Below are 115,343 nucleotides of genomic sequence, written 5' to 3' on the forward strand. Positions count from 1 at the left end.
TGGGTGGGTCCCCCGAAAACCCCCCAACCGGACCGGGAATAACCCGGCGAGGGGGCAACCAAAAGGGGAAAAGAAGGGGGGGGGCCCCGAACCCCCCCCCCCCCCCCCCCCCGCCGCCTGTCGGCTAGCCGGTGACGCGGCGGAAGGTCCACCGCTGGTTGGAGCCGCCGGTGTCGCGGTACTGGATGAGCGCGGCGCCGTCGGCCGTACTGCCCCCGTTGACGTCGAGCAGCTTGCCGCTGTTGCGGTTGACCACGACGAATGCACCGCCGGTCTGCGAGCGCAGCTGCCATTGCTGGCTCGTCCGGCCGTCGGCGGTCGTCTGCACGACCCGCGCGCCGTCCGCCGTCGAGGACCCCGCCACGTCGAGGACCTTGCCGCTGTTGACGCACATGATGGTGTGGTAGCCGTCCGCTGTGGACTGGAAGGCCCACTGCTGGTTCGATACGCCGTCGTCGGGCCACTGGAGCACGGCTGCGCCGTCCGCCTTGGAGGCGCCGGAGACGTCGGCGACCTTGCCGCTGCGCACGCTGACGCACTTGTAGGCCCTGGTGGGTGCGATGGTGTACTGCACCGAGTCCACGTCGACGTAGCCGGTGCCGTTGGGGTTGTAGGTGTAGAGGCCGACCCGGTCACCGCGGTAACCGCCCCAGGTGAGCTGGTAAGTGCCACCGAAGGCGGTGAACGCGCTTCCGTCGAGGCTGTAGGAGAACCGGCTGACTCCGCCCACGTCCCACGAGGTGCGCAGCCACACGGCGTTCTGCCTGATCACCGGACCGTAGGTCAGGGTGCCGCCGGCGTTGTGCGCGAGCGTGGTGGTGGTACCGGAGCGCAGGACGCCCAACCCCGCGTAGGTCGCCGCGTAGTGGCACAGTCCGGCGTGCTGGCCGTCGGCGAGGCCGGCCAGTTCGGCGACGGGGCCGACGACATGAAGAAGCCTTCGTCGGGCGTGTTGAAGTACACCCGGTACCGTCCCGCGTGGTAGCGGATGGCCCCGGCCCACACGCCACGGCCGTAGCGGCTCATCCGGTCCCAGTTCAACAGAGGTCCGATGCGGGTGAGATCATCGACCACGCCGCCGAGCGTCCGCCAGTTGACCAGGTCCTTCGAGTGCAGCACGGCCATACCGGGCGAGTACCCGAACGTGCTGGTGACGCCGTAGTAGTCGGAGCCGACCCGGATGCAGTCCCAGTCGCTGAAGTCGCCCGGGAGGACGGGGTTGACGTAGGTGCCGTCGCCCTTGTCTCCCCACGTGCCCTCCGGAGGGGTGGCTGCCGCCGCCCTGCTCGGCGGCAGCAGACCCGGGAACACGAGCGCCCCCGTGCCGACCGCGGCGAGCCGGCCGAGCTGTCTTCTGGTGATGTCCACGATGTCCGTCCTTGGAGGGAGTCAGTCCACGTTCACGGCTTGCCACAGCTGGCTGTCGGCGTTCGTGTCCGCCGTCTGCACGAGCTGGGCGCCTGCTGCCGTCGAGGAGCCGGACGCCGCGAGCAGCTTGCCGCTGTTCACGTTCCTGATCTTGTAGTAGCCGTTTCCGGCGGTGACCAGGGTCCAGTGCTGGGTCGCACCGTTGTTGTCGGGCTGCTGGACGATCGTCGCGCCGTCCGTGGTGGACCCGCCGGTGACGTCCAGCAGCTGACCGCTGTTCTGGCTGACGATCTCGTAGCTGCCGTCACCGACCGCGACCCACCGCCAGCGCTGGTTCTGCGCTCCGGTGTCGTTCCACTGGAGGACGTTCGCCCCGGCGGAGGTCGATCCGCCCGAGACGTCGATCGCCTTGCCGCTGTTCTTGTTGAGGATCTTGTAGAACGCGTTCTTCGCGGGGAAGGGGATGGAGGCGAACGCGTCCAGCGCGCAGACGGTGTTGGAAGAGGCCGTGTTCTTCGTTCCGACGCACACGACCTTGATCGTGTGGGGACCCGCGGCGAGATCCGTCCTCTCGAACAGCACCACCTGCTTCGTCACCGTCGAGGCATAGGCGTCGATGCCCGACTGCGCCAGGGCGCCGTCGACGTAGACGTCGACCTTGCCCATGTTCGGCTGCTTCATGCTGAGATACCGGACGCCCCAGCCGGTGAACGAGTACTGGACGGAGTCGCCCGCCGTGTTCGTGTACTTCTCGGACCCGTTGAAGTCGCGGGAGTCGTTCCAGTTCGACCAGCCGGAGGAGTAGGTGAGGCCGGAGTCCTTGTCGTCGACGTAGGCCCATCGCTGCCGCACGAGCGACTTCGACGCGGGGGACGCGTTCCCCTGGGCGTCCACGACGTAGAGGCGGTAGTCGCCGACCGTCGGCGGGACGGCGATGGTCGGCGCGGTTCCGGCCGCCTTCGTCATGGTGGGGCCGACGGCGAACGTCGTCGTACCGGAAGGGGCCAGCCAGAGCGTCCTGGTCGCGTCACCGAGGGCGCGGACGGGGATGGACGACACGCCCTTGCCGGTGAACGTGCTCGCGGGCAGGGCGTAGTCCTGCAGGCCGAGGTTGCTCCGGGGGACGATGTCCTTGTAGCCGTCCTCCAGGCCGGAGTTCACGGCGATGTCGTACGCCTGGGGCGGCCACACGTTGTCCGCGTACGCGTGCACGTCCTGGATGGTGCTGTTCGGGACGTTCTTGCTGGCGATCTTGTTGACGGTGCCGTAGGTGTTGGTGATGCTCAGGTCGTGCTGCCGGCCCCAGGTGCCGGAGTTGACGGTGTAGGCCAGGCCCGGGTCGACGTCGAGCACGTTGTCGTGCTCGTTGAGGTAGGCGGAGCCTTCATCGGGGTGCATTCCGTACTTGTGGCCGGCCGGAACGCCCTGGATGTAGTTGTTGCTGATCTCGGTTCCCGGCTGGCTGCCCAGCGTGTAGATGGGAGCGGAGTCGCCGAGCACCTGCATCGTGTCGACGATCTGGTTGTGGCTGATGGTGTTGTTCTTCGCCGTGGTCGTCGGCACACCAGGTCGGATCGAGTTCGCCGAACCGTCGAAGTTCCACCATCCCCAGCCGAGGGTGATGCCCGCCCACGGGGACTTCTCGATCCGATTGTGCTGCACGGACAGGGAATCGACGAAGTACGCCGACACGGGGCTGGACCCTTCGAACAACACCGCGCTGTCGTAGAGGTAGTTGTCCGTGATCGATATGTTCTTGCAGACTCCCTCGACGTTCACCGGGTACTTCTCGTGGTTGGTCGAGGTGTAGTCCCCGATGTACACGTGCTGGGGATGCCCCACGGTGATGGCGGATCCGGCTATGTCATTCGTGATGTTGCCGGTCAGTTGCGAGTCCGTCACGTCGTTGACCATGTTGATTCCGTCGGCGCCGGTGTGCTGCACCGTGTTGCGCCGGAGGATGATCCCGTCGGCGTTCTCGATCTGGATGATCCCCGGCGGCAGGTCGACGTTGCGGTAGGTGTACGCGTGGAAGTTCTGCCTCGCGTACACGGTCGAACTGGCGTTGCCCTGCTGGCCCTGCCGGAAGACGGAGCCCGCGACGTTGACCAGGTTCCAGTCGGAGTGCTCGACCGTGAGACCGGAGAAGGTGATGTTGCGGGCGTGGTCGGTCGTGGACGTGCCGGCGATCCTGATGAGGGTCGAGACGTCGTTCGGCGCGAAGACCTGCGCCGACGTCATGTCCTCGGAGCCGGACTTGTAGTAGTACAGCGTGTGCTTCGTCTTGTCGAAGTAGAACTCGCCGGGTTGGTCCAGGAATTCGTACGCGTTCATGAAGGTGTGGCTGCCGCCGCCGGCGTTGAACCTGCCGTTCGGCGGCCCCTGGGCGATGGCCGCACCCGGCTGCTGGAACAGGGCCACGCGATTGGCGCCGTCCGAGCTCGTGGTGATCTGGCGGACTCCCAGGATGGCCGTGGTCCAGGTCGTCGCCGACTTGATCTCGACGTCGTCCTGGTTGGAGGCGACAGCCGGCAGGTCGGAGAGGCCGTACTTGGCTCCGTCGCACTGCGAACCCGACTCCCAGGCCCAGGGAGCCTGGCCGGCCGTCACGGTGTAGGTCCCGTAGCATCCGGCCGAGTTGATCGTCTTCGAGGCCATCCGGGCGCGCCTGCCGTTGACGTAGAGCGCGCGGAGCTTGTTGTCGCGGTTCAGCGGGGCCTTCCAGATGTTCCCGCTGTGCTGTGTCCAGCCGGTCACCTGAACGCCTCCGTTCAGCACCGGCTTCTCGTCCTGGTAGGCGGCGTACACGACATGGTGGCCGTTCGTTCCCGAGTCGGCCGGCGTGAAGTTGATGGTGCTGCTCACCGAGTAGTTGCCGCCGCGGAGAAAGACGTTGATGTCTCCGGTCATGTCGCTGTTGACCGTGCGCACGACGTCCCGTGCGTGCTGCAGGGTCTTGAACGGCGCGGTGATCGTCCCGGGGTTGGCGTCGTCGCCGTCGGGGGCGACGAAGTAGGTCGCCTGGGTTGCGGCCGAGGCCGAGGCCGGGGTCGGGGTCGTGAGGGATGTCAGCAGCACCGCGGAGAGAGTCATCGCAAACACTGCTGACACCTTGCGGATGGTGGAGGTGACGGGCTTCATCGTCTGCCCCTCCGGCTGGTTCGGACCTCCGGGAAAGCGTTCATGCGGCGGCTCCAAAGGCCGGGCGGCCGTGTAACGGACGGAGAGTGTCATCGTGTTCTCCAGCGCTCCTGCAGCACGAGCGCCGACGGTCAGCTGCGGGCGGGAAGGCGGTAGAAGGTGGTCGCGGTGCCGGCGAGGAGCGCGTGGATCTCGTTCTCGGCACAGTCGGTGAGCAGTTCGTCCACGGTGGCGGCCCAGCGGTTCCAGCCGCCGGCGAGGTTGGCGACCGGCCAGTCGGAGCCGAACATCAGCCGGTCGGGGCCGAAGGCGGTGAGCAGGATGTCCCAGACCGGGCGGATGTCGACGGTGGCCCACTTCTCGTGGTCCGCCTCGGTGATCAGCCCCGACACCTTGCAGACCACGTGCTCGTGTGCGGCCAGCGTGCGCAACTGGCGTTCCCAGTCCGCAAGTTCACCGTCGGCGATCGACGGCTTGCCTGCGTGGTTGAGTACCTGGGGCAGGTCGGGGAAGCGTTCGGCCAGGTTGATCGCCTGGTCGAGCTGGTGGCTGCGGACCAGTACGTCGTACGAGAGTCCGCGGTCCCTGGCCACCGCCAACCCCCGCTCCGCATCCGGGCGTTGCAGCCAGCCCGGGTCCGTCTCGCCCTGGACGAGATGGCGCAGGGAGCGCAGATACGCGCCGCCCGGTCCGGCGAGCAGTCGGTCCAGCACCTCGCCGATCGCCGGTGACGTCAGGTCCGCCCAGCCGACCACCGCCTCGATCAGCGGCTCGTACTCAGCGAGGGCGAGCAGGTCCTCCGTCTCGGGCACGTCCGGCATGCACTGCACGGCCACCGTGCCGTGCAGACGGCGGCCCGCGATGGGGTGGGTCGCGGTGGTACGCAGGTCGCCGGGGGTGAAGGTACGGCGGATCGTTGCCAGGTCGGGGTCGTCGAGCCAAGGCTGCGGACGCCGGTCGAGGTCCCACAGATGGTGGTGCGCATCGATGAGGACGGGGGCAGGGGCGGAGGTCATGGCAGGTTCCAAGTCGGTCGGTCTGGCGGCGGCCGCGTCAGACGGTGACGTCTTCACCGGGCGGGTCGAGGTGCCAGATCTCGGTCAGTTCCGTCCACTGGCGTGAGTCACCCCGGTCGGGCCAGGGCTCCTGGCAGGGGTCGGTGAGCTTCCACCACTCCTGGGTTTCGGGGTCGGCTTCGAGGGTCGCCGTGTCGGCTTCGAAGTCGTCGCCGTGGTACTCGAAGTAGGCGAACAGCACATCGCCGTGGAGGAAGATGCTGTAGTTGCGGATGTTCGCCCGGTGCAGGGCGGCTTCGACTCCGGGCCAGACGGCTACGTGGAGTTCGAGGTACTTCTGGCGGTATTCGGGCCGGAGCCTGATGGTCTGGGCGATGCGTTGCATCACGCACGCTCTTGAGGGTTGAAGGGCGTCCGGTAGCTGGGCGTGTTGGTGCGCAGCCGAAGCCGGAGGGTGAGCCGGATTCGGGTGGAGGCGGGCAGGTGGACGGTCAGGAAGGCGCTGTCGCAGGCCTTCTCCGTCTCGGTGACCACCGGTTCCGTGTGGCCGTAGTCGTACATGTCCCCGATCCAGCTGTCGTCTTCGCAGGTCGTGTACCGGACGGCGGTGATGGTGTGCTCGGCGAAGGCGCCTGCCTGGACGATCACCGTGCGGTCCGTTTCGGGGGAGAGGTTCACCAGTTCGACGGTGGTCGCCTCGGGGTCGATGGAGGTGACGAGTGCGGCCACGTCCGGGGGCAGGCCGGCGCGGCGGGCCTCGGCGTCGTGGTAGCGGAGCCGGGCCTGCTGCAGGCCACCGTTGTACAGCACCTGGGGGCCGCCCCAGGTCAGCTGGACGAGGGCTTCGGTGGCCACGGGATTGCACTGCTGCCACACGTGGATGTCCGCCTCGGGCACGTCCAGGTCGCGGTAGCGGTCGATGCGCCTCAGGCGGTGGCGGACCTGGGCCTGGGCGGCGGCGAGGATCCTCTCGGGGTAGCCGGGGTCTTCACCTGCGAGGAAGGCGAACCACGCCTTTTCGTGCCCGGACTCCTCCTTGGCGCGGAACGGCCGGACGGTACGCCAGTCGATGCCGTCGGCTTCGCGCAGCCGTTCCAGCCGGGTGCGGTCGGCGGCTGAGGCCGTGTGGTGCCACAGGGCCACCGGTACGGGCGGGGTGGCCGGGTTGTAGTCGAACCAGCCGGAGTCGTTGTGGCGGAAGGGAAGGTGGAGCGTGGGCGTGTGCATGTCCGGGCCGAGCTCGGCCACCCACTTGGACGGGAGACTGGAGTCCGCCTCGGTGTAGGGCATCACCTTGCCGTGGGCGATGAGGGTGTCGAGTGAGGTCGCGACCATGGAGAGGTAGTCGTCGTCCCCGGTGACCGTGGCCGCCGCCAGCGCCGCCACACAGACCGCGTGGCCCACGCTGTGCCAGCCGTGCGGCCAGGACCAGCCGTAGTGGCCGCCGTACCAGCGCCCCTCCAGCAGACTGCCGACGACCCCGTCCGGGCCGACGTTGTCCGGAATGAGGCCGTCGTGCGCCTGGGCGCGCTCCCGCCAAGCGCCCACGTACTCGACGATCCATTCGCGGTAGCGGTCCTCGCCGGACAGGATCCAGGCGTTGAGGACCAGTCCGGCCGCTGCGAGGTTGACCGCCGTGTCGCCGACGCCCATCCGCTCGCGCATCTGCGCGCCCAGACGCGGATCCTCGGACAGCGGGTGCGGGCCGCCCTCCGCCTCGGGGATCCACTCCAGGGGGAATCCGTACGTCTCCGCTTCCTTCAGCAGCCAGGGATAGACATCGCCGTCGAACAGGCCCCGGCGGTCGGTGTCGCTGCCGTTGTGCGGCCGGAGGATGATGCGTTGTTCGGGGTCGTAGTTTCCCTTGGCCGGGTCGACGTACAACTCGGCGAAGCGCAGGGCGCGTTCAGACCAGCGGTCGGGGGCTGCCATGCAGAGGAAGTAGAGCAGCAGCAGGCTCTCACCCTGGTGGAACCAGTCGTAGCCGCGCTCGAACTCGTCGCGCAGCATGCCCAGTTCGGTGAGCTGCCGGGTCACGCCCTCCCAGTGCTTCTCACTGGCGGGCAGCAGGTCGTCGGCGCCGCCGAGGAGGTAGAGCTGGGGCCAGTTGAAGAACACCTCGTAGAAGTCGTCCACACCGTCACGGGTGGTCAGCCGGCCGGTGTAGTTCAGCCGTCCGTCCGGACCGGTGAAGTCGCGGGCGAAGCGCCGCCAGGCGTGGTCGAGCAGGTCGAACAGGGCCCGCTGGGCCACAGCCCAGCCGGGCGGTTCCAGCAGCGGCACTCCGGCCCGGACCTCGGGTGCGGGGGCCGGGTGGCCGGCGGCCGGGGCTTCCTCACCCAAGGTCTGGTCGTCAGGATCGAAGGGCATGTGGAGGATCTCCGTTCGGAGGGGGTGGCGCGGGCGTCATTCCTTGGTGGCTCCGGCGAGCATCCCGCTGACCAGGAAGCGCTGGGCGAAGAGGAAGACAATCAGTACCGGTGTGATGGCCACCAGCGTTGCCAGAGCGAGCTGCGGGCGCTCGATCGCGAGCGAGCCGACGGTCGGGTTGAACGACGGCACACTGCTGAGCAGGGTTCCGACGCCCACCTGGACCGGCATCTGGCTGCTCTCGGGGAGCATGACGTACGGCAGGAAGTAGTTGGTCCAGTTGGCGACGAAGCTGAAGAAGCCCACGAGCGCGATGACCGGTGTGGCCAGCGGCAGCGCGACATGCCGGAAGACGCCGAACTCGGAGCAGCCGTCGATCCGTGCCGCTGCCAGCAGGTCCTTCGGTACAGCGGTGGTGAAGTAGATGTACGTCAGGTACACCCCGAAGGGGTAGAACGAGTACGGCAGGATGATCGACCACATGGTGCCGATCAGATGCACGGCGTTGATCTCCAGGAACAGCGGCACCACCAGCGTGGCGTTCGGCATGAGCATCACGACCAGGGTCGAGACCAGCAGGGTGTGCCGGCCGCGGAACTCGGTCATGGCCAGGGCGTATCCTGCGGGTACGGCCACACACAGCGTGATGACCAGCGAGATCACCGCGTAGAGAGCGGAGTTGTCCAGCCACTGCATGAGGGCGTTGTCCTGGAACGCCGTGAGCGCGTCCCAGTTGGCCTTCAGCGCGTGCCAGGAGCCGAAGGAGAGCGGGCTGTCGTGGACGAGTTGCTGGTCGGTCTTGGTCGCCGCGAGGACGAGCCACAGCACCGGCAGCACGAAGAACACCACGAACACGGCCAGCACGGAGCCGGTCAGCAGCCGGGACGGCATGTGCCGTGCGGGTCGGCGGCGCTGCCGCGACGCCCGATGTGGTGCTCGGCTCATGACGCTGCGTTCCCCTTCCGTGCGTGCCGTGGCGGAAACCGGATTGGCAGGGGTCTTAATCGGCATCGAAGAATCCCGACCGTGCGACGAAGACTGCGGCGGCCGACACGCTGACGACCAGGAGCTCCACCGAGACCGCGGCAGCGCCGTTGATGTTGTTCATCTGGAAGGCGAAGTCGTACGTCAGCTGGTTCAGCGAGTAGTCACGTCCGGCCACGCCCACGCTGGCGAGGGAGAGCAACTGCGGCTCGACGAAGAGCTGCGCGCCGCCCGCGAACGCCAGGATCACCATGTACACGATCCACTTGCGGAGCATGGGGATCTGCACATGCCAGGCGGTCTGCCAGGCACCCGCGCCGTCGATGTGCGCGGCTTCCATGACGTCCTTGGGGATGTTGTTGAGCGCGCCGTACATGACGACGATCCAGCCGCCCGCACCGGTCCAGAACGCGATGATCGTGAACAGCAGGGGCAGGTTGCCGGGAGCGATGACCTCGCCGAAAGTGTGGAACCCCAGTGCACCCAGCAGCGAACTGACCGGGCTCACCGTCGGGTCGAGCATGAACAGCCACACCAGCACGCTCGCGGCGCCGGCGAGGGCTCCGGGGATGTAGTACAGGAAGCGCAGCGCCTTGCCGACGGTCCCGGAGGCCAGGCGGTGCAGCAGCAGCGCCAGGCCGACCACGAACACCACCAGCGAGGCAAGCCAGAAGACGAGATAGACCGCGACGTGGCTCACGGCGTCCATGAAGCGGAAGTCCCGCGCCGTGGTGACGAAGTTGGAGAAGCCGGTGAACGTGCCCCCGGCGTCGGTGAAGGCGAAGTAGATCGCGTATCCGGTCGGAAGTATGCCGAAGGCGATCAGCAGCAGCACGTAGCCGGCGACGAAGGCCGTACCGGCCCGGCTCTGCCGTGCGGCGCCGCGACGGCGCCGGTGGGCGGAGCCGGCCGGGGAGTGGGTCAGGGTCACTGGGACACCTTGTATCCGTTGGACTGGGCGTACTTGACGATGGAGTCCTGCCAGGCGGGCAGCATGGAGACGATGGTCTTGCCCTGGGTCAGGCCGGGCTTGACGGTGGCGGCCCAGATCGCCTCCTGGCTGAACTGGCCCGAGCCCCAGCCCGGCCAGACCTGTGAGGACGCGTCCTTGAGGGCGCTCAGGTCGCTGGCGAAGTAGCCGGAGGCGTCCTGGCCCTTCAGCCAGGTCTCGGCCGCAGCCGTGTAGGCCGGGAAACCAGGCGCCTTCTCGCCCTGGTAGGCGTTGTCGGTGGTGACCCACTTCAGGAAGTCGGTGGCCGCCTTGATGTGCGTCGAGTGCTGGGACAGCAGCCAGGTGCCGCCACCGACGTTGCCGGTGGACGGCGAGGTCTCCCCCTTCCACTGGGGGATGGGCGCTGCCGCGATCTGCTTCGCCGGGGTCTTGAGGGTGTCCTTGAACACCGCGCCCCCGAACCAGGCGGGGCCGGGCATCAGCAGGACCTTGTCGGCCTCGTTCTTGCCGAAGTCGGTGCTGAAGACCCCGCTGATGGACATGGACTTGCTCTTGATCAGCACGTCCATGAGCCTGGCCATCTTGGTGCAGGCCTCGCTGGTGGTGTTCACCGACACGGACTTCGGGCCGGTGATGTGGTTGGCGCCGCACTTGCTCGCCCACAGGTAGATCTCGGGGGTGAAGGAGTCGCCCGCGTCGCCCACGAGGTAGCCGGGGTGCTCCTTCGCCACCTTCTCGCCGAGCTGCTGGTATTCCTCCCAGGTCGTCGGAACCTGGTAGCCGAACTTCTTCAGCAGCGGCGCGCTGTACCAGAGCACCGCCTGGGAGAGGTCGTTGCGCAGGCAGTAGACGGTGCCGTTGACCGTGCAGACGTCGTTGGCGCCGCTCGCGAACTGCCCCAGGGTCCCCGAGGGGATCAGGCCCTTGTTGAGCGGCGCCGCGAAGCCCGCGTCGACGGCCCAGGTCACTTCGTTGTTCTGAGAGCTGAACACGAGGTCCGGCCAGCCCTTGCCGGTGCGGTTGAACAGCTGGACCTTGGTCTGGAGGTAGTTCGAGCCGTTGGCGTCGCCGTCGTAGGTGACGATGTCCAGCTTCACATCCGGGTGCAGCTTCTGGTACAGCTTGGCCGCGTCCAGACGGGTCGCGTCCACCCAGACAGTCAACGCGCCGTCCTTCTGCGGCGCCTGGGCGAAGCCGTCCTTGGCGGTCGTACCGGCAGCGCCTCCGCCGCAGGCAGTCAGGGTCAGCGCCGCGGTGGCCGCGCAGCCGGCCAGCAACGCCGCACGCCTCTTGCTGAGCACTCTTTCCTGGCTGGACGAAGGCTTGTTGACGGTCATATGCAACTCCACTGGGTTTGCGGACGCTCCCAGGCAGATCGGGAGAGCGGCGCGTGGATGAGGGCGACGTCGGGCCGTCGCGGTCGAGTGTCGGGTGGTGAGGACGGCTGTGCCGCGGTGCCGCTGCGGAAGAAATTAGCCGCCTTATCGAAGGATCCGTCAAGAGGTGTGGTCGGCTTTGGTGCGGCGAATTTGTGGCGGCTGATGCGGGTGGCGGTACGCAGCTACGCCGTTTAAGCACCGTTATGTCGGCATAGCTCACCGATTTATGTCTCACGCTTGTGCTAGATAAGTAGGACTCATTAGGTGTCTGAGGTACGATGAGCACGGCTCCACAGCGGTCACCCGCACTCGTCGCAGTCACTCCCGGAGGCAGGACAGATGAACGACACGCCCGCGATCGCAGCGGCCCTGCCCGTGCAGGCATCTCCCGCTGCGGCAGCAGCGGCGAAAAGCTCGGACGAGCGGCGTGACTACCGCCCCGGTTACGAAATCGTGGCCGAGCGGATCCTCGAGTTCATCGCCGATGCGCGGCTGGTGCCGGGCGACCGGATGCCCACGGAGAACGATCTCGCCCAGCAGCTGAACACCAGCAGGGCCGTCGTTCGGGAAGCCGTGAAGATCCTGTCGGCGCTCGGCCGCGTCCGGGCGCACAAGGGTCGCGGACTGTTCGTTGCGGACGACGAGGGCATGCTCATCACCAGCCGCTGGGGAGCCTTCTTCCGGCCGGTCGACCTCGACCACGTCCTCATGCTGTTCGAGTTCCGCAGAGTTCAGGAGATGGCCGCCAGCAGTCTCGCGGCCACCCGCGCCACGCCCGCCGAGCTGCGCACGATCGAACTCGCCGTGCAGCGGTGCCGGCACGGGCTCGTCCACGATCAGGTCGAGGTGTTCAACCAGGCGGACGACGACTTCCACGCGGCCGTGGCCACAGCCTCGCACAACACCTTCCTGGTCAGCGCCGTGCGTGACGCACGACGACTGCAGCGGCAGTCCAGCGCGATCGGGATCCACGACACGCTCGGTGAGAACACCCGGTCCGCGGTGGAGGAGCACGAGGCGATCTACCGGGCCATTCGTGACGGCCGGTCCGATGAGGCGGCCCGGGCCACGGCCGCACATCTCGACAGGACGCTGGAGGACTACCGGCGGGAGATCCAGCGGCGCCTGTTCGGATAACCGGCGCCAACGCCTTCTGCGTTCAGGATTTGCGCGGGGAGCACGGTCGGGGACCGCGTTGCGCAATCAAGTTCAGTTCCGCAGGTCGAGCCGGATCTGACGCGCATCGAGTGGGGATCCCGTCCTCCGAGTCACGGCGGGGAGTGCGTCGAGCTTCTTCCGCGCCGCCTCCTTGTCGCTCTGCGCCTCACGTAGCCGAGCCCGGCCAGGGCATTCACGCCGACGAGAATGGCTGGTCGAGCGGGCCGAGAATGGCGGGAAGATCGTCCATCCAGGCGAGGACCGCTTCTTCGTAGCGGATTCCGAAAGCGAGGGTGGCGCGCTGGTAGGCGTCGACCCCCGCGGTTTCCAGGCGTGCTTGGTACGTCTTGAGGCGCTGCTGGTGGACCGTCCGGTGGTGGTCGACGTGGCACAGCAGGCGGTCGCGGTCGAGATGACCGCCGAAGGCGATCGTCAGCAGCAGGGGGTAGCGGATCTGTTCCGTTCCCGGGGGTGTGATGATCCACTGCGCGAACGCCTCGCGCCCGGCCTCGGTGAGGTGGTAAGGGACGCGGGCGCGCGGTCCGGCGTCCCCTGCCGTGACCAGCCCGCGCTCGGCGAGTGCGGCGAGTTCGCGGTAGACCTGGCTACGGGTGACGGTCCAGAAGTCGCCGACGAGCTCCTCGGCGATGGCGACGAGTTCGTATCCGCTTGCCTCCCCGGTGTGGAGAAACCCGAGGAGTGTGGCGGCGGTCGCGTTGAGGCTGTCCATGAAGGGCCCTCCCTTGACACTCCACAGTGGACGGTACATGATGCTGGCCGTCGACAGTCCACTGTGGTCGGTCCAATGTGGCATGTTTCAATGTGCCACCCGGAGCGGGCCCTCGTGGGAACGGCGCAAGGGGGAGGGGTGTGATGGCGCGCTTCGGTCTCGGCTTCCAGAGCCCGGATGACGAAACTCATGCGGTGGAGCTGCCGGTCAGCGGACGCCTGCCCGAGTGGTTACGTGGCGTGCTGCTGCGGAACGGACCTGCCAGGTTCGAGGCCGGCGGCACGGGGTTCCGCCACTGGTTCGACGGTCAGGCCATGGTCCACCGGTTCGCCGTCGACGGCGGCCGGGTGGAGTACGCCAACCGTTACCTCGACACGCCGAGCAGCCGGGCCGTTCTCCGGGAGGGCCGGATCCGCTACCAGGAGTTCGCCACCGACCCCTGCCGCAGTGCCTTCGCCCGTTTCTTCACACCTTTCCAGCGCTTACGGCCCGTCAACCCGAACGTGAACATCGCCAGGTTCGGGGACCAGGTCGTCGCGCTCACGGAAACCCCGCTGCCAGTCGAGTTCGCGCCGGAAACCCTCGCCACTGTCGGAGTGGTCGATTACGAGGACCGGCTCGGCGGGCAGTTCACGACGGCGCACCCCCACCAGGACCCGGTCACCGGTGACCTCGTCAATTACGTGACGCACTTCTCACGGCGCAGCGAATATCGTGTGTATCGGCAGAGGTCCGACGGCACGCCGCGCCGCGAGCTGTTCGGGCGGTACCGTGTCGACGAGCCCGCCTATATGCACAGCTTCGCAATCACCTCCGGGCATGTAGTGCTGGTCGAATTTCCCCTGGTGGTGAACCCCTTCAGGCTTCTGCTGAGCGGGCGGCCCTTCATCGAGAATTACCGTTGGAAGCCGGAGCGCGGAACCCGGTTCATCGTTATGAGCCGAGATGGGGGACACGTGCGCGCGGTGCTGCGCGGCCCGGCGTGTTTCGCCTTCCATCACATCAACTCCTGGGAAGAGAACGGCCGGCTCCTCATCGACCTGTGCGCATACCAGGACGCCTCGATCATCGAAGCCCTGTACCTTGACGCCCTCCGCGGCGGTGGTGCTCTCCCGCAGGCCACACCCACGCGGTTCTCCCTGGATTTCGAGGCCGGAACGGTCACGGCGGAAGAGCTGTCGGGGGAATCCCTGGAGTTGCCGCGCATCGCCTATGGGCAGCGCAATGGCCGGGCCTACCGCTACGCGTACGGTGTCGGTTCCCGCGATCGCCGGACCGATGACTTCCTCAACCAGCTGGTGAAGCTCGACGTCGGTGACGGCAGCACGCTTCGGTGGCAGGAGGAGGGCTGCTACCCCGGCGAGCCCGTCTTCGTTGCGGCGCCCCCCGGTCACGGCCGGGACGGAGCGGAGGACGACGGAATCGTGCTCGCGGTCGTCCTCCGTTCGGCGACCGCGTCGTCGTATCTCCTGGCGCTCGATGCGCGGACCTTCCAGGAAGTGGCTCGGGCCGAGGTCCCGCATGCCGTCCCGTTCGGGTTCCACGGCACCTTCCTCCGGTCGCACCGCAGCGGGTGAATTCCGGTTCCGGAAGTAGATAATTCTGAGGCCGCCGAAGGTCGTCCGCGTTCCGGAATTCGCCGCAGGATTGTCATGGACATGACATTTTTGGCACGCTTGGAAGTGGCGAGTGTCGTCGTTTTCCTTCGCGAATAAAGAAAGCCATTTCTCTCCGACTGACCCGTCGGTAATAATCCTGGCTCCGTTCATTTTCCGGAAAACAATGGATACCGACTGTTAACGAGCAGTCTCTTGAGGGGCCATAACTGCGGCTCTAGGCTTCAACTACTGGCTGGAAAGAGCCGGTCGCGGAAGTGTCCCATCGCCGGCGGCGAGCGAACAGCGAACCTGGATCCAGGCTTACTGGTGGTAAGGAGGGCTTTGGGTCTGTCGTTCCGGCGACTTCTCGTGGGGATGTGATTGCCTGTCCCCGGTGAAGTCGGTCAGATTCCCCCCGCTGTTTTCGTCGTTCTGATTCGAGGCTGTCTGCGGAATTCCCCACATCCGCAGAGCTGTCACGCGAGCCCTGCCGCGTTCTGTCCCGCTCGGGTCCGTCCCCGTTTCCCCGGAAAGGAATCATCATGCCCGCAGTGAGCGCGCTCGAGGCGCAGGAGTGGTTGATCGAGAAGATCGCGCACCGCCTCGGTGCACAGCAGACCGAGGTCTCGCCGGAGATGTACTTCGACGAGATGGACCTCGACTCGACGGAAGCCCTGATCCTCGCCGGCGAGATCGAGAACTGGCTGGGGTTCGAGCTCAGCACGACGACCCTGTGGTACCACCCCACCGTCAAGGAGCTGGCCGCTCACATAGCGGAGGAGAGCGACCGACATGCAGCCTCCGCGTAGCGCCGAACGGCCCGTCATCCACCGCTACCGCGTTGCGGCAACGGGCAGGCACACCGTCTACCTGGTCCATCCCGGCGCGCTCGACGCATCCGTCCACCGCGGCCTGGCGGAGGCCCTCCCCACAGGCGTGGGGCTGACCGTGCTCGACCTGGGCGGTCTGCCGGAGTACTGGCAGGCCGCGCTCACCGGTGGCCGTGCCGCCACCACGGTCGACGCCCTGGCGTCCAGGTTGCTGACGGCTCTCCGGGTGGCCCACATGGAGGGCGACTATGTGCTGGCGGGCTGGTCCTTCGGTGGTGTGGTGGCGCACGCCATGGTTGGTCTGTCCGCGTCGCACCGCCGTCCCGGGCGGCTGATGCTGCTGGACAGCATCGCGCCCGTCGAGGCGTACAAGCAGGACGACGGCACCCTCGAACCGCCCCTGTTGCTCGGCTGGTTCACCATGTACCTCGGCGCCAAGCGGGGCCGCCCGGTGCCGCTCGACGCGGAGCGGCTGGCCGGCCTCGGTGTCGACGACGGCCTGAAGCTGGTGCTGGAGGCCGCCATCGCCGCCGAGGTGCTGCTGCCCTCCACTCCGCTCCCAGGACTCCGCAAGCTTTATGACACCTATGTCGACGGTCTGCTGCGCAACAACCGTCTGACCAACCCTTACCACCCGCTGCCGGCGCCGGTTCCCCTGGTGCTGGTCAAGGCCGAGCGCAGCCTCGTCCCCGGGGACCGCACGCTGGGCTGGGAGCCCCTGGCTCCCTATGGCCTCGAGGTGCACTCCTGCCCGGGTGACCACTACACCATGCTCACCCGCGCCGACGCCGCGGCCGCCATCGCGTCGTTGCTCGATGCTGCCTGACCGCTGACACCGGGAACCTCAGGTATCTCGGCATCGAGAACCAGCAGAACCTTCGCCGGTAGGCCCACCCTCCTTCACCGAGGCCGGGCCGTACTGCCCTGCCCCGACACTCGAGAGAGCCTCGCTGTGAACGTTTCGCAGGATTCCGACCTCGACCGCCGCCTCGCCCGCGACCCGATCGCGATCGTCGGCCTGTCCGCGCTCTATCCCAAATCCCGCGACATGCGGGAGTTCTGGGCCAACGTCGCCGCGGCGGCCGACTGCATCGAGGACGTGCCCGCCACCCACTGGGACGTCGACGAGTTCTACGACCCCGACCCGGCGGCGCCGGACAAGACCTACGCCAAGCGCGGCGGTTTCATCCCGGACACGCCCTTCAACCCGCTGGAGTTCGGCCTGCCGCCGAACACCCTGGAGGTCACCGACGTCCTCCAGCTGCTCAGCCTGGTGGTCGCCCGCGACCTGCTCAAGGACGCCGGGGCCGACCAGCCCTGGTACGACGCCTCGCGCACCGGCGTCGTGCTGGGCATCACCGGCGCCAACCAGCTCACCCAGCCTCTCACCGCCCGCCTGCAAACCCCCGTCCTGAAGGAGGTCGTCCGCAGCTGCGGTCTCTCCGACCGGGACGCCGAAGAGATCGCCGCGAAGTTCCGCCTCGCCTACGCCCCCTGGGAGGAGAACTCCTTCCCCGGCATGCTCGGCAATGTGGTCGCCGGGCGGATCGCCAACCGGCTGGACCTCGGCGGAATCAACATGACCATCGACGCCGCCTGTGCCAGCTCGCTGGGAGCCGTCAAGTCGGCCGCGAGTGAGCTGCTGGAGCGCCGCGCGGACACCATGCTCGTGGGCGGCTGCGACGCCGAGAACACCATCTTCATGTACCTCTGCTTCAGCAAGACCCCGGCGCTCTCCAAGTCCGGCCGCATCCGGCCCTTCGACCAGGACGCCGACGGCACGCTGATCGGCGAGGGCATCGGCATGCTGGCGCTGCGCCGGCTCAGTGACGCCGAGCGGGACGGCAACCGCGTCTACGCCGTGCTGCGCGGCATCGGCGCCGCCAGCGACGGCCGCTTCAAGTCCATCTACGCCCCGCGCAAGGAGGGCCAGGTCCTCGCCCTGGAGCGGGCCTACCAGGACGCGGACTGCTCCCCGGCCGACGTCGAGCTCTTCGAGGCGCACGGCACCGGCACCGCCGTCGGCGACGCCACCGAGCTCAGCTCGCTCGCCGCCGTCATCACCGCGGCGACCGAGGAACGGCAGTACGCGGCCGTGGGCAGCGTCAAGTCGCAGATCGGGCACACCAAGGCGGCGGCCGGCGCGGCCGGCATGATCAAGCTGGCGCTGGCCCTGCACCACAAGGTGCTGCCGCCCACCATCAACGTCGACCGGCCCAACCCGGCCGTCGACTTCACCGGCGGCCCCTTCTACGTCAACACGCAGCTGCGGCCCTGGATCCGCGACCCGCGTCGTCCGCAGCGCCGGGCCGCCGTCTCCTCCTTCGGCTTCGGCGGCACCAACTTCCACGTGGTGCTGGAGGAGTACGGCGACGGTGAGGACCTCCAGGTGATGTTCCCGGTCGCCCGGGTCCACCTGTGGCACGCCGCCGACACCGAGGCGCTCACCGCCGCGCTCGCCGAGGGCGCTCCCGCGCACGGCGGCCCCGTCCCCGAGGACCACGCCCGCGTCGCCTTCGCCGCCCGCGGCGCCGAGGACGCCGCGGCACTGCGGGAACTCGCGCTGCGCGAACTGCGGGCCCGCCCGGAGGCCGACTCCTGGTCGCACCCCAAGGGCGTCTTCTTCCGCCGCCGCGCCGCCGAGGCCGGGGAGCGCGGCAAGGTCGGCGCGCTCTTCGCCGGGCAGGGCAGCCAGTACGTCAACCCGGGCATGACAGCCGTGCTCGCACTGCCGCCGCTGCGCGCCGCCTTCGACCGGGCCAACCGGCACTTCCAGGGCGCCGAGCCGCTCTCCCGGATCGCCTTCCCGCCGCCCGCCTTCGACGAGGCCGCGCGCACGGCCCAGGAGACCGCGCTGCGCGCCACCGAGTACGCCCAGCCCGCCATCGGCGCCCTCGCCGCCGGCCAGTTCCGTTACCTCAGCGAGCTGGGCTTCGCACCGGAGGGCTACCTCGGGCACAGCTTCGGCGAGCTGACCGCGCTGTGGGCGGCCGGGGCGCTGGACGACGACGCGTACTTCGCCCTCGCCCGGGCCCGGGGCGCCGCGATGGCGCCGCCCGCCGAGCGCGGCTTCGACGCCGGGGCGATGGCCGCCGTCAGCGCCTCGGAGGAACGGGTGGCGGAGTTGCTGGCCGCCATCCCGGGGCTGCTCGTCTGCAACCGCAACGCGCCGGACCAGATCGTGGTCGGGGGTGCCACCGAGGCCGTGCAGCAGCTGGTGGCCGCGGCCGGCGAGGCCGGGATCAAGGCGTCCCGGCTACCGGTCTCCGCGGCCTTCCACACCCCCTACGTCGGCCACGCGGTGGAGGCGTTCCGCGCCCACGTCGAGGCCGCGGAGGTGGCCGAGCCGCACGGACCCGTCTACGCCAACACGCGCGGCGCCGCCTACGGGGCGGACCTCGCGGCCAACCGCCGGATCCTCGCCGAGCAGCTCATCCACCCGGTGGACTTCGCCGCCCGGGTCGAGGAGATGTACGCGGCCGGGTTCCGCACCTTCGTCGAGTTCGGGCCGAAGAGTGTGCTCACCCAGCTGGTGCGGCGCATTCTCGGCGAGCGCCCGCACATGGCGCTGGCCGTGGACGCCGGCCCGGGCCGGGACGCGGACCTGGCGCTGAAGCAGACGGTGGCCCGACTCGCCGTTCTGGGGCTGCCGCTGAGCACCGCAGACCGGTACGCCGCCCCGCCGGTGGAGCGAGGGCCGGTCAAGGGCATGGCGATCATGCTCAACGGCATCAACTACGTCTCGCCGGAGCGGAGGGCCGCGTACCGGGAGGCGATCGAGAACGGCTACCGGACAGCCGCGCCGACCACGCTCTCCGTGCCGGCCACGCTCTCCGCGCCGTCCGAGCCGAACGCGTCTGACCCCGCGCCCGAGCCGGTGGCGCCGCTGCCGGTCGCCCCTCTGCCCGGCGCGGTCGCCGCCGCCGTCCAGCCGACGGCCGACACCGAACGGGGCACGGCCGCGGCCGTCGCCACGCTGCCGGTGGCGGCCCCTGCGCCGTCCCCCGCCCCGACTCTCGCACCCGTCCCCACTGCTCAGGAGACCGCATCCGTGGACAACGACCGTCTGGCCAACGTGATCGCCGACCACCTGGCGCTGCACGACGAGTACCTCAACGGGCAGTTGAACAGCGCACAGCGCCTTGCGGGCCTGCTGGAGCGCGCCTACGACAAGGGGCAGCTGGACCAGGTGCTCTCCGGCGTCACCGCCGTCAAGGACCACAGCATGGCCATCGGCCGCACCCACCTGCGCGCCAACGAGATCCTGTGCGAGCTGGCCGGACTGGAACTCGGCGCGGCTCCGGCGGCCCGGACTGCGCCGACTGCCGTGGCTGCCCCCGCGCCGACGCCGAAGGCGTACACCGCGCCCGCTCCGGCCGCCGTCCGCGCCCCGGCGCCGCAGCCGGTGGCCGTTCCCGCCGCACCCGCGGTCGCCGCGCTTCCGGCCCCGGTCCCGGCCCCGACCCCGGCCCCGGTCCCGGCCCCGGTCCCGGCCCCGGCGCCCGCTCCGGTCGCCACTTCTGCTCCTGTGTCGGCGGTGGGGCCTGATGCGGCGACGGTGACTGCGGCGCTGTTGGAGGTGGTGGCGCAGAAGACGGGTTATCCGGCGGAGATGCTGGAGCTGGGGATGGATGTCGAGGCGGATCTGGGCATCGATTCCATCAAGCGGGTGGAGATCATGGGTGTGCTGCACGAGCGGTTCGCCTCGGGTGCGGCTGCCAGTCCGGAGCAGTTGGCCGAGCTGCGGACGCTTGAGGACATCGTGGGCTTCATGGCCGGTGCCACTGCCTCCGGGGTCGCCCCCACTTCTGCTCCTGTGTCGGCTGTGGGGCCTGATGCGGCGACGGTGACTGCGGCGCTGTTGGAGGTGGTGGCGCAGAAGACGGGTTATCCGGCGGAGATGCTGGAGCTGGGGATGGATGTCGAGGCGGATCTGGGCATCGATTCCATCAAGCGGGTGGAGATCATGGGTGTGCTGCACGAGCGGTTCGCCTCGGGTGCGGCTGCCAGTCCGGAGCAGTTGGCCGAGCTGCGGACGCTTGAGGACATCGTGGGCTTCATATCCGGCCAGGATGCGCCCGCCCCACAGGCCGGCCCGTCCGCCGACCCCGCCCCGGCGCCCGAGCCGGAAACCGCCCCGGAGCGCGGGAGGATCGGCCGGGCGCAAGCCGTCCTGGCCGAGTTGCCGGTGCCCGACCAGCTGGTGAACGCCTTCCCCGAGTCCGCCGGCGCGCTGCTGGTGGACGACGGCGGTGAGCTGGCCCCCGAGATCGCCGCGAAGCTCCAGACGCAGGGCTGGAAGGTGCACGTGCTGAGGCTGCCCGGCGTGCCGCAGCGGGTGGACGGCGCGGTGGACCACGCGCTGAGCGGCTGGGGCGTCACCGAACTCGCCGCGCGGGTCGAGGAGGCGCTGGGCGAGCGGATCAGCCTGGTGCTCGACCTGTGCACGGTGCCCCCGGCGGACTGGGCGGAGGGGGTGCGCCGCCTGTCGCACACCCTGCTGGTGGCCAAGCACCTGGTGGAGCCGCTGAGCACCGCCGCCACCTTCGGCCGTACCGCCTACACCACCGTCACCCGGCTGGACGGCTCCTTCGGCCTCGGCGGCGTCGACGAACAACTGGCGCCGATCGGCGGCGTCGCCGGTCTGGTCAAGACCCTGGCCGTGGAGGCTCCCGAGGTCTTCTGCCGGGCCATCGACCTGGCCCCCGGCCTGGCGCCCGGCGCCGCCGCCGCGCTGGTGCTCGGGGAGGTGCACGACGCGGCCACCGAGCCCGTCCAGGTCGGCCACGACGGTACCCGCCGCGTCACCCTCACCCTCGGAGATCAACCGCTGCACCCGGTGGGTGCGCAGCCGCAGCCGCTGAGCTCCGAGGACCTGCTGGTCGTCACCGGAGGCGGACGCGGCATCACCGCGGCCTGCGTGGTGGAGCTGGCGCGGCGTCACCAGCCGGGCCTGCTGCTGCTCGGCCGCACCCCGCTGGAGGAGGAGCCGGAGTGGGCGCGCGGGGTGCAGGACGCCGCGGCGCTCAAGGCCGCTGCCGTCGCCGACCTGAAGGCCGCGGGAGAGAAGCCCACCCCGAAGCGGGTCGAGCAGGCCTACCGGGCCGTCGTCGCCGGCCGCGAGGTGCGGGCGACCCTGGAGGCGCTGGGACAGGCGGGCAGTCAGGCCGAGTACCTGGCGGTGGACATCACCGACCCGCAGGCGACGGCGGCCGCCCTCGCGCCCTACCGGGGCCGGGTCACCGGTCTGGTGCACGGTGCCGGGGTGCTCGCCGACCAGCTGATCGCGCAGAAGAAGGCCTCCGAGATCGAGCGGGTCTTCGCGCCCAAGCTGGCGGGACTGCGCGCCGTGACGGCCGCCCTGGACGCGGACGCGCTGCGGCACGTGGTGCTCTTCTCCTCGGTCGCCGGCTTCTTCGGCAACCGCGGCCAGTCCGACTACGCGATGGCCAACGAGGCGCTCAACGCCTGGGCGTCCTCCTGGAGGCAGCGCCACCCCGGAGCCCGGGTCACCTCGCTCAACTGGGGTGCCTGGGACAGCGGCATGGTCTCCCCCGAGATCAAGGCCGTCTTCCGGGAGCGCGGGATCACCCTCATCCCGCAGGAGACCGGCGTCGCGATGTTCGCCGACCAGTTCGCCGCCGAGCGCGCGGACGACGTGGTGACCGTGCTCGGGCCGACCACCCCGCTCTCCGAACGCGCCCCGGCCGCTCCCGTCGCCTCCATCACCGTCGAGCGGCGGATCGCGGAGCTGGCCCAGGACCCGATCGTGGCCGACCATGTGATCGGTGAGGCCCCGGTGCTCCCGGCGGCCGTGGCCCTCGGCTGGGCGATCGGCGCGGTGGAGCGCGCCACCGGCGGCGAGGTCCGCCAGGTGCGGGAGTTCTCGGTGCAGAAGGGCATCGTCTTCGACGGCACCGAGCCGGAGGACTGCCGCCTGGTCATCAGCCCGCTGCCGGAAACCCCCGGCGCCGTGCAGGCAGCGATCCGCTCGGTGAGCCAGGACGGCGCGCTGCGGCCGCACTACGCCGCCGTCCTGGACACCGCGCCGGCCATGCCGCAGGCGTCCGTCGCCGGGCTGCCCCCGCTGGGCGGCGGCCGGGCCGCCGACGGCCTCTACGCCGACGGCACCCTCTTCCACGGACCCTCGCTGCGCGGCATCCGGCGAGTGCTCGCCGAGGAGGAGTCCCGACTCGTCCTGGAGTGCGCGCTCGCCGAGCACCGCACCGCGGGCGGCGCCTTCGCCGGTGCCCGCTACGCCCCCGGCACCGCCGACCTGCTGCTGCAGGCCACGCTGGTGTGGGTACGGCTCTTCCGAGGCAGCGCCGGTCTCCCGCTCGGCGTCGGCCGCGCCGAACTGCACCACCCGCTGCCTGACGGCGAGCCCTTCCTCGTCCTGGTGCAGCCCGGCTCCGCGAGCGCGAGCGCGGGCGCGGGCGCCGAGGCCCGACTCACCGTCACCGCCTGCGCCCCCGACGGGCGGGTGCTGATGCGTCTGCACGACGTCTCCGTGATCTCGGCGCCGCAGCTGACGGCCAAGTTCGTCGTCGGCTGACCGGCCCGTCCGCATCCGACTGACGACCTGACCCGGTCGGCCCGGCCGGTGCGCCTGTGCGCGCCTGCCGGCCGGGCCGACCGACTACGGAGGGACCTCGCTCTGATGAGCAAGTACGCCATCGTCGGCCTGTCCTGTCTCTTTCCGGACGCCCGCACCCCCGCCGAGTTCTGGCAGAACCTGCGCAGCGGGACGGACGCCCGCCGGGAGGGCGGCGACGAGATCTTCGGCGCAACGCCCGAGGACGCCGACCTCGACCCGCAGCACCGCATCTACTGCCGCCGCGGGGGCTTCATCACCGACTTCGCATTCGACCCCACCGGCTACCGCCTCGACCCCGAGCAGCTCGCCCGCCTCGACCGGATCTTCCACTGGTCGCTCCACACGGCCCGTGAGGCTCTGCGGGACAGCGGCTACGACGCCCGGCCGGAGACCCTCGCCCGCACCGCGCTCGTCCTCGGCAACTACTCCTTCCCCACCCCCACCTCGGCCCGGATCAGCATCCCGCTGGCCCGGGAGGCGGTGCTGGAGGGCCTGCGCCAAGCCGGGCTGCCCGCGCTGGCCGGGCTCCCGCCGGGCGCCCCGCTGGTCGACGCCGACCTGCTGCGCAGCGAGAACCTGCGGGTCAGCGGCTCCCCGGCGGCCGTCACCGCCGCCGCGCTCGGCCTCGGCGGCCCGCGCTACGCTCTGGACGCCGCCTGCTCCTCAGCGCTCTACGCGCTCAAACTGGCCTGCGCCCACCTCGCCGCCGGGCAGGCCGACCTGGTGCTGGCCGGTGGCGTCTGCGCCCCGGACCCCACCCTCATCCACCTCTCCTTCAGCGACCTGCACGCCTACCCGGAGAGCGGCTTCAGCCAGCCCTTCGACAACCGCTCCGAGGGCATCCTCACCGGTCAGGGCGCCGGGGTGGTCGCCGTGAAGCGGCTCGCCGACGCGCTGCGGGACGGCGACCGCATCCACGCCGTCATCGACGGCATCGGCCTGAGCAACGACGGCAGCGGACGCCACCTCCTCGTCCCACAGGCCGGCGGTCAGCTCGCCTCCTACGAACTCGCCTACGCCGAGGCCGGCGTGGACCCTTCCGCCATCGACTACGTGGAGTGCCACGCCACCGGCACCCCGCTGGGCGACGCCACCGAGGCCGAGTCCGTCGCCGCCTTCTTCGGCCGCCACGGCAAGGTACCGCTGATCGGCTCGGTGAAGGGGAACGTCGGGCACCTGCTCACCGTCGCCGGGCTCAGCAGTTTGCTCAAGGTCATCCTGGCCATGGACGAGGGCCACATCCCGCCCACCATCGGCGTCGAACAGCCGGTGCGGTCGAGCGACGGCCAGGTGGGGGAGGAGGTCCTGGTCCGCGAGGGCCGGCCGTGGCCCGAAGGGGTGGGACCGCTGCGGGCGGCCGTCTCCGCATTCGGCTTCGGCGGTACCAACGCGCACGTTGTGCTCTCCGCGCCGGAGGCGGCGGAGACCTGGGAGCCCGTCGAGGAGCCCCCGGCCGAGCTGCCCGCGCTGGACATCGTCGGCTTGGGCGCGCACTTCGGCCCGCTGGACGGCGTGGATGCCCTGGAACGAGCCGTCCAGGCGGGCACTGACGCGTTCGGCCCGCTGCCCGAGCGGCGCTGGCGCGGTCTGGAGCAGTGCGGCGGCGGAACGCTCGAACAGGCCGGGCTGGCAGGAGAGTCCGTGCCGCGCGGCGCCTACGTCGACGGGGTGGACATCGACCCCGTCGACCACAAGATCCCGCCCGCCGACCTGCGCACCTACAACCTCCAGCACGCGCTGGCCACCCAGGTCGCCGACGAGGCGCTGCGCGACGCCGGGTACAGCCGGACCGTCCCGCCGGGCGCGAACGCGCCCGACCCGCGGCGGATCGCGGTGGTGGTGGCGATGGAGCTGGAGCCGTACACGCACGCCAGGCTCACCCGGTACACGTTGGGGAGCTTCCTGCGGGAGCAGTTCGAGGCCGCGGGGGTGGAGTTGACGGAGGAGCAGCTCGCGGCGGTCGCGGCGGTGGGCCGGGACGCGGTGGTGCCGCCGATCGTGGCCAACGAGGTGCTCAGCTACATCGGCAACGTGATGGCCAGCCGGATCTCCTCGCTGTGGAACCTCACCGGCCCGTCCTTCACCGTCTCGGCGGAGGGCTCGGGGACCGCGGAAGCCCTGGAGGTCGCCCGGCTGCTGCTGCTCGACCCGGGTGTCGAGGCGGTGCTGGTCGGCGCGGTCGACCTCACCGGCTCCGCGGAGCACCTGCTGCTGCACCCCGACGCGGTCTCCGAGGCGGGCCTGACCTTCGCCGAGGGCGCACGCGGCCTGCGGATCGGCGAGGGCGCCGGCGCGGTCGTCGTCACCCGTAGCGGTGAGTCCGAAGGCCGCCGCGTCTACGCCCGCCTGGACGCCCTCGCCCTGCGCACCACCCAGCCCCGCGACGGGGCGGCACCGCAGGCGGACGCCGACACGCTGGCCGCCACCGCGGAGGCGGCCCTGGCCGCCGCCGGGATCTCCGCAGCGGAGGTCGGCTACGTCGAGGCTCACGCGGCAGGCAACGCCCCCGAGGACCACGCCGAACTCACCGCGCTTGCACGGGTCTACCGCCCGGCCGGGCACACCGAGCCGAGCCCGGCGGCACGGGGCGATGCCGAGGACAGCCCGACGGCCGCCGCCGCGGACGCCGCGGCAGACTCGCGCCAGGACCTCGCCGAAGGGGCGCCCGCCGCGCGTGACGCCCAGGCCCCGGAGCGTGGCGAACGTCCAGTGCGCGCTTCCGGCGGCACCCCGGGCCCGTTCGGCGATGCCCCGACCCTGAGCAACCCCGTCGACCCCACGCGCACCGTCGCGCTGGGCAGCGCCAAGGCGCAGCTGGGGAACGCAGGGTGCGCCTCCGGGATGGCGGGGCTGATCCGGACCGTGCTCTGCTTGCATCACGGGTACCTGCCCGGCACCGCCGGGTGGCAGCGGCCGGCCGCGGAGTTCGTGGAGGGCTTCGCCAGGTCCGCGCTCTATGTACCCGAGCGGTCGCGGCCCTGGCTGCGTTCCTCGCGGCGGGCGCGGCGGCATGCCGCCATCAGCATGCTCGGGGCCCACGGCGCTTGCGCGCACCTGGTGCTCTCCGCGGACGGGACCCGCGGGCGCGCGGTGGCCGCCGACTGGGAGCGGGCCGGAGGCCCGATCCTGCTGGCACTCTCCGCCGCGAGCCTGGACGGCCTGCTGGCCTCCGTCGAGCGGCACCGCGGCCTGCTCGACGGAGGCGCCGATCCGCTGGCGCTGGCCCGCGCGGCCGCCCGCGAGCTCCCCGGCGCGCCGCTGCGCGCGGTGCTCGTCGGCCGGAACCCGGCCGACCTTCGCCTGCAACTGGAACTCGCCACCCGGGACATCCCCGGCGTACACGCCGCCGGCGGCGAGTGGGCCACCCCGGCCGGCTCCTACTTCACCGCCCGCCCGATCGGCCCGGAGGGCAAGGTCGCGCTGGTCTATCCCGGCGCGTTCAACTCCTACCCGGGCCTCGGCCAGGGCCTCTTCCGCGCCTTCCCCGGTCTGCTGGAGCACTTCGAGGCGCAGGCCGAGGAGCCCGCCCGGCAGATGCGCTCCGCCCTGCTCCACCCACGCACCTTCGTGACGCCTGGGCGGCGGGAACTGATGGAGCTGGAGTCCGCGCTGGGCGAGGACGTGCCGTTCATGCTGGCCACCGGCACCAGCTTCGCCATCCTCTACACCCACCTGGTGCGGGAGATCCTGGGCGTCACCGCGCACGGCGGCTTCGGCTACAGCCTGGGCGAGTCCAGCATGCTCTTCGCCACCGGCGGCTGGCTCGCGGAGGGCCGCCGCGACGACCTGATCAGCACCACGCCGATCTTCCGGGACCGACTGGTCGGCCCCCGCCGCACCGTGCGCGAGCTGTGGCAGGACCTCCCGGCCGGGACCCCGGACAAGGACCTGTGGGCTTCGCACGTCCTGCTCACCGACCAGCACACCGCCGAGGCCGCGCTGGCCGGATACGACCGGGTCTTCCTCACCCACGTCAACACCCCCGGCGAGCTGGTGGTCGCGGGCGACCCCGCGCAGTGCCGCGCGCTGATCGAGGAGTTGGGCTGCCCGGCGGCGCGCTCGCCGGTCGGCGTGGTGATGCACTGCCCGGTGGTGGACGCCGAACTCGACGGCCTGGCCGGGCTGAACGACTACCCGACCGGCTCCATCGAGGGCCTGGAGCTGTTCTCCGCGTACGACTACCAGGCACTGCCCGGTCTGGACCGGGAGCGCATCGCCCGGCGCATCGCGCACACCCTGCGCTCCACCATCGACTTCCCGCGCCTGATCCGCACCGCCTACGACCGTGGCTACCGCTACTTCATCGAGGTCGGCCCGGGTGCCACCTGCTCCCGCTGGGTGCGCGACACCCTCGGCGAGCAGCCGCACGTCGCGGTCTGTGTGGACCGGCGCGGCGTGCCGGCCACCAAGTCGATCGCCCAGCTGGTCGCCCGGCTCGTCGGGCACGGCCTGCCGGTGGATCTCAAGGCGCTGCTCGGCGCGGAGGCCGCGGCCGAAGCGCCCGCCCCGGCCCGGCGCTCTGCCCGGTTCCGGGTGGGCGGCGGCGACCCGGTGCCGGAGCGGGTCGCCCGCGGGGTGCGTGCCATCGCCCCGGGCGCCGGCCTGCTGGCGGTCCATCAGCCGATCGCTCAGCCGGTCGCCACGCCGGTGGCCGTGCCCGCCGTCTCCGCTTCCGGACCCGCCTCCGCCCCCGTCCCGTCCACCGCACCGGAGGAACCCGATCTCATGCCCGCCGACCCGACCGTCGTGGACCCCGAGGCCATCGTCTTCGACGGCGACCCGATCGCCTTCCTGCCGTGGGCACCGACGAGCCCTGAGCAGCCGCCCGCCGCAGTCCGTGTCCTTCCCGACCTCCCCAAGCTCCCCACCGCACCGACCGCACCGACCGCACCGGACGCGCCCGCTGATCCGAACGGCACCGGCGGGCCCGCCGCGGACCTGGTGCGGGAGCTGCGCCGTCAGATGATCGCCACCCATTCGGTGGTCATGGAGACCCAGCGCGTCCTCCAGGACGCCACCCTCAGCCGCGCCGAGGCCCTGCTCGCCGGGGAGCCGATGCCCCCACAGGCCCCGCCGACCCCGGCCGTCCCCCTGCAGAGTGCGCCTGCACCGCTGCCCCCGACGGCGCCTGCGTCCGGGACTGCCCCGGCCCTCCCGGCCGCTCCGGCCGCAACCGACGCGCCCGAAAACACCCCGCTGGAGGGGGTGATCTGGGACGAGGCCGCGCTGCTGGAGTTCGCCACCGGGTCGGTGGCCAAGGTGTTCGGCCCGGAATTCGCGCCGATCGACGGCTACGCCAAGCGCGTCCGCCTGCCCGCACCGCCGTACCACTTCGTCACCCGGGTGACCAAGCTGGACGCGCGGACCGGCACGTTCGGGCCCGCCACCATCACCACCGAGTACGACATCCCCGAGGACGCCTGGTACCTGGTGGACGAGGGCGCACCGCCGGCCGTCACCGTCGAGGCCGGCCAGTGCGACCTGCTGCTGGTCAGCTACCTCGGCATCGACTTCCGCAACAAGGGAGAGCGGGTCTACCGCCTGCTGGACAGCTCGCTCATCTTCCGCGGCGGGCTGCCCCGGGCCGGGCAGACACTGCGCTACGACATCTCCATCGACCGCTTCGTGCACAACGGCGACACCACGCTGTTCTTCTTCAGCTACAACTGCTACGCCGACGGAGAGCTGATCCTCGAACTCCGCGACGCCTGCGCCGGGTTCTTCAGCAAGCAGGAGCTGGACTCCTCGCTCGGCGTCGTCATCACCGACCGCGAGCGCGCCGAGCGCGCCGCCCTGACCAAGGGATACTTCAAGCCCCTCGCCCGCACCGGCAAGACCCTGCTCACCGCTGCCGACCTGGAGCTGCTGGCGCAGGGCCGGCACGGTGAGGTCTTCGGTCCCGAGCACGCCCAGGACGAGGGCCTCAACCCGGCTCTGCGGCTGCCGGGCGCGATGCTGCGGATGGTCGACGAGGTGACGGTGGACCGCCTCGGCGGCCCGCGCGGCCTCGGCAAGCTCACCGCCGTCAAGCGCCTGAAGCCGGACGCCTGGTACTTCACCTGCCACTTCCCTGACGACCCGGTGCTGGCCGGCTCGCTGGTGGCCGAGGGCGCGGTGCAGCTGCTCCAGGTCTACCTGCTGTACCTGGGCATGCACCTCACCCTGCCGGACGCCCGCTTCCAGACCGTCACCGACGAGCGGATCGACGTCCAGGTGCGCGGCCAGGTCACCCCGGAGCACCGGGAGATCCGCTACGAGGTCGAGATCATGGAGATCACGCTGCTGCCGCGGCCGACCGTGATGGCGGACATCCTGGTCTACCTCGGCGACAAGCCGGTCATCAAGATGCGGAACCTCGGCCTGCAGGTGCGGGAGAAGGACGGCACCCCGTACCGGCCGGAAACCGGGGGAGTGCCCGCCTTCCTCGGCCGCCGCAACCGCAGCGGCGAGCCCGCGATGATCAACGAGCTGCACCTGGCGCACGCCGCCAAGGGCCTGCTGGACATGGCGATGGGCCCGGAGTTCGAGATCTACCGCAGCAGCCGCGCGCCCTACATCCCCAACGGCGACTTCCAGTTCGTGGACCGGGTGATGTCGCTGAAGGGCACCCGCGGCGATCTGGGCCCCGGTTCCGAGATGGTCACCGAGTACGACTCGCCCGCGGACGCCTGGTACTACCAGCAGAACTCCTACCCGCACATGCCCAACTGCGTGTACATGGAGACCTCGCTGCAGGCGGCCATCTTCCTCGGCTACTACCTCGGCGCGACTCTCAAGGAACCGCAGCAGCAGTACTCCATCCGCAACCTGGACGGCCGGGCCACCCTGGTCAAGGACGTGGACCTGCGCGGCAAGACCATCCGCCACCACTCCAAGCTGCTGATGACCAGCGCCGTCTCGGGCGCCGTGCTGCAGAACTTCGCCTACGAGCTCTCCGCGGACGGCGAGGTCTTCTACACGGGCGAATCCCTCTTCGGCTACTTCAGCGAGGCCGCGCTCGCCAACCAGGTCGGCCTGGACAACGGCAGCTACGTCGCGCCCTGGATCGAGCAGGAGCCGCCCGCCGCCGAGCGGGTGCGCCGCATCGAACTCCCCGAGGGCGCTCCCGCGTTCACCGACCCAGCCGCTGGGCACCTGCGCCTGCCCGGCGGGAACTTCCACCTGGTGGACCACGTCGACCTGGTGGCCGACGGCGGCCGGCACGGCGCCGGCTACCTGCACGGCTACCGCCAGGTGCGGCCCGACGAGTGGTACTTCGACTGCCACTTCCACCGCGACCCGGTGATGCCCGGCTCGCTCGGGGTGGAAGCCGTGCTGCAGGCCATGCGGCTGTTCGTGCTGGAGCAAGGACTGGCCGAGGGCATCGAGAACCCGCGCTTCGCGATGGCGACCGGTGTGGAGATGAGCTGGAAGTACCGCGGCCAGATCCTCCGCAACGACGGCGAACTCCGCTTCGACGTGCACATCAAGGAGGTGCGGCGGGAGGCCGACCGGCTGCTGCTGATCGCCGACGCCGACCTGTGGAAGCCCGGCCTGCGCATCTACGAACTCACCGACGCGGCCATCGAGGTTCGCTCCGCCCCCGCCCACGCCTGAACCAGCCTAGGAGCTGCGTTTCCCATGTCCACCACGCACCCCCAGACCCCGCTGCGCTGGTACGGCGACGGCTTGCCCAGTACGGACCCGGCCGGCGTCTACCAGGTCCTCGCCGACCTGGAGAACCCCTGCTTCGTCGTCGGCACCCCGCAGGGCCCCGGCGCCGTCTCCGGCGGCACCGCCGCCCCCACCGGCCAGGGACCGCACCTCCTGGCCGCCGCCGCCCCGCTGCCCCCGCACCGGCTCGGCTCCTCCGCCTTCACCGCCGCCCACGGCGTGCTCCAGCCCTACATGGCCGGGGCCATGGCGGGCGGCATCGCCTCCGCCGACATGGTGATCGCGCTGGCCCGGGAGGGCTTCCTGGCCTCCTTCGGCGCGGCCGGCCTGCTGCCCGAGATGATCGAGCAGGCGCTGCTGCGGTTCGCCGCCGAGATCCCCGGGCTGCCGTACGCGGTCAATCTGATCCACAGTCCCAGCGAGGACCGGCTGGAGCGCGAGGCGGTGGAGCTGTTCCTGCGTCACGGCGTGCGCTGCGTCGAGGCGTCCGCCTACATGGACCTCACCCCACACGTGGTGCGTTACCGGCTGGCCGGGCTGCGGCGGGACGAGGACGGGCGGATCGTGGCGGGCAACCGGCTGATCGCCAAGATCTCCCGCCCGGAGACCGCCGAGCGCTTCATGCGTCCCGCTCCCGCCGCCACCGTCAGCGCCCTGCTGGAGCAGGGACTGATCACCGCTGAGCAGGCCGCGCTCGCCCACCACCTACCGCTGGCCGACGACATCACCGTGGAGGCCGACTCCGGCGGCCACACCGACCGCCGCCCGCTGCCCGCCCTGCTTCCGGCCATCCTGCGGCTGCGCGACCACGTGCAGCGCGAGCACCGCTACCCGGTGCCGATCCGGGTCGGCGCGGCCGGCGGCCTCGGCACACCGGTCGCGGTCGCTGCGGCCTTCGCCATGGGCGCGGCCTATGTGGTCACCGGCTCGGTCAACCAGTCCTGCCTGGAGTCCGGGGCCTCTCCGGCCGCCAAGGCGATGCTCGCCGAGGCCGGCATCGCGGACTGCGAGATGGCCCCGGCCGCCGACATGTTCGAGATGGGCGTCGACCTCCAGGTGCTCAAGAAGGGCACGCTCTTCCCGATGCGCGCCCGCCGCCTCTACCAGCTCTACCAGGCGTACGACGGCCTGGAGGCGCTGCCCCCCGCCGAGCGCGCCCGGCTGGAGCAGCAGATCTTCCGCCGCCCGCTTCAGGACGTCTGGCAGGACTGCGTCACCTACTTCGAGCGCCGCGACCCGGATCAGCTCACCCGCGCCGCGGGCAACCCCAAGCGCCGGATGGCCCTGGTCTTCCGCTGGTACCTGGGCATGGCCTCGCGGTGGACGGTGACGGGCGAGCAGGACCGGGCGCAGGACTACCAGATCTGGTGCGGACCGGCCATGGGCTCCTTCAACGACTGGGTCACCGGGAGCTACCTGAAGAACCCCAGCAACCGGCGGGTCGCCGATGTCGCCCACCACCTGATGCGCGGCGCCGCCTTCCACACCCGCCTCGCCCAGCTGCGCCTGGCGGGCGTGCACATCCCGGCCGGCGCCTCCGACTACCGCCCCGTCCCCCTGGAGACCCCCGCCGGCATCGTACCGACGGCAGGTGCCAGGTGAGCGCCGGCCTGACCCCGGAGGCGCTGGAGCAACTGCTCGGCGACCCGGGCGACCCCGCCAACCCGTACGGCTACGCCGCCGCCGTCGCCCGCGACGAGGCGGACGCCTTCCCCGAGCAGCTCTGCCAGATGCTGCGCGACGTGGGCTTCCACCTCAACTACCTGCCGAAGCAGTGGGGCGGCGCCTTCGAGTCCTTCGACCGCAGCCTCACGCTGGTCCGCGCGGCGGCCCGCCGGGACGTCACGATCATGCCCGGCACCATGTTCAGCATCATCGCCGCCACCTGCCTGCAACTGCACGGCACCGCGGAGCAGCAGGAGCGGGTGGCGCGCATCCTGCGGGACGGCGGCGCCGTCGCCTTCGCGCTCACCGAGGCAGACCACGGCAGCGACCTGCTTGCCGGAGAAGTGCGGCTCGACGCGGACGGGCTGCTGCACGGCGAGAAGTGGCTGGTCGGCAACGGCCTGCGGTGCGAGGCGATCTACGTTGTGGCCCGCACCGGCGAACGCGGGCCCGGCGCCTTCACCTCCTTCCTGCTCGATCTGACCGACGAGAACATCGATCCCGACGATCTGACCCGGCTGCCGGCGCCGCGGACCGGCGGCATGCGCGGCATCGACCTCGCCGCCCTGCGCTTCGACGCCCTCCCGGTGCCGTGGGACGCCCAGGTCGGCAAGGAGGGCGAGGGCCTGGAGGCCGCCATCCGGGCCCAGCAGGCGGTGCGGTTGATGAGCATGGCGGGTTCGCTCGGCATCGCGGACACCGCCCTCCGGCTCACACTCGACTTCGCCGCCGAGCGCCGCTTCCGCCGTACAGTGCTGTCCGCAACGCCGTACGCGGCACGGGAGTTGTCGATCGCGTCCGCCGCGCTGCTGGCGGCGGACGCGGTGGCGCTCTCCGCCGCCCGCGGTGTGCACGTGGCGCCGGAAGCGTTCAGCGTCTGGGGCCTGGCCGCGAAGCACCTGGTCGCCGAGGCTGCCGAAGACCTGTTGCGCCGCTGCGGCACCGTGCTGGCGACCCGCTCGGTGCTGCGTGAGCAAGCCCCCGGGGACGGGGTGTTCCAGAAGCTGCAGCGCGACTCGGCCGTCGTCCGCGTGATCGACGCCAGCCCGTACGCCAACCTGCGCGCCTACTGCGGCCAGCTGCCGACCCTGCTCGCCACCACCGAGACGCCTGCGCCGGAGACCCTGCGCCGCGTCTTCACCCTGGACGCCGAGCTGCCGCCCTACGAGCCCGCCCGCCTCGACCTGATCGCGCGGGGCGTGGACCCGGTGCTGGGCGGGCTGCCGACCGTGGCCGCGTCCGTCCGCGCGGCCCTGGACCACGACACGTCAGACCTCGTCGCCCGCCTGTCCGTGGCCGCCGCCGGCCTCGCCGCGCAGGCCGAGGCCGCGCGCCGGCCCGGCGCCGACCCCAACGCCCTCGCCGACCTCGCCGAGCGCTACGCCTGGCTGCACGGGGCCGCCGGCTGCCTCCACCTGTGGTGGGCCAACCGCGAACGCCCGCTCTATGGCGCCGAGCCCGGGGCCACCGGCTGGCTGCGCGCCGCTCTCGCCTACCTGCTGGCGCGTGCCGAGGGCACCGATCCCCGGTGGTGCGGCCCGCACCTGCTGCCCGCCCTCGACACCCTCGCCGCCCTGCGCGAGCAGGGCCTGCTCTTCACCGCCACCCCCGTCCGCCTCGCCGCGCCCCTCCAGGAGGCCGCTGATGCCCAAGGCTGATCTGACCGCACTGGCCGCCCGGCTGGAGGAGTTCCTCGGCTGCCTGCACGATCCGGGCGGCCGGATGCCGTACGCCCGGATCACGGAGCTGGACGAGCGGGAGCCCCACCCGCACGAGTTCCTCACGTTGCTGCGCGGCTGGGCTGTACCGGAGTCCGTCCTCGTCGGCGAGCAGTCCGCCACCCCCCGTCCGCCTCGCCGCGACGCCTCCGGAGGCCGCTGATGCCCAGGGCTGATCTGACCGCACTGGCCGCCCGGCTGGAGGAGTTCCTCGGCTGCCCGCACGATCCTGCCGCCCGGATGCCCTACTCGCGGATCATGGAGCTGGACGAGCGGGAATCCTACCCGCACGAGTTCGTCCAGATGTTGCGCGGCTGGGGGGTGCCGGAGTACGCGCTGCCCGGTGAGCAGGGCGGCCGCGCGGGCGACGTGGAAGCCGAGTTCAACCTGGTCCGGCTGGTCGCCCGGCGCGACCCGGCCACCGCCACCGCGCTGATCATCACGAACCTGGCCTTCATGCCGGTGTGGATCGCCGGCACCGACGAGCAGAAGCGCCGGATCGTCGAGGCCGTCAAGCACGGCCACCGGCTCTCCTGGGGCCTGTCCGAACGCGCCTACGGCAGCGACCTGCTGGCCAACGCCATGACCGCGACCCGGGTGGCCGGCGGCTACCTGCTCACCGGCGAGAAGTGGCTGATCGGAAACGCCACGTGGTCGGACGGCATGGTGGTCTTCGCCCGCACCAGCGAGCGCGGCGGCACCGGTGGCTTCTCCGTCTTCGTGCTGGACAAGCGCACCGCCCCGGTCGGCAGCGTCCAGGAGCTGCCCGGCGAGCGGCTGCACGGCCTGCGCGCCATGGACATCAGCGGCCTGCGGGTGGAGGGCGTCTTCGTGCCGGAGGAGGCCCGGCTCGGCGCCGAGGGCCAGGGCCTGGAGACCGCCCTCAAGGCCACCCAGACCGCCCGCGCCCAGATCAGCAGCATCGCGCTCTCCGCGGTGGACACCGGTCTGCGGCTCACCCTGGACTTCACCGAGGGCCGGATCATCCTCGGCCAGGCCGTCAGCGACATCCCGTACAGCCGCCGCCAGCTCACCGAGGTCTTCGCCGACCTGCTGGTGGCCGACGCGGTCAGCCTCGGCGCGGTGCGCGGGCTGCAGGTGACGCCGCAACAGGTCAGCGTCTCCTCCTCGGTGGTGAAGTACTTCGTGCCGACCCTGCTGGAACGCACCATGTCCCAGCTGGCCGTGGTGCTCGGCGCCCGCTTCTTCCTGCGTGGCCACCCCCACTACGGCGTGTTCCAGAAGATGCTCCGCGACCTGCTGGTGGCCAACTTCGCCGACGGCAACACGGTCGTCAACCTGCGCAACCTCGGCCACCAGCTGCAGCCCCTCCTCACCACGGCCCTCAGCGGGGACGAGCAGTTGCGTTCCGAGGCGGTGCGCAACGCCGCCGTGCTGTACGGCATCGAGCAGTCCATGCCGCCCTACCAGCCCTGGCTGCAGGAGCTGTTCGGCCGCGGCCGGGACGACACCGTGCTCGCCGCGCCGGACGGTATCGCCCGACTGCGCGCCCTCGCCGAGGAGGCCAAGGAGGACGACCGGCGCGACTGGCTGCGCCGCGCCGCCGACACCGCCGAGGAACTGCTCGGCCACACCGCCTCGCTGGCCGAGCGCTGCGAGCGGCTGCGCGCCGAGCTGGGCCGTGCCTACGGTCAGTCCGCCGAACTCTTCGATCTGGCCAAGGAGTACTGCCTCGTGCACGCCGCCGCCGCGTGTGTGCTGACCTTCGTCCACTCGCACGAGGCCCTGGAGGAGCCGCTGCCCAACGGCGCCGTGCTGTTGCTCCAGCTGGAGCGGCTGCGTCGGCACCTGCGGCCGCACGAGGCCGTCACCGACCAGGCCGTGGTGGACGAGGTGATGCGGGTGCTGCGGCACTTCCACCGTGAAGACCGGCTCTTCTCGCACTGGCAGTTCCCGCTCGCCGCACGCGCCGTCGACCAGGACGCCGTCCGCTACTGACTCCCAAGGAGGACACCGGCGTGAGCCCCGTCCCGCGGACGCCGCCCGTTTCACCCCCGGACCCGTCACCTGGTAACCCCGCCGCCTTCCTGGACACCGCTCTTCGCGGGAGGACGCCGGCGATGAGCGCTGACCCGGCAGTCCTCTGGCTGTTGCCCGAGCGGGTGGTGGAGAGCTTCGCCGCCGCGCTCGGCGGCCCGCGGCTGCTCACCGAGGAGGAACGGGCCCGCCTGGAGCGCCTGCGCGGCGAGGGGGCGCGCCGCCGCTTCCTGGGGGCCCGGCTGCTGGCCCGCTACGCGCTCAGCGCGCGCAGTGGACGGCCGCCGCACGCCTGGCGCTTCCGCCCCGGCCTCTGGGGCCGGCCCGAGCCCGAACCGGACCACGAGGGGCTGCGGTTCAACCTCTCGCACACCGAGGGACTGATCGCCTGTGTGGTCACGTGCGGCCGCGGCTGCGGGGTGGACGTCGAGTGCGCCCCCGCCTCGTCGGACGCGGTCACCCACCTCATCCCGCACCTGGCCGACGCGGAGCGTGCCGAACTGGCCGCCCTGCCGCCGGCTGCCCGCGCCGACCGGCTCAGCGAGATATGGGTGCTCAAGGAGGCGTACCTCAAAGCCCTCGGCACCGGGATCACCCGGGACATGGCCGGCTTCACGTTCGCCGCCCCGCCCGCCGGGCCGATCACCGTGCACGACCCCCACAGGCCACCCTGGGCGGGCGACGCCTGGTGGTTCGAGCTCCTCCGCCCCGCCCCCGGGCACGTGCTTGCCGTCGCCGTCGAGCACGGTCGCGCGGGCGACCTGCGCCGCATCGACCTCGCCGACCCAGGCGAGTTGCCCACCGCCTGACCCGCCGTCCGCTTCACTGAGAGGACCATCATGGCACCCGACCACACCCCCCGCGTCGCCGTCATCGGCGCGGGCGTGTCCGGCATCTCCGCCGCCTACCATCTGCGCGACCGCGCCCGGATCACCCTCTTCGAACGCGAGGACCGGCTCGGCGGGCACGCCAACACGGTCGAGATCGAGGAGGCCGGCCGCGTCCTCGGCATCGACACCGCCTTCGTCGTCTTCAACCGCCCCGCATACCCCAACCTCTACGCCTTCTTCGACGAGTTGGGCGTGGAGGCGGTGGAGCACCTCGGCGGCTTCAACTTCTTCGATTTGGACACCGGACTGCAGTACGGCACCGACGAACTCGACCTCGGCGAGGAAGAGGTGACGACCCGCTACGCCGGCTCCCCGGAGTTCCTCACCATCTGGCGGGAGGCCCGCCGCTTCCACACCGAGGGCCGCCGCGACTTCCTGCGCCGCCGCACCGACATCCCGCTCGGCGAGTACCTGGACCGCGGCGGCTACAGCCAGGAGTTCCGGCACTCCTACGTCATCCTGCTCTGCTCGGCCGTCTGGTCGGTCCCCGCCGAGCTGATCTGGGAGATCCCCGCCTCCACCGTCATCGCCTTCTACATGGGCCACGACGAAGGAGGCCTGGGCGGGCGCCGCGTGGACTGGCGCACGGTGGGCGGCGGCTCCATTTCCTACGTGCGCAAGGCCATCGCCGCCATCGGCCCCGAGGTGCGCACCGGCGAGCCGGTCACCGGTGTCCGCCAGGAACCGGACGGCGTCACGGTGACCACGGCCGACGGCAGCGAGCGCTTCGACTACGCCGTCATCGGTGCGCACGCGGACGAGGCGCTGTCCATGCTGGAGAACCCCACCGAGCGGCAACGGACCGTCCTGGGCACCGTGCGCTACAACTCCTCCGACGTGGTGCTGCACACCGACGACTCGGTGATGCCCGCCGACCGCGAGCGCTGGGAGGCGTGGAACTACGGCAAGGTCTCGACGGACGGCCAGGCCCACACCTACGTCGCGTACTACATGAACAAGCTGCACGGCTTCACCGCCGAGCAGGACTACTTCGTCACCCTCGACTACCCGCGCGAGGTGCGCCCCGAGACGGTGATCGCCCGCTTCCCCTACACCCACCCGATCATCGACAACCCGGTGCGCGAACTGCAGAAGGACATCTACGCCGTCAACGAGGGCACCCGGGTCAAGCTCTGCGGCTCCTACTTCCACTCCCGCAGGCTCGGCTGGGACCAGATCGGCTCGCACGAGGCCGGTTTCTCCTCCGGCGCCGAGGCGGCCCGCCGCCTGCTGGAGGAACTCGACGGCCCGGGCGCCTGAGCCTCACTCCTTGTGGCGCTGCGCCGACTCGTCTTCCTGGGCGAGCCTGCGCAGCGCCATCAGGGCGGGCTCCAGCAAAGTGGTGAGGACGACGGCGCGCTCGGCCAGCTCCAAGGGGTCCGTCACCCCGTCCAGTTGGTCGAGATCCAGGCGGGCGGTCTCCTCGGCCAGCCGGGCGTAGGGGAGCAGGGCATGCCAGTCGAGAGCCATCCCGAACTGCTGCAGGCTGGCCAGAGTCCCGGCCAGCACGCCGCGGGCGGGGGCGTCCTTGTGTACCTGCCAGCCCAGCTCGTGGATCAGCGCGTCCACCGCGGCCAGCTGCTCGGACTCCTCGGTGGGCTCGTCCGAGAGCCGGATCGCGCCGAGGGCCAGGCCGAGCACGAGGTGCGGGGAGGACTGTTCCTCGGAGAGGGCTCCCAGCACCTGCCGGGTGGCCTCCACGGAGAGCCCGCGCATCCCGATCAGCGCCCGGATCAGACGCAGCCGGCGCAGATGCTGCTCGTCGTACTCGGCCTGGGTCGCCGAGGTGAGGCGGCCGGCGGGCAGCAGCTCCTCGCGGATGTAGAACTTGATCGTGGGCACGGAGACCCCACTCTTCCGGCTGAGTTCCGAGATTCGCATCGGGCTCGCTTCCTTCTGGCCATTCGATAGCTCTACTGTCTATCATCGATAGTGGCACTGTCCAATGTGGCCGCGGGCGGCGTCCGCAGATGGCCCCTCCCAGGAAGACACAGTCATGCCCACACTTCCCTGGACCACCCCGAACGCGCCGCGGCCCGGCCTCGCCACCGCGCTGGTCATGGCCTCCCGCCTGGAGGTGCGTTCGCTGAAAGACGTGCCGCGGTTCTTCCTCCGCTCCCTCGTGGCCTGGAAGCAGGTCCGCGGGGCCCAGGGGGCCCTCGGCGCCTCGCTCATCGCGGATCCGCTGCGCCGTACCTTCTGGACCCTCTCCGCCTGGGAGAGCCGCGAGCAGCTCTACGCCTACGCCAAGACCGAACCGCACAACTCGATCATGAAGGGGCTGCGGCCCACCATGCGCCACTCGGTCTTCACTTTCTGGGAGGTCCCGGTCGGGGAGCTGCCGATCGCCTGGAGCGACGCCAAGCGCCGCCTTGCCGAGCAGCAGGCCGCGGAGTCCCGTTCCTGAACAGCCGTCACAGACTGTCCATCCCGTTCGCCTCCCCTGAGCGAACCCGCCGAGGAGAGACCCTCCATGACCAAGCCCGATACCCGGTCGGTGCCGCTATGGCTGTCGATCGTGGCCTCCAGCGTCCCGATGTTCATGGTCGCGCTGGACAACCTGGTCGTCTCGACCGCGCTGCACACCCTGGCCGTGAAGCTCAATGCCTCCACGCAGGACCTGCAGTGGTTCGTCAACGCGTACGTGCTCAGCTTCGCCTGCCTGCTGCTCACCGCGGCCGCGCTCGGTGACCGCTTCGGCCGCCGCCGGGTCTTCGTACTCGGCATCACCCTCTTCACCCTCGCCTCCGTCGCCTGCGGGCTCGCGACCACCAGCGGTGAGCTGATCGCCGCCCGCGCCGTGCAGGGCATCGGCGCCTCCGCCGTCATGCCGCTCTCGCTCACCCTGCTCTCCGAGGCCGTCCCGGCCCGCAAACGCGGTCTGGCGCTGGGCCTGTGGTCCGGCATCAGCGGCCTGGCCGTGGCCATGGGCCCGGTGGTCGGCGGCGCGGTGGTGGACGGCCTGGACTGGCAGTGGATCTTCTGGGTCAACGTGCCGGTGGGCATCGTGGCCGTCCCGCTGATCCGCTTCGTACTGCAAGAGAGTCGTCTGGAGGACGTCGGCCTGGACCTGCTGGGCATGCTGCTGGCCGCGGCCGCGCTGTTCGCCGCGGTCTGGGGCATCGTGCACGGCTCCACCGACGGCTGGACATCCGGCACCGTGCTCGGCGCGTTCGCCGCCGGCGCCGTGCTGCTCGCCCTCTTCCTGCTCTGGGAGCGCCGCACCGCCCAGCCGATGCTGCCACTCTCCTTCTACCGGGTGCGCGCCTTCACCCTCACCAACGTCGTCTCGGCCGGCATGTACTTCGGCGTCTTCGGCTCGCTCTTCCTGCTCGCCCAGTACCTGCAGATCGCCCCGCCGCGCACCCCCTTCGAGGCCGGAGTGCGGACCCTGGCCTGGACCCTGATGCCGATGTTCGTCGCCCCCGTCGCGGGCGTGCTGACCAACAAGGTCGGCGGCGGACGGCTGATGGCCCTCGGGCTCTTCCTGCAGGGCGCGGGCCTGGCCTGGATCAACGTGGTCGCCGGCACTGACACCTCCTACGCGACCCTGGTCGCTCCCATGGTGGTCTCCGGCATCGGCATGGGCTTCGTCTTCGCGCCCACCGCGGCCGTGGTGCTCGGCTCGGTCAGCCAGGAGCACGCGGGCAAGGCATCCGGCGCCAACACCACCGTCCGCGAGGTGGGCGGCGCGCTCGGCATCGCCGTGCTGAGCACCGTCTTCGCCGACCACGGCAGCACCGCGTCGGCCACCTCCTTCGTCGACGGCATGCACCCGGCCGTGTGGGTGGGCGTCGGTGTGGTGCTCGCCGGCGCGCTGTGCGCACTGGGCATCCCGCGTCGGCCGCAGGCCGCCGACGCCCCGGCCGCCGAGACCGAGGCGGCCGCCACCGACGCGGACCGCACCGCAGCAGCCACGGCCTGACCGTCCACCCCCCCCCGACCGGCGCGGGTGCCCGAACCCCCGCGGGCACCCGCGCCACCCGTGCCAGGAGGAACGATGGAACCCTCACTCGAAGGCTGGGACATCGCCCGCGTCGACGGCAACGACGAACTCCCGTGGATCCCCTGGGGCACCCAGGGCAAGGCGCGGGCCAGGATCGCCGCCCGCGCGGACGGCTACCATGTGGCCATCGTCGAGGCCGAGCCGGGCTACCAGACGGACCCACACGTGCACGAGCACACCGAGTTCCTGTACGTCATCGAGGGCACGCTCAGCAACCAGGGCCGCACCATGACCACCGGTGACGTCTTCGCCGCCGCTGCAGGCTCCGCGCACACCCACTTCATTGCCGAAACACCCCTCAGGTACGTGTCGATCTTCAAAATCGAGAGCAGCGAAGAGAAAAGCTGACGCCGTGCATTCGGCACAATCGACGCCCCGCCGCAGGCCCGTGCGGATTCCCGGGGACTGTACGGTCACTGGTCTGACTCCCGAGGAAACCGTATCTGCTTGCCGCGTTCCTCCCGCCAGACCGAAACGGCAGATATCTGCGGCAGCCAATTCGTCGTGACCAGTCTCAAGTCGTGGGTGTCGTCACCATCACAGAACCGAGGATTCCCATGCATGTCGAATCGTCGTCCGACGGAGCCCACAAGGCCTTCTTCCGCGTCCTGGGACCGTTGCGGATCTGTTTCGGGAGCAGGGAGGTTCCCCTCCCCGAAAGCCGCCAACTCACTGTCCTTGCCGTGCTGTTGATGGAGGTCAACAAGGTGGTGCCACTCGGCAGGCTTGTCGACGCGGTGTGGGGCGACACGCCGCCGGTCACCGCGGACAAACAGATACAGACCTGTGTGTGGCGGGTACGCAAGGCATTGGTCAATGCCGGGGCGAGCGCTGATCTCCTCGAGACCGTCCGCGGCGGCTATCTGCTGCGTCTGCCCGACGGGTCTTTGGACACCCAGCTGTTCGAGGAACTCAGTGGGCGCGGTCGGGTCCGGGCCGAGGCCGGTGATCCGAAAGGCGCCGTCGAGGACTACCGTGCGGCTCTGGCGCTTTTCCGCGGAGAACCGTTGGCCGGACTGGCGAGCCGGGCGCTCGAGCCGGTCGCGGCGTACTGGGCGGAGCGCCGGCTCGCTTTGCTGGAGGCGTGCTTCGACGTGGAACTCGCCCTCGGCCGCCACCGGGAACTGGTCGGAGAGCTGAGCCTGCTGGTCGACGAGCACCCGTTGCGCGAACAGCTCCGCTGGCACCTGATGACGGCGCTGTACCTGTCCGACCGCCGGGCCGACGCCCTCGCGGTCTATCACGCGGGCCGGGCCGCACTGATCAGCCATGTCGGCCTAGACCCGTGCGCCCGCCTCCAGGAGCTGCACCAGCGGATCATCACAGGTCACCCGGTCTTCCCGACCGAGGCCGTCTCCCGCCCGGGGCCCGCCCGGCGGGGCGTTTCCCGAGCGGTCGGCTGACGGCAGTCACGGGGAGGGATGTGCACAAGGGGGCACAGGCCGGTACCCCGACAGCCGCACAGCACGTGCGTGCGTCTCACCGGGCACCGGCCACTGCCGCCTCCTCGGCCTGTACGAGCTCGTCGGCGAGCGTCTCCAGCGCATGCCGGAGCACATCGATGGCGATCGCGTATTCGACAAGGTCGATGTGCTCCCGGTCGGTATGGTCGAGGCTGGAGTCGCCCGGGCCGTAGACGGCCATCGGCACCTTCCAGCGCGGCTCCACGATGTTGAGGTCGGCCGTGCCCGTCTTGAGCTTCAGCGTGGGACGCGCGCCGTGAGCGCGTATCCCGGAGCAGAGGGCACGCACCGCGGCGCCGCGGGTGTCGACGCGCACGGGCGGGGTCCGGTCATCGATCGTCAGTACACCGTCTCCGGCGGCATCGGCCAGGAACCGCTCGAACTCCTCCAGGTCGAATCCCGGGGGAGTGCGGCAGGCGACGGTCATCCGGGCCTGTTCGATCGTGCCGCCCATGTCCACCAGCGTCGGGATGGGCCGGTCGAAGGCGCGGCTTCCCGTCGCGTGGGCGTCGCAGTAGCCGACCACCTTGTTCCAGAAGGCGATGGCCGCCTCGGTGGCCTTCTCGTCGGGGCTGGCCGTGTGCACGGCGGGGCGGCACACGTCGTACCGCACCACGACCCGCCCCTTGTAGCCGATACCGACGCCGGACCACCCGTTGGGTTCCCCGACGAAGGCGGCGTCGGGCCGGTGCCCCTGGAGGAGGTGCGTCGCACCCCGTCCGAAGGTCTCCTCCTCGACCACTCCTGCGACCACCAGGTGCACGGGGCCGACCTGGGCGGCCGCGGCCGCGCAGATCATGGTGGCCAGCGGTCCCTTGGCGTCCACCGTGCCACGCCCGTGCAGGACGGTGCCTTCCTGCCGCACCTCCAGCCGGCTCGGCACGGTGTCCATATGGCCGATCATCATGATCGTCGGGCCGGAGGCCGGGCCGCGCCCGGCGATGACGTTGCCGACCTCGTCGATGTGCGTCTCGAAGCCCCAGTTCCGCAGCTCTCCCGCGAGGAAGGCGGCCAGCTCCGCCTCTCCGCCCGACGGCGAGGGAATCTCGACCATTTGTCGCAGCAGTGACTCGGCGCGTGTGCTCATCGGGTTCTACCTTTCAAGGCGGGTTCGAACTGGTCGTTCGCAAGCCGGGCCGTCGAGGAGCCAGTCCGGCTGCGAACCCGGATCCGACTCTCGTGACGGATGACGGACAGTGCCGTGGCTGACGTCCCGTCACACACGCGGTCTGCCATCAGGGTTGGGAAGTGCCTTGACGAATGTCGTGCCGGCTCCCGCCCGTGCGGCGAGCACCGGGGAGTCCAGCCGGCCGTCGGCGAGGACGACGTGAGGTACCCCGGCCACGAAGGCCTCACCGGCGCTTTGCAGCTTCACCTTCATGCGCCCTCCCGCGCCGTCCAGGTAGCGGGACAACTCCTCGCAGGGCACCTCGGTCACCAGGCTCGTAGGATCCGCGGGGTCGCGCAGCAGCCCGGGAACGTTGGAGAGGATGATCAACCAGTCGGCTGCCAGGGCGAGCGAGAGCCGGGCGGCGAACCGGTCGGCGTCGACGTTGAGCATGCCGAGGGCCGGATCCAGCGCGGGAGGCGACACCACGGGGACGTAGCCGCCGCCCAGCAGGGTCAGCACGAGATCCGGATCGACCTCGTGGATCCGCCCGGAGAAGTCGTCCCGGACGACCCGCTCGACACCGTCGACCACAGCTCTGGCCGGCGGCGTCCGGCGGGCGATGACCAGGGATCCGTCGATCCCTGACAGGCCGACAGGGCGTAGTCCGGCCCGGGTCAGCCCCGTGACCAGCACCGGTTTGACGCGGCCGAGCATCGCCATGGCGAGCGCGTCGATCGCGGGCGCGTCGGTGTAGCGGCTGTGCCGGCCATTGGATGCGGTCATGGTGCGGGTGGGCCGGTTGAGTTCGGCGGCGAGCCGGTCGGCTTCGGCGCCACCGCCGTGCACGACCACCACCTCGCTGCCCTGCCCGACGAGGTGGGCGATGTCGGCGCATGCACGGGCCATCTCCGCGCCGAGCGATCCACCCACCTTGATCACGAAGCGCTCAGGCCGGGTGGAGCCCGGCGAACCGCAGTCCCGCGGTCTCGTCGTGGCCAGAGGCGATGTTGAAGCACTGGACGGCATTGCCGGCACCTCCTTTCACCAGGTTGTCCATGGCCGACACGACGATCAGGTGGTCTCCCTCCGAGTTGAGGGACAGGCCGATGTCGCAGTAATTGGTGCCGCTGAGGATCTTCGGCTCCGGCATCCGGCGCAGAGCGGACCGCTCCCTGACCAGCCGTACGAAGGGCTCGTCCTGGTAGGCCGTACGGTAGAGCGCCCACAGCTCGCGCTCGGTGACCCTCCGCGCCGGAGTGATGTGGCAGGCCGCCTGGATGCCGCGCACGGCCTCGATGCCGGTCACCGTCATGTGCACCCGCACTCCGCATGCCTGCTCGATCTCCGCGGTGTGTCTGTGACCGTGCGGCTTGGCCATGCGCAGGGCGCCGCTGCGCTCGGGGTGGTGGCTGGCCTCATCGGGGGTCCTGCCGCCGCCGCTGGAGCCGGTACGGGCGTCGACCAGGACCGCGCCCGCGATCAGTCCCGCCGTGGCGAGCGGGTGCAGGGCCAGGATCGCGGCGTTGGCCATGCAGCCCGGCACCGCGATGTGACTCGCCCCGCGCAGCTGCTCCCGGTTCAGTTCGGGGATCCCCGGCCGGAAACGGGAGAGCCAGGACTCATCCGGCGTGGCACCGGAGTAGTAGCGTTCCCGTCGGCCGGGGTCGTGGAGCCGGAAGTCGGCGCTCAGGTCCACCACCAGCGGAGCGAGCGCGGACCATGTGCCGATGCTCTTCGTCGATGCTCCGTGCGGCGTCGCCAGGAAGACGACGTCGGATTCCGACAGGTCTTCCTCGGCCACGAAGGACAAGTCGCTCTGATCACGCAGGTTCGGGTGCGCGGCGCTGAGGGGACGTCCGCGGTGGTGTGTCGAGGTGGCCTGGCTCAGCTCCAGGTGCGGATGCTGAAGCAGCAGCCTGACGAGTTCGCCGCCGATGTATCCGCCGGCGCCGATCACCGAGGCCTTCACCGCGCCACCACCTCCAGGACATGGCTGACCATGAGATCGGCGATGTCCAGCCCGGTGGCCGAGGCGAGTCCGTGGAACTCCATGGTGTGGTTGACCTCGGTGACCAGCACCTCGCCGGTGGCGCGTTCGATCAGGTCCACCGCGAGCATGCCGCCACCGACCGCCTCCGCGGCCCGTAGCGCGAGCTTGGCCAGGTCCGGCGTCACCTCGCACGGCTCCGTGGTGGCGCCGCGCGCCGTGTTGGTGATCCAGTGTCCCGACCTGCGGTAGACGGCCGCGACCACCTGGTCGCCGAGCACGATGGCCCGTATGTCGCGGCCCGGCTTGTCGATGAGTTCCTGGACGTAGAACACCGAGTGCACCGGTGAACGCATCGCCTGCTTGTGCTCGACGAGCGTCTCGGCCGCGTCCCGGTCGTTGACCTTCGACAGCAGCCGCCCCCACGACCCGACGGCGGGCTTGACCACCGCCGGGTACCCGATCTCCTCGATGGCCTGAAGCGCCGCGTCGGGGGTCACCGCCACGACCGTCCGCGGGGTCGGCAACCCGGCGCGTATCAGGGCCAGCGACGTGAGGATCTTGTCGCCGCAGACCTCGATGACGCTGCTCGGGTTGAGTACCTGATGGCCTGTCGACTCCAACAGGTGCGCGGCGTAGAGGCTCCGCGTGTGGGACATGATCCGGTTCAGTACGCCCCGGTACCGCACCGGCGACGGCGATGTGAGGTCGCTGACCAGGGTGCGGTCGTCGACGGAGGCGTACGGGATGCCGCGCCGCTCGAGGGCGGCGAAGATCAGCCGCTCCTCCAGGCGGACGCGGGTGGTCAGGACGGCCAGCAGGCCGTCCTGCGACGCACTCGTGTTCACCCGTTACTCCCCGAAGTCTTCCTCGATCTCCGGGGCGAGCGCGAACTCGGCCGGGTCGAGGGAGATGAGCTCCAACTCGACCTTGCACGTCGGGCACACGACGATCGACGTCACGTGCATGTCCGGCGCCGTCGGTACGATCTCGGCGCATTCCGGGCAGGTGCTCGCCGTGGCGGTGGTCATGACGCACTCTCCTTTGGGATGTGACTGTTGTTGTGAACGGTTGTTGTGCAGGAACGGCCGCTCACCACGGCCGTGGCGGCGGCGATGACGTGGTGCGGGCTGACGCCGCCGGCGATGAGCTGGGCGCGGTGGCTGCCCGGCCGGCAAGAGAAGGCGTCGCTCACCCCGACCCGCAGTACCCGGGTCGGCTCGTGTTCGGCGACGGCCTCGGCGACCGCGCCGCCCAGCCCGCCGAGCAGCGCGTGGTCCTCGACGGTCACGATGCCGGCGGTGCTGCTCGCCGCCCTCACCACCGCCGCGACGTCAAGGGGCTTGATGGTGTGCATGTTCAGCACTGCGGCTTCGATGCCTTGCTCGGCGAGCTGTTCGGCCGCCTCCAGCGCGAACAGGACGGGGTGGGAACCGGCCGCGATGATCGTCACGTCACTTCCGGTGCGCAGCTCAACCGCCTCGCCGACGGTGAACCCGGAGTCGCCGTGGTAGACCGGGTCGGTCGGGCCGCGGCCGAGCCGGATGTACACCGGGCCGGGCAGGTACGCCGCCGCGTTGACCATCCGCACCGTCTCGGCGGCGTCCGCAGGCGTCATCACCGTCATGTTGGGCAGCGACCGCATCACCGCGAGGTCCTGCTGGGCGTGGTGGGTCGGGCCGAGGTGGCCTGCGGACAAGCCGGAATGCGTGGCGACGATGCGTACCGGCAGCCTGTGGTAGGCGATATCGATCTTGACTTGTTCCAGGGCCCGGGCCGAGGCGAACGCGGCCATCGTGTTGACGAAGGGCAGGATGCCGGTGCTGGCGAGCGCGGCTGAGACGGACATCAGGTTGGCCTCGGCAATACCGAGGTCCACGTACTGCTGCGGCAGTACGGCCTCGAACTGCTTCTCCAGCCCGCCCATGTCCGAATCGAGGCACCAGATCCGGCTGTCCGCTCGCGCCAGTTCGAGCAGTGTGGCGCGGTAGGCGGCCCGGTCGGAGCCGTCCTGCCGGTCCTCGACGGCCCGCCGCGCCGTACCGTGCGCGCTCAACGGGCCACTCATGTCGCGGCTCGCAGGGCGGCGAGTGCCCGCTCGTGGGCTGCCTCACCGAGCTTGGCGAAGTGGCTCTGCTTGCGGTGCTCAAGATGGCGCACGCCGCGTCCCTTGACCGTGTCGGCGATCAGTACGGTCGGGCGCCCCGGAACCGGGGCGGACCGCAGCGCCGGTACCAGTTCGGCGAAGTCGTGGCCGTTCACCTCGACCACCTGCCAGCCGAAGGCCCGCCACTTGTCGGCGAGGGGCTCCAGCCGCATCCGGTCCTCGGTCGGACCACTGATCTGCAGACGGTTGCGGTCCACCATGGCGGTGAGGTTGTCCAGCTCCAGGTGTGCGGCCGCCATGGCCGCCTCCCAGACCGACCCCTCCTGCAGCTCGCCATCGCCCATCAGGGTGAAGACCCGGTTGGGGCGTCCGGCCCGGCGGGCGGCCAGAGCCAGTCCGGTGGCCAGCGACAGTCCGTGGCCCAGCGATCCGGTCGCGAACTCCACGCCGGGCACCGCGGGTGTGGGGTGTGCCATCAGCCGCCCGGTGGCGCACCCGTAGGTGTCCAGCTCCGAGGTGGCCAGGAACCCCCGCTCGGCGAGCGTCGCGTACAGCGCGGCACTGGCATGCCCCTTGCTGAGCACGAAGTGGTCGCGCCCCGGCCAGCCCGGGTCGTCCGGCCGCACCCGCAGGACCCCGAAATAGAGCGCCACGAGGATGTCGGTCGCCGACAGGGACCCGCCCACGTGCGTGCCGATCGCCCCGGCCCCGATCCTGAGCACGTGCTCCCGGACCGCCATCGCCCGGCACCGCAGGTCGTCCCGGTCCGTATCCTCGTCCGTGGCCGCGTCGGCGATCCGGACGCTCACGCCGGCACACCGGCCTGCTGCCGGTACCCCTTGACGGCGGCCCACGGCGGCTCGTAGTCGAGGGCGCGGGCGAAGCGCGCGATGACGCCGAGGTTCTCCCAGACCCGTTCGAAGGCGGTCGCGTACTCGTCCAGGGCAGGACCGGCGTCGGGGTTCAGGTGCATGCGCCGCAGGCAGAGGGAGTCCTCGATGACCTCGCAGGTCACCGGGTAGTCGGCCAGGTCGTAGCGCTGCGGATTGGTCCCCGGAAGCGACCACGGGTAGCCGTTGCCATAGGCGTTCTGCTCCTGGAACACCGGCTGACCGGGCAGCGGAATGATCTGGTAGTGCGTCAGCGGAACACCTTCCGCGAGCAGCGCCCGGCGCAGCGCCTGGCGGAAACGGCCCGGCGTGACCCCGTCCAGGCCGGCCGCCTGCGGGTCGAAGCGGAAGCGCAGCATGTGCCACATGTGGGTGCGGTCGGTCGGGACGGGCGGGACGACGATGCCCGGCAGCGCCGCAAGCCGCGACAGAAAGACGGGGATGTTCTGGTCGCGGCGGACCTGGTAGTCCCAGAACCTGGCGAGCTGGGCCCTGGTGAAGGCGGCCAGTACCGAGCTGAGCTTGAGGTTCGAGCCGCGGGTGGCGGACACGTACAGCCGTTCCTCCGTGCTGAGGTCCTCGCCGAGGATACGCAGGCTGCGGCAGCGCTCGGCCACGTTCTCGTCGTCCGTGACGATCAGCCCACCCTCGCCACAGGTCGGGATGCTCTTCTCGACGTTGAGGCTGAAGACCGAGGCGGCGCCCATGGAGCCCGCGGTCTCACCGCGGTACTTCCCGCCCTGCGCCTGTACGGCGTCCTCGATCACCAGCAGGTCGTACTTGCGGGCCATGCCCCGGATCTCGTCCATGTCGGCGGGCAGACCGCCGAGGTGGACCGGGATGATCGCCCGGGTGCGGTTGGTGATCTTCGCTTCGATCTGCTTCACGTCGATGTTGAACGTGACCGGGTCGATGTCCACGAAGACGGGAATCGCCAACTGGTACAGCGGCGCCATGGCGGTCGCCACATAGCTGAGCGCCGGGACGATCACCTCGTCGCCGGGCTGGAGGCCCAGGGCGGTCAGCGCCAGCTCCAGCGCCACCGTGCCGCTGTTGACGGCGACCGCGTAACGGGTGTCGCAGAACTCGGCCCATTCCCTCTCGAGTCCGCTGATCTCCTGTTCGTCCTTCGCGCCGACCGTGAACTTGCGGCTGTCAAGGACCCGCAGGACGGCGTCCCTGTCCGCCTGCGTCACCACCGGCCACTCCAGCCGCCGGTGTTCCGGACGCACCACGGGCTTGCTGCCGAACATCGCCAGCTGCGCCTTCATGTCTCTCCCTTGTGAGCCAAACAGGCCTCGCCTGTTCCGTATCGCCGGGATACGTGAAGAGCCGCCCACGATGCCGTGGACCCCGGCCCTGCGGCGGACGCTACGGCTCGCCGCTCTTGTCGCGTTCTCACGGCGATATCCGGCCATCCGATTTCCCGGGCGAGTGCTCCCGGGCACGGCGGTGCCACCGAGTGACGAAAGACCCGGGCGGCGCGAGACGGGATCAGCGTGAGACCACCGCGAGAGACGCCGTCCCTACCGTGTCCCAGTCTCGACCCGATGGCTCAAGCGGGAGGTGTGCTGGGTGGATACCACACAAGCCGGCCAGCGCGTGGTGACCGCGTCCGACTGGCGGCTGTCCGACGAGGTGCCGCAGCGGGTGGTCGCCAGTTGCCTGTACGACTCCGCGAACTGGCTGCGCGCCTGGGAGAGGATCGGCATCGAGAAGCGCGCGCGGCATGCCTACGTCCATACCGACCCGGCGCACCCTGACGGCGCGTCGGTTCTCCCGCTCTACGCCGTGCGCGAGTCCCCCTTCTGGGACGGATACGAGCGGCAGGTCGGCCTCGTGGGCCGGTTCGGCAACCCGGTGGTCTTCGCCGGCTCCCCGTACTCCATGTACGGCAAGCGCGGGCACGTGCCCGCTGCGCTGGTCCGGGGCGCGTACGCCACCGCGATGGAATGGATCGAGTCCGGACCGGCCGAGGTGCTCGTCGTGCCCAACCTCACCGAGGAGGGCGTGGCCGACTGGCTGGCGGTGGCCGGGCCTCCGGTCGGCCGCGTACTGCTCGAACGCACCTACAGCTGCGACCTCTCCGGCGACTTCGACGACCACATGTACCGCGTCACCAACAAGATCAGGCGGGATGTGCAGAGGCGGCTGCGCCGGGCCGACGAGCGCGGCCTGCGGGTCCGGATGATCGAGGGGCCTAAGGCGCACAGGCTGGTGCCGGCCGCGTTCCCGCTGACCGTCGACACCAGCGACAAGAACGACTGGCCGGCCCTGTTCGACGAGGACGCGCTGCACGGCATGCTGCGGGTGCCCGGCGCCATGATGGTCGCCGCCGAGGTGGACGACCGGCTGGTCGGGGCCTTCTTCGCCTTCCGGCGCGGGTCGGAAGTCACCTTCATGTGCGGCGGTGTCGACTACGCCACGCTCCACGACCTGAGCACCTACGTGGCGCTCATGTACCGCAGCACCGAGTGGGCGTACGGGCACGGCATGCGGCGCATCGAGTGGGGCCGCGACAACTACCGGTTCAAGGAGCGACACGCCCTGACCGGCACCGACCTGTGGGCCTTGGTCTACGCCCCCGAGCGCCGCCCGGACCTGGAACCGGCGCTCGCCCACATGCACCAGGTACTGTCCGCCTACATCACGGGAGACTGAGATGGGACCAGGCCGGCGCCCTGCCGCACTGCTCCTGGCAGCCGTCGTCAGCGTCAACGCGTCGTACACGGTGATGATCCCGTTCGTGCCGGACCTGGAGCACCGGGTCGGGGCCGGGCCGGTCGTCGTCGCGCTGACCTTCGCACTGTTCGCTGCGGCCAAGGCGCTCGCCCAGCCGGTCGGCGGATGGTGGGTCGACAAGTGGCGGGCTGACCGCGTCGCCATGCTGTCCATGCTCACCGCCGCGGTCGGCATCCTCCTCACGGCCCTGGCCCGGGACAGTTTCACCCTGCTGGGCGCCCGGGTGTGCTGGGGGATCGGCGAGGGACTGGTGTCGCCGGCTCTCTACGCCGGCATGACGGCGCTGTGCCGGCAGCACGGAATCCCCACCAGCAGGATGATGGGGAACTTCGGGTCGGCAGCGGTGGCCGGGTTCCTCCTCGGGCCGCTGGTCGCCGGACTGGCCGTACCTGCCGGCTTGACGGCGCTCTTCGTCGCGGGCGCCGCGGTGACCGCAGCGACGGCTCTCGGACTCGTACTGGCCATTCCCGGGCCGGAGCCTGAGGGAGCCGGGGAAGAACCGGATTCCGTCCCCGCCTCGGACGCCTCCGCGGCGGGGCCCGCACCGGCCCGGTGGTGGGTGTGGGCGCTCCTGCTCGGCGGGCTGGACATGTTCACCTTCCTGGTGTACTCCGCGCTCGAACCGGTCCTGCCGGTCTACCTCAGTACCGGAGCGCACACGTTGGCACGAACGGCGATCTCGGCGGTCTTCGTCGCCGGACTGGCCGTCTCGGGCCTGACGATGTGGCTGCTGGGCCGGTACACGCCGCCACTGTGGAACCTGGCGGCGATCGGACTGGGTCTCACAGCCGTCGGCCTGTGCGCCATGGCTGCCAGTGCCCACTTCGTGGCCGTCGGCGGAAGCTTCATGGTCTACATGTTCGGTTATGCGACGCTCTTCCTTGCCGCCCGGCGCGGGATTGTCGAGCTGAAGGCCGCCACGGCGAACGACGGCAAGGCCTTCGGCCTGTTCGGCCTGGTCTCGGACATCGGCAACGTCCTCGGCCCCGTCATCGGCATCGCCCTCTACGAGGTGACCGACCGACTGCCGTTCCTCCTGCTGGGCGCCGTCAGCGGCCTGGTGCTGCTGGCCCTCGCCACTGTGGGCCGGCGCCGGGGCACGCTGCCCGGCAGCGCTCCCGCGGAGCGCGACACGGCGGCGCCGCGGGCGGCGGGAGCAGCACAAGACGCCGGCAATCCGGCGGTGATACCGGCCGCGGCCACAGCGGAGCCGGACGGCTGACGACGTCCGTACTCGCTGGACGACAACCATCGACGCCACGGCAGATCAGCCACCACCTCAGCGAGGTCTCCCGTGCCGGCGCTGTGCCTGCAGGCAAAGTCGCCCGTGCTGACCGGGAGTTGTTCACCAGCCGAAACCTCATCACAGTGTCCTACGAATAGGGGAACCGATGTCCAACACCACCGGTGCCGTGCCGGATGCAGCCCGCCGACGGAGACGACGGCACGTCATAGCGATACAGGCGCTGGCAGCCGCGCTCCTGGTCGTTGCCGCCGCAGTCGTGTATTCCCGGGGCGCATCGGCCGCGTCGACCTCGGCGTCGACGACGGATCAGCCGTTGTCGACGGCCCAGCAGCAGGCGGGCATGACCTCCGGACAGCCTTTCTCCGACCCGCCGGTCCTCGACACCGTCACAAGCCCGAACATGACGATCACCCTGAACGCGCACGACACGCGCTTCGAGGTGGCCGGCAAGCAGGTGTGGGGCCAGTCCTACAACGGCTCGTTCATCGCCCCCACCCTGCACTTCGTGCCAGGTGAACACGCCACGATCACCCTGGTCAACAACCTTTCGGTTGCGACCAATCTGCACTTCCACGGCCTGCACGTCTCGCCGTCGAACGACTCGGACGACTCTTTCCTGTGCATTGCCCCGGGTACCACGTTCCGCTACCACCTGAACCTGCCCGCCGACCATCCGGTCGGCACGTACTGGTATCACAGCCATGCCATGGGCACGACCTGCCCCTCGGACGGTTCCGGCATGGCGGGGATGGACATGTCTCCCTCGCCCGGCGCCGGCTTCTCTCCCGGGGACGTGGAGAACCAGATCTTCGCAGGCCTCTCGGGTGCCCTGGTCGTCGGCGACGACCGGGCCCTGCTGCCACCCGCCCTGCAGGGCATCACCACGCACACCGTGAACCTGAAGGACGTTCAGGTCGACAAGACGGGTCACATCGTCCAGAACACCGACACCACGTCGATCGACTCCAACGCCCCGACGGTACGGCTGGTCAACGGGCAGTTGCTGCCCGTGCTCATCATCAAGCCCGGTGAGACCCAGCTGTGGCGCCTGGCCAACGTCGGCGCTGACATCTGGTACCACCTCCAACTCGACGGCTACCGGTTCACCATGATCGGTCAGGACGGCGTTCCGGCCTCGAAGGTGACCACGTCCGACACCCTGCTGCTGCCCCCCGGCAAGCGCTACGACGTGCTGGTCACCGCGGGCAACCAGTCCGGCCGGACAACCCTGCGCACCCTCGCGTTCGGCAACGGTCCGGACGGTGACAGCTACCCCGACACCCCGCTGTTCACGGTCAACGTCGCCGGTCCCGCACAGGCCCAGCTGCCGCCCGTCTCCGGCACGCTGCCCTCCTCGCTTCCCGACCTGTCCGACGCCCCCATCGCGCAGAACCGCGGCGTGACCCTCAGCGGGGACGACTCGGAAGGCTTCCTCATCAACGGCCGGCAGTTCCGTATGGACTCCTCGGTCTTCAGCACCCCCGCGAAGGTGAACACCGTCGAGGAGTGGACCGTTACCAACGAGGCCGGTGAGGACCACCCCTTCCACATGCACACCAACTCCTTCCAGGTCATGTCGATCAACGGCGTGCCCCAGCCCTACACCGGCCGTCAGGACACCATCCCGGTGCCCCACGAGGTCAACGGCGTGCCCGGCAAGGTGGTCATCCGCGTCCCGTTCTCCGACTTCACCGGCAAGGTCATGTTCCACTGCCACATCGCGGCCCATGAGGACAACGGCATGATGAGCTACATCAACGTCGTCGACTGAGTTCACCGCGCTGACCTGCACAGGAACACCGCCAGGTGATCAACCGGCGGAGGGAGGAAGAGGCGGCGACCCTCCGCCTCTTCCTCGGTCGAGAAGTACTCCCACCGCTCACCACGTTCGTGCGAGGACGGCGTCCCTGTGACGTCGTGTCGATGTGATCGCGACACGGCAGCGCGACGCTCGACGTGTCGAACGGGTCACAAGCACGCGGGACTCCGTCCCGAACCCCGCACCGCCAGGAGGCATGGATGGTTGTCGAAACCACCTACGGACTGACCACGGCACTGGTGACGGCCGATGAGGCCCTGCATACCAACTGGGCGTCCCGGCGGAGTGAGTTCGACGTGGTTCGCGTCGTCGACCCCGACCCGCGCTGCCGACCGCAACTGCGGCGGGCCGGGTTCGCCGTCCATCCGGCCTGGGTCACCTGGATCGCTCCGGCCGGCCCCTCCGAGGAGGCCTTTCTCGACGGGCTCTCCGGAAAGGAGCGCCGGAGCGTCCGGGCCGGCATGCGTTACGTGGCCGAACAGGGCATCCGTATGAAGGCGGTCGTGCCACTGGATCCGGACACCTACGACGCCTTCCTGCAACTGTACGAACGCCAGATCAGCACCATGCGCCACGGTGTGCCCTTCGCGCGCCACGACCGTGACGACGTCCTCGCGCACGCCGACGAGTACTTCGCCGTGCAGGCCCTCGCGGACGGCACGCTCGTCGGCTGCTGCGTGTGCCGCGTTCGCGAGGACGTGTCCACGGTGGTGATCCGCTTCGCCGCCACGGCTCCGGACAGCCGGCAGCACCGCGTCGTCCGAGCCATGTACGTGCAGGCGTTCCAGGTCGCCCGTGAGTTGGGCTGCCGGGACATCTCACTGGGCACCGACCCGGCACTGTACGGCCACATCGCCAAGCCGGGCCTGTTCAGCTTCAAGACGGCACTGCGCTTCACTCCGATCCCGGCACGCTTCTTCGGGACGATGGACGATCCCGACGAGGCCACCCGAGTCCTCCGCCTGGACGCGCTGAGCGAACCCTCCCTGCTGCTGCGCTACCACCTGCCCGCTGATGACGGCTCAGGGCTGATCGCCGAAGGGACCCCGCTCGGGCTCGATGTGCTGATCAACGAGCCGAGCCCCGACCTCGTGCCGTACCAGGCGCCGTTCGTCCAGGACGTCGATGTGCGACTGGCCGGGTGATACGGCATCCCGGCCGGCACCTTCGCGAGGCGTTCCTGCGGGCCTTTCGACGGACCTCGCAGCCGGAATCTTCCTTGCGCGACCACGACCGTATCGCCGGTGGTCATCAGTCTCCCTGGGGTCGGGTTCCCAGGACCGTCGTAAGGCCGTCAGGATCGCTGACCTGGATCGACAGCCAGCCGTCTTCGTGCACGTGGATGTCAAGTGGTCGGCGCGGGGCGCGAGGGTGACCACCTGCTGGGCGGTGCCACCGATGGTCGCCGTCGTCTTCAGCTTCGGCACGCCGGGGGCGAGGGTGGCGCCCGGGGTGTCGGTGAAACAGCTCGCGGCCGTCAGCAGCCACTGCGGAGCCACCAGCGTGGCCGAACAGCCCCGCTGGCCGCCGACGTCGAGCCGTGCGGTGGCCGCTGCTGTGGCGGCGGGGGCCTGCGGGCCCGACACGGCGGCCGCGGGCACGGCCGACAGGGCGGCGGCAGCCAAAGTCCGACGCGGTAGCTGCCGATATGGCGTACTCCTCGCGGGCCAACCGCGCCTAAAGCTACATGGCGGGACTCCAACTACGCGGATCCATCATCTGGATGCGCAGCCTCAACCCGGGGCCGCGGTTGCGGCGCCCGACTGGTAAGCCGGACGCCGCAACCCCGGACGTCAGGCCGACGCGGTGACCGCTCCGCCGAGGTGCCGGGCGAAGAACCGGACCGCGCTGTCGACCTCGAACCGGGGCAGCTCCTTGTGCTTGCCCGAGTTCACGTGCAACGACTTCTCCGCCGAGGCGAAGGCGTCGAACAGCGCGAGGCCCTCCTCGCGGGAGATGTGCTCGTCGTCCCACTGCAGGTCGAACTCGATCGGGATGGTGATCTGCTCCGCGTAACCGGCCAGCACGTAGGGCCAGTGCTGGCCGAAGACCGCGGCCGTGATCCGGGGCTCGGCGGCCACGAACGGCACGCCGATCGCGGTGCCCATGTTGATGCCCCAGAAACCGATCGGCCCGTCGGTTCCGATCTCCGGGAGCTGCTGGAGGGCGTCCAGCAGCGCGTGGTACTCGGGCACGGCGAGCTTGGCGAGGTGGTCGTTGTAGCGGACCACGATCGGGCCCTCCGGCTCGCCGGCCGCCCGGGCCGCGAACAGCGCGGCAACCTCCCGCTCGTCGTACTCGGTGCGCGGCCGGTCGCCGTGACCGGGCGCGTCGAGGACGGCCACGTGGTAGCCGCAGCCGTGCACCAGATGCCTGGCCCGGCCCGACATCGCGGGGTGCTTCTTGTGGTTGCCGCCCCCGTGGGCCTGGAGGATCAGCGGCGCACGGTCTGCGCCGGACTCGGGAGACCGGAGGACACCGGGGACGCCGTTGACGGTGAAGTCGCGCTCGACGATGCCGTCGGCGGTGGACTCAGCGGTGAAGAGGAAAGTGTTCATGGCAGTTGCCCTTCGAGAGTGCCTTGTGAGGGAGGCGCTCCCGGCGACAACTACGTCAATCGCCGGCCGTGACAGAAAGGGGGAGCACCCACGTCGGTACAACGTTCATGGGTCTCACCTCCTCGGACGGTGTCACGGTCGACTGAAAAGCTATCAGCTTGATCATCATCCCTTCAACCCATTTCCCCGCCACGTGATCACGACTCCGGGCAGGCGCTCGGCGCGGGCAGCTACCACACCGTCGGGGTCACTGCGTCCGGAGGGGTCCTCGCAGCGGGAGACAACAGCTACGGACAGTGCGCAGTCGGCGGTTGGCGCGACATCGTCGCCGTGGCGGTGACATTGGTTCCTCACTGTCAGGCTTGGCGGGCGTAGGACGTGAGGCGATCGGCGAGCGCGATGACGAGGTCGCGCAGTTCAGCGGGGCGTTCGATGACAAACGGCCGGTCGAGTGAGGCGAGTATCCGAGGCAACCAGTCGAGCCGCTGCGCCCGCAGTTCGACGCGCAGCCAGTGCTCGGCCGCCGGGGCCTGGCCGGCCGCGGGCTCGTGCTCCTCCAGGCTCGCGACGCTGGCGGGGAGGTGCGCGCGGATCTGCTCAACTGTCCCGTGGATCCGCAAGGTCACCTCATGCCGGTACTCGGCCGTGGCTAATCCTGACATCACGCGCTGTGCTGGACCGGGACCCACGGGCGCTTCGAATGAGCCGGGCAGGGTCCTCGCGTCTGCGATGCGATCGAGCCGGAAGGTTCGGTCCTCGCCGACCTGGGCGTCCTTGCCCGTGACGTACCACCGGCCCGCGTGGGCCACGATCCCGTACACGTGCAGTGTGCGTTCGCTGCGCAGTCCGTCGCGGTCGGTGTAGCGGATCGAGACCGGCCGACGGTGGCGCACCGCATCGGCGATGGTGAGCAGGAGCCCGGCGTCCGGGCGATCCAACTCACCGGGCTGATCCGTGAAGGCGAGAGCTTCCAGGAGGGCGTCGAGCCGGCGGGCGATGTGCTTGGGCAGCACCCGCCGGATCTTGGCCGACGCCGTCTCGTTTGCCGTGCGCTCCGTCGTCGTCAGCCCTGCCCGGCGGCCGGCGACCAGGCCGAGCAGCACGGCCAGCGCCTCGTCGTCGCTGAGCATGAGCGGAGGCAAGCGGTACCCGGGGGCCAGCCGGTACCCGCCGTAGCGGCCGCGCACCGACTCCACGGGCACGTCCAGGTCGATCAGCTGGCCCACATACCGCCGCACAGTGCGCCCTTCGACGCCGAGACGGTCGGCGAGCTCGGCCACAGTCCGGGTGCCGCCCGACTGCAGCAGCTCCAGAAGTGTCAGCACGCGGCCGGTGGGTCGAGACATGTTCGCAGCCTAACGCGAATACAGGACCGATCCTGTCCACTATTTCTCCTAGCCTGCGCCGTGCACGCCTCCAGCACAGCCAAGGAGATTCCCATGGACTTCGTCTCGATCCGCATCATCACCAGCGACGTCGCACGCCTCGTCGACTTCTACGAGCGAGCCACAGGAATGCAGGCGATACGGGCCACCGAGGACTTCGCCGAACTCAAGACCGCGGGCGCAACCCTCGCGATCGCCGGCACCCGCACCGTCCCGCTGTTCGCCCCGGGCTCAGCCCGCCCGGCGGACAACCACAGCGTGATCACCGAGTTCCTCGTCGACGACGTGGACCGCGTTCACCAGAACCTGACCGGCTTCGTCACCGACTTCGTCAACGAACCCACCACGATGCCCTGGGGCAACCGGTCGCTGCTGTTCCGCGACCCCGACGGCAACCTCGTCAACTTCTTCACCCCCGTCACCCCGGAGGCCATCGAAAAGTTCGCACGCTGACGCCACGCACAGCCGCTCACGCGGGAGCCCCGAGATCCCAGGGCTCCCGATGAACGCGGCGCCCGGGTCCAGGTGCGCCACCAGCAGGGCACATCGGAACGCACCGCTTACCCCTGAAGGACGTCTGCGCTTGTGCCTGCGGGGTCCCGTCTTGACCCGCGGTATGAGGGGAGCGAGTAACTCCCACTCCTGGTCGGTGAGTTCATGACGGCGTACCACGACGGCGTACCACCCCTCACTGGAGGTGCTTGCGGTGTAGCCGGTGGTGCCGTCCGGGGCCCACCCGGCCATGGCCTCACCTTTCGGTGATCTCGGAGAGCCATGCCGCGTCCTCCGGGCCCGGCGCTTCGAGACCGGGTGCGGGCAGCCAGCGGACCTCGCCCGTGCGCAGGGCGACCGTGGCCCGTGGCCGCATCGGCCCGTAGTCCCTGCGCGAGAGCAGGACGAGTTCCCAGACTGTCGCCGTCATGGCGTCGAGCCGGGTGGCGCAGTCGGCGCTGACTCGCCGCGGATCCCGGGTCCGGCCCAGGGACAGATGCGGGGTGAAGTCTTTGGCGGGCCCACGACAGCGCGGGAACCGCCGCTGCAGTACGCGGTGCAGGTCCGCCCACGGTGCCTTGCCGCCCGCCGCCGGGTCGAGCCACACGGTGAAGTGGGCCTGGTGCCGGAAGGTGCGCACCCCGTCCAGCCGGGCGGTGAAGACAGGCGTCTCGGCCGTCGCCGCGGCGAGCAGCGGCGCGGCCCGCTCGAAGTGGGACTCCGGCACGAAGCCGAAGAGGACGTTGACGTGCGGCGGCCAGCGGTGGATCTGCGGATCGTAATCCCGGCGGATGTCCTGGATCGGCGGCCACAGCTCCGCGGGCGGGATCCAGGCCACCGCGGTGCGGGCCGTGTGGGGGACGTCCAGGACGCCGACGGGCTCGCCCCTGCCGAGGCTCGAGCCGAAGCTCAGGTCATCTTGCGGGTCCTGCACCCGGCCTGCGCCCGACGCGTCGACGCGGTCCACGCCCGTGGCCCGGTCCCAGACCAGCTCGCCGTCCGCCTCGATGAACATCACCCGGTGCCAGGGGATGTCGCCTCCGGGCACGAAGGAAGGCAGCGGGATGCGTTTGAAGGCACCCCCGCGCTGGCTGATCCCCAGAACGAACCGGCCCGGGTCGAAGCGCGGGTCCCAGCGGACCCGGTGATAGATCTCGTCGCTGGTTCGCATCACGCCTCCTCTGCGGCCGTCACGCCTTCTCCTCCAGGGTGCCGCCCACCCTGTGCTCGACGGTTGTTCCGTTCGAACCGTGACGATTCAGGTGCGGTACGTGATGGTGTGGAACGCGTTATTCCCGCCGACCGGCGAGTGAGTCGGGCCCTGGTCTCAGGAGACGGGAGTGGGACCCTTCCCGTGACGCGCGTCGTCCGGTCCGAACAGGGCGAGGTAGGCGGCGCCCTCGCGTTCCCCTGTCTCGTAGCGCCAGCCGGCGCTGGACTCGATCTGCCAGAGCCGGGCGCCCCCGCCGTCGGTGAGAGCGGCGACCGGCAGGTGACGCCCCGTGGACCAGGTGCCCTGGGAGTAGCGCTCGAAGCAGCCACGGCCCTCGTGGCCGTGGACGGCCCTGTTCAGCTCCGTCCTCCCTCCGGCCGGGGACCCCTGCCGGGCTCCCGCCGGAGCGAAGACGTCGAGACAGCAACCACCCTCCAGCCCCCAAAGCCGACGCAACCGGACGGAAGTCCTCGTGCAGGTCTGCCTCTTGAGGACCACGTGGCGGACGAAACCTGAAGAAGCATTGCGATACGAGGGGTGTTGACGGGCCTCGCCGACACCTTAAGATCCCTGCTGCTCGAAGTACCGATCGTCGTACGGAATATCGAACGAGGTCAGCTGACAGCTTCGCAGGCTTCCCTACTCCGGCCGGTACGCAACGCAACGGTCTGTCACAAAGGAATGAGCCGCATGCCTTCAGAAGCCGGAGTGCCGCGCAGAACCGTCCTCACCGTCCTGGGCGCCGCCTCCCTCGCCGGGACCTTCGCCGCCGCCGCTCCCGCCGGGGCCGCCGAACCCACCGGCACAACCCCGAGCGCCACTACCGCGGACCTCCCCGCCGCAGCCGCACACTGGGCCTTCGACGAAGGCTCCGGCACCTCGGCCGCCGACTCCTCCGGCAACGGTCGTACCGCGACGCTCCAGGGCGCCGCCGGGTGGGACACCGGCAAGGTCGGCACCCACAGCCTGAGCCTCACGGCAGGCGGCAACGCCACGGCGTCCGGGCCGGCCCTCGACACCTCCAAGGCGTTCTCGGTGGGAGCCTGGGTCAACCTCGCTCAACTCGGCGGCTACCAGACCGCCGTCAGCATCGACGGCAAGGTCGTCAGCTCCTTCTACCTGGGACTGCGCGACGACACCGGCACCTTCGCCTTCGCCCGGCTGAACTCGGACGCCACTCAGAGTGCCGCGGTGGCGGCCGCCGCCTCAGCGCCCACCACCAGCACCTGGACCCACCTGGCCGGCGTCAGCGACCCGACCGCCGGCGTCATCCGCCTCTACGTCAACGGCGTGCTGGAAGGGGAGACCGCCTACACCGCGGCCTGGGCCGGCAGCGGCGACACCGCCATCGGCCGTGCGCTCTACGGCGGTGGGCACGTCGACCAGTGGCACGGCCTGATCGACGACGTATGGATGTTCCCGTCCGCTCTCACCTCCGAGCAGGTCGCGGCGCTGGCCGGCGTCCCCGTGGAGACCACGACGCCGCTGCTGAGCGTGGACGTCGGCAATCCCGCGCACGCCGTGTCCCCGATCCTCCCCGGTTTGATGTTCGAGGACATCAACCACTCCGGCGAGGGTGGCATCTACGCCGAGCTGGTGCAGAACCGCTCGATGATGGCCAGCGACACCACGCCCGTCCACTGGTCCGCCGTGGGTGGAACGTCCCTCGCACTTGACACCGCCAACCCGCTCAACGCCGCGCTGAACCGTTCCCTCAAGGTCGTGCTGCCGAGCAGCACCGGAGCCGGAAACCGGGCCGGCGTCGCCAACGACGGCTTCTGGGGCATACCGGTGCGGCCCGGAACCACCTACACCGCCCGGCTGTTCGCCAAGGCGTCGCGGCGCATCGGCGCGCTCACGGTGGCCATCGAGTCCGCGGACGGCGCGACGGTGTACGCGTCCGCCCACGTCCCGCACATCGGCACCGCCTTCCCGGGCCGCCCGTTCGAGCTGACCCTGCGCACCGGTTCAGGCGCCCCCGTGGTCGGTGACGCAAGGCTGACCGTCACGACGGCCGACCCGACTGCCGCGGGCGAGACCCTGTGGCTCCAGCATGTGTCCCTCTTCCCGCCCACCTACAACAACCGGCCCAACGGCCTGCGCGTCGACCTGATGGACAAACTGGTCGCTCTGAAGCCGAAGTTCCTGCGCTTCCCCGGCGGCAACTTCATCGAGGGCAACACCATCGCGACACGGTTCAACTGGAAGAACACCATCGGTCCGGTCTGGGAGCGCCCCGGCCACATGGACGACGCCTGGGGCTACTGGTCCACGGACGGCCTCGGACTCCTCGAATACCTTCAATGGGTCGAGGACATGCACGCCCAGCCGGTCCTCGCCGTCTACGCCGGCTACTCGCTCAAGGGCGAACACGTCACCGGCGACGCCCTCAAGCCGTTCGTCCAGGACGCCCTCGACGAGATCGAGTACATCACCGGCCCTGTCACCAGCACCTGGGGCGCACGACGTGCCGCCGACGGACATCCCGAGCCGTTCCCCCTGGAGTTCGTGGAGATCGGCAACGAGGACTGGTTCGACTCCTCGGGGTCGTACGACGAGCGGTTCGCGGCCTTCTACGACGCGATCAAGGCGAAGTACCCGCATCTGAAGCTGATCGCGACGACGTCCGTGACGAGCCGCACGCCGGATCTGATCGACGAGCACTACTACCTCGCGCCGTCCGCCGCCCAGGCCTCCACTCACAAGTACGACAACCGGGACCGCACGTCGACGAAGGTGTTCGTCGGGGAGTGGGCCGCGCAGGAGGGCCGCCCCACACCCGACCTCAACGCGGCACTCGGCGACGCCGCTTGGCTGGCCGGTCTGATCCGCAACTCGGACCAGGTCCTCATGGAGTGCTACGCCCCGCTCTTCTCGCACGTCAAGAACAACGTCTGGGCCACCAACCTGATCGCCTACGACAACCTGACCAGCTACGTGTCGCCCAGCTACTGGGCACAGCACATGCTGACGAGCAGGCTCGGCACCACGGTGCTGCCGGCCACCGCACGTGCGCTGCCCGGCCTCGCCACCGTGGCCACCCGCTCCGGGAACCGCCTCTACCTCGCGGTCGTCAACTGCGGGACGGAGAAGGTGAGTGTGCCGGTCGAGCTGAAGGGGCTGGCCAGGGGGGTAAAGAGGCAGGCCACCGCGACGGTCCTGACCGGCCCCTCGCGCGCCACCACCAACACGCTGACGGAACCCGACACATTGGTGCCCAGGACGAGCACCGTGACCGGCGCGGCAGCGTCCTTCACCAGCACCGTGCCGCCGCTCTCGGTCACCGTACTGGAGTTGTTCCTCACCTGATCGGTCGCTGCCCGACGTGTGAGGCCTCCTTGAGTCAGGGGTGTCGCCCGGTCTCCGGAGGATCACCCCGCTCCGGCGGCGCTCCTCAGATGTTCCCTCAGCCACTGTTCGGTGTGACTCACGTGCATCAGTGCGGCGGCCTGGCTGAGGGCGGCGTCACGGGTGCACAGGGCATCGAAGATCGCCTCGTGTTCCGCGAGGGTCCTCCCCGCGGCCTGGTCGTCGACCAGGCCGCGCCAGATGCGGGCGCGCAGGGTGCGGCCCGAGATGCCCTCCAGCAGGGTGAGCAGCGTCTCGTTGCCCGTGGCGGAGACCACCGCGCGGTGGAACGCCGCGTCGTGCGCGTTGAGCTGTTCGACGTCGTCGCGGGCCCCTCGCATGGCGTCCAGGTGCTGCTTGACCTCTGCCAGCTGGTCGTCGGAGATCCGGGTGGCGGCCAGAGCGGTGGCGACCGGTTCGAGGAGCCGGCGAACCTCCATCAGGTCCAGCAGTGCCCCCGAGTCGCTCTGCAGCAGCTCGACCGCGCCGCCCAGGCCCTCGAACAGCAGGCTCGGCTGGAGGCTGGTCACATATGTGCCGTCGCCCCGTCGGACTTCGAGCACGCGGGCGACCGCGAGTGCTTTGACCGCCTCACGAGCCAGGTTCCGGGACAGGCCCAGCTGAGCCGCCAGCTCCGGCTCCGGAGGCAGCTTCGAGCCCGGTGGCAGCGCACCGGTGCGGATGAGCTCACGGATCTGCTCAATGGCCTTGTCCGTCAGAGACAACGCGCACCCCTTCCGTCTCCCCCGGAGTGTTCTCCGCGCTGCTTCGCGTGGGGACGTCCGGTCTGATCAGGCCCTGGGTGCGAAGGTCGTCCCAGAGAACTTCCGGGACGTGCCGACCGTGGAGTTCCACGTTGCGCCTGACCTGCTCCTGATCCCTCATTCCCAGGGTGACGCTGATGATACTGGGATGGCTGAAGGGGAAAGCGATCGCGGCGGCGGGCAGGGTCGTGCCGTGACGTTCGCAGATCTCGGCGATGGCCTGGGCACGGGCGACGAACTCCGGCGGGGCGTCCTCGTAGTCGTACTTCATGCCCGGCGCCGGACGGTCCTCGGAGAGCAGGCCCGAGTTGAACACGCCGACGGCCACCACCGTCTTGCCGTGCTCCCGTGCGGCGGGCAGCACGTCGTCCAGCGCCGACTGGTCGAGCAGCGTGTAGCGTCCGGCCAGCATCACCACGTCGGCCGCGGTTTCCCGCAGGAAGCGGGCGAGCATGGCCGACTGGTTCATACCGGCGCCGATCGCGCCGATCACGCCCTGGTCGCGCAGGTCCGCGAGGGCGGGCATGGCTTCGTCGGCTGCCTGCCGCCAGTGGTCGTCGGGGTCGTGCACGTAGACGATGTCGAGGCGGTCGAGACCCGTACGCTCCAGGGTGGCGTCGATGGAGCGGCGCACGCCGTCCCGGCTGAAGTCCCAGCGGCGGCGCAGGTCGTCCCGGACGACGAACCCCTCGCTGTCGACGCCCCGCGGCTGCTCGTTGGGCACGAGCAGCCGGCCCACCTTGGAGGAGACGACGTACTGCTTGCGGGGACGGTCGCGCAGGGCGGCCCCCAGGCGTCGCTCCGAGAGGCCGAGCCCGTAGTGCGGCGCGGTGTCGAAGTACCGGATGCCGCCCTCCCAGGCCGCCTCGATCGCGGCTGCCGCGTCCTGGACCGGTGTGACCCGGTAGAGGTTGCCGATGGCGGAGGCCCCGAAGCCCAGCTCGGTGACGTCGACGGTGGTGTTCGTGATGTTCCGGTGTCGCAAGACGTGCTCCTCGGGTCCTACGGGTGGGACAGGGCGCCGTTCAGCGTCTGACGGTGGCCGAGCCGCCCGCCGTGAGCGCGTCGGCGAGCCGGCCGGCGTGCGTGACGGACGGGACGGTGAGCACGGGCAGGATCGGGGCGCCGACCGGCAGGGAGGCGAGAGATACGGTCATCGGCCCAGCCATCCGCCGTCGACGGGCAGGACGGTGCCGTGGACGTAGGCGGCGGCGTCGGAGGCCAGGAACACGGTGGCGCCCGCGAGGTCGTCGGCGGTGCCCCAGTGTCCGGCCGGGATGCGGTCCAGGATCGCCTTGCTGCGCACGGGATCGTCCCGCAGGGCCTGGGTGTTGTCGGTGGCGATGTAGCCCGGCGCGATGGCGTTGACGTTGACCCCGTGCGAAGCCCACTCGTTGGCCAGTGCCTTGGTCAGTCCGGCGATGCCGTGCTTGGCGGCGGTATAGCCGGGGACGGTGATGCCGCCCTGGAAGCTGAGCAGCGACGCGGTGAAGATGATCTTCCCTTGGCCGCGGGCCACCATCGTCGCGCCGACGGCTCGAGTCAGCGCGAACTGGGCGTTGAGGTTGACCTGGAGGACCAACTCCCAGTCGGCGTCGGAGTGTGCGGCGGCCGGAGTGCGGCGGATCGTGCCCGCGTTGTTGACGAGGATGTCCACCGGCCGCTCCCGCCCGGCCAGGTCCGCGCCCAGGGCCCGTACGGCGGCGGGGTCGGCGAAGTCGGTCCGGATCGCCTCGAAGGTGCGGCCCGCGGCGACGACGTCCTTCTCCACCGCGCTGCCGGACTCCTCCAGTGAGGCGCTGACGCCGATGACGTCCGCGCCGGCCTCGGCGAGCGCACGGGCCATGGCCCGGCCGATGCCGCGCCGGGCGCCGGTGACGACGGCGAGCCGGCCGGTCAGGTCGAAGAGAGGCATCTCAGGCTCCCGTCGTGTCGTTGCCGCAGTCCACCAGGATTTTCATCACGTCCCCGCCCGCCTCCAGCGCCTCGAAGGCCGCGGGCGCCTCGCTGAGTGGCACGACCTTGCTGATCAGCCGCTCTGCGGGGATCGTGCCGTCCGCCACCAGCGTCACCGCCTGCTCGAAGTCCGAGCGGTCGTACAGCCGGGCACCGACGAGGGTGAGTTCGCGCCAGAAGAAGCGGTGCAGGTTCACCTCGCGGGGCCGGGGGTGGATCGCCACCAGGCACAGACGGCCGCGCACGCCCAGCACCTCCACGGCGGTGTCGACTCCGCCCGCCGCGCCGGAGACCTCGAAGGCGACCTCCGCGCCCGCGCCGCCGGTCCACCGCTGGACGAGCCCGGGCACGTCCTCGGCGGCCGGGTCCCAGGCGGTCAGGCCCAACTCCTCGGCCAGCAGGCGCCGGTGGGTGCTCGGCTCGACCACGCGGACCTCGGCACCGGCCGCCCGCGCCACCAGAGCGATGAGCACCCCGACCGGTCCACCGCCGACCACGACGACCCGCTCACCCTCCCGCACCCGGGCCCGGCCGACGTCGTGCACGGCGACGGCGGTGGGTTCGACGAGGGCGGCCCGGTCCAGCGAGACGGACTCCGGCAGGCGTACGAGCGTGGAAGCGGGCACCGTCCAGCGCTGCTGCATCGCGCCCGGCGAGTCGATGCCGATGAAGTCGAGGTTCTTGCAGATGTGCCGGTGCCCGGAGGCGCACGCCGGGCAGGTGCCGTCCCAGCGCAGCGGCATCACGGTCACCGCGTCACCGGGGTGCCAGCCCTCCACGCCCGGGCCGACGCGTACGACGCGGCCGGACATCTCGTGCCCGAGGACGGCGGGCGCGGCGACCCGGGCGTCCATGTCGCCGTGGAAGATGTGCAGGTCGGTGCCGCAGATGCCGACGTAGGCGGGCGCCAGTTCCACCTCGCCGGGGCCGGGGGAGCGGGTCTCGGCGGGGGCCGTGTCCAGGGTGCGGGCGGCCGTGTAGCGGACTGCGAGTGTCATCGTGGGGTCAGGGTCCCTTCAGCGCGGACGCCGATGGTCAGCAGCAGGTTGGCGTATGTACGGATGTCGGCGGTGACGATGGCCAGCGCCAGGTCGGGGGAGCGTGCGGCGTCGTAGAACGCGAACCGGTCCAGCGTCTCCACCGGGGCGGGCGCCAGCCGGGCGCGGTACTCGGCGATGGCCGGCGGCTCCGGTTCGCCCTCGGGAGGCACCATCACCTGTGCCGACTCCACGGGGATCGCCCGCAGGAGGACGTCGAGCACGGTGGTGACGTCCAGCAGGCCCGGCCTCAGATTGAGGTGGACGGTTCTGGCCCGCTCGCCGGTGGCCGTACCGGCGGGGTAGTGGCCGTCGGCGAGCAGGACGCGGGCGCCGTGGCCGGCGCCGGCCAGGGCTTCGAGGATTCCGGGGTGCAGCAGTTCCGTCAGGAGCACGGCGTCCCCTCCTTCGTCGGGGCGGGAGTCAGGTGGTAGAAGTCCGTCGCGGTGCCGGTGAGCACCGCGTGGATCTCGGCGCCGGAGCAGCCGTCCAGGAGTTCGTCGACGGCGTCGGCCCAGCGGTTCCAGCCGCCGGCGAGGACGCAGACCGGCCAGTCCGAGCCGAACATCAGCCGGTCGGGGCCGAAGGCGGAGAGCAGGACGTCCCACACCGGACGGATGTCCTCGACGGTCCACTTCTCGTGGTCGGCCTCCGTGACAAGACCCGACATCTTGCAGCGGACCTGGGGATGCCTGGCCAGTGTTCGCACCTGCTGCGCCCAGTCGGTCAGTTCCCGCCGGGCGAGGGGCGGCTTGCCCGCATGGTCCAGGACGAGGGGCAGCTCCGGGATCCTTTCCGCGAGAGAGATCGCCTGGGGGAGCTGGTGGCTGCGGATCAGCACGTCGTAGGCGAGTCCGCGCTCCCCGACCGCACGCAACCCCCGCTCGACGTCCGGTCGTTGCAGCCAGTGCGGGTCGGACTCGCCCTGCACGAGGTGCCGTACGGCCCGCAGGTACCGCCCGGCGGACCCTGTCCGCAGGTCGTCGAGGACGGCGCCGATCGCGGGTGACGTCAGGTCCGCCCAGCCGACGACGGCGCCGATCAGCGGGTCGCTGTCGGCCAGGGCGAGGAGGTCGCGTGTCTCGGGGACGGACGTGATGCACTGCACGAGCACCGTACTCGTCAGCCGCCGCCCGGCGATCGGGCGGGTCGCGACCGAGCGCAGTGCGTGCGAGCTGAAGCTGCGGCGGAGCGGCTCGTGCCCGGGTTCCTCCAGCCACGGCTGCGGCCGCAGGTCCAGGTTCCATACGTGGTGGTGGGCGTCGACGAGGCCCCGGGCGTCAGACACGGGCGGTCCAGACGGGTCCGTCGGGGTAGGCGTACTCCTTGAGGGACTCCGGGTGCATCTGCGCGCTCAGCCCGGGAAGCTCCGGCGCCAGGTAGTGACCGTCGGCGATGCGCACCGGGTCGACGAAGTGCTCGTGGAGATGGTCGACGTATTCGACGACCCGGTCCTCCACGGTGCCGGATACGGCCACGTAGTCGAACATCGACAGGTGCTGCACCATCTCGCACAGACCGACGCCCCCGGCGTGCGGGCACACCGGCACGCCGAACTTCTCGGCGAGCAGCAGGATCGCGATGTTCTCGTTGACGCCACCGACCCGTGCCGAGTCGATCTGCACGATGTCCACCGCGCCGGCCTGGAGGAGCTGCTTGAAGACGACCCGGTTGGCGACGTGCTCGCCGGTGGCGACCTTGATGGGGCTGACGGCCCTGCGGACCGCGGCGTGACCGAGGATGTCGTCCGGGGAGGTGGGTTCCTCGATCCAGTACGGCTGGTAGGGCGCCAGAGCGCGCATCCAGTCGACGGCTTGGGCGACGTCCCATCTCTGGTTGGCGTCCACCGCGATACGGATGCCGTCGCCCACCGCCTCGCGGGCGGTGCGCATGCGCCGTACGTCGTCCTCCAGCAACGCACCGACCTTCAACTTGATCTGGGTGAACCCTTCGGCCACGGCCTCCCGCGCCAGGCGGGCCAGTTTCTCGTCGGAGTAGCCGAGCCAGCCGGGGGTGGTGGTGTAGGCCGGGTAGCCGCGCTCCAGCAGCCGGGCGATGCGCTCCTGGCGGCCCGGTTCGGCACGGCGCAGGATCTCCAGCGCCTCCTCGGGAGTGAGCGCGTCGCTCAGCCAGCGGAAGTCGACCTGCGCGACCAGTTCCTCGGGTGACATCTCGCCGAGGAACCGCCACACGGGCTTGCCCGCACGCTTGGCCGCCAGGTCCCAGGCGGCGTTGACCACCGCGCCGGTGGCCATGTGGATGGCGCCCTTCTCCGGGCCCAGCCAACGCAGTTGGGGATCGTGCACGAGGGAGCGGGAGAACGCGCCGAGGTCGGCGCAGACCTGATCCACGGAGAGTCCGACCACGTGCGGAGCGAGCGCCGCGATGGCCGCGGCCTGTACGTCGTTGCCGCGGCCGGTGGTGAACGCCAGGGCGTGCCCCTCCAGTCCGTCACCGGCGTCGGTGCGCAGGATCACGTAGGCCGCCGAGTAGTCGGGTTCGGGGTTCATCGCGTCCGAACCGTCCAGGTGCTCGGACGTCGGGAACCGCACGTCCAGGACGTCGAGGGCGGTGATACGGGCGGATGCGGACACGGTAGAGGACATGACGGACACTCCTGTGAGAGCAGGTGGGAACACGGGCCCCCTGCGACGGAACGGGCAGCGGCGAGCGGTGTGCGGCGGCGACGGCCGCCTGGTTCACTCCTGGACCTTGCCGCCGGTGATGCGGGAGATGGCGAGGGCGACCAGGATGATCAGGCCGTTGAGAGCGCCGATCCACTGAGCGGGGACGCCCGCCAGCGTGAGTACGTTCTGGATCATGAAGAGCAGCAGGATGCCGCAGAACGCGCCGAACATGGTGCCCTTGCCGCCGTTCAGGCTGATCCCGCCGATGACGGCGGCGGCGAAGACGGTGAAGATGTAGCCGTTGCCCTGCGCGGAGGCGACCGAGGCCAGGCGTCCGGACAGCATCAGGCCGGCGAGGGCGGCGAGCACGCTGCCGGTGACGATCACGATCCACAGCACCCGGTCGGTACGGATGCCGGCCGCCTTCGCCGCGTCGACGTTGCCGCCGATGGCGTACAGCGAGCGGCCGAAGCTGGTCCAGCCGAGCACCACGATCGCGACGGCGAACAGCACCAGGCAGATCCAGATGGACGCGGGCATCCCGAACCATTCCGCGGTGCCGATGTAGAGCATCGACGGCGGCAGCTGGAAGAAGGTCTGGCCGCCGGAGATACCGGTGAGGACGCCGCGCAGCACGATCAGCATGCCGAGGGTGACGATGAAGCCGTTGAGGCCGAAGCGGATGATCAGCAGTGCGTTGATCACTCCGACGAGTACGCCCACGGCGAGCGTGACGGGAATCGCCCACGCGCCGGGCAGCAGGCCGAGGCCGTGGCCCGCGCCGGTCGGCACCACGAGCCAGGCCGCGACGCCGGGCGCGAGGCCCATGGTGGACTCCAGCGACAGGTCCATCTTCTTGACGATCAGGATCATCGTCTGGGCGAGGACCAGCAGGGCCATCTCGGACATGGTCTGCAGGACGTTGATGAGGTTGTCCGCCTGCAGGAAGACCGGGTTGACGATCTGACCGACGATCGCGATGACGACGATCGCGGGGACGAGGGCGAGGTCGCGCAGCCGGGCCACGGGTATCCGGCCGCCCAACAGCCCGGTCCGCCTGCCTCGTCGCTCCGCGGCCTTGGGGGCGGACGTGTCCGCGAGGACGGTTTCAGGCATCGCTTCAGGCATGCAGGTCCACTCCTTCCATCGCGGCCACGAGTTCGTGGTCGTGCCAGCCGCGGGCGATCTCTGAGGTCACACGGCCCTGGAACATCACCAGGACCCGGTCGCACATGCGCAGGTCGTCGAGTTCGTCGGAGGCGATGAGTATCCCGGTGCCGGTCTCCGCGGTCTCCTGGACCTTGCCGAGCAGGAACTCCTTGGAGCGCACGTCCACGCCCGCGGTCGGGTTGATCAGAACCAGCAGCCGGGGGTCGTCGGCGAGGGCGCGGGCCATGACGACCTTCTGCTGGTTGCCGCCGGAGAGGGCGGAGACGGGCAGGTCGGGGCCGGGCGTCTTGATCGCCAGGTGCTCGATCATCCCCTGGGCGAGCCGGTCCCGTCGGCTGCGGCTGAGCAGTCCGTTCCTGCCGATCCTGCGGGGAACGGACAGCGTGGCGTTGTCCGCGATCGACATGTCGGGCACGAAGCCCTGGTGGTGCCGGTCCTGCGGGACGAACCCGGCGCCCGCGGCGAGGGCGGCGGGCACGCTGCCCGGACGCGGACGGTTGCCGGCGATCTCCACCTCGCCGCTGTCGGCGGCCCGCAGTCCCACGACGGTCTCGGCCACCTCGGTGCGTCCGCTGCCCGCGGCCCCCGCGAGCCCGACGATCTCCCCGGCGCCGACCTGGAAGCTGATGTCGCCGTAGGTCTCGCCGCTCAGACCCCGGACGCTGAGCGCGGCCGTGGCGCGGGCGTCGACGGTGCTCGCCCGTTCCTCGCGGCGTTCGGCCGCCGCCTCACCGGTCATGGCGGCGACGAGCTCGGTGCGGGGGAGTTCCGCGACCGGGGCGGTCAGGATGTGGCGGGCGTCCCGGAACACCGTCACCATGTCGCAGATCTCGTAGATCTCCTGCAGGTGGTGGCTGATGAACAGGAAGGTCACGCCCTGGCGTTGCAGGTCGCGGATGCGGTCGAAGAGCCGGTTGATCGCTGCCGCGTCGAGCTGGGCGGTCGGCTCGTCGAGAATGATGAACCGGGCGCCGAAGGACAGCGCGCGGGCGATCTCCACGAACTGCCGCTGCTCCACGCTGAGATCACCGGCGGGGGTCTGCGGGTCGACGTCCACGGACCAGGTCGCCAGCAGGTCCTGTGCGCGGCGGCGCACCCCCTGCCAGCTGATGAGGCGGTGGCGGCCGTGGTCGTGCCGGTTCAGGAAGAGGTTCTCGGCGACGGTCAGCGTGGGGATGATCGTCGACTTCTGGTAGACGCAGGCCACGCGCTGCCGCCAGGCGTCTCGGTCCGTGAGCCGTGGCGCCGGGTCGCCGCCGAAGGTCACCGTCCCCTCGTCCGGAGCCTGCAGGCCGGTCAGGACGGACACCAGGGTCGACTTGCCGGCTCCGTTGCGGCCGACGAGGGCGTGCGTCTCGCCGGGCCTGATGGTGATCCGGGCGCCGCTCAGGGCCACCGTCGGACCGAATCGTTTGACAATGCCCGTCGCCTCGACGACGGGCGGATCGGCCGGGATCCGTCCGTCGTACGCCGGGGCGGGCGCGGGGCTGACTGCTCGCTCCCCGTCGCTCATCTCAACCGCCTTGGTCTCGTTGACTGCTGGCCGCCAGCTGACGTGCTGTCAGTTGAGGTTGTTGCCCCACAGCGACTTGTCGTCGCTCTTGACGCTGGGCACGCCGCCGTAGGTGCCACCGTCGACGGTGACGAGCGGGGCCGAGAGCTGGTCCTCGAGCAGCCCGTCGCGGACCTGGATGATGGTGCTGTTGTGGTCGGTCTTGCCGGGCTGGAACATCTTCCCGTCGATCGCCGCCTTCAGGTAGTACAGGGCGTACTTGGCGTACAGGTCGGCCGGCTGGGAGACGGTGGCGTCGATGTTGCCGGCCGCGATGTCCTTGAGCTCCTCGGGGATGCCGTCGTTGGACACGATGAAGACGTGCTTCTTGTCCTTCGGGCCGACCAGCAGGCCCTTCTGCTTGAGCACCTGGAGCGTGCCGGACAGGGCGAAGCTGGACTCCATGTAGACGCCCTTGATGTCCGGGTTGGCGGTCAGGTCGGTCTGGAGCTTCTGCGCGGCGACCGCGCCGTCCCAGTTGGTGGCCTCACCGAGCACCTTGATGCCGGGGTAGTTCTTCTTCATGCAGTCGTTGAACGCCTCGGTGCGGTCACGGCCGTTGATCGAGTCGAGGCCGCCCTCCAGCATGACGACCTTGCCCTTGCCGCCGAGCTTGGTGCCCAGGTACTGGCAGGCCTTCTCGCCGTACGCGCGGTTGTCGGCCCGCACCACCATGAACACCTTGCCGGTGTCGGGGCGGGTGTCGACGGTGACGACCGGGATCTTCTTCGCCTCCAGTTGCGACAGGGTCGGCGCGATGGCGGCGGTGTCCTGCGGGGCCATCGCGATGCCCTTGACGCCCTGACTGATGAACGTCTGGGCGTTGGCGGTGAGTTTGGCGACGTCGTTCTGCGAGTTGGTGGTCTTGAGCGAGAGGCCGAGCTGCTTGGCGTACTCCGGCGTGTACTTGATGTACGAGTTCCAGAAATCGGTGTCGGAACGCGGGTAGTCGACCCCGACCAGCGGCGCGTCGCTCGACGTGGACGCGGTGCCCGAGCCGCTGCTGCAGGCGCTGAGCAGCGCCAGGGCGGACAGGGCCGAGGCGGTGGAGCAGAGAGCGGTTCTGAGTCTCATCGGTGATTCCTCGCGCTGGTCCCGGAGCGGGAGATGGTTTGCAGGGCGACAGTTGTGTGCCGCCGCATCGAAGAGATGGGATGTATGTATAGGCGGCGAACGAGGGTGCTGTCTAGACGTCGGAAGAAACCGCTGGAAAGGAGATGTATGTGAAGCCCACCCCGGTGGCCGGGGTCTAAATCAATCCCATCAATGATGCGTATTCGTGATGCGCTGACGGCTTGTCCATGGACGTCCCGGGTGGCGTCACGTCCCTCGCGCGTCCACGTAGACATTCCATGTCTGATGCCTGACAAATTGGTCATTACTGCCTATGTATGCACGAAACCGCGAGACAGGAGGGTGCTTTCATCCCCGCACGCCCGTTGACATCTGTGCGTCACATGGTCGAACTTCGTGCGTAACGCCAGGCGCTCCAGAGCCGTGGGGCGTCGTGTGTCCCCTTGTCCCCCACTTCAGGGATGTCCTCATGTCGAGCTCGTTCAACAGACGCCAGTTCCTGGGCGCCGCCACATGCGTAGCCGCGGCAGCCGTCGCCGGAGGCGGCCTCGGGGCCGGCGTCGCACAGGCGGCACCGAGCACCTACACACCGGCGTGGACCTCGGTCGACCAGCACCCGCCCGCCCCCGAATGGTTCCAGGACGCCAAGTTCGGCATCTACTTCCACTGGGGCGTCTTCAGCGTTCCCGCCTACGACAGCGAGTGGTACCCGCGCAACATGTACATAGCCGGCAGCGCGGCCAACCAGCACCACATCGCGACCTACGGCGATCCGTCCGTGTGGCCGTACCACAACTTCATCAACGGGGCGAAGGACCTCGCCGGGAACACCGTGCAGTTCGCGCCGAAGCTCAGGTCGGCGGGCGGCAACTTCGACCCCGACGCGTGGGCGCAGCTGTTCGTCGACGCGGGCGCGAGGTTCGCCGGACCGGTCGCCGAACACCACGACGGCTTCTCCATGTGGAACAGCCAGGTCAACGAGTGGAACTCGGTCGCCAAGGGCCCGAAACTCAATCTGCTGCAGCTGTTCACCACGGCGATCCGGGCCAAGGGGCTCAAGCTGCTGGTCGCCATGCACCACGCGTACAACTTCAACGGCTACTACGACCACGTCCCCGCGCAGTCGGACCCGAGCCTGCAGAAGCTGTACGGGCAGTTGGGCAGGACGCAGGAGAACCAGCTCTGGTACGACAAGCTCAAGGAGGTCATCGACCTCGCCCAGCCGGACATCCTCTGGCAGGACTTCGATCTGAGCAGGGTCGACGAGACGCAGCGCCTGAACTTCCTGTCCTACTACTACAACCAGGCCAACGCCTGGGGCCGTGAGGTCGTCGCCACCTACAAGGACGGTTTCGACAACAAGGGCGAGGTCTTCGACTACGAGCGCGGCGGCCCGGCCGACCTGACCGCGCCGTACTGGCTCACCGACGACAGCATCTCCAGCTCCAGCTGGTGCTACACGCAGGGCATCGGCTACTACAGCACCCAGCAGATGCTGCACTCGCTCATCGACCGGGTGAGCAAGAACGGCAACATGCTGCTGAACATCGCGCCGATGGCCGACGGCACGATCCCGCAGGGACAGAAGGACGTCCTGCTCGGCATCGGCGACTACCTGAAGCGCTTCGGCGAGTCGATCTACTCGACCCGGCCGTGGACGGCGTACGGCGAAGGCCCGACGAAGATGGGCGGCGGCTCCTTCACCAGTCCGACGGCCGGCACCGCACAGGACATACGCTTCACCCGGAACAAGGCGGGCACGGTCCTGTACGCCACCGTCCTCGGCTGGCCCGGCAGTTCGCTGACGATCAAGACCCTCAGCTCCGACCGGATCGATCTCTCCTCGCTGACGTCGGTGAAGCTGCTCGACTCGACGGCCGGCAGCTACATCAGTCTCGCCACGCCCACGCAGGACGCCTCCGGGCTGAAGGTGACCCTGCCGTCGTCGGCGCCGTTCAGCGCCAACGCGTACGTTCTGAAGCTCTCCTTCTCCGGGCAGATCCCCAGCCTGCGGCCCCTCTCCGGCGCCGTCGTCTTCGGGGACGTCAGCTACTCGGGCACGACCGCCGTGCTCCCGGCCGGCGACTACACCGCGGACCGGCTGACGCTCGCCGGTCTCGGCCCACTCACCCTCTCGTCCCTGCGCCTGGCTCCCGGCTTCCAGGTGATCGGCTACTCGGGAGACAACTTCACCGGCACCTCGTGGACCTTCACCGCCGACAACCCCGACCTCCGGGTCACCGGCAACAACGACCAGATCACCTCGCTGAAGGTCCAGCTCAATCCGTCGACGTACTTCCGGATCACCAACGTCACCGACGGCCTTGCCCTGGACAGCGGGGGCAACGTCGCCTCCGGGTCCAACCTCAAGCAATGGACCTGGGACGGCAGTCCCAACCTCCAGTGGCAGGCGGTCGAGGTCGGCGGCGGCTACTACAAGCTGGTCAACCGCACCAACGGCATGGTCGCCGACGGTTGGGGGGACACCGGCAACGGTTCAGCGGCCAGGCAGGCGCCGTGGAACGGCGGCACGAACCAGCAGTGGACGATCACCCACCGAGGAGACGGCCGCTACACGATCGCCAACCGCACCACCGGTCTGGTCCTCGACGGCGGCGGCAACGTCGCCTCGGGCTCCGTCACCAAGCAGTGGGGGTACGGAGGCAGCACCAACCTGCTGTGGACCTTCACGGCCCTCTGACCCTCCCACCCGCATGACAAGCGGCTGCGGCGGGCGCGCTCCATGCACTGCCCGGCGCAGCCGCCTTCTCTGCGCGGCGGAATCACTGCCGGGCGAACTGGACCTCGGTCGGTTGCACGACGTTCGGCCGCAGCGCGTGGCCGGTCGGTCAGGACGCCGTGCCGGTGACCGCGCTTCCCGACCTCGTAACGTGGTAGGTGACGGTGGCGCCGCTCCAGAAGTGGAAGGTCAGCGTCACCGGTTCCCCGTCGTGCAGCGCGTTCAGGAAGTCGGAGGTCAGGATGATCGTGCCGCCCGGGTAGTCCGGCGAGAAGGCCCGGTTGAACTCCTGGTAGGGAGTCCAGCTGGTCTGGCCGGCGTTGCTGCCGTCGGCGTACGTGGCCTCCATGGTCGCCAGCACGTCACCCCGGTACTGCGTGGGAACGGTGAACGAACCGGTCGTGCCCGTCGCGTTCGACAGCACCGGAGTGTCGTACGTGATCACGTCGATCTGCCAGGGCAGCCCGCGGGAGAACCGCGCCCGGAGCGTCGCGTTCACCCCGTAGGCGCGATCGCCGGTCAGCCGGGCCAGCGCACCGGCCGTGAGGGTCAGCTGGTTGCCGGAGACGGTGTAGTCCCGCCCCGCGACGAGCTGGGTGTCGCCCTGCCACAGTCCTTGGAAAGTGGTGCCGTTCGGGTTCAGAGTGAGCGTCTGGGCCGTGACGGGGCTCGACTTGGGCACGAAGACCTTGTCGAAGGAGGCCGTTCCCGAGCGGGTGGTCCAGCTCGACTTGATCCAGGCGAACAGGGCCGGATCCCGCCATTGCAGGGTCGAGCGGTTCAGGAAGGAGAACGGGTCCCACAGGGCGGTGGTGACCCCCGAGACACGCGCCTGGTATCCGAGCTGCTCGAAGTACTTCAGCCCCTCGCCCCGCTCGATGGGGTCGGGATGGGTGTAGTCCGGCCAGCTCAGCGTGCCGTACTCGCCGACATAGACGGGGATGCCCTTGGCGACGAACGTGTCGTGCATGCGGCCGAAGGCGTCGGTCAGGTCCTTCTGCGCGGTGGCGTCGTACCGGGTGCCGCCCGCGACGTTCACGCTGAACGGGTACCAGCTGTAGTAGTGCACCGTGGCGACCAGATTGCTGTCGTGCAGCGCGTTGATCGCGGCGGACAGGTCGTCCATGAGGGTCTGGGAGGGCGTGCAGCCCTGCGTGGGCAGGACGAGCAGGCGGCTTACGTTGCCACCGCCCGAGGAGCGGACGATGGTGTGGAAGGAGGTGTTCAGCTCGTTGAGGAGCTGCGTCTTCTGGGCGTCCGTGGCGTTGTTGAACTGCGGCTCGTTGACGCTCTCGAAGAGCAGGGCGCGCGGCTCGTCGCGGAACGTGGCGGAGATCTGGGTCCAGGTCGCGTCGAAGCGGGCGAGCACGTTGTCGTGGTCGGTGGGCATGTTCGCGATCCACTGCCACGAGTCGTGGTGGACGTTGAGCACGACGTAGAGGCCGTCGGCGAGCGCCCAGTCGACCACCTGCTTGACACGGCTCATGAAGGTGGCGTCGATGGTGTAGGGCGCGGTGGCGGACTGGTGGTCGGTCCAGGTCACCGGGATGCGGACGCTGCGGAAGCCCTGCGCGCGGATGGTGTCGAACAGGCTCTTGGTGACCGGCGGGTTGCCCCAGGACGTCTCGTCCGGAATGGCGTCCAGGGTGTTGCCCAGGTTCCAGCCGGGCTGCATCGCGGCGACGGCGTCCATGGGGCGGGCCGGAACTCTGACCGTCGACCGTGCAGGTTGCGCCGCGCTGTCGGTCGCGGCGATCGAGGTTCCGCCGGACAGCCCCAGGATGACGAGCAGCGTCAGCAGCAGGGCGGCCAGGCGTCCGGGGCCGCGGCTGCGGTGGTGCGCGGGTTGCCGTATGTGCTTCATGCGTGTCGTCCCCTTCGGTCGGTCGTCCCTTTTCGGTCGGTCGTGCGTGCCGGTGTGTCCTGTCCTTCTGGCGGTTGCGTTCCTTGGCGGCAGGGGAGTGGGCCGGCTCAGCGGCTGACGGGCTCGTACTCGAACCAGTCGAAGTGGACGGTGCCTGCCGCGGCGTACATACCGATGACCCGGCCGGTGAAGCCGCCGGCGACCTCGGTCGACAGGTAGCGGCCGTCGAGGGCCGCGAGTTCGACGAACGTGCCGTCGGGCTGCTCGACGCCCAGGGAGACGACATCGGGTCCGGTGCACGGCCCGTGCGGAGGCGGCGGGTCGCTCATCGTGACGCCGAGGACCACAGGGCCGTCGGGCACGGGCTGTGCGGCCACGACCGTGCGCAGGGAACCGACGCGCGCGATCACCCGCACCTCCGCGCCGGACGCCTCGACCGCGTAGTGGTGCCGCTCGTCCAGCCGGACGGCGAGTCCACCGCGTCCCTCCGAGGGATCGATCAGCGTGCGTACCCGGCACGACGCGTGCTGCTGGCGCCGGCCGGTGAACACCACGTCGGGCTCGTCCAGGGAGTCGCCCCGCGCGCGGAGCGTCAGCCACCCGGGGCGCTCCTTGGTGGTGCAGTGCTCGGCGGGCCGGTCCCGCAGGGAGATCCAGGACGGCCGCAGGTCGCTGAGGTCGAAGTCGTCCCGGTGCTCCTCGACGGGGCCGGGGGAGAGCGGCCACGGGAGCGTCGAGAGGTCCAGGGCGACCTCGCCGACGACCGGCCAGCCGTCCACCCAGGTCACGGGCGCCAGGAAGGTCTCCCGGCCGAGCACGTGCCAGCCCGGGGTGCCACCGCGCGGCCGCACGCCGAGCAGCACCATCCACCAGGACCCGTCGGGGCCTTGGACCAGGTCCGCGTGCCCGGTGTTCTGCACGGGGTGGTCGGTGCTGCGGTGGGTGAGGATCGGGTTGGCCGGGCACGGCTCGAACGGACCGCCCGGTGTACGGCCGCGGGCGATCGACACGCCGTGGCCGCGCTCGGTGCCGCCCTCGGCGATGAGCAGGTACCAGTGGTCGCCGATCCGGTACAGGTGCGGGGCCTCCGGGGCCTTGGCGCCGGGTGCGCCCGACCAGAGCTTGCGCGGTGTTCCGTACGTCTGTCCGGTGGACGGGTCGATACGGACCTGCGAGACCCCGGCGACCGTGCACCAGCAGGTGCCGTCCTCGTCCCAGGCCAGGTCGGGATCGATACCGGGCACGCCCGGCGCCCATACGGGATCCGACCAGGGCCCCGCGGGGTCGGTGGCCGTGACGATCAGGTTGCCGCCGCCCTCCCGGACATTGGTGACGATCAGCCAGAAGCGTCCGTCGTGGTGGCGCAGAGTGGGGGCGTAGATCCCGCCGGAGGACGGCATGGAGGTCGGCAGCCGTAGTTGGTCCGGCCGGTCCAGGGCGTTGCCGATCTGCGTCCAGTGCACCAGGTCGCGACTGTGGAAGACGGGGACGCCGGGGAAGTACTCGAAACTGGAGCAGGCGAGGTAGTAGTCGTCGCCCACGCGGCAGACGCTGGGGTCGGGGTGGAAGCCGGGGATCACGGGATTGGCCGCGCGGGCGGCGTGGTGCTGAACGGGCACCCCTTCGGTCCTTTCGTCGGGTGAGCCGCCGGACGGCGGCTCCGGGAGTCACGGCCTGCGCAGCACCGCGCGACGGCCGGGCGGGAGTTGGGCCCTCGGGGAGAGCGTCGAAGCGCTTCACTGGCAGGCGAAAGGTAGTGGACGACTTTGACGTGAAACAAGAGCTGTGACAGCGAGAAACTTCCTACCACCAGGTCCATTGACAGGCTGCCAGGGCGGGTGGCCAGCGTCGATGCGCTTCGACACCCGGCTTCGCGACCGATGTTCCGCGCCCACCTGCCGAGGGTGTGTGCTGTGCGCTCCGGGTCCCCGCGTCGGCCGGCTGTGCGGCTTCCGGTCGCCACGGTCACGGATGCGGGCAGGGCAGGCACCCCACTCGGCGCGAGCAGGCCTGCCCGGTGACGCCAACTGTGCATTTCTCACTGCCAGTTCATGACAAAGGTGACTGTCGCGCTCCTGCCACGCATGACAATCTCGCTCCCGTCGGACACGCCGGACGAAGGGGTGGCATGGACAAGCGGTACGAGGTGTTCTGTCTCGCCGACCGGCATTTCTACGAGACCCCCGAGCGGCTGGCCGCCGTCCGCGAGCAAGCCGGGCCGCAGGAGTTCGAGCCGGCGCTGCGCCCGGCCCCCGAGGGCTGGCGGCGCAGTCGCAAGGGGGACTGGCTGCATCTGAGGCCGTCCGGCGCCCCCGGGCCCGCCCAGGGATGGAAGATCCACGTCTCGGCGTGTCTCGACAACGCCGAGAAGACCGCCGCCAAGCTGTGGGACTACTGCGTGCCGCGCGGCATCCCGTTCAAGTTCGTGCCCAGTGCCCGAGAACTGTTTCTGCGTAACTCCAAGTACGCCGACCGCGGCGGCAGCGGCAAGTTCGCCACCGTCTACCCGGGCGACGAGGAACAGCTGCACACCGTGCTGCGCGAACTGGACGAGGTGCTGGCCGGCGAGCCCGGCCCGTACATCCTCACCGACCTGCGCTGGAACGACGGCCCACTGTACGTGCGCTACGGCGCCTTCGCGCCACGCTACTGTGCCGACGCCACCGGCGCGCTGGTGCCGGCCATCGAGGACGACCGGGGCCGGCTGATACCGGACCGCCGCGACCCGGTGTTCCAGGTGCCGTCGTGGGTGCGGCTGCCGGCCTTCCTGGAACCCCAGCTCGCCGCGCGCGCCGCCACCACCGTCGCCGACCTGCCCTACCGGATCGAGCGGGCGCTGCACTTCTCCAACGGCGGCGGCGTCTACGCCGGCACCGACACCCGTACCGGCGACCAGGTGGTCCTCAAGGAGGCCCGCCCGTACGCCGGACTCGCGGCGGACGGCGCCGACGCGGTGACCCGTCTCGAACGGGAGAAGACGGCCCTGGAACGGCTGACCGGCCTGGACGTCGTGCCCGCGGTGCGCGACTGGCTCGACATCGGCGGCCATCGGTTCCTGGTGATGGACTTCCTGCCCGGCCGCACCCTCAACGCGTTCTTCGCCGAACGGCACCCGCTGGTCGCCTCGCGTCCCGACCCGGAGGCCGTGGCCGACTACACCCGCTGGGCGCTGCGGCTGCACCGGGCGGTCGAGGAGGCCGTCGCCGCCGTGCACGGGCGCGGCGTGGTCATCGGCGATCTGCACATGTTCAACATCATGGTGGCGCCCGACGAGAGGTCGGTGGCCCTGCTGGACTTCGAGGCCGCGGCCCCGGCCGAGGACGGCGCCCGCCAGACCGTGGCGCACCCAGGTTTCGTGGCACCGCCCGACCGCACCGGCTTCGCCATCGACCGGTACGCCCTGGCATGCCTGCGGCTGGCGCTGTTCCTTCCACTGACGACGCTGCTGGCCATCGACAGGGGCAAGGCCGCCCACCTCGCCGCACTGGTCGAGGGTCACTTCCCGGACGTGCCGCGCAAGTGGCTCGCCGAGGCCGTCGCGGAGATCGAGGGCGGTGCGCCCGCCGCGGCACCGCCCGCGGATCTGCCGCAGGTGGCCGACTGGCCGCGCAGTCGGGACGTGATGGCCGCCGCCATCCTCGCCTCCGCCACCCCCGAACGCGACGACCGGCTGTTCCCGGGCGACATCGCCCAGTTCGGTGACGGCGGCGGGCTCGGCATCGCGCACGGCGCGGCCGGCGTCCTGTACGCCCTCGCCGTCACCGGCGCCGGGCGGTACCGGGAAGGTGAACAGTGGCTGCTGCGGCACGCCGCCGACCCGCCGCGCGGCACCCCGCTCGGTCTGTACGACGGGCTGCTCGGCGCCGCGTACGTGCTCGACGGGCTCGGTCACACCGACGCCGCGCTGGAGATCACCGACCGGGTACTGCGTGAGAAGTGGGACCGCCTCGGCATCGGTCTGCACGGCGGGCTGGCCGGCGCCGGCCTGGTCCTGGACCATCTGGCGCGGCACGACGCGGCGCTGCACGAGCACGCCGACGACGTGGTGCGGCTGACCGCCCGTCGGCTGACCGCCGCGCCGCCGGACCGCACCGGACTGCTGCACGGCGCGACCGGAGCGGCCCTGCTGTTCATCCGGCGCCACGAACGCACCGGTGACCCGGCGCTGCTGGACGCCGCCGCCACCGCGCTCCGCACCGACCTGGCTCGCTGCGTGCACCGACCGGACGGCACCCTCGTCGTCGACGACCGCACCCGCACCCTGCCGTACACCGGCGCGGGCAGCGTCGGCATCGCCATGGTGCTCGACGATTACCTCGCGCACCGCGACAACCCCGAGTTCGAGACCGCCCGGGCCGCCATCCTGCCGGCCGCCTGCTCGCGCTTCTACGCGCAGCCCGGCCTGTTCCGCGGCCGGGCCGGCATGGTCCTGCACCTGGCCCGCACCACCACGCCCGGCGAGTGCCCGGCCGCCGAACTCCCCGTCCAGCTCGCCGCCCTCGACTGGTACGCCATGCGCCACGGCAGCGGGCTGGCGTTCCCCGGCGACCAGATGATGCGGCTGTCCCACGACCTGGCCACCGGCACGGCGGGCTGCCTGCTCGCCGCCGGGGCGGCCCTCCACGCGGAGCCCGTCGGGCTCCCCTTCCTCCCGCCGCCACGGCCGCGGGACCACGAGCCGGCTCCGGACCCGGAGTCGTGACCAACCATCCCCGTCCCCACGAGGACACGGAAGGAAAGGAAACGATCATGTCGCTTCTCGACCTGCAGACGATGGAGACCCCGGAACCGCAGGAGGACGAACTGCACGGCGGCGGCAGCGAGATCAGCCTGACGCTGTGCAACAGCGTCGCCAGCGTCACGCTCTGTCTCTGACGCGCCGGTGGCCCTGACGGGCCGGCGCTGACACGTCCCGGGCGGCCTGGAGCCGCCCGGGACACACTCTTTGATCCCACCGCGATCCCACTGCGATGCGATCCCACCGCGACCCCACCGCGATCCCACTGCGATGCGATCCCACCGCGACCCCACGACTTCGGCAGACTTCGGCTGACCCCGGCAGGAAGGTACGCATGACGAAGACCAGTGGGCAGTCCGCCATGCGATACAGCGCCTTGCCGGCCACCGCACTGTGCACGGTCACCGTCTGCGGCTCGGGCGCCGCGCTGATCCTGCCCGCCGCGCTCGGCCGTACCGTCGACCTGCTGCTCGCCCAGGGGGACCGTTCGGCCACCGCCCGCTGGACGTTGCTGTGCGGCTGCCTGCTGGCTGCCGTCGCCCTCTGCGACGCGCTGCAGACCTGGCTGACCGGCACCACCGACGCCCGCACCACCGCCTGGCTGCGCCGCCGCCTGATCCGCCGCGTCCTGGCCGCCGGCCCCGCCACCGCCGAACGGTTCAGCGTCGGCGACGTGGTGGCCCGCTGCACCGGCAACGCGGCAGCCGCCGGCACCGCGCCCACCTCCGTCGCCGCTCTGCTCGCCGCGCTCGCCACTCCGATCGGCGCCATCGTGGCCCTGGGCCTGACCGACCCGTGGCTGATGGGTGTCTTCCTGCTCGGTGCCCCGCTGCTCATCGCGCTGCTGCGCGCCTTCACTCGGGCCGGAGCCGACTGTGCCGCCCGCTACCAGCAGGCCCAGGCAGCCATCGCCGGACCGCTCGCGGAAGCCGTCGGCGGCGCCCGCACCATCGCCGCCGCCGGAACACAGGCCCGCGAAAGCGACCGCATCCTGCGCGCCCTGCCCGAACTGAGCCGCCACGGGCACCGCATGTGGCACATTCAGGGCCGGGCCACCGCACAGGCGTCCGCGCTCGTCCCGCTGCTGCAGACCACGGTGGTCGCAGTGGGCGGACTGCGGCTGGCCGCAGGCCGGCTCAGCGTCGGCGACCTGCTCGCCGCGTCCCGCTACGCCGTGCTCGCCGCCGGGATCGGCGTGATCGTCAGCCGGCTCGACGCCCTGGTCCGGGCCCGGACCGCGGCCGCCCGCACCGACGCCCTGCTCGATCTGCCCTCCGTCGCCCACGGCAGCCGCCGACTGCCGGCGGGCCCGGGCCGACTGGAGCTGCGGGGCGTGAGCGTGGCCCGCGGCGGCCGAACGGTGCTGCGTGAGCTGGACCTGATCGTCCCCGGCGGCACTTCGCTCGCCGTGGTGGGGCGCTCGGGATCCGGCAAGTCCCTGCTCGCCGCGGTGGCAGGCCGACTGACCGATCCGGACCGCGGCGTGGTCACCCTCGACGGCGTGCCGCTGGACGAACTCGACCGGGCCGCGCTGCGCGCCGGGATCGCCTACGCATTCGAACGGCCCGCGCTGTTCGGCCAGACGATCGCCGACGCCATCGGCTATGCCACCCCCGAAGCCGACCTGGACCGCGTCACCGCGGCGGCCCGGGCGGCCTGCGCCGACGGCTTCGTGAAACTCCTGCCCGACGGCTACCGCACACCCCTGACCGGCGCCCCGCTGTCCGGCGGCGAGGCGCAACGCCTCGGCCTGGCGCGCGCCTTCGCCCACGCCGGCAGGCTGCTCATTCTGGACGACGCCACCTCCAGCCTCGACACCGTCACCGAACGACACGTCACCGGAGCCCTGATGCACCACACCGGCGGCCGCACCCGCCTGGTCATCGCACACCGTGCGGCCACCGCCGCCCGCGCAGACACCGTCGCCTGGCTCGACGGCGGCCGCATCAGGGCACTCGCGCCGCACCGCGAGCTGTGGCGGCTGCCGGAGTACCGGGCGGCCTTCGCCGAGGAGGGCGGATGAGGCCGCGTGCCCGCTTCCGGACGGTTTCCGGAAGGCGTCCCGGAGCGGAGCGGGACGCCCGCACACCGCCCTTCTCGGCCGAGCGGCGCTTCGCCGGAGCGGACAGCCCCCGCCACCCCCTGGTGCGGCAGGGGCTGCGGTTCCTGCGACGGCGGGCCGCGGTGCTGGTGGCGCTCGCGTTGTGGTCGCTTCTGGAGACGGGGCAGACCTTCCTCGGCGGCTATGCGATGGCCCAGGCCGTGGACGCGGGTTTCCTCGCCGGGCGGCCGGGCGTCGGCCTGATCTGGCTGGCCGTGGGCGCGGCCGGCATCCTGCTCGGCGCCGTCGGCACCGGGCGCTCCTACGCAGGCGTCGCCGCGCTCGCCGAGCCGCTGCGGGACGCCCTCGTACGACGGGTGGTGCACGGTGCCCTCGGCAAGCCGTCCTCCGGCGCCGTCGCACGGCTCACCCAACAGGTCGAGATCGCCCGGGAGAGCTTCGCCGGACTGGTGATGGTGGCCCGGTCGTTCGTGTTCACCGCCGCCGGGGCGCTCGCCGGCCTGGTGTCCCTGTCGCCTGCGCTGTTGCCCGTGGTGGGGGTGCCGCTGATGGCGGGGCTCGCGGTGTTCGCAGTGTCGCTGCGGCCCATGGCGACCCGGCAGCGCGCGTTCCTCGCCGCGGGCGAGGAGTTGGCCGACGAGCTGCACGCCACCGCCACCGGGCTGCGCGACGTGGTCGCCTGCGGGGCGGAGGACCGGGCCGGGCAACGGGCCGCGGAGCGGATCGCCGCCGAATACCGGGCCGCTCGAGCGCTTGCCCGGTGGGGCACGCTGCGGATCGCCGCCCTGGCGGTCGGCAGCCGGCTGCCCGTGGCGCTCCTGCTGGTCACCGCGCCCTGGCTGTCGGTCCGCGGCGTGACCGCCGGTGACCTGGTCGGCGCGCTGACCTACCTGACGCAGTCGCTCTCCCCGGCACTGCAGGCGCTGGTGCACGGCTTCGCCGGCGCGGGCACCCGGCTGACCGTCGTCATCGACCGCCTGACCGCAGCCCCCGGCCCCGCACCACCGTCGTCCCCGGGACAGCCGGAGACACATGTGGCCGGGCGGGGGCCGGCGGTGGAGCTGCGGGGGGTGACGTTCGCCTACGGCGCGGGCGCCCGGCCCGTGGTGGACGGCCTCGACCTGGCCGTGGCGGCCGGCGAGTGGCTGGCCGTCGTGGGGCCCAGCGGGGTCGGCAAGTCCACGCTCGCCGGGCTGGTGGCCGGGACGCTGGTGCCGCACGCCGGGCAGGTGCGGGTGCACGGCGTGGCGGTGGCCGGAAGCGAACCGGCCCGGCAGGTCGCGCTGCGGGTACTCATTCCCCAGGAGGCCTATGTCTTCACCGGGACACTGCGCGACAACCTCGGCTATCTGCGCCCGGCCGCCGCGCCCGCCACCGACACCGAACTGCGGGCGGCGGCGGGGGCGTTGGGGATGGCCGAACTGGTGGCCCGGCTGGGTGGCTGGGACTGTGAGCTGGATCCGGCAGCGCTGTCCGCCGGGGAGCGGCAGCTGATCGCCCTCGCCCGCGCCTGGCTCAGCCCCGCGCCGGTCGCGCTGCTGGACGAGGCGACCTGCCACCTGGACCCGGCGGCCGAGGCGCGCGTCGAGCGGGCCTTCGCCGCCAGGACGGGCGGCACCCTGGTGGTGGTCGCGCACCGCATCAGCTCCGCACGCCGGGCGGACCGGGTGCTCGTGCTGGACGGCGCGCAGGCGGTTGAGGGCACCCACGAGGAGCTGCTGCGTCGCTCAGCCCTCTACCGGGACCTGGTCGGCGCGTGGGACGACGGTTCACAGCCACCCGGCGCCATGGGAGATGCGGATGGCGTCGACCCGGTTGCGGCCCCCGGTCTTGCGGGTGATGGCGGCCATGTAGTTGCGCACCGTGCCGTTGCACAGGTGCAGGCTGCGCGCGATCTCCGAGACGGACGCGCCCTCGGCGGCCAGTGACAGCACGCTGAGCTCCCGCGGGGTGAGCGGTATCTCGGAGGCCCGCAGGAAGTCGTGGCCGAGCGAGCTGTCGACGAAACGTTCCCCCTTGGCGACCCGCCGGATGGCCCCGAGCAGCGCGTCCGGCGCGGCGTCCTTGTTGACGAAGCCCAGCGGGCGAGCCCGCCACATCCTGCGCAGCAGGCCCGGTCTGCCGGGGCTGGCCAGCACGAGCAGGCCAGGACCGCGCGAGCCGTCGGCCAGCTCGGCCAGGCGGGTCAGCTCGGCCGACTCCGGCCCGGGGGCGGCCCCCGGGGCGGCGGGCGTGTCGACATCCACCACACACACCTGTGGCCCGAGTGAGCGGGCCTCCGACACCGCGTCCCCCCAGCTGGATGTGGCGACCTCCAGCCCGCTGTCCTGCCCTAACAGCGCCGCCAGTGCCGACCGCAGCAGGCGATTCTCATGAACCAGAAGCACTCTGATCACAAGCCCTCCCCAAGTCGCCCCGTCTCACGGGTGCTTCACGACCACGATCACCCGTACCCGGTGGGGAAGAGGACATGGGGGTGGAAACCAGTCACGCGGCGGTCCTGGGGCGCCTGTCGTGTGGCACAGGCACGAAGCACCGGAAGCACCCGTAGGCCGTCCGTCTCATCCCTTCCGGGCCAGCCCGGCGGCGATGAGACGCTCCCAGACGGTGAGCTCCCGTTCGCCGCTGCTGCTCCACGGGTTGTCGACCACCTCCGGACGCCACCGGGACGCGGGGACGATTCCGGGGTCGAGGATCTCCAGGCCATCCAGCAGGGATGCGATCTCCTCGTCGGTGCGCCACCGGCCGCGGCCGAAAGTCCGCTGGAGGACTGCCTCGGCCTCCGCTGTCTCCGGATTGTTGCCGGAACGGAAGTGGCTGACGAAGAAGTAGCTCCCGGAGGGCACGTGGTCGCGCCAGTAGCGCACGATTCCAGCCGGGTCTTCCTCGTCGTTGACGTGGTGAAGGATGGCGCTGAACATGACGGCGACGGGGCGGTCGAAGTCGATCAGTTCCTGCGTGTCCGGGTGGGTGCGGACGGCTTCGGGGTTGCGGACGTCGGCCGGGACGAACCGGGTCCGGTCGTTCTCCTCCAGCAGCGCACGGCCGTGGACCAGCACTTGGGGATCGATGTCCACGTACACGACCCGAGACTCCGGAGCGTGCCGTTGCGCGACCTGGTGGACGTTGTCGGCGGTCGGAAGACCACTGCCCAGGTCGATGAACTGCCGTACGTCGGTGGTCGTCGCGATCTCCGCGACCGCCCGGGTCAGGGCTGCGCGGTTGGCGAAGGCGATTGCCACCGAACCAGGAAGGTCACGTCTGAACACGTCGCCGATCTCCCGGTCCACGGCGTAGTTGTCCTTGCCGCCCAGCAGGTAGTCGTAGACGCGGGCGATACTGGGCTTGGTGGGGTCGATGGAGGAGCCTTCATCCGTCATGTCGACGATCCTCCCCCGCAGCGGCGCCTGCTGACCATCACTTTGGAATCCTTGGACGGGCGTTCTGCGCGCAGACCGGCGAGCGGTGACTGGGAGCATGTCCCACCCGACCGTGGTCGACTGACGGTTCCACCGGCTGGTGTGGGCCCGCGCGGGGTCTCCTCCGCTCGGGCCCGGCCGGAACGCGGTGGGCGACGTCATGGGCACAGGTGTGGCGACACCCCGACCCGGATCGTGGCCTGTGCCGGTGGCGGAGTGGTTCAGCCCTCCGTGCGGGCGGGCAGCCGCCAGCCCGGGCGAGGGAAGTGGCAGGTGTAGCCGTCGGGGTAGCGCTCCAGGTAGTCCTGGTGCTCGGGCTCGGCCTCCCAGAAGGGGCCGACCGGCTCGACCTCGGTGACGACCTTGCCCGGCCACAGTCCCGAGGCGTCCACATCCGCGATGGTGTCCTCGGCGATCCGCTTCTGCTCGTCATCCACGTAGTAGATCGCCGAGCGGTAGCTGAGACCGATGTCGTTGCCCTGGCGGTTCTTGGTGCTCGGGTCGTGGATCTGGAAGAAGAACTCCAGGATCGTGCGGTAGTCGGTCTTCTCGGGGTCGAAAAGGATCTCGATGGCCTCCGCGTGGGTCCCGTGGTTGCGGTACGTCGCGTTCGGCACGTCACCCCCGGTGTAGCCGACCCGGGTCGCCGTCACGCCCGGGAGCCGGCGGATCAGGTCCTGCATCCCCCAGAAGCATCCGCCCGCCAGTACGGCCCTCTGCGTCTGCGCTGCCATGTCGGCTCCTTCGCTGTCTGTCGCCTCGGTCGCTGCGCCGCTCGGCGTGCACACTGTCGGCGTCTCCTCTCCCTAGTCAGCGCGTGAGGGCCCCGAACAATTCCGCGCCGGCCCGACCGGCCCTCCGGTCGCCGTGCGCTCGGCTTGTCAGCGGGCCCCTGCGCTGACGGGCGCGCGACAAAAACGTCGGGCCCTGTGGCTCGAGATCAGTCCTCGACGGCCATCTCCCCGAGCAAGGACCAGTCGTCCTGTTCCAGTTCCGTGTTGACGATCCGCGGTGTTTCCGCCAGGTACGGCGGCAGGGTTTGCTGCGCGGCCTTGAAGTGGGCGGACTGGACGTGTGCGGCGCCGGCGTCGGCGTCGCGGAAGGCCTCGACGAGCACGTACTCGGCCGGGTCGGCCAGGCTGCGTGACCAGTCGAACCAGAGGCAGCCGGGTTCGCCGCGGGTGGCCTCGGTGAAGTCCCGGACGATCTCCGGCCAGCGCTCCGCGTGCTCCGGCTTGATCCGGAACTTTGCCGTGATGAAGATCATTTCGCTGCTCTCCGTCGTACCGGTGATGGTCAGCCGAGGTTTCCGAGGCGGGCGTCCTGCCACAGGTCGACGCCGCCGTCGGTGGCGTACTTGTCGATCTCGGCCAGTTCCTCGGTGGTGAAGTCGAGGTTGTCCAGCGCGGCGACGTTCTGTTCCAGCTGTTCGGTGCGCGAGGCACCGATGACGAGGGAGGTGACCCGCTCGTCGCGCAGGGCCCAGGCGAGGGCCATCTGGGCCAGGGTCTGCCCGCGACGGGCCGCGATGTCGTTGAGAGCGCGCAACCGGTGCAGCATGTCGTCCGACAGCCACGCCGTGTCGAACGACGTGCCCTGCGCGGCCCGCGAGTCACCAGGGATGCCGTCGAGGTACCGGCCGGTCAGGAGCCCCTGGGCGAGGGCCGTGAACCCGATGACGCCGAAGCCCTCCTCCTGGGCGGTGTCGAGCAGACCGTCGGTCTCGATCCAGCGGTTGAGCATGCTGTACGAGGGCTGGTGGATCAGGAGCGGGGTGCCCAGGTCCCGGAGGACGGCGGCCGCCTCACGGGTCCGTTCGGCGTCGTAGGAGGAGATGCCGACGTAGAGCGCCTTGCCCTGACGGACGGCGGTGTCGAGCGCGCCCATCGTCTCCTCGAGCGGGGTGGTCGCGTCGAGCCGGTGGGAGTAGAAGATGTCGACGTACTCCAGGCCCATCCGCCGCAGCGACTGGTCGAGCGAGGCGAGCACGTACTTGCGGGAGCCGCCGCCCTGACCGTAGGGGCCGGGCCACATGTCCCAGCCGGCCTTGGTGGAGATCACCAGTTCGTCCCGGTACGGCGCGAGATCCTGCTTCATCAGGCGCCCGAAGTTGATCTCCGCGGAGCCGTAGGGCGGGCCGTAGTTGTTCGCGAGGTCGTGGTGGGTGATCCCGAGGTCGAAGGCGCGCAGCGCGATCTCGCGCTGGGCCTCGAACGGCCGGTTGTCGCCGAAGTTGTGCCAGTAGCCCAGGGACAGGACGGGAAGGTCGAGCCCTGAGCGGCCGGTGCGGCGGTAGCGCATGCTGCCGTTGTAGCGCTCAGGATCCGCGACGTGGTTCATCGGGCGATCTCCGGGTGGTGCGGTGAAGGACGCCTCCGTCGGGTTCGAGGGGGCGCTCCCAACGGTGCTCCTGCGCGACTGTGAAGTCCAATAGCGCCATTCCATCGCATTCAGCAGTGTTGCTTCTGAATGGGGTCCGGCACTGCAGAACTCCGATTCTCCTGTTCAGTGGCGTGGAGCAGCCGCGGGAGGTGACACCGCGTTGCGGCGGTCGTGCATGGTGAAGTCGGACCGGACCGCCACACCGGACTGCAGCAGCTTCTGGCGGACCACCGGACTTCGGCCGGGGTAGGAGACCACAACGCTGGTGTATCCCTCGGGCAGGCCGGTCACGGCGTACTCGCCCCGCGCGTTCGTCGCGGTCCGCACCAACTGCCGGCCGCCGGTGTCCATGACGGTCACGGCGGCGAGGAAGAGCAGCGGTACAGTCAGATACGTGTACCGGCCGGTACAGTCAAAGCCGTGCCTCGCCCCGTCGACGTCGAGAAGCGTGCCGAGCTGCTGAAGCAGGTCGTGCACCACCTCCAGCACCACGGCGACGTCGAGGTCATGATCGGCCCCATCGCCGACGCATACGTCCGGCTGGGGCACCCTCCGCAGCAGGCGCGGGCAGGAGCCACGCTGCTCGTCTCCGGCCTGCGCGGATTGTGCCAGGACCGCTTGGTGACTCATGACGTCGCCCGTACCGACGCGGCCGCCCGCCGCCTCATCAGGGACGCGGTCGCGGCGGCCGACTGAGCTCCATGGGCTTGCGGCTTCCGTACTGGCCCATACGAATGATTCACCGGCTCCGCAGGGTGAACGACGGGACCGTGGGCCCCGAGCCGACGGCCGACGGCCGCTCGCGACCATACGTTGGCTCTTGTGTCGCTGAGCTACGCCTTTGTGAACCTGAAGCCCGGAGTGGGAAAGACGACGAGCGCGGTCTGGTTGGCGCACGCACTTCACGAGTCGGGTATCCCACCGCTGCTGGTCGACAGTGACGCAGCCTCCTCCGCGCTGCGCTGGAGCGAATTGGCGGGTGGCTTCCCGTTTCCGGTGGTCGCTCTTCCGGTGGGCGACGTGCACCGGCGCGTGAACGACTTCCTCGGCGACCGGAAGGCCGTCGTGTTCGACGCCCCGCAGTTGGAGGACCACGCGCCCATCACCCGGAGCATCATGAGGTACGCGAGCGAGTGGATCCTGCCGGTGACCCCGGCTCCCATCGAGCTGGATCGCATAGCGCCCATCGGCGGCGAGATGGGCGACGTACAGTCCTTGCGCGCCCAGCCCGCCCGCGCCTCCGTTCTGCTGAACCGAACCAATCGTGCCGAAGCCACGCGCACCGGCCCCGACGCCGACGCCCGCGAGGCTCTCACCGAGCGGGGATTCGAGGTGTTGTCCACCCACATCCCGCGGCTCGACTTGTATGCCCAGTCGTTCGGCAGTCCCGTCGACGTCAAAGGCTCGGCGTACATGGACCTCGCAGACGAACTCATCAAGCGACAGGACAAGGCATGAACCAGCGCAAGGACGCCTACCGAGCCGCATTGCAGCGCGAACCGGACACCGCCGTACCGCGTCCCGTCAAGGTCACTCGGCTGCACACCCGATACGTGCGGGTGACCATCGAGCTCGACGCCGGCTTGCCGCGCGACCTCATGCGATGGGCGGGGTCACCGGTGTCCGCGATGGCGCGGGTCGGCGCCGCTGCCCTGCGGCCCCTGAGAAGCGCCCCGTAAGCGGCTGGCGCAGGCGCGCGTGCCCCGGGCGGCGATTGATCAGGACCGCCATACCCGTCACGGACCGGCGTCGAGATCCACTGCGAGGCCCTGCGCCTCGGACGCCCTGCGGTTCCTCTCGCGCGACTGGGACGAGTTCCGGTCCCTGCCCGCCCGGCCCGCCCGGATCCCGACCGCCTGGGACCAGCCCGACTTCGTCGTCACCGACGTGGCAGGGCATCGGCTTCAACATGATCCTGATCTCCGCCTCGCTGCAGGCGCTCCGCCGGAGCGTCGGAGGCGGAGGGCGGGGACGACAGCATCGAGGCCCCCGACGCGGTGTCCATGGGTTCGGCATGCCGGTGACGCGTCCGGTGCGGCAGCCGGGCGCCGCCCTCCACGCCCCATACGATCACGGCCATGGGCGAGCATCGGTCCGCAGCCAAGCCTCGTCGGCAGCCGGGTCAGGGCGGATGGTCGCGGCTGACGTCCTCGCGCTTCGTGCCGGCCGTGGTGGTCTCCCTCATCATCGCGGCCCTGGCCGGGCTCTTCGTCGGCGCCTACTGCTTCGCCATGGCCGATCCCGTACCGCATCGCATCCCCGTCGCGGTGACGGGAAAGTCGGCCAAGGGCGAACGGTTCGTCGGCGCGCTCGAGGCCACGCTCCGCACCTCGCTGGTCCTCCACCCGTATGCCGACTACGACAGGGCCCTCGCCGCGGTCGACGCACAGCGGGAGTTCGCGATCCTGCAGCGCCATCCGGCCGGGGTCGAGGTAGACGTGGCGAGCGCGGCGGGTGCGTCGGTCGCCCGGGTCCTCAGCCGCAGTGCCCCGGCGGTGGGCCGGTCGCTGGGCATCCCCGTCCAGGTCAGGGACGTCAAGCCGCTTCCGGCCACCGACCCGCAGGGGCTCGCGCTCTTCTACATCGCCCTGGGGTCGATCATCCTCGGTTTCGTCGGCGCGATCCAGCTCGGAGCGCACGCCGTGGCGCTGCGCCCCGCCGAACGGATCGCCGTCACCGCCGGCTACTCCGTGCTGGGCGGCCTGTCCATCTGCGCCATGACCGACTGGGTGCTCGGCGTGGTGCGGCTGCCGTTCGCCCAGTCCTGGGGGATCTGCGCCCTCACGATGTTCACCGCCGGCATGATCTTCACCGCGTTCCACACCTTCCTGGGCCGCTGGGCGCTCCTGCCGACGTGGGTGCTGCTGGTCATCCTCGGCAACCCCTCCTCCGGGGGTGCGGTCGCCTGGCCGCTGCTCCCCCCGCTCCTCGGCTTTCTGGGGCGGTTCCTGCCCCCGGGCGCGTCGGTGAGTGCCCAGCGCAACGCCATCTACTTCCCTCAGGACCAGCACGTCGAGCCCTATGTCGTGCTCGCCGCGTGGTGCCTGGCCGGCACGTCGGTCTTCCTTGCCCGGCACGCGCGCAACCCCGGCGGCCGGGCGACCGCACCGTCCACCGCGCCCGGTGCGGGAAGCGCGTGACGGGCGGGCACCCACACCGCGCTGTGGGTCGAAAAGGGCCGCGAGACGTCGGCGGCTGCGGCGCCGCCCGCCGTCGGTTACGTTGATGAAGCCTGGTCAGAGCGTAGTGACAAGCCGTAACCCACCCGGGGACGCACCATGACCGGCCTGACCGTCGTCCTTCTGCTCGTGGTCCTGGCCACGGCCGTGGCGACCGGTGCGCGGCGCTGGAGCCTGCCGGCCCCCTCGCTGCTCGTCGTCGCGGGTCTCGTCGTCGGGCTGATGCCGTGGGTCCCCGAGGTGCGCCTGCCGCCCCACACGATCAACGTGCTGGTGCTGCCGCCACTGCTCTTCGCCTCGGCCGGGGAGATCTCCGTCCGCGACCTGCGCACCGTGTGGCGGCCCGTGACCGGCCTGGTCTTCGGCCTGGTCCTCGCCTCGGCCGTCGCCGTCGCGTACGTCGCCCGAGCGATCACCCCGCTGACCGCCGCGACCGCGTTCATCCTCGGCTCGGTCCTGGCCAGCACCGACCCCGTGGCCGTGACCGCGCTCGGCCGGCGCCTGTCCCTCCCCCCGCGCGTGCAGGCCATGGTGCAGGCGGAAAGCCTGTTCAACGACGCCACGTCCCTGGTCCTGTACAAGGTCGCCGTGGCCACCGCGGTTTCCGGCAGCGCCATCACCGTGTCCGGCACCGTCGAGCAGTTCCTGATCCTCGCGGGCGGAGGAGTCCTCATCGGCGCGGCGGTCGCCGCCGTGGTGACCCTCATCCGCCGACGGACCGAGGACCCCATGCTGGACACCGTCATCGCGCTGGTCACTCCGTACGCCTCGTACGTCATCGCGGAGCAATCGCACACCTCGGGCGTGACCGCCGTCATCGTGTCCGGCGTCGTGCTCGGGAGCACCGGTCACAAGCTCAGCAACGCCCCCATCCGCCTCCAGGTCCACGCCGTCTACGACACCGTGGCCTTCCTGCTGGAGAGCGTCGTCTTCGCCCTCATCGGCCTGGAGCTCCCCTCCGCCGTCCGTCACCTCGCGCACGACGAGCGCGGCTGGCCCCTGTGGGTGCCGGTGATCGCCTTCACCGTGCTGGCCATCCGCCTGCTGTGGGTCTTCCCGCTGTCCGCCCTGATGCAGCACCGGCACAGCGAGGGCGACGGTCGTCTCTCCTGGCGCGTTCCGGCCGTCCTGTCCTGGGCAGGCACCCGAGGCGTCATGCCGCTGGCCGCCACGCTCTCCATCCCCCTGACCACCGACGCGGGGGCGCCGCTGCCGCACCGGGCGCTCATCCTCACACTCACCACCGGGACCGTCGTGCTCACTCTTGTCTTCCAGGGGTTCACCCTCACCTCTGTCGTCCGCCGATCCGGCATCGCTCTGGAACCGGAGCACACCGCCCGCGAGGAGGCCCGGACCCGCCGGCACATCGCCCACGCCGCACTCGAAGAGCTCAAACAGCTCGGCGATCTGGATCAGCTGGCCGAACTGGGTGCCGCCGCCGAGGCCGCCTTGAAACAGGCCCGTCGCCATCTGGAAGCGCGTATCCACCAGGTCGAAGACGCCGACTACAGCGACCCGGACGCCCGCCCTGCCGACGTCTACCGCGAGATACGCCGGACACTCATCGCGATCGAGGCGGCCGAGCTCCAGCGCCTCTACGAAGCCAACAAGATCAGCAACGCTACCCGGCGCCGGCTCCAGCACGAGCTCGACCTCGAGGAAGCCAGCCTCCGCGACCGCGGTTGAGTGTCGGCCCCGGTGACCCGCTCCCGCGCGGCTGAGGACGACCGGTTCGCCGACGCCTGCTCCCCCCGGCCGGCGCCGACCACCGCTATGGACCCCTTGCGCTCGCAGGTCGTCGCAGCCGATGCCAGACTGACGACGTGGCCGTCATGTCACTCTCGGACGGCACGTTGCGGGCGCAGAGCGTCGGCGCCCGCATCGTCGCCGTCTGCCCTCGGGCGGGCCTCGGCCTGCCGCCGGTACGCGTGACATGGTGAGGAGGCCGGGTACGGCCGTGCGCAGTCCGGGAGGCGCCGGTGCCCGCTGGACGACCTGTCCTGTCGACGACGCCGCCGAGGGCCCCGCCGCCGAACGGCGCAGCCGTGCCCGAGTGCGCCTCGGCCGCCGACTCCGGACCAGGGACCTGCCCCGACCGGGACGTGCCCCGACCGGGACGTGCCCCGACCGGGACCCGTTCCGACCCGGGACCTGTGGAAACCTGCCGGTCCGAGGCCGCCCTCGGCTGAGGACCTGATGGGGCCTCGCCCCGGTGGGAAGGCCCAGGGAGGTCTCCCGCATGATGACCTGCATACGGAACGTCGTCCTCGCTGTGACCGCGGTGTCGGCGGTCGTCGCTCTCGCGTCCTGCGGACAGGGCGGCGGGAATGCCGTCGGCGGCGGGAGCGGTCCGAGCATCGGCCTGCTGATGCCGGATGCGGTCACATCCCGCTGGGAGACGACCGACAGGCCCCTGCTGGAGAAGAAGATCAAGGAGTTGTGCGGCGACTGCACGGTCGAACACGCCAACGCCCGGGGTGATGTGGCCACCCAGCAGCAGCAAGTCGACTCCATGATCACCAGACGGGTCGATGCGCTGGTGCTCGTGGCGGTCGACGCCAGGGCGCTCAGTTCCGCGGTCGGGAAGGCGGAACAGGCGGGTATCCCGGTGATCGCATACGACCGCCTCTCCGAGGGCCCCATCTCGGGCTATGTCTCCTTCAACGGTCAGGAGGTCGGCAGGCTCCAGGGCAAGGCGCTTGTGCGAGCCATGCATGACAGAGGGCACGGCGACGAGATCGTCATGATCAACGGCGACCCCACCGACCCCAACGCTGTCGCGTTCAAGGAGGGAGCCCTGTCGGTGCTCAGAGGCAAGGTCAAGATCGGCAAGATGTTCGACACGCCCATGTGGCGGTCGGACCTCGCCAACATGAGCATGTCGGGAGCCATCGCCGACCTCGGCGCCGACCACATCGACGGCGTCTACTCCGCGAACGACGCCCTCGCCTCCGGCATCATCTCCTCCCTCAGAGCGAACAAGATCAGCCCACTGCCCCCGGTCACCGGCCAGGACGCGGACCTCGGAGCCGTCCAGCGCATCGTCGGCGGCGAGCAGTACATGACTGTCTGGAAGCCGTTCCGGCCCGAGGCCGCCGCGGGCGCCACCATGGCCGTGGCCGCCGCCCGCGGCGAGAGCCTCGACCGCGTCGCCACCGGCAAGGTGAGCAACCGCAAGGAGAAGGCGGTTCCGGCGGTCCTGCTCACCCCGGTGGCCGTGACCGCCGACAACATCAAGGACACCCTCGTGAAAGGCGGGGTCTACACGATCCAACAGATCTGCATTCCACGACTCATGGCGGCCTGCGACAAGGCCGGACTCACCGGATAGGCCGAACAGGCCGAACGGGCGGCTGAACGGGCCGAACGGGCGGCTGAACGGGCCGAACGGGCGGCTGAACGGGCCGAACAGGCCGTTCACCACGGCCGGGCCCGGGAAGGAGATGGTTTCCGTGCCGGCTCAACCCCTGCTGGCACTGCACGACGTCTGCAAACGCTTCGGCGTCGTTCAGGTCCTCACCGACATCGAACTGGAGGTTCGCGCCGGCGAGGTCGTGGCGCTTCTGGGCGACAACGGGGCCGGCAAGTCCACACTGGTCAAGGTGATCTCCGGCGTCGCGCCCGCGGACACGGGCGTCGTCGAGTGGGAGGGCCGGCCGGTGCAGATCAGGCGTCCCCACGACGCCCGGGTACTCGGCATCGCCACCGTCTACCAGGACCTCGCCCTGTGCGGGAACCTCGATGTCGTCGGCAACCTGTTCCTCGGGCGCGAGATCCGAAGGTTCGGATTCCTCGACGAAGTGGAGATGGAACGCTGTACCCGGGACCTGCTGAAGCGCCTGGCGACCGGCCTGGCCGATCTGCGCTCCCCGGTCGTCTCCCTGTCCAGCGGCCAGCGGCAGATGGTCGCCATCGCGCGCTCGCTCCTCGGCGACCCGCGACTCCTCCTCCTGGACGAGCCGACGGCCTCTCTCGGCTTCCAGCAGACCGCCGAGGTCCTGGAGCTCGTCGACCATCTGCGTGACCGCGGCATGGGAGTACTGCTCATCAGTCACAACATGGCCGACGTCAAAGCTCTCGCAGACCGGGCCGCCGTGCTGCGACTGGGCCGCAACAACGGCTTCTTCAACGTGAACACCGCGTCTCAGGAAGAGATCATTTCCTCCATCACCGGGGCCACGGAGAACGTCCCCCATCGGGTGGCCCACCGGGAGGTGGAGTGGTGAAAGAGAGCCGCAAGAGGGCAGACGACACGCGGGCCGCCCCCGCCGCCCCCCGTCAGCCGCAGCCCGGGCGGAAGATCGTCCCTGTCCTTGCGGGCTGGGCCGCTGCGTCCCGGCGCAGGTTCATCGCCGGTGAACTGGGCTCGCTCCCGGTCATCCTCGTGCTCGCCGCGGTGTGGATCGTCTTCCAGTCCCTGAACCCCAACTTCCTCTCACCTCGGAACCTGTCCAACCTCAGTGTCGACATCGTGGGTACGGGCCTGATCGCGGTCGGCATCGTCTTCGTGCTGCTGATCGGCGAGCTCGACCTGTCGGTCGGCTCGATCAGCGGCCTTGCGGCGGCCGTCTTCGCCGTACTCAACGTCAACAACGGCATGCCCGAATGGCTCGCCGTCATCCTCGCCGTCCTCACGGGCACCGCGACGGGGACCATCCAGGGCTTCTCCGTCGCCCGGACCCGCGTACCCGCGTTCGTGGTCACGCTGGCGGGACTGCTGACCTGGAACGGCGTCATGCTCTACATCCTCGGCACCACGGGCACCATCGACCTCGACGAGAACGGTTTCGTCGCCCAGCTGACCAGCTACTACTTCGGCAACCAGGGCGTCGCCTACGGTCTGGCGGCGTTCGGCGCCGGCCTGCTCTTCCTCATCTCCTACCGGGACAGGCGACGCCGGCGCGCTCTCGACCTGCCGCACCGCTCGCTCGGGGAGATCGGGGTACGCACGGGAGCACTCGCGGTGGTCGCGTTCGGCGCCGCCTACGTACTCAACCGGTTCCAGGGCCTGCCGCTGGCCCTCCTGATCTTCCTTGTCATCACGGCCGGCCTGGACATCCTGCTGCGCGGCACGCGCTACGGACGGCAGGTCTACGCCCTCGGCGGCGGCATCGAGGCGGCCCGCCGCGCCAGTCTCAGCGTGGTCTGGGTCCAGACCACGGTGCTGGCGGTCTCGGGCACGATGGCCGCGATCGGCGGCCTGTTCCTCGCCTCACGGATCACCTCCGTGAGCCAGTCCTCCGGCTCGGGCGTCCTGCTGCTCAACGCCATCGCGGCCGCGGTCATCGGCGGCACCAGCCTGTTCGGCGGACGCGGCACCACCTGGTCCGCGGTGCTCGGCGCGCTGATCATCCAGTCGATCTCCTCGGGCATGGCGATCACGGGCATCCCGGTCGCCGTCCAGTTCGTGATCACCGGCGGAGTCCTGTTCGCCGCGGCGGTCATCGACGCGCTGTCACGACGCTCGCAGGAGGCGCACGGGCGGGCGTGAGAAGCGCACAACGATTGGCTGGGGGTGCCTTTGCTTCACCGACCGACGGATAGATCCTCTGCCTCTGCCGGACCTGGTGCCCGGCGAGGATCTGCAGGCTGTTGGCAGCCATGATCGCCACCACCCAACGGTAGGTTCCAGAACTGTAAGCGGCCGGCAGACGCCCGGCGCCAGCTCCCTCCAGCCTTCGCGCTATCGGACCTTACGGGGGGCGGTCGGCGTCCGGAAAACACCGAACGCTCCTCTACTGCCCGGGTACCCGCAGGTTGATCGGCGTCCGGTTACGCAACCCGTCCAGGACCGTGTGATCGACGGAGTAACGCGGCCGGGGCGCGGCCGCGGTCAGGCTGATGGTGCCTCGGTCGCTCAGCGCGGTCTGCCACTCGCCTGGCCGGGGCCGGGTTCCGCGTTCGCCCGCAGCCTGGGAGAAAAGCCTTCGCACGGCGGCGGCCTGGCGGTCGTTGAGGCAGCCCACTACGGGCCTCACCTCCTGGCCCGGTCGTACGTACGGTTCCTGCGCGACAATACGTCCCGCCACCAAGGCTGTCTTATACGCGTCCGTGTCCACGGTCGCCTCGGTAGAGGGAGCAAGCGGATCATTCCAGTCGGGAGTGGCGGCCTGGGCTTGAACTGCTTCACGCCCCACCCGGCGGAAGCCGTCGCAGTCCAGGAAGTGGACTGCTGGCTCAGGGCTGAGAGACCACAGGACGTTTGCCTGCGAGATGTCCCCGATCACGAATCCGGCATCGTGAAACCAGCTGATGGTCTCGGCGCAGGCCAGAGCGAGGGCTCTGCGCTGTTCCGGCGTTGGCTGCGGAACTTCCTGATAGGCCACTTTTGGCGGTCTGATCAGGTATTGCAGTTCTATGAGCCGTGTCGCCCCTGCAGCGGTGCGCCACGTCATCTGGGACGGTGCACGCCTCATGAGAAAGCCGAGCGTTCGCCCACCCTCGACCACACGGCAGAGCGGCCATGCGGCACGGGCGTCGAGGAGGTTGCGATCGGATTGGCTGAGACCTTGCCGGAACGTGACAAGGTCGGCGAGAGCGAGGCCGTTGACCTTGGAGGGGTCCTTGTACTCCTTGAAGAGCAGTGACCCGCTGGCGACGGCGTGCACGTCGCCTTGGCCACCGCTGCCGACCCGATCTCCCAGCGCGAGCGACGAGCGGGCGACGTCAGCGCCGTCCTCCGCGCTCATGGCGCCTCCTCCCACACGCAGATCACGGTCCGGTCGTCGTCGTAGGACTTGGCCCGCGTTTGTGCCTGCCAGAGGAAGTCGGACAGCGAAGGGACCTCAGGCCCGCCCCAGGCGTCCACAAGGTGCCGCGCGAACTCCGGATTCTTCTGGGTTAGGGGGTTGGTGATGCCGTCGGTGCCCAGGAGAAGGACCTCGCCCGGCGCGGTCCGCAGCACGGTGGCCTTCACGCTGCTGTATGCGTGTGGGAGAGCGTCGGTGCGGGTGTCGAGCAGTCCTCCGTCGCCGTTCGGGTCCCCATTTTGCCAGCGGCCCTCGCGCAACACGAACAGGCCGCCGTCACCCACGCTGAACAGGACGCGTTCGCGGATACGAGCGTCCGTGGGAACCATGAGGATCTGCAGGGTCGTGGCGTAGTCGTGGTCGGCGTAAGGACGAGGGTTGTGCCGTGCCAAGCGCTGCCATCCGGCACGCAGTTCGGCAGCCGCGCCGGCGACCGCCTTGGTAGCGAGGACGCGAAGTTCGGCCTTGTTCTCAGCGCGCAGGGCCGTGTAGATGCCCTCGGCCTCTTGGTCCAAGTAGAGGGCCGCCATGCGAGAGAATTGGTACGAACCCACGTGCGAGTACAGCGCCGAACCAACCCCGTCGGCGACCGCCAGCAGAAGCAGCTCGGCCTCCGGCGGACCGATCCGCGTCACCGTCATGGCGTCCTGACGGCAGCTGCCCTCCCAATTGTGGGAGTCACCGCGCACAGAGGCGGCGCGCACCGTCAATCGCCCGACTTGGGCTCCGTCCAGCAGAACCGCGGGGGAGAAGGCAGCGAACTCGTCCGCGTCCCGCACGGAGGGACGTCCCAACGGATGGGGCGGATAGCTGGGAGGACGATTGCCGACGTGCCTGGGCGCCCCTCGGAGCACCTCGACCATCGGTTCGGCGTGCGGTGCGACGTACGGCGGCGTCGACTGCTCCGCGGGGGGATCGGCTGCGTACACCGGGTCGGTCGTCTCGTGCGCCGTCACCTCGGGCGGCAGGCTCGTCGGGTAGGGGCCGGCCGAGAAGTCCATTGCTCCACCGACCTCTCCGTAATTCACCGGGCCGCTCACAGCTTGTCCAGGGAAAGGCTCGTGAAGCCAGGCACCTGCTCATCGACCTGGAGCTGGAAGCCCTCGCCGCCGTGGGCGGCCATGCTGGTCGCCGAACTGACGATGGACCGCGTGAGACTCGAGGCGAACTCGCGGAGTGCGACGGCCGGGGTGATGGTCGCGTCCTGCTGTATGAACGCCTTGAAGTTGGCCACCTCCGTTATGATCGCAGCGTCGGCGTCGCTGATTCCGAACGCGATGATCTTCGGCGCGTAGCGGAACCCGTTCAGCTCCTTGAGGGCGGTGCGCCAGCCGTCGTCCGTGGGGATGCCGTCGGAGAGGAAGAACACTACGGGCCGGTACACGTCGTGGCCGTCCGCCTTCAGCGCTACGACGTCCTTCTCGATGGTGTCCTTCAACAAACGGAAAGCGGCCCCGAAAGACGTCACCCCGCCCGCGGACAGAGACGGCAGCTGCGTCAACTCGCTCAGGTCGGCCAGCGGCTGCAGCACGGAAGCCTGTGTGGAGAAACCGATCAGCGCGAAACGGGTCTTGTCGGCGACACTCGGATTGGTGCTGATCTCATGGTGCAGGTCGGGCAACGCCGAGTTGATGGCGTCGACACCGGTGCCCGCCATGGAACCGGACTCGTCGCACAGCATGTAGAAGGGAAGGATCTGCATGAGCTCTCCTGAGCGTAGGAGACGGCCTGGCCGTCAACGGGTGTAGAAGTAGATCTCCAGATCGGCTGTGCCCGAGGCACCGCCGTTCCAGAAGTCCCGGGTGGTCGCGTCGGTGAACATGCTCGGCTGCGCTTGCCGCAGGGACCTGTTGATCTCGCGCGCGTATGCCTGGCCGGCATCGGGCTCGGGCGCCTGCCCGAAGGTAAGCACGAATGCGGCGCTGCGACCCTCGTAGGCGGCGGTGGCGGCTTGCAGCTGCTTCACCATCCGTGCGGTGTCGCCGACCACGGCCGTCACATGAAGCTTCACCGGCTTACGCTCCACCGACCGCGGCCCTGTCGGTGTCGGGCTCGGTTCGGGCGACGGCTTGGCGTCGAGTGACGGCGTGGGGCGAGCGGCGGCTTGAGCGGCCAGCGGATCACCCCGGTCTCCCATGGACACCAGCGCGAGCACGAGCAACATGTCGGCGAAGAGCCATCCCGCCAAGTGCAGCGGCGTGAAGCGGGGACCTCGCTTTATTGGGCTCACCGGCCGGATCCGATTCCGGCCTGCAATTCCCAGGCCCTCTGCAGCTCCTCTTCCGCGCTCTTCTGGGCCGCCTCAGCCCCGGCCCGCGCCGCCTCTGCCGCAGCCCGCGCAGCCTCGGTCTCACGGAGTGCCCGCACCAGGGCGTCGGTGACGCTCACGAAGCGGTCGGCCGCCTCATGCAGAGCCAGACTGCGAGACTCGATGCCGAGCAGGGCCTCTCGAGAGACCTCCGCTGCCTCGCCGGTGCGTTCGGCCACGGCGCCGAGGTCGTTGAGGAGTCGGCCATTGACGTCCGCGACTACTTCGACGCCTGTGGTGAACCCGCGCTGCGAGGCAGCCAGCAGGGTCAAGGAGTCCTCGATCTGTTGCGCCGCCTCCGACAGCGCACTGCGGACGCGGTCGCCGTTGTCGCCGACCGCCGTCTCAAGTCGGTCCGCCGCACGGGTGAGGATGTCACGCATCCCGTCGCCGGCCGCCCGCAGCTCTTCCACCGCCTTGTCGAGGACGCCGGTCTGCCCGCTGACAGCATCAGCCAGTCGCAGGCCCGCCTGCGTCAACGGCTCGTCCAGGCCCTGCACGGCGGCCTGGATGGCCGTGCCGCTGTCCCGCACGGTCTCCTCGATCCGTACCACCACCTGTTCGATGGGCCGCACATACGCCTCCGCCTGGGCGAGACGCTGTTCCGCCTTGTCCATGGCCTCACTCACGAGCGTGGCCGCACGGGTGAGCTCCTCCTGGGTGGTGATGGCCTTGGTGTGCATGCGCTGCAGCCGTCCGGCCGCCGAATTGAGTTCTGCCGCGAATCGCTGAGGAGAGGCGAATCGGTGGTCATTCAACGACAGCTGCGCGCGCGTGAGGACTGGGGCCAGGCGGGCAAGAGCCGCGCTGGCTCGCTGGCGGGCCTGCTCTTCGCGGCGTTCGGCGGCGTTGCGCCGGTAGCCGTGGACCGCCGTGAGAACGAACAGCATCGCCAGGGTCAGACACCCCGCCACGGCGACGTGCCCGAAGCGGAAGGTGTCACCCAGGTGTCCCTCGAACCCGGACTGCCACAGCTGCAGGAACGGCTGGCTTGCGGCCTTGGGATCGTCGCCCGTGAGGGCGCCGTACGCGCTGGAGGCCTGCCACAGACCAAACCAGGTGAAGAGCAGAGGCAGAAAGACCAAGGCTCCCAGTACCCAGTCCAAGGCGGAGTCCAACCGTGCGCCGCGGTCGTGGTCCGTGGGCTCGGCGATGCTCTCGGGCCGGGCGAAATGCTGCATCAGGTCAAGATCGGCCCACGGGTCGAGGGCCTCCGCGTCGGTGGAACCGAGCGCCTTTGCCAACGCGCGTAGTTCCGCGGCGCGCGGCGCGAGCGCTGGATCATGCGCCGCGTCCTCGAGATGACGTGCCGTCACCCCTTTGTCGAGCTGTCTCCCCGCGAACATTCCCCACCCCTGCCCGGTGACGCCGGGACTTTTGTGCAGATCCACGCGCAGCGAGGACAGGGCAGTGACGTGCCACGTACACCCCTGCTGCGCAGAACGAACTGACGGAGACTTTCACATCTCCTTCACCAGTCGCGCAATAATAGACGACGATCACACGAGCTGGTCGGCGTGGCGTGAAGCGATCACGCACATTGGTGAGGTAGGGGCTTCATTGAGCGGTGACGGTAGGCAGCGGGGTGTCATCCATCTGGCCCGAGGAGGGGCGCCCGTCCAGCCTGAACGGCGGGCGTTGCAGGAGCCGACGACGAGCACGGTCGATCTCACCAAACAGGCGCCGCAGGCCGGAGTCACGGGTCGAGGCGTCCTCCAAGTGAACCTCAACTGGTCCGTCAGCGCGGAGGCTGACCTCGACCTTGGCTGCATGGTCCTCACTCGCGACGGAACGGGCATCGCGGTGCAACCACTTGGTGGGCAGTGGGGAAGCCTGGACGCCTGGCCATACGTCAGTCTCGACCAGGACGACCGAACCGGCGAGACGTCCGACGGGGAAACCCTCCGCATCAGTCTCGAGCACCGGCAGAAGTTCACCAAGCTCCTCGTCTACGTGTACATCTATGAGGGGGCAGCCGACTTCAGGAGGTTGGGAGGTGTGGTCACCATCTGCGCACCGAGCGGGACGTGGCGCATCCGTCTCGACGATTCCCCGACCGCGGCCACCACATGCGCGATCGCCCTGCTGACCCCAGGTCGGGACACCCTCGATCTACGGCGTGAGGTTCGCTGGTTCACGGGGAATCCGTGGCTATCTAACCAACAACTCCTCGATCAGGCATACGGCTTCGGCTTCGAGTGGGTGCCGGGTACAAAGCCGCCCTTGTGAAGCTGCCACCGCCTCGTACCACCTGCTGTTATGCGCTGGAGGACGGACGGGGCGCCGTCGCTCGGTACTGTCCGAAGACCTGGCATGCCCTCGTCGAACAGGTATTCTTGATCGCATCGCCATCGCGGCCCGACGGGCTTCCGCTCCACCTCGGTGGAGTCTTGAAGGACATGCCCCCACCCGCATGAGTCTCTTCGTGCTGCCTGGGGGAAGTCCTTGCTGTTCCGCGCGTCCGCGAAAACGGTCGCCGTCATGGCGCTCGACGGCTCGCTGTTCCTTCACCTCACCGACAAGTTCGTCCACATGCACGGCTACCGGCCCGGCGCCTCGGAGGTGCGCTCCTGGGAGCGCAGCATCCCCATGCTGGCCGCCGCGCTCAACGACGCTGGTCTCGGTGACGTGGAGGTCATGTTGGAGTATGCGCTTCCGTTGAACAGCAAGAGGGCCGATGCGGTGCTGGCGGGCGTACACCCGGCCACGGGTGAGCCCTCCTACGTCGTAGTGGAGCTGAAGCAGTGGAGTCAGGCACTTCCGCGCGAAGACGATCTGACTCTGTGCCATGTCGACAGTTACGTCCACCCGGTGCTCAACCCCATCGAACAGGTACGCCGTTATTGCGAGTACCTCGTCAACTTCAATGGAGCGGTCGCCGAACACCCCGAGCGCGTCGCCGGAGTGGCGTTCCTGCACAACGCCACCGAGTTCGGTGTGAGCGGACTTCGGGAGATCGAGCGTGACGACCAGGGGCTGCTCTTCACGGGGGAACGCCGCGGTGCCTTCCTCGAGCATCTCCGCGCAAAGTTGAGCGACAAGCAACCGGGGGCCAGGTCGGCGGACGAACTCCTCGCAGGCGCCACGGTGCCGTCGAGGCAGCTGATGTCCGTGGCCGCTCAGGAAGTGCGCGAGCGCCAGCAGTTCGTGCTGCTCGACGAGCAGCAGGTCGCGTACCGCATGGTGCTCAACGCCGTGGAAAAGGCGAAGCGCGCCGATCACAAGGAAGTCGTCATCGTCACCGGCGGCCCGGGCACCGGCAAGAGCGTGATCGCTCTCCAACTGCTGGGCGACCTGTACCGGCGCGGGGTTCCCGCGTTGCATGCCACCGGATCGCAGTCGTTCACGAAGACGATGAGGAAGGTAGCCGGCGCACGCAAGCGCGAAGTCCAGGACCTCTTCAAGTACTTCAACAGCTTCATGACGGTCGAGAAGAACAGCCTCGGCGCTCTGATCTGCGACGAGGCACATCGCATCCGGGAGACCTCGGCCAACCGCTATACCCGTGCCCACTACCGGACCGGCAAGGCACAGATCGATGAACTCATCGACGTCGCCTACGTGCCCGTCTTCTTCCTCGACGAGCATCAAGTCGTGCGACCCGGTGAGATGGGCACCGTGGCCGAGATCAAAGAGGCAGCGACGAAGCGAGGCATCCCGTGTCATGTCGTTCCACTGGACAGCCAGTTCCGTTGCGGTGGCAGCGACGCCTACCTTCGCTGGGTGGTCCGGCTCCTCGGCCTGGAGCCCGGCGGTCCGGTCGTCTGGGAGCCCGACGACCGCATGCAGCTCCTGGTCGCCGACAGCCCGCAGGAAATGGAGGCTTTCCTCGAGGGACGTCGCGCCCAGGGATATGGTGCCCGCATGTCCGCCGGCTATTGCTGGACCTGGTCGCCGGAACCCAGGCCGGGCGACCCGCTCCCGGCGGACGTCGTGATCGGTGACTGGGCCCGCCCCTGGAACCTGCGCGGCGACCGCTCGGTCTCGGGCGCGCCTCCTGCCGCGCTGTGGGCCACGGACCCTGCCGGCTTCGGACAGATCGGCTGCGTCTACACAGCCCAGGGCTTCGAGTACGACTGGTCCGGCGTCATCATCGGCCCCGACCTGGTGTGGCGCGGCGATCGGTGGATCACGGACCGTACGGCGTCGAAAGACCCGGTATTCAAGCGCTCCACCCCGGACGCCGACGTGGACCGCCTGATCCGAAACACGTACAAGGTGCTGCTGACTCGGGGCATGGTCGGCACGATCGTGTACTCGACGGACCCGGAGACGCGGGAGAAGCTGCGGGAACTTGCGGGCGGCGTGCTACAAGAGGCGGTGCCGGCTTGACGGACCGGCTCCCGTACGTCAGACGGTACGGTCAGGCGTTGCCAGAAGCCCAGCCTGGCGGATTCTCCCGGGCTGTGTGCAAGAAGCGTTCGACATCGAAGCGGTGCTCGCTCAGCCGATGCCGAGCGGTTTCCAGGTGATGCTCCTCGAAGATGTGCTGGTACCAGGGCAGTAGAACGAACGCCTCGACACTCAGCTCGAGACGGTTCGCCTGCCACAGCGTGGTGAACCCGTCCGAGGCGTTGGCGCCGCGTAGGAGCTGCTTGGCGGCTCCGACACCGCCCAGCTCTCCCAGCATCTGTGCGAACCGCGTCGGGTTGTAGCCGATCTCACGCTTGAGGCGCTCGGCGCCCCTGCGCATGTCGTCGTGAAACTTCAATTCTGCTTCGCTCGGCATGTCCTATCTCCCCGGCTATTTGCTATTTTCCCGTCAGCCTGTTGAGTTCACACAGAGTTCGGTGGTACTGCAGGTACGCCTCATCGATCTGATGGTCGGTGCGTCGGCGGAGGCGCCCCACGGAATCGCCCCCATGTGTCTGCCTTACGAAGCCGTCAACGTCAATGTAGATCTCGAGACCGTCGAAGAGAACGTGGTGGTTGGGGCACAGGCAGAGCAGGTTCGGCAGTTCGTCCGGACCGTCGTGCGGCGATCCGAGGCCACGGATGTGGGCAGCCTCGCTGTAGGGCCTGCGCTTGTACTGCAGGCGAGTCTGGCAAACCTGGCAAACATGGTCGTGCAGTTCCTTGACCCGGTTGGCGATCGTGGCATTGCGAATAAGCCGTGAGGAGGTGGACTCCCGGCGCTCAGTCGGAGGAGTCGCCCGCTCCGCATCGGTGACCTCCTGGTCTCGACCGTCCTCCTCTCCGTCCGGCAGGCCTTCGGCCGTCGCGTATCCAGCGAGGCCCACCCGGCTGAGCAAATCGCGTTGGTCGACGTCGTCCAAGTACGTGCTGCAGAGCTTGACCACTGCCTCCAGGCGGGTGAGAGGGTTCTGCAGCAGTTCAGCGCTTACATGGGTGAGGCCTGCGACGGGTTGGTCGCTGTTGAAAGTCGTTACCTGCGGCATGGGGCTGGCATCGCTCGGTATTCCATGCACCTCCCACAGGCCACTGCCCTGCAGGTGCCAGAAGGGATATTCGGGGGTGACCTTGGAACCGGGCAACCCGAATTCGGCCAGGAGCGGACCCAGCTCCGTGCGGAAAGAGGACCAGGGTGCCAGACGAGGCTTCCCCGCTGCTATCCGGGATACCGCCCATAGCAGAGCCAATGGCTGGTGGCGGCTGGGGGCTTTGTTCTCTGGGCGGCGATGAGTGTTGAGAGAGCCAATCCGATCCAGCAGCTCCGTTGCGGTGAGCTGAGGAGAGGCGGCCGACAGCGGTCGTTGCGGAAGAACGGCTGGACGCCTCGCCGGGAGGAGTTGGGCAACGCGGCGGTACTCCTCGGCGGACCGCAGGGTCAGGCTCCGAAGAGGTGCTGGAACGTTCAGGCGTCGCAATATGGGAGCGGCAAGAACAGGGGTGGTGAACTCCTCGACTTCTCCCAGAGCCATGATGTGTTCCCATGTGGCGTTGTTCTCGTCGGCTCCCCAGACTTTCTGCGCCACGGGCAGGCTGTTGAACAGATGGAGAATGCGAGCGCGAGCGAAGAAGTGGTTCTCTGCATAGAAGAACACGTCGTCGCCGACGCGACGGTTCTGCAGAGCTCTCACTTTCTCGTTGTTGACTTGCGTGGTGGGAGTGGCGCCCCACAGCCGAGCGACCCCATCCGGGTACAAGGCGGTCAGCGTTTCCGCCTGCTCGCCGAGTGCGTCCCTGATGTCGGCAACGGCAACGCCTTGTCGTATCGACCTGGCGAAGTTCTGTGGGCCGCGATCCCGAGCCCCGCCGCGAGGCTGGAGAACGATCTGCGGCGCGACCTGCTGCGCCCCGTCCGGGATGGAGGTCCCGTCCGTCACGGTGAAGCCAAGTACTCGCAGACGATGCGCCACAGTGCGCGCACCACCGCTGAAGTCATCAGCAGGCAGCAGGTCGCCGACAGAGTACCGATGCGCTACGCCCGCGATCGCCTTCGAGTCATAGCGGTTTCCGTCCCATACCAGCTCATACGTTGTCGCCCGGCCGAAGCCGTACCGGCGGCGGAACACCTCACGTCCCAGGAGCTGACACTCGTCAACCGCAGCCAGCACTCCTGCACGCGTTACATGCCCAAGTCCCATGCAGCGGAGCCTAGTAGGAAGGTATGACAATCACTCATCCATACCGAACAGCTGAGCCCTTTCTATTCGTCACCGGCCAGTGTCGTCCGGTCGCTTCGGTAGAGTGGGGCCGGAGGATGCCCACGGCGACTTTCGTTGAGCGGGCGGAGCGGGCCCTGGAGCCGTTCAGGGTCCTGCGGGCGGTTGCCCGGCACGTCCTGTCCCCGGCGGACTCTTTGCAGCGGACTGTGAGGAGCGCTATGGGCACCGTCAGCGAGTTGGACTGGGTCAAGAGCGGTCATAGCGGGTCCGAGGGCGACGACTGCCTGGAGGCCGCACAGGCTTCCGGTGCCGTGTATGTGCGAGAGTCCAAGGAGAAGGAAGGGCCGGGGTTCACCGTTTCCCTGTCCGTGTGGGTGATTTCCTCGGGTATGTCACAGATTGAGGGCTCGAGGAGCGGCTGGCCCGCGTGATGCGGAACATGTGATTCCTGCCTCGCACGCCGCATGTCCTATAGTCCCGTCCTTCACAGAGTCTTCCCATGTAGCAGGCAACCATTAGGATCTCCGGCAGGTCCGACCCTGGGGAACGGCGGGCCTGAGAGGAACGAACGAGTGGGGACAGGCATGCGGGAAGGCCGGTGGGTCACGGTCACCGAGTCCGAGTTCGATCACGAACGCCGCGGCCTAGAGGCGATCCGGGAGAAGCTGCCGGACTCCGACCCCTGGCGCGCCTGGTCGAACTTCACCTTCACCGCCAACACCGGCCACGTCCGCGAGGTCGACCTGCTGGTCGTCGCCCCCGGCGGCCTCTGCATGATCGAGCTCAAGGACTGGCATGGCTCGGTCACCTCCGAGAACGGCACCTGGGTACAGACCACGCCCAGTGGTTACCGCCGCACGCACGGCAACCCGCTGCACCTGGTCAACCGCAAGGCCAAGGAGCTGGCTGGCCTGCTCGCCCAGACCGGCGCCAAGCGGGTCTGGGTCGCCGAGGCCGTCTGCTTCACCGACAACAGCCTCCGTGTGCGTCTGCCCGCCCACGACCAGAACGGCGTGTACACCGTCGACGAGCTGGTCGACATGCTCAAGCAGCCCCCGGCCGACGAGCGGCGCCGCATCACCGCGATCGGCTCGCGTGAGATCGCCGCGGCCTTGAAGGGCATCGGCATCCGCAAGAGCGACGCCCAGTACAAGGTCGGCCCGTACGAGCTGGAGCGTAAGTCCTTCGACTCCGGGCCCACCTGGGCGGACTACCTCGCGCGCCACAGCGACCTGCCCGAGGCCGCGCGCGTGCGCATCTACCTAAGTGAGCGCGGTTCCGACGCATCCATCCGCCAGTCCGTCGAGAACGCTGCCCGGCGCGAGGCCGCGGTGCTGGGCCGGTTCAAGCACCCCGGCGTCGTCCAGCTCAAGCAGTACTTCCCCTCCGGGCACGCCGCAGGCCCCGCGCTGATCTTCGACTACCACCCGGACACCCTGAAGCTGGACGAGTACCTGGTCCAGTACGGCGAGAAGCTGGACATCCTCGGCCGGATGGCACTGGTACGCCAGCTCGCCGAGACGATGCGCTCCGCGCACGCCAGCCGCATCCACCACCGCGCGCTCGCCGCCCGCTCCGTCCACGTCGTCCCCCGTCCGCGCGGCCGTAAGGGGCAGGCCGTAGGGGAGGAGGCCGCCTGGCTCAGCCCGCAGCTGCAGATCTCCGACTGGCAGATCGCCACCCAGCGCAGCGGCGACTCGTCGCAGGGCCAGGGCATGACACGGTTCGCGCCAACCGCCCTGTCCGCCATGCATCTGAGCGACGACGCCGACGCCTACTTGGCGCCGGAACTCACCGCCCTCCACCCCGACCCGGTCTATCTCGACGTCTACGGGCTCGGCGTCCTCACCTACCTGCTGGTCACCGGCAAGGCCCCGGCCGCCAGCCAGGCCGAGCTGCTGGCCCGCCTGGAAGCGGGCGAGGGCCTGCGCCCCAGCTCCCTCGTGGACGGCCTGTCCGAGGACGTGGACGAGCTGGTGCAGGCCGCCACCGCCTACCGCCCCGGGCAGCGCCTCTCCAGCGTCGACGAGTTCTTGGAGCTGCTGGAGGTCGTCGAGGACTCCCTCACCGCACCTGCCGCGGCTCTCGACGGGCAGGCCGAGGAGGAGACCGGGGCGAGGGCCGACAAGGACCCGCTGGAGGCCGTCGCCGGCGACGTGCTCGCCGGCCGGTGGGAGGTCCGCCGCCGCCTCGGTACTGGCTCCACCAGCCGTGCCTTCCTCGTGCGCGACCTGGAGGCGGAGGCCCGCAGAACGCGCCCGCTGGCCGTGCTGAAGGTCGCCCTGTCCGACAGTCGCGGCGAGATCCTCGTCCGCGAGACAGAGGCCATGCGCCGCCTGCGCCCCCACTCGGGCATCATCCGCCTTGTCGAGCCCGAGCCGCTGCAGATCGGCGGCCGCACCGTCCTGGCGCTGGAGTACGTCGGCGACGAACGCGACGACGCCGGCGCCGAGGGCGCGGCCCGCCCGCGCCGCCGCGAGGAGACCGTCGCCCGCCAGCTCCGCGAGCACGGTCGCCTCCAGGTCGACCAGCTCGAGGCGTACGGCGACTACCTCTTCGGCGCCGTTGACTTCCTCGAGGGCGAGGGCGTCTGGCACCGCGACATCAAGCCCGACAACATCGCCGTCCGCATCCGCCCGAACCGCACGCGCGAACTCGTCCTCATCGACTTCTCGCTGGCCGGCTATCCGGCGAAGAACACCGACGCGGGCACCGAGGGTTACCTCGACCCCTTCGTCGACGTCATCACGCGCGGTTCGTACGACTCGCACGCCGAGCGGTACGCCGTGGCCGTCACCCTGCACCAGATGGCCTCCGGCGAGTTGCCCAAGTGGGGCGACGGCAGCGTCCTGCCGCGCATGACCGACCCGAAGGAGTGGCCGTACCCGACCATCGCGGCCGAAGCCTTCGACCCGGCCGTGCGGGACGGGCTCGTCGCCTTCTTCCAGAAGGCCCTGCACCGCGACGCGAGCAAGCGGTTCCCCGAGCTCAAGCCGATGAGGGACGCCTGGCGCAAGGTCTTCCTCGACGCCTCGCAGACCGTTCCGTCCAGCCACCGCACCCGCCAAGCGGCCCCCGCCGATGGGACCGCACCCGCCGAGGGTGCTGCCGCGGCCATCGCGGACGCCGAGCCGGAGACCGCCGAGCAGCAGCGGGACCGCCTCGCCGCCGAGGTCACCCGCGACACCTCGCTGACCGTCTCTGGCCTCACGCCCGCAGCCCAGTCCTTCCTCTACGGCCTGGGCCTCGCGACGGTCGGTGAACTCCTCGACTACAGCCGCCGCAAGCTCGTCAACGCCCCCGGCCTCGGCGCCAAGACCCGCAACGAGGTCCAGCAGCGGCAGCGGGAATGGGGCGAGCGGCTGCGCGAGACCCCCGTCTCGCCGCTCACGCCGAAGGGCCGGGCGGAGGCGAAGGAGGAGCTGGAGCAGCTCACCGCCGCCGAGTCGGCCCTTGTCGGAAAGCTCGCGACGGGCGAGTCGGCGGGCGCGCTGTCCGCTCGTACCCTGCGCTCCGTCAGCCTCGACACCCTCGCCACGGTCTTCGTGCCGGCCGTCAACAACAACGGCTCCAACCGCAACAAGGCGGAGATGGTGCGGCTGCTGCTGCGCCTGCCCGACGAGCACGGCGTTCTGCCGGGCATCGGCGTCTGGCCGAAGCAGAAGGACGTCGCCGACGCGCTCGGCCTCAGCCACGGCCGCATCCCGCAGATGCTCAAGGACGAGCGCAAGCGCTGGAAGGCGGAGCCCACCGTCCAGGCATTGCGGGACGAGATCATCGACCTGCTTGTGAGCATGGGGCGCGTCGCCTCCGCAGTAGAGATCGCCGACGCCCTCGCCGTCCGGCGCGGCACGCACCTCGCCGGGCGTGAGCAGCGGCGCGCGATGGCCCTGGCGGCAGTACGGGCCGTCGTCGAGGTCGAGCAACTGGTGCCACAGGAGGCCGAGTTCCAGCACCAGCCGAACCGCAAGGCGACCGACGAGTCGCTGGGCGCCGGCCTGCTGGCTCTCGACGTGCGCGAGAACGATGCCCCAGACACCCCCACCGCGCCCGGCCTGCTCGACTACGCGACCCGCCTCGGCAAGACGGCCGACCGGCTCGCCAGGCTGGACACCCTACCGACGGCCGCGACCGTCCTAGCCGAACTGGGCGCACTGACGGTCCCGCCCGGCGCCGTCGACTGGGACGAGCGGCGCATGGTCGAGCTGGCCGCCGCCGCGTCCGTGAACGCCGCCGCCACCCCGCGCCTGGAGATCTACCCGCGCGACCTGTCGCTCGTCCGGGCACTGCGCCTCACCCAGGCCGGACTCGTCCGCTGGATCCCGGGCGTTCCGGAGGGGCGGCAGCCCGGCCTGACCGGCGAGGACGTGCACGAGCGGGTCCGCGCCCGCTTCCCCGAGCTGGTCGTCCCGGACGGACGCGGCGGCACGACGCACGAACTGCCCACCGGCGGCCCGCTTACCAAGGCGCTGCGCGACGCCGGCTTCGAGCTGTCGCTGAGCATGCGCGAGGACACGGGCACGCTGCGCTACCTGCCGACGCGGGTGGACGACGCCTCCAGCTACCTCACGACGGGCGCGTGGCGGCAGTCGACGCGCACGGGCACGGTGACGCGGTACGCGGACGACCCGCAACTCGCTGGCGCGGTGCGCGCGGAGGAACGCCTGCTCGTCTCGGCCCGCCGGGACGGGTACCGGGTGCTGACCGTACGGCAGCAGCTCGTGCGCGACGCGGTGCGGGAACTGGGCGCCGAGCGGCTGGGCGTACAGGCCCTGTCGGTGACCGAGCTGTTCCTGGAAGCGTTGCACGGGCAGGTCACTCCGGGTACCAAGCCGACCTGGGAGACCCTGCTCAAGGCGGACGCCGCCGAGCCGGGCTCCAAGGGCGCGGTGCGGTTCGCGGAGTATGCGCGGACAGCGTGGGGCTCGGTCGAGCCCCGGATCGCCGAGCTGCTGGGCAACGGTGGCGGCGGTGCGGGCCCCGTCCTGCTGACGGAGGCCGGCGTGTTCGCCCGGTACGACGCGATGGGCGTCCTGGACCGGCTGGCGTCGGCGGCCCGGCGGGGCGGGCGGGGGCTGTGGCTCCTGGTCCCGCAGAGCGACCCGTCGCGCGAGCCGAGGCTCGGGCAGGTGGCCGTGCCGTACCAGGCCGGCCTGGGGGAGTGGATCCAGCTTCCGGACACGTGGGTGGGCAACGTGCACCGCGGGTCCGGTCAGGTTGTGGCGAGTGGTGTCGAGGGAGACGCGAAGTGATCGACCGCAAGGCTCTGTTGGACGACCTGAAGCAGCAGGTCAAGGCGGTCGAGGCCGACCTGGGCAAGCAGGTGAAGGCGCTCGGTGAGGTCGGCGCGCGGCTGAAGGCCGAGTACGACCAGGCGCGTAAGCTCGGGCGTACGGCGGCGACGTGGAACTCGTGGCTGGACGAGCGGGTCACGCAGGTCGCGGTCGCGTGGGTGCTGGGCACGGTCTTCGTCCGGTTCTGCGAGGACAACCGGTTGATCCCCGAGCCGTACCTGACGGGGTCGGACGGCGACCGGCGCGAGCTGGCGGAGTCGCGGTACGACGCGTACGTGGAGTCCGACGACAACCCGACGTATCGAGGGTGGCTTGAGAAGGCGTTCGACGAGCTGGGCCAGGGCCAGGCCGGCCGCCTTCTCTTCGACAAGCGGCACAACCCGCTGTACCAGATCCCGCTTTCGCATGATGGCGCGCGTGAGCTGGTCGAGTTCTGGCGCCAGCG

At 70.2% G+C, this 115,343-nt stretch carries 88 protein-coding genes and 3 pseudogenes (1 of these 91 running past the window's edge); 41 read left to right on the forward strand and 50 right to left on the reverse strand.

The features are described 5' to 3' along the window. Positions 1 to 124: 124 nt before the first annotated feature. From ACZ7L1_RS24025 to ACZ7L1_RS24065, 9 genes are all read right to left on the reverse strand, one after another. A complete protein-coding gene (locus tag ACZ7L1_RS24025) occupies positions 125 to 844 on the reverse strand; it encodes an RICIN domain-containing protein (protein WP_471440000.1) in 720 nt (239 codons plus the stop codon). Then, entirely contained in the window at positions 784 to 1,368 is a 585-nt protein-coding gene (locus ACZ7L1_RS24030) for a family 43 glycosylhydrolase (RefSeq protein ID WP_471440001.1), read from the reverse strand. The genes ACZ7L1_RS24025 and ACZ7L1_RS24030 overlap by 61 nt, the downstream gene beginning before the upstream one ends. 21 nt (positions 1,369 to 1,389) lie before the next feature. Further along, a complete protein-coding gene (locus tag ACZ7L1_RS24035; RefSeq protein WP_471440189.1) occupies positions 1,390 to 4,461 on the reverse strand; it encodes an RICIN domain-containing protein in 3,072 nt (1,023 codons plus the stop codon). A 179-nt stretch (positions 4,462 to 4,640) separates the two neighbouring features. Then, positions 4,641 to 5,525: an amidohydrolase family protein gene (locus tag ACZ7L1_RS24040; RefSeq protein ID WP_471440002.1), complete on the reverse strand. Its 885-nt coding sequence runs from the start codon at positions 5,523 to 5,525 to the stop codon at positions 4,641 to 4,643. Between the two features lie 37 nt (positions 5,526 to 5,562). Beyond that, entirely contained in the window at positions 5,563 to 5,910 is a 348-nt protein-coding gene (locus ACZ7L1_RS24045) for an L-rhamnose mutarotase (RefSeq protein WP_471440190.1), read from the reverse strand. Next, a complete protein-coding gene (locus tag ACZ7L1_RS24050; protein WP_471440004.1) occupies positions 5,910 to 7,895 on the reverse strand; it encodes a DUF8034 domain-containing protein in 1,986 nt (661 codons plus the stop codon). Before ACZ7L1_RS24050 ends, ACZ7L1_RS24045 begins: the two co-directional genes overlap by 1 nt. A gap of 36 nt (positions 7,896 to 7,931) precedes the next feature. Further along, entirely contained in the window at positions 7,932 to 8,786 is an 855-nt protein-coding gene (locus tag ACZ7L1_RS24055; RefSeq protein WP_471440191.1) for a carbohydrate ABC transporter permease, read from the reverse strand. 109 nt (positions 8,787 to 8,895) lie between these two features. Continuing rightward, complete coding sequence (locus ACZ7L1_RS24060) at positions 8,896 to 9,810, reverse strand: carbohydrate ABC transporter permease (protein ID WP_471440005.1); 915 nt, start codon at positions 9,808 to 9,810, stop codon at positions 8,896 to 8,898. Next, positions 9,807 to 11,168, reverse strand: a complete 1,362-nt coding sequence (locus tag ACZ7L1_RS24065) for an ABC transporter substrate-binding protein (RefSeq protein ID WP_471440006.1) — start codon at positions 11,166 to 11,168, stop codon at positions 9,807 to 9,809. The genes ACZ7L1_RS24060 and ACZ7L1_RS24065 overlap by 4 nt, the downstream gene beginning before the upstream one ends. A gap of 381 nt (positions 11,169 to 11,549) precedes the next feature. Here ACZ7L1_RS24065 and ACZ7L1_RS24070 point away from each other — a divergent pair, with 381 nt between their 5' ends. After that, complete coding sequence (locus tag ACZ7L1_RS24070; RefSeq protein WP_471440008.1) at positions 11,550 to 12,347, forward strand: FadR/GntR family transcriptional regulator; 798 nt, start codon at positions 11,550 to 11,552, stop codon at positions 12,345 to 12,347. Positions 12,348 to 12,561: 214 nt separating this feature from the next. Here the strand turns inward: ACZ7L1_RS24070 and ACZ7L1_RS24075 are convergent, their stop codons facing one another. Continuing rightward, on the reverse strand, positions 12,562 to 13,098 hold the full coding sequence (locus ACZ7L1_RS24075) for a PadR family transcriptional regulator (protein WP_471440010.1): 537 nt from the start codon (positions 13,096 to 13,098) through the stop codon (positions 12,562 to 12,564). A 143-nt stretch (positions 13,099 to 13,241) separates the two neighbouring features. Between ACZ7L1_RS24075 and ACZ7L1_RS24080 the strand changes: the two genes are divergently transcribed. From ACZ7L1_RS24080 to ACZ7L1_RS24130, 11 genes are all read left to right on the forward strand, one after another. Next, on the forward strand, positions 13,242 to 14,675 hold the full coding sequence (locus ACZ7L1_RS24080; protein ID WP_471440012.1) for a carotenoid oxygenase family protein: 1,434 nt from the start codon (positions 13,242 to 13,244) through the stop codon (positions 14,673 to 14,675). 563 nt (positions 14,676 to 15,238) lie between these two features. Continuing rightward, on the forward strand, positions 15,239 to 15,505 hold the full coding sequence (locus ACZ7L1_RS24085; RefSeq protein ID WP_471440014.1) for an acyl carrier protein: 267 nt from the start codon (positions 15,239 to 15,241) through the stop codon (positions 15,503 to 15,505). Beyond that, entirely contained in the window at positions 15,489 to 16,352 is an 864-nt protein-coding gene (locus ACZ7L1_RS24090; RefSeq protein ID WP_471440016.1) for a thioesterase domain-containing protein, read from the forward strand. The genes ACZ7L1_RS24085 and ACZ7L1_RS24090 overlap by 17 nt, the downstream gene beginning before the upstream one ends. Positions 16,353 to 16,478: 126 nt before the next feature. Next, positions 16,479 to 23,081 carry an SDR family NAD(P)-dependent oxidoreductase gene (locus tag ACZ7L1_RS24095; protein WP_471440018.1) on the forward strand — a complete coding sequence of 2,201 codons (6,603 nt, stop codon included), beginning with the start codon at positions 16,479 to 16,481 and terminating at the stop codon, positions 23,079 to 23,081. A gap of 105 nt (positions 23,082 to 23,186) precedes the next feature. Next, positions 23,187 to 30,719: a beta-ketoacyl synthase N-terminal-like domain-containing protein gene (locus ACZ7L1_RS24100; RefSeq protein WP_471440019.1), complete on the forward strand. Its 7,533-nt coding sequence runs from the start codon at positions 23,187 to 23,189 to the stop codon at positions 30,717 to 30,719. 24 nt (positions 30,720 to 30,743) lie between these two features. Further along, positions 30,744 to 32,378: a PfaD family polyunsaturated fatty acid/polyketide biosynthesis protein gene (locus ACZ7L1_RS24105; protein ID WP_471440021.1), complete on the forward strand. Its 1,635-nt coding sequence runs from the start codon at positions 30,744 to 30,746 to the stop codon at positions 32,376 to 32,378. Further along, the gene (locus ACZ7L1_RS24110) at positions 32,375 to 34,099 is read left to right on the forward strand and encodes an acyl-CoA dehydrogenase family protein (protein WP_471440023.1); all 1,725 of its coding nucleotides are present in this window, start codon (positions 32,375 to 32,377) and stop codon (positions 34,097 to 34,099) included. Before ACZ7L1_RS24105 ends, ACZ7L1_RS24110 begins: the two co-directional genes overlap by 4 nt. Next, positions 34,086 to 34,322, forward strand: a complete 237-nt coding sequence (locus ACZ7L1_RS24115; protein WP_471440025.1) for a hypothetical protein — start codon at positions 34,086 to 34,088, stop codon at positions 34,320 to 34,322. The genes ACZ7L1_RS24110 and ACZ7L1_RS24115 overlap by 14 nt, the downstream gene beginning before the upstream one ends. Next, the gene (locus tag ACZ7L1_RS24120) at positions 34,322 to 36,118 is read left to right on the forward strand and encodes an acyl-CoA dehydrogenase family protein (protein ID WP_471440026.1); all 1,797 of its coding nucleotides are present in this window, start codon (positions 34,322 to 34,324) and stop codon (positions 36,116 to 36,118) included. Before ACZ7L1_RS24115 ends, ACZ7L1_RS24120 begins: the two co-directional genes overlap by 1 nt. 122 nt (positions 36,119 to 36,240) lie before the next feature. Further along, on the forward strand, positions 36,241 to 36,966 hold the full coding sequence (locus ACZ7L1_RS24125) for a 4'-phosphopantetheinyl transferase family protein (RefSeq protein ID WP_471440028.1): 726 nt from the start codon (positions 36,241 to 36,243) through the stop codon (positions 36,964 to 36,966). A gap of 30 nt (positions 36,967 to 36,996) precedes the next feature. Continuing rightward, on the forward strand, positions 36,997 to 38,307 hold the full coding sequence (locus ACZ7L1_RS24130; RefSeq protein WP_471440030.1) for an NAD(P)/FAD-dependent oxidoreductase: 1,311 nt from the start codon (positions 36,997 to 36,999) through the stop codon (positions 38,305 to 38,307). Positions 38,308 to 38,310: 3 nt separating this feature from the next. Here ACZ7L1_RS24130 and ACZ7L1_RS24135 read toward each other — a convergent pair whose 3' ends face one another. Continuing rightward, a complete protein-coding gene (locus tag ACZ7L1_RS24135; protein WP_471440031.1) occupies positions 38,311 to 38,928 on the reverse strand; it encodes a MerR family transcriptional regulator in 618 nt (205 codons plus the stop codon). 115 nt (positions 38,929 to 39,043) lie between these two features. Between ACZ7L1_RS24135 and ACZ7L1_RS24140 the strand changes: the two genes are divergently transcribed. The 4 genes from ACZ7L1_RS24140 to ACZ7L1_RS24155 all read left to right on the forward strand — a co-directional run bounded on the left by ACZ7L1_RS24140 (position 39,044) and on the right by ACZ7L1_RS24155 (position 42,456). Next, entirely contained in the window at positions 39,044 to 39,454 is a 411-nt protein-coding gene (locus tag ACZ7L1_RS24140) for a DUF3291 domain-containing protein (protein ID WP_388989676.1), read from the forward strand. 66 nt (positions 39,455 to 39,520) lie between these two features. Then, entirely contained in the window at positions 39,521 to 40,972 is a 1,452-nt protein-coding gene (locus tag ACZ7L1_RS24145) for an MFS transporter (protein WP_471440033.1), read from the forward strand. A gap of 75 nt (positions 40,973 to 41,047) precedes the next feature. Next, complete coding sequence (locus ACZ7L1_RS24150; RefSeq protein ID WP_471440035.1) at positions 41,048 to 41,401, forward strand: cupin domain-containing protein; 354 nt, start codon at positions 41,048 to 41,050, stop codon at positions 41,399 to 41,401. A gap of 209 nt (positions 41,402 to 41,610) precedes the next feature. Beyond that, on the forward strand, positions 41,611 to 42,456 hold the full coding sequence (locus tag ACZ7L1_RS24155) for an AfsR/SARP family transcriptional regulator (protein ID WP_471440036.1): 846 nt from the start codon (positions 41,611 to 41,613) through the stop codon (positions 42,454 to 42,456). Between the two features lie 76 nt (positions 42,457 to 42,532). Here ACZ7L1_RS24155 and ACZ7L1_RS24160 read toward each other — a convergent pair whose 3' ends face one another. From ACZ7L1_RS24160 to ACZ7L1_RS24195, 8 genes are all read right to left on the reverse strand, one after another. Continuing rightward, entirely contained in the window at positions 42,533 to 43,603 is a 1,071-nt protein-coding gene (locus tag ACZ7L1_RS24160) for a M20/M25/M40 family metallo-hydrolase (protein WP_471440038.1), read from the reverse strand. Between the two features lie 129 nt (positions 43,604 to 43,732). Further along, positions 43,733 to 44,566 (reverse strand): [LysW]-aminoadipate kinase, encoded by an 834-nt coding sequence (locus tag ACZ7L1_RS24165; RefSeq protein ID WP_471440039.1) that lies wholly within the window; start codon positions 44,564 to 44,566, stop codon positions 43,733 to 43,735. Between the two features lie 7 nt (positions 44,567 to 44,573). Beyond that, positions 44,574 to 45,596: an N-acetyl-gamma-glutamyl-phosphate reductase gene (gene argC / locus ACZ7L1_RS24170; RefSeq protein ID WP_471440041.1), complete on the reverse strand. Its 1,023-nt coding sequence runs from the start codon at positions 45,594 to 45,596 to the stop codon at positions 44,574 to 44,576. Next, entirely contained in the window at positions 45,593 to 46,462 is an 870-nt protein-coding gene (lysX, locus tag ACZ7L1_RS24175; RefSeq protein WP_471440043.1) for a lysine biosynthesis protein LysX, read from the reverse strand. The genes argC and lysX overlap by 4 nt, the downstream gene beginning before the upstream one ends. A gap of 3 nt (positions 46,463 to 46,465) precedes the next feature. Continuing rightward, positions 46,466 to 46,645 carry a hypothetical protein gene (locus ACZ7L1_RS24180; protein WP_055494957.1) on the reverse strand — a complete coding sequence of 60 codons (180 nt, stop codon included), beginning with the start codon at positions 46,643 to 46,645 and terminating at the stop codon, positions 46,466 to 46,468. Then, complete coding sequence (locus tag ACZ7L1_RS24185) at positions 46,642 to 47,670, reverse strand: transketolase family protein (RefSeq protein ID WP_471440045.1); 1,029 nt, start codon at positions 47,668 to 47,670, stop codon at positions 46,642 to 46,644. The genes ACZ7L1_RS24180 and ACZ7L1_RS24185 overlap by 4 nt, the downstream gene beginning before the upstream one ends. Before the next feature lie 8 nt (positions 47,671 to 47,678). Beyond that, positions 47,679 to 48,530 (reverse strand): transketolase, encoded by an 852-nt coding sequence (locus tag ACZ7L1_RS24190; RefSeq protein WP_471440046.1) that lies wholly within the window; start codon positions 48,528 to 48,530, stop codon positions 47,679 to 47,681. Then, positions 48,527 to 49,882 carry a DegT/DnrJ/EryC1/StrS family aminotransferase gene (locus ACZ7L1_RS24195; RefSeq protein ID WP_471440048.1) on the reverse strand — a complete coding sequence of 452 codons (1,356 nt, stop codon included), beginning with the start codon at positions 49,880 to 49,882 and terminating at the stop codon, positions 48,527 to 48,529. Before ACZ7L1_RS24195 ends, ACZ7L1_RS24190 begins: the two co-directional genes overlap by 4 nt. A 304-nt stretch (positions 49,883 to 50,186) precedes the next feature. Here ACZ7L1_RS24195 and ACZ7L1_RS24200 point away from each other — a divergent pair, with 304 nt between their 5' ends. From ACZ7L1_RS24200 to ACZ7L1_RS24215, 4 genes are all read left to right on the forward strand, one after another. Beyond that, positions 50,187 to 51,272: a GNAT family N-acetyltransferase gene (locus ACZ7L1_RS24200; RefSeq protein WP_471440049.1), complete on the forward strand. Its 1,086-nt coding sequence runs from the start codon at positions 50,187 to 50,189 to the stop codon at positions 51,270 to 51,272. A 1-nt stretch (position 51,273) separates the two neighbouring features. Beyond that, on the forward strand, positions 51,274 to 52,575 hold the full coding sequence (locus tag ACZ7L1_RS24205) for an MFS transporter (RefSeq protein ID WP_471440050.1): 1,302 nt from the start codon (positions 51,274 to 51,276) through the stop codon (positions 52,573 to 52,575). A gap of 169 nt (positions 52,576 to 52,744) precedes the next feature. Next, entirely contained in the window at positions 52,745 to 54,370 is a 1,626-nt protein-coding gene (locus ACZ7L1_RS24210) for a multicopper oxidase family protein (protein ID WP_471440052.1), read from the forward strand. Positions 54,371 to 54,618: 248 nt separating this feature from the next. Beyond that, positions 54,619 to 55,563, forward strand: a complete 945-nt coding sequence (locus tag ACZ7L1_RS24215) for a GNAT family N-acetyltransferase (protein WP_471440054.1) — start codon at positions 54,619 to 54,621, stop codon at positions 55,561 to 55,563. A 321-nt stretch (positions 55,564 to 55,884) separates the two neighbouring features. On the opposite strand, the pseudogene ACZ7L1_RS24220 reads toward ACZ7L1_RS24215, so the two are convergent. Both ACZ7L1_RS24220 and ACZ7L1_RS24225 read right to left on the reverse strand, forming a co-directional pair. Continuing rightward, positions 55,885 to 56,019: pseudogene (locus ACZ7L1_RS24220) on the reverse strand (S1 family peptidase); the annotation flags it as partial. 192 nt (positions 56,020 to 56,211) lie between these two features. Then, the gene (locus tag ACZ7L1_RS24225) at positions 56,212 to 56,976 is read right to left on the reverse strand and encodes an alpha/beta hydrolase family protein (RefSeq protein ID WP_471440055.1); all 765 of its coding nucleotides are present in this window, start codon (positions 56,974 to 56,976) and stop codon (positions 56,212 to 56,214) included. A gap of 180 nt (positions 56,977 to 57,156) precedes the next feature. Between ACZ7L1_RS24225 and ACZ7L1_RS24230 the strand changes: the two genes are divergently transcribed. Continuing rightward, the gene (locus ACZ7L1_RS24230) at positions 57,157 to 57,351 is read left to right on the forward strand and encodes an RCC1-like domain-containing protein (protein WP_471440192.1); all 195 of its coding nucleotides are present in this window, start codon (positions 57,157 to 57,159) and stop codon (positions 57,349 to 57,351) included. On the opposite strand, the gene ACZ7L1_RS24235 is transcribed toward ACZ7L1_RS24230, so the two are convergent. Next, positions 57,333 to 58,322 carry a helix-turn-helix transcriptional regulator gene (locus ACZ7L1_RS24235; protein ID WP_471440056.1) on the reverse strand — a complete coding sequence of 330 codons (990 nt, stop codon included), beginning with the start codon at positions 58,320 to 58,322 and terminating at the stop codon, positions 57,333 to 57,335. The two genes, ACZ7L1_RS24230 and ACZ7L1_RS24235, sit on opposite strands and share 19 nt — an antisense overlap. Positions 58,323 to 58,415: 93 nt before the next feature. Between ACZ7L1_RS24235 and ACZ7L1_RS24240 the strand changes: the two genes are divergently transcribed. Further along, entirely contained in the window at positions 58,416 to 58,814 is a 399-nt protein-coding gene (locus ACZ7L1_RS24240) for a VOC family protein (protein WP_471440058.1), read from the forward strand. 367 nt (positions 58,815 to 59,181) lie between these two features. Here ACZ7L1_RS24240 and ACZ7L1_RS24245 read toward each other — a convergent pair. Both ACZ7L1_RS24245 and ACZ7L1_RS24250 read right to left on the reverse strand, forming a co-directional pair. Further along, positions 59,182 to 60,024 (reverse strand): annotated as a pseudogene (locus ACZ7L1_RS24245) (RNA repair domain-containing protein); the annotation flags it as partial. 156 nt (positions 60,025 to 60,180) lie between these two features. Further along, positions 60,181 to 60,522 carry a hypothetical protein gene (locus ACZ7L1_RS24250; protein WP_471440059.1) on the reverse strand — a complete coding sequence of 114 codons (342 nt, stop codon included), beginning with the start codon at positions 60,520 to 60,522 and terminating at the stop codon, positions 60,181 to 60,183. Between the two features lie 234 nt (positions 60,523 to 60,756). Between ACZ7L1_RS24250 and ACZ7L1_RS24255 the strand changes: the two genes are divergently transcribed. Further along, on the forward strand, positions 60,757 to 63,375 hold the full coding sequence (locus ACZ7L1_RS24255; RefSeq protein ID WP_471440060.1) for a LamG-like jellyroll fold domain-containing protein: 2,619 nt from the start codon (positions 60,757 to 60,759) through the stop codon (positions 63,373 to 63,375). 62 nt (positions 63,376 to 63,437) lie between these two features. Here ACZ7L1_RS24255 and ACZ7L1_RS24260 read toward each other — a convergent pair whose 3' ends face one another. The 11 genes from ACZ7L1_RS24260 to ACZ7L1_RS24310 form a co-directional block, all read right to left on the reverse strand. After that, complete coding sequence (locus ACZ7L1_RS24260) at positions 63,438 to 64,139, reverse strand: FadR/GntR family transcriptional regulator (protein ID WP_471440062.1); 702 nt, start codon at positions 64,137 to 64,139, stop codon at positions 63,438 to 63,440. Continuing rightward, positions 64,114 to 65,163, reverse strand: a complete 1,050-nt coding sequence (locus ACZ7L1_RS24265; RefSeq protein WP_471440064.1) for an aldo/keto reductase — start codon at positions 65,161 to 65,163, stop codon at positions 64,114 to 64,116. The genes ACZ7L1_RS24260 and ACZ7L1_RS24265 overlap by 26 nt, the downstream gene beginning before the upstream one ends. Before the next feature lie 40 nt (positions 65,164 to 65,203). Next, positions 65,204 to 65,335: a hypothetical protein gene (locus tag ACZ7L1_RS24270; RefSeq protein ID WP_471440065.1), complete on the reverse strand. Its 132-nt coding sequence runs from the start codon at positions 65,333 to 65,335 to the stop codon at positions 65,204 to 65,206. Next, positions 65,332 to 66,093, reverse strand: a complete 762-nt coding sequence (locus ACZ7L1_RS24275; protein ID WP_471440067.1) for an SDR family NAD(P)-dependent oxidoreductase — start codon at positions 66,091 to 66,093, stop codon at positions 65,332 to 65,334. The genes ACZ7L1_RS24270 and ACZ7L1_RS24275 overlap by 4 nt, the downstream gene beginning before the upstream one ends. A gap of 1 nt (position 66,094) precedes the next feature. Next, complete coding sequence (locus tag ACZ7L1_RS24280) at positions 66,095 to 67,132, reverse strand: zinc-dependent alcohol dehydrogenase (protein WP_471440069.1); 1,038 nt, start codon at positions 67,130 to 67,132, stop codon at positions 66,095 to 66,097. After that, on the reverse strand, positions 67,129 to 67,566 hold the full coding sequence (locus ACZ7L1_RS24285) for an RbsD/FucU domain-containing protein (protein WP_471440070.1): 438 nt from the start codon (positions 67,564 to 67,566) through the stop codon (positions 67,129 to 67,131). Before ACZ7L1_RS24285 ends, ACZ7L1_RS24280 begins: the two co-directional genes overlap by 4 nt. Then, positions 67,557 to 68,459 carry an amidohydrolase family protein gene (locus tag ACZ7L1_RS24290; RefSeq protein ID WP_471440071.1) on the reverse strand — a complete coding sequence of 301 codons (903 nt, stop codon included), beginning with the start codon at positions 68,457 to 68,459 and terminating at the stop codon, positions 67,557 to 67,559. Before ACZ7L1_RS24290 ends, ACZ7L1_RS24285 begins: the two co-directional genes overlap by 10 nt. After that, positions 68,452 to 69,777 (reverse strand): L-fuconate dehydratase, encoded by a 1,326-nt coding sequence (locus tag ACZ7L1_RS24295; protein WP_471440072.1) that lies wholly within the window; start codon positions 69,775 to 69,777, stop codon positions 68,452 to 68,454. Before ACZ7L1_RS24295 ends, ACZ7L1_RS24290 begins: the two co-directional genes overlap by 8 nt. Positions 69,778 to 69,870: 93 nt before the next feature. Further along, positions 69,871 to 70,914: an ABC transporter permease gene (locus ACZ7L1_RS24300; protein ID WP_471440193.1), complete on the reverse strand. Its 1,044-nt coding sequence runs from the start codon at positions 70,912 to 70,914 to the stop codon at positions 69,871 to 69,873. A gap of 4 nt (positions 70,915 to 70,918) precedes the next feature. Then, a complete protein-coding gene (locus ACZ7L1_RS24305) occupies positions 70,919 to 72,481 on the reverse strand; it encodes a sugar ABC transporter ATP-binding protein (RefSeq protein ID WP_471440074.1) in 1,563 nt (520 codons plus the stop codon). Positions 72,482 to 72,529: 48 nt separating this feature from the next. Then, positions 72,530 to 73,594 (reverse strand): sugar ABC transporter substrate-binding protein, encoded by a 1,065-nt coding sequence (locus ACZ7L1_RS24310; protein ID WP_471440075.1) that lies wholly within the window; start codon positions 73,592 to 73,594, stop codon positions 72,530 to 72,532. A 469-nt stretch (positions 73,595 to 74,063) separates the two neighbouring features. Here ACZ7L1_RS24310 and ACZ7L1_RS24315 point away from each other — a divergent pair, with 469 nt between their 5' ends. Then, a complete protein-coding gene (locus ACZ7L1_RS24315; protein ID WP_471440076.1) occupies positions 74,064 to 76,295 on the forward strand; it encodes an alpha-L-fucosidase in 2,232 nt (743 codons plus the stop codon). 148 nt (positions 76,296 to 76,443) lie between these two features. On the opposite strand, the gene ACZ7L1_RS24320 is transcribed toward ACZ7L1_RS24315, so the two are convergent. Together ACZ7L1_RS24320 and ACZ7L1_RS24325 are read right to left on the reverse strand one after the other, a co-directional pair. Continuing rightward, positions 76,444 to 78,198 carry a cellulase family glycosylhydrolase gene (locus ACZ7L1_RS24320; RefSeq protein WP_471440077.1) on the reverse strand — a complete coding sequence of 585 codons (1,755 nt, stop codon included), beginning with the start codon at positions 78,196 to 78,198 and terminating at the stop codon, positions 76,444 to 76,446. A gap of 107 nt (positions 78,199 to 78,305) precedes the next feature. Continuing rightward, a complete protein-coding gene (locus ACZ7L1_RS24325; protein WP_471440078.1) occupies positions 78,306 to 79,817 on the reverse strand; it encodes a glycoside hydrolase family 43 protein in 1,512 nt (503 codons plus the stop codon). A 509-nt stretch (positions 79,818 to 80,326) separates the two neighbouring features. Between ACZ7L1_RS24325 and lanKC the strand changes: the two genes are divergently transcribed. The 4 genes from lanKC to ACZ7L1_RS24345 all read left to right on the forward strand — a co-directional run bounded on the left by lanKC (position 80,327) and on the right by ACZ7L1_RS24345 (position 86,926). Beyond that, the gene (gene lanKC / locus ACZ7L1_RS24330; protein ID WP_471440079.1) at positions 80,327 to 82,900 is read left to right on the forward strand and encodes a class III lanthionine synthetase LanKC; all 2,574 of its coding nucleotides are present in this window, start codon (positions 80,327 to 80,329) and stop codon (positions 82,898 to 82,900) included. 47 nt (positions 82,901 to 82,947) lie between these two features. Continuing rightward, positions 82,948 to 83,073: a SapB/AmfS family lanthipeptide gene (locus ACZ7L1_RS24335; RefSeq protein ID WP_388989746.1), complete on the forward strand. Its 126-nt coding sequence runs from the start codon at positions 82,948 to 82,950 to the stop codon at positions 83,071 to 83,073. Positions 83,074 to 83,270: 197 nt separating this feature from the next. Further along, positions 83,271 to 84,959, forward strand: a complete 1,689-nt coding sequence (locus ACZ7L1_RS24340) for an ABC transporter transmembrane domain-containing protein (RefSeq protein WP_471440080.1) — start codon at positions 83,271 to 83,273, stop codon at positions 84,957 to 84,959. After that, on the forward strand, positions 84,956 to 86,926 hold the full coding sequence (locus ACZ7L1_RS24345) for an ABC transporter ATP-binding protein (protein WP_471440081.1): 1,971 nt from the start codon (positions 84,956 to 84,958) through the stop codon (positions 86,924 to 86,926). The genes ACZ7L1_RS24340 and ACZ7L1_RS24345 overlap by 4 nt, the downstream gene beginning before the upstream one ends. On the opposite strand, the pseudogene ACZ7L1_RS24350 reads toward ACZ7L1_RS24345, so the two are convergent. The 6 genes and pseudogenes from ACZ7L1_RS24350 to ACZ7L1_RS24375 form a co-directional block, all read right to left on the reverse strand. Further along, a pseudogene (locus ACZ7L1_RS24350) lies at positions 86,852 to 87,097 on the reverse strand (response regulator transcription factor); the annotation flags it as partial. The gene ACZ7L1_RS24345 and the pseudogene ACZ7L1_RS24350 sit on opposite strands and share 75 nt — an antisense overlap. 462 nt (positions 87,098 to 87,559) lie before the next feature. Then, positions 87,560 to 88,378, reverse strand: coding sequence for an SAM-dependent methyltransferase (locus ACZ7L1_RS24355; RefSeq protein WP_471440082.1), 819 nt, complete (start codon positions 88,376 to 88,378; stop codon positions 87,560 to 87,562). A 260-nt stretch (positions 88,379 to 88,638) separates the two neighbouring features. Next, positions 88,639 to 89,151 carry a peptide-methionine (S)-S-oxide reductase MsrA gene (gene msrA / locus ACZ7L1_RS24360; RefSeq protein WP_388989760.1) on the reverse strand — a complete coding sequence of 171 codons (513 nt, stop codon included), beginning with the start codon at positions 89,149 to 89,151 and terminating at the stop codon, positions 88,639 to 88,641. Between the two features lie 206 nt (positions 89,152 to 89,357). After that, complete coding sequence (locus ACZ7L1_RS24365; RefSeq protein ID WP_471440083.1) at positions 89,358 to 89,684, reverse strand: putative quinol monooxygenase; 327 nt, start codon at positions 89,682 to 89,684, stop codon at positions 89,358 to 89,360. 29 nt (positions 89,685 to 89,713) lie between these two features. After that, positions 89,714 to 90,757 (reverse strand): L-glyceraldehyde 3-phosphate reductase, encoded by a 1,044-nt coding sequence (mgrA, locus tag ACZ7L1_RS24370; RefSeq protein ID WP_471440085.1) that lies wholly within the window; start codon positions 90,755 to 90,757, stop codon positions 89,714 to 89,716. Positions 90,758 to 90,922: 165 nt separating this feature from the next. Next, entirely contained in the window at positions 90,923 to 91,159 is a 237-nt protein-coding gene (locus ACZ7L1_RS24375) for a carboxypeptidase-like regulatory domain-containing protein (protein ID WP_471440087.1), read from the reverse strand. A 60-nt stretch (positions 91,160 to 91,219) separates the two neighbouring features. Here ACZ7L1_RS24375 and ACZ7L1_RS24380 point away from each other — a divergent pair, with 60 nt between their 5' ends. From ACZ7L1_RS24380 to ACZ7L1_RS24415, 8 genes are all read left to right on the forward strand, one after another. Beyond that, positions 91,220 to 91,495, forward strand: coding sequence for a hypothetical protein (locus ACZ7L1_RS24380; protein WP_471440089.1), 276 nt, complete (start codon positions 91,220 to 91,222; stop codon positions 91,493 to 91,495). A 126-nt stretch (positions 91,496 to 91,621) separates the two neighbouring features. Further along, positions 91,622 to 92,257 carry a nucleotide-binding protein gene (locus ACZ7L1_RS24385; RefSeq protein ID WP_471440090.1) on the forward strand — a complete coding sequence of 212 codons (636 nt, stop codon included), beginning with the start codon at positions 91,622 to 91,624 and terminating at the stop codon, positions 92,255 to 92,257. Continuing rightward, positions 92,254 to 92,478, forward strand: a complete 225-nt coding sequence (locus ACZ7L1_RS24390) for a hypothetical protein (protein WP_471440093.1) — start codon at positions 92,254 to 92,256, stop codon at positions 92,476 to 92,478. Before ACZ7L1_RS24385 ends, ACZ7L1_RS24390 begins: the two co-directional genes overlap by 4 nt. 399 nt (positions 92,479 to 92,877) lie before the next feature. Further along, positions 92,878 to 93,939 carry an ABC transporter permease gene (locus ACZ7L1_RS24395; RefSeq protein WP_471440095.1) on the forward strand — a complete coding sequence of 354 codons (1,062 nt, stop codon included), beginning with the start codon at positions 92,878 to 92,880 and terminating at the stop codon, positions 93,937 to 93,939. 138 nt (positions 93,940 to 94,077) lie between these two features. Continuing rightward, positions 94,078 to 95,664 (forward strand): Na+/H+ antiporter, encoded by a 1,587-nt coding sequence (locus ACZ7L1_RS24400; protein WP_471440097.1) that lies wholly within the window; start codon positions 94,078 to 94,080, stop codon positions 95,662 to 95,664. Positions 95,665 to 96,217: 553 nt separating this feature from the next. After that, positions 96,218 to 97,309 carry a sugar ABC transporter substrate-binding protein gene (locus tag ACZ7L1_RS24405; RefSeq protein WP_471440099.1) on the forward strand — a complete coding sequence of 364 codons (1,092 nt, stop codon included), beginning with the start codon at positions 96,218 to 96,220 and terminating at the stop codon, positions 97,307 to 97,309. Between the two features lie 112 nt (positions 97,310 to 97,421). Next, positions 97,422 to 98,204, forward strand: a complete 783-nt coding sequence (locus tag ACZ7L1_RS24410; RefSeq protein WP_471440100.1) for an ATP-binding cassette domain-containing protein — start codon at positions 97,422 to 97,424, stop codon at positions 98,202 to 98,204. Further along, a complete protein-coding gene (locus tag ACZ7L1_RS24415) occupies positions 98,198 to 99,469 on the forward strand; it encodes a sugar ABC transporter permease (protein WP_471440102.1) in 1,272 nt (423 codons plus the stop codon). The genes ACZ7L1_RS24410 and ACZ7L1_RS24415 overlap by 7 nt, the downstream gene beginning before the upstream one ends. 244 nt (positions 99,470 to 99,713) lie before the next feature. On the opposite strand, the gene ACZ7L1_RS24420 is transcribed toward ACZ7L1_RS24415, so the two are convergent. Genes ACZ7L1_RS24420 through ACZ7L1_RS24440 form a run of 5 tightly spaced genes read right to left on the reverse strand, consistent with a single transcriptional unit; the run spans position 99,714 to position 104,381 of the window. Further along, positions 99,714 to 100,667 carry a hypothetical protein gene (locus ACZ7L1_RS24420; protein ID WP_471440104.1) on the reverse strand — a complete coding sequence of 318 codons (954 nt, stop codon included), beginning with the start codon at positions 100,665 to 100,667 and terminating at the stop codon, positions 99,714 to 99,716. After that, positions 100,664 to 101,728 carry a protein phosphatase 2C domain-containing protein gene (locus ACZ7L1_RS24425; RefSeq protein WP_471440106.1) on the reverse strand — a complete coding sequence of 355 codons (1,065 nt, stop codon included), beginning with the start codon at positions 101,726 to 101,728 and terminating at the stop codon, positions 100,664 to 100,666. The genes ACZ7L1_RS24420 and ACZ7L1_RS24425 overlap by 4 nt, the downstream gene beginning before the upstream one ends. 35 nt (positions 101,729 to 101,763) lie before the next feature. Further along, complete coding sequence (locus ACZ7L1_RS24430; RefSeq protein WP_471440108.1) at positions 101,764 to 102,429, reverse strand: vWA domain-containing protein; 666 nt, start codon at positions 102,427 to 102,429, stop codon at positions 101,764 to 101,766. A 33-nt stretch (positions 102,430 to 102,462) separates the two neighbouring features. Continuing rightward, entirely contained in the window at positions 102,463 to 102,915 is a 453-nt protein-coding gene (locus ACZ7L1_RS24435) for a hypothetical protein (protein ID WP_471440109.1), read from the reverse strand. A gap of 38 nt (positions 102,916 to 102,953) precedes the next feature. Then, entirely contained in the window at positions 102,954 to 104,381 is a 1,428-nt protein-coding gene (locus ACZ7L1_RS24440; RefSeq protein WP_471440111.1) for a hypothetical protein, read from the reverse strand. Positions 104,382 to 104,754: 373 nt separating this feature from the next. Between ACZ7L1_RS24440 and ACZ7L1_RS24445 the strand changes: the two genes are divergently transcribed. Then, positions 104,755 to 105,264, forward strand: coding sequence for a tellurium resistance protein (locus tag ACZ7L1_RS24445; protein WP_471440113.1), 510 nt, complete (start codon positions 104,755 to 104,757; stop codon positions 105,262 to 105,264). A gap of 216 nt (positions 105,265 to 105,480) precedes the next feature. Further along, entirely contained in the window at positions 105,481 to 107,367 is a 1,887-nt protein-coding gene (locus ACZ7L1_RS24450) for a DNA/RNA helicase domain-containing protein (RefSeq protein ID WP_471440115.1), read from the forward strand. 31 nt (positions 107,368 to 107,398) lie between these two features. Here the strand turns inward: ACZ7L1_RS24450 and ACZ7L1_RS24455 are convergent, their stop codons facing one another. Both ACZ7L1_RS24455 and ACZ7L1_RS24460 read right to left on the reverse strand, forming a co-directional pair. After that, on the reverse strand, positions 107,399 to 107,764 hold the full coding sequence (locus tag ACZ7L1_RS24455; protein ID WP_471440117.1) for a hypothetical protein: 366 nt from the start codon (positions 107,762 to 107,764) through the stop codon (positions 107,399 to 107,401). Positions 107,765 to 107,786: 22 nt separating this feature from the next. Next, entirely contained in the window at positions 107,787 to 109,583 is a 1,797-nt protein-coding gene (locus ACZ7L1_RS24460) for an HNH endonuclease (RefSeq protein WP_471440118.1), read from the reverse strand. 239 nt (positions 109,584 to 109,822) lie between these two features. On the opposite strand from ACZ7L1_RS24460, the gene ACZ7L1_RS24465 reads away from it, so the two are divergent. The 3 genes from ACZ7L1_RS24465 to pglX all read left to right on the forward strand — a co-directional run. Beyond that, the gene (locus ACZ7L1_RS24465) at positions 109,823 to 110,035 is read left to right on the forward strand and encodes a DUF397 domain-containing protein (protein WP_471440120.1); all 213 of its coding nucleotides are present in this window, start codon (positions 109,823 to 109,825) and stop codon (positions 110,033 to 110,035) included. Positions 110,036 to 110,188: 153 nt separating this feature from the next. Beyond that, on the forward strand, positions 110,189 to 114,856 hold the full coding sequence (gene pglW / locus ACZ7L1_RS24470) for a BREX system serine/threonine kinase PglW (protein WP_471440122.1): 4,668 nt from the start codon (positions 110,189 to 110,191) through the stop codon (positions 114,854 to 114,856). Further along, positions 114,853 to 115,343: the beginning of a BREX-2 system adenine-specific DNA-methyltransferase PglX gene (gene pglX / locus ACZ7L1_RS24475; protein WP_471440124.1), read on the forward strand. The gene runs 3,121 nt beyond the window's last position; only the first 491 of its 3,612 coding nucleotides appear in the window; it begins with the start codon at positions 114,853 to 114,855; its stop codon lies off the right edge, out of view. Before pglW ends, pglX begins: the two co-directional genes overlap by 4 nt.

It is taken from the genome of Streptomyces sp. NPDC107546, assembly GCF_055639175.1.

Bases quoted from the DNA above. Each gene is read 5' to 3' on its own strand.
- ACZ7L1_RS24035 (WP_471440189.1), bottom strand. From the start codon at position 4,461: ATGACTCTCTCCGCGGTGCTGCTGACATCCCTCACGACCCCGACCCCG.
- ACZ7L1_RS24040 (WP_471440002.1), bottom strand. From the start codon at position 5,525: ATGACCTCCGCCCCTGCCCCCGTCCTCATCGATGCGCACCACCATCTG.
- ACZ7L1_RS24045 (WP_471440190.1), bottom strand. From the start codon at position 5,910: ATGCAACGCATCGCCCAGACCATCAGGCTCCGGCCCGAATACCGCCAG.
- ACZ7L1_RS24050 (WP_471440004.1), bottom strand. From the start codon at position 7,895: ATGCCCTTCGATCCTGACGACCAGACCTTGGGTGAGGAAGCCCCGGCC.
- ACZ7L1_RS24055 (WP_471440191.1), bottom strand. From the start codon at position 8,786: ATGCCGTCCCGGCTGCTGACCGGCTCCGTGCTGGCCGTGTTCGTGGTG.
- ACZ7L1_RS24065 (WP_471440006.1), bottom strand. From the start codon at position 11,168: ATGACCGTCAACAAGCCTTCGTCCAGCCAGGAAAGAGTGCTCAGCAAG.
- ACZ7L1_RS24070 (WP_471440008.1), top strand. From the start codon at position 11,550: ATGAACGACACGCCCGCGATCGCAGCGGCCCTGCCCGTGCAGGCATCT.
- ACZ7L1_RS24075 (WP_471440010.1), bottom strand. From the start codon at position 13,098: ATGGACAGCCTCAACGCGACCGCCGCCACACTCCTCGGGTTTCTCCAC.
- ACZ7L1_RS24080 (WP_471440012.1), top strand. From the start codon at position 13,242: ATGGCGCGCTTCGGTCTCGGCTTCCAGAGCCCGGATGACGAAACTCAT.
- ACZ7L1_RS24085 (WP_471440014.1), top strand. From the start codon at position 15,239: ATGCCCGCAGTGAGCGCGCTCGAGGCGCAGGAGTGGTTGATCGAGAAG.
- ACZ7L1_RS24090 (WP_471440016.1), top strand. From the start codon at position 15,489: ATGCAGCCTCCGCGTAGCGCCGAACGGCCCGTCATCCACCGCTACCGC.
- ACZ7L1_RS24100 (WP_471440019.1), top strand. From the start codon at position 23,187: ATGAGCAAGTACGCCATCGTCGGCCTGTCCTGTCTCTTTCCGGACGCC.
- ACZ7L1_RS24105 (WP_471440021.1), top strand. From the start codon at position 30,744: ATGTCCACCACGCACCCCCAGACCCCGCTGCGCTGGTACGGCGACGGC.
- ACZ7L1_RS24115 (WP_471440025.1), top strand. From the start codon at position 34,086: ATGCCCAAGGCTGATCTGACCGCACTGGCCGCCCGGCTGGAGGAGTTC.
- ACZ7L1_RS24120 (WP_471440026.1), top strand. From the start codon at position 34,322: ATGCCCAGGGCTGATCTGACCGCACTGGCCGCCCGGCTGGAGGAGTTC.
- ACZ7L1_RS24125 (WP_471440028.1), top strand. From the start codon at position 36,241: ATGAGCGCTGACCCGGCAGTCCTCTGGCTGTTGCCCGAGCGGGTGGTG.
- ACZ7L1_RS24130 (WP_471440030.1), top strand. From the start codon at position 36,997: ATGGCACCCGACCACACCCCCCGCGTCGCCGTCATCGGCGCGGGCGTG.
- ACZ7L1_RS24135 (WP_471440031.1), bottom strand. From the start codon at position 38,928: ATGCGAATCTCGGAACTCAGCCGGAAGAGTGGGGTCTCCGTGCCCACG.
- ACZ7L1_RS24140 (WP_388989676.1), top strand. From the start codon at position 39,044: ATGCCCACACTTCCCTGGACCACCCCGAACGCGCCGCGGCCCGGCCTC.
- ACZ7L1_RS24145 (WP_471440033.1), top strand. From the start codon at position 39,521: ATGACCAAGCCCGATACCCGGTCGGTGCCGCTATGGCTGTCGATCGTG.
- ACZ7L1_RS24150 (WP_471440035.1), top strand. From the start codon at position 41,048: ATGGAACCCTCACTCGAAGGCTGGGACATCGCCCGCGTCGACGGCAAC.
- ACZ7L1_RS24155 (WP_471440036.1), top strand. From the start codon at position 41,611: ATGCATGTCGAATCGTCGTCCGACGGAGCCCACAAGGCCTTCTTCCGC.
- ACZ7L1_RS24160 (WP_471440038.1), bottom strand. From the start codon at position 43,603: ATGAGCACACGCGCCGAGTCACTGCTGCGACAAATGGTCGAGATTCCC.
- ACZ7L1_RS24180 (WP_055494957.1), bottom strand. From the start codon at position 46,645: ATGACCACCGCCACGGCGAGCACCTGCCCGGAATGCGCCGAGATCGTA.
- ACZ7L1_RS24195 (WP_471440048.1), bottom strand. From the start codon at position 49,882: ATGAAGGCGCAGCTGGCGATGTTCGGCAGCAAGCCCGTGGTGCGTCCG.
- ACZ7L1_RS24205 (WP_471440050.1), top strand. From the start codon at position 51,274: ATGGGACCAGGCCGGCGCCCTGCCGCACTGCTCCTGGCAGCCGTCGTC.
- ACZ7L1_RS24210 (WP_471440052.1), top strand. From the start codon at position 52,745: ATGTCCAACACCACCGGTGCCGTGCCGGATGCAGCCCGCCGACGGAGA.
- ACZ7L1_RS24215 (WP_471440054.1), top strand. From the start codon at position 54,619: ATGGTTGTCGAAACCACCTACGGACTGACCACGGCACTGGTGACGGCC.
- ACZ7L1_RS24225 (WP_471440055.1), bottom strand. From the start codon at position 56,976: ATGAACACTTTCCTCTTCACCGCTGAGTCCACCGCCGACGGCATCGTC.
- ACZ7L1_RS24235 (WP_471440056.1), bottom strand. From the start codon at position 58,322: ATGTCTCGACCCACCGGCCGCGTGCTGACACTTCTGGAGCTGCTGCAG.
- ACZ7L1_RS24240 (WP_471440058.1), top strand. From the start codon at position 58,416: ATGGACTTCGTCTCGATCCGCATCATCACCAGCGACGTCGCACGCCTC.
- ACZ7L1_RS24255 (WP_471440060.1), top strand. From the start codon at position 60,757: ATGCCTTCAGAAGCCGGAGTGCCGCGCAGAACCGTCCTCACCGTCCTG.
- ACZ7L1_RS24270 (WP_471440065.1), bottom strand. From the start codon at position 65,335: ATGACCGTATCTCTCGCCTCCCTGCCGGTCGGCGCCCCGATCCTGCCC.
- ACZ7L1_RS24275 (WP_471440067.1), bottom strand. From the start codon at position 66,093: ATGCCTCTCTTCGACCTGACCGGCCGGCTCGCCGTCGTCACCGGCGCC.
- ACZ7L1_RS24280 (WP_471440069.1), bottom strand. From the start codon at position 67,132: ATGACACTCGCAGTCCGCTACACGGCCGCCCGCACCCTGGACACGGCC.
- ACZ7L1_RS24295 (WP_471440072.1), bottom strand. From the start codon at position 69,777: ATGTCCTCTACCGTGTCCGCATCCGCCCGTATCACCGCCCTCGACGTC.
- ACZ7L1_RS24300 (WP_471440193.1), bottom strand. From the start codon at position 70,914: ATGCCTGAAACCGTCCTCGCGGACACGTCCGCCCCCAAGGCCGCGGAG.
- ACZ7L1_RS24305 (WP_471440074.1), bottom strand. From the start codon at position 72,481: ATGAGCGACGGGGAGCGAGCAGTCAGCCCCGCGCCCGCCCCGGCGTAC.
- ACZ7L1_RS24310 (WP_471440075.1), bottom strand. From the start codon at position 73,594: ATGAGACTCAGAACCGCTCTCTGCTCCACCGCCTCGGCCCTGTCCGCC.
- ACZ7L1_RS24315 (WP_471440076.1), top strand. From the start codon at position 74,064: ATGTCGAGCTCGTTCAACAGACGCCAGTTCCTGGGCGCCGCCACATGC.
- ACZ7L1_RS24320 (WP_471440077.1), bottom strand. From the start codon at position 78,198: ATGAAGCACATACGGCAACCCGCGCACCACCGCAGCCGCGGCCCCGGA.
- lanKC (WP_471440079.1), top strand. From the start codon at position 80,327: ATGGACAAGCGGTACGAGGTGTTCTGTCTCGCCGACCGGCATTTCTAC.
- ACZ7L1_RS24335 (WP_388989746.1), top strand. From the start codon at position 82,948: ATGTCGCTTCTCGACCTGCAGACGATGGAGACCCCGGAACCGCAGGAG.
- ACZ7L1_RS24340 (WP_471440080.1), top strand. From the start codon at position 83,271: ATGACGAAGACCAGTGGGCAGTCCGCCATGCGATACAGCGCCTTGCCG.
- ACZ7L1_RS24345 (WP_471440081.1), top strand. From the start codon at position 84,956: ATGAGGCCGCGTGCCCGCTTCCGGACGGTTTCCGGAAGGCGTCCCGGA.
- ACZ7L1_RS24355 (WP_471440082.1), bottom strand. From the start codon at position 88,378: ATGACGGATGAAGGCTCCTCCATCGACCCCACCAAGCCCAGTATCGCC.
- msrA (WP_388989760.1), bottom strand. From the start codon at position 89,151: ATGGCAGCGCAGACGCAGAGGGCCGTACTGGCGGGCGGATGCTTCTGG.
- ACZ7L1_RS24365 (WP_471440083.1), bottom strand. From the start codon at position 89,684: ATGATCTTCATCACGGCAAAGTTCCGGATCAAGCCGGAGCACGCGGAG.
- mgrA (WP_471440085.1), bottom strand. From the start codon at position 90,757: ATGAACCACGTCGCGGATCCTGAGCGCTACAACGGCAGCATGCGCTAC.
- ACZ7L1_RS24390 (WP_471440093.1), top strand. From the start codon at position 92,254: ATGAACCAGCGCAAGGACGCCTACCGAGCCGCATTGCAGCGCGAACCG.
- ACZ7L1_RS24395 (WP_471440095.1), top strand. From the start codon at position 92,878: ATGGGCGAGCATCGGTCCGCAGCCAAGCCTCGTCGGCAGCCGGGTCAG.
- ACZ7L1_RS24400 (WP_471440097.1), top strand. From the start codon at position 94,078: ATGACCGGCCTGACCGTCGTCCTTCTGCTCGTGGTCCTGGCCACGGCC.
- ACZ7L1_RS24405 (WP_471440099.1), top strand. From the start codon at position 96,218: ATGATGACCTGCATACGGAACGTCGTCCTCGCTGTGACCGCGGTGTCG.
- ACZ7L1_RS24410 (WP_471440100.1), top strand. From the start codon at position 97,422: ATGGTTTCCGTGCCGGCTCAACCCCTGCTGGCACTGCACGACGTCTGC.
- ACZ7L1_RS24420 (WP_471440104.1), bottom strand. From the start codon at position 100,667: ATGAGCGCGGAGGACGGCGCTGACGTCGCCCGCTCGTCGCTCGCGCTG.
- ACZ7L1_RS24425 (WP_471440106.1), bottom strand. From the start codon at position 101,728: ATGGACTTCTCGGCCGGCCCCTACCCGACGAGCCTGCCGCCCGAGGTG.
- ACZ7L1_RS24430 (WP_471440108.1), bottom strand. From the start codon at position 102,429: ATGCAGATCCTTCCCTTCTACATGCTGTGCGACGAGTCCGGTTCCATG.
- ACZ7L1_RS24440 (WP_471440111.1), bottom strand. From the start codon at position 104,381: ATGTTCGCGGGGAGACAGCTCGACAAAGGGGTGACGGCACGTCATCTC.
- ACZ7L1_RS24455 (WP_471440117.1), bottom strand. From the start codon at position 107,764: ATGCCGAGCGAAGCAGAATTGAAGTTTCACGACGACATGCGCAGGGGC.
- ACZ7L1_RS24460 (WP_471440118.1), bottom strand. From the start codon at position 109,583: ATGGGACTTGGGCATGTAACGCGTGCAGGAGTGCTGGCTGCGGTTGAC.
- ACZ7L1_RS24465 (WP_471440120.1), top strand. From the start codon at position 109,823: ATGGGCACCGTCAGCGAGTTGGACTGGGTCAAGAGCGGTCATAGCGGG.
- pglW (WP_471440122.1), top strand. From the start codon at position 110,189: ATGCGGGAAGGCCGGTGGGTCACGGTCACCGAGTCCGAGTTCGATCAC.